The 110172-nt window shown below is 66.4% G+C and carries 115 protein-coding genes and 4 tRNA genes (2 of these 119 running past the window's edge); 83 read left to right on the forward strand and 36 right to left on the reverse strand.

All coding sequences use genetic code 11. The features are described from left to right. Positions 1 to 870, forward strand: partial view of a UDP-glucuronic acid decarboxylase family protein gene (locus tag LJ725_RS18955; RefSeq protein ID WP_230552218.1) — the 3' portion only. 102 nt of this gene lie to the left of the window's left edge; only the last 870 of its 972 coding nucleotides appear in the window; the start codon falls outside the window, past its left edge; its stop codon occupies positions 868 to 870. Between the two features lie 141 nt (positions 871 to 1011). Here LJ725_RS18955 and LJ725_RS18960 read toward each other — a convergent pair whose 3' ends face one another. Continuing rightward, positions 1012 to 2037 carry an NAD-dependent epimerase/dehydratase family protein gene (locus LJ725_RS18960; protein ID WP_230552219.1) on the reverse strand — a complete coding sequence of 342 codons (1026 nt, stop codon included), beginning with the start codon at positions 2035 to 2037 and terminating at the stop codon, positions 1012 to 1014. Positions 2038 to 2338: 301 nt separating this feature from the next. Between LJ725_RS18960 and LJ725_RS18965 the strand changes: the two genes are divergently transcribed. The 3 genes from LJ725_RS18965 (at position 2339) to LJ725_RS18975 (ending at position 5984) form a co-directional block, all read left to right on the forward strand. Beyond that, the gene (locus tag LJ725_RS18965) at positions 2339 to 4093 is read left to right on the forward strand and encodes a carbamoyltransferase family protein (RefSeq protein WP_230552220.1); all 1755 of its coding nucleotides are present in this window, start codon (positions 2339 to 2341) and stop codon (positions 4091 to 4093) included. Between the two features lie 90 nt (positions 4094 to 4183). Continuing rightward, on the forward strand, positions 4184 to 5179 hold the full coding sequence (gene galE / locus LJ725_RS18970) for a UDP-glucose 4-epimerase GalE (protein WP_329958378.1): 996 nt from the start codon (positions 4184 to 4186) through the stop codon (positions 5177 to 5179). Between the two features lie 10 nt (positions 5180 to 5189). After that, positions 5190 to 5984, forward strand: a complete 795-nt coding sequence (locus LJ725_RS18975) for a glycosyltransferase family 2 protein (protein ID WP_230552221.1) — start codon at positions 5190 to 5192, stop codon at positions 5982 to 5984. Here LJ725_RS18975 and LJ725_RS18980 read toward each other — a convergent pair. The 3 genes from LJ725_RS18980 to rlmB form a co-directional block, all read right to left on the reverse strand. Beyond that, entirely contained in the window at positions 5957 to 6748 is a 792-nt protein-coding gene (locus tag LJ725_RS18980) for a YggS family pyridoxal phosphate-dependent enzyme (protein ID WP_230552222.1), read from the reverse strand. The two genes, LJ725_RS18975 and LJ725_RS18980, sit on opposite strands and share 28 nt — an antisense overlap. Positions 6749 to 6806: 58 nt before the next feature. After that, positions 6807 to 6881, reverse strand: a tRNA-Thr gene (locus tag LJ725_RS18985). A gap of 27 nt (positions 6882 to 6908) precedes the next feature. After that, the gene (gene rlmB / locus LJ725_RS18990) at positions 6909 to 7673 is read right to left on the reverse strand and encodes a 23S rRNA (guanosine(2251)-2'-O)-methyltransferase RlmB (RefSeq protein WP_230552223.1); all 765 of its coding nucleotides are present in this window, start codon (positions 7671 to 7673) and stop codon (positions 6909 to 6911) included. A 214-nt stretch (positions 7674 to 7887) separates the two neighbouring features. Between rlmB and LJ725_RS18995 the strand changes: the two genes are divergently transcribed. The 44 genes from LJ725_RS18995 to LJ725_RS19210 all read left to right on the forward strand — a co-directional run bounded on the left by LJ725_RS18995 (position 7888) and on the right by LJ725_RS19210 (position 40647). Further along, a tRNA-Tyr gene (locus LJ725_RS18995) sits at positions 7888 to 7974 on the forward strand. Between the two features lie 37 nt (positions 7975 to 8011). Continuing rightward, positions 8012 to 8085: transfer RNA gene (locus LJ725_RS19000), tRNA-Gly, on the forward strand. Between the two features lie 64 nt (positions 8086 to 8149). Beyond that, positions 8150 to 9340, forward strand: coding sequence for an elongation factor Tu (gene tuf / locus LJ725_RS19005; protein WP_230552224.1), 1191 nt, complete (start codon positions 8150 to 8152; stop codon positions 9338 to 9340). Between the two features lie 47 nt (positions 9341 to 9387). Further along, positions 9388 to 9463: transfer RNA gene (locus LJ725_RS19010), tRNA-Trp, on the forward strand. Positions 9464 to 9483: 20 nt separating this feature from the next. After that, positions 9484 to 9678: a preprotein translocase subunit SecE gene (gene secE / locus LJ725_RS19015; RefSeq protein ID WP_068195463.1), complete on the forward strand. Its 195-nt coding sequence runs from the start codon at positions 9484 to 9486 to the stop codon at positions 9676 to 9678. A gap of 1 nt (position 9679) precedes the next feature. Further along, entirely contained in the window at positions 9680 to 10216 is a 537-nt protein-coding gene (gene nusG / locus LJ725_RS19020; RefSeq protein WP_068195466.1) for a transcription termination/antitermination protein NusG, read from the forward strand. A gap of 209 nt (positions 10217 to 10425) precedes the next feature. Continuing rightward, on the forward strand, positions 10426 to 10854 hold the full coding sequence (rplK, locus tag LJ725_RS19025; RefSeq protein WP_230552225.1) for a 50S ribosomal protein L11: 429 nt from the start codon (positions 10426 to 10428) through the stop codon (positions 10852 to 10854). A gap of 4 nt (positions 10855 to 10858) precedes the next feature. Further along, positions 10859 to 11554: a 50S ribosomal protein L1 gene (gene rplA, locus LJ725_RS19030; RefSeq protein ID WP_230552226.1), complete on the forward strand. Its 696-nt coding sequence runs from the start codon at positions 10859 to 10861 to the stop codon at positions 11552 to 11554. A 333-nt stretch (positions 11555 to 11887) separates the two neighbouring features. Next, entirely contained in the window at positions 11888 to 12415 is a 528-nt protein-coding gene (gene rplJ, locus LJ725_RS19035; protein WP_230552227.1) for a 50S ribosomal protein L10, read from the forward strand. A 54-nt stretch (positions 12416 to 12469) separates the two neighbouring features. After that, positions 12470 to 12844, forward strand: coding sequence for a 50S ribosomal protein L7/L12 (rplL, locus tag LJ725_RS19040; protein ID WP_230552228.1), 375 nt, complete (start codon positions 12470 to 12472; stop codon positions 12842 to 12844). 192 nt (positions 12845 to 13036) lie between these two features. Continuing rightward, positions 13037 to 17206 (forward strand): DNA-directed RNA polymerase subunit beta, encoded by a 4170-nt coding sequence (gene rpoB, locus LJ725_RS19045; protein ID WP_230552229.1) that lies wholly within the window; start codon positions 13037 to 13039, stop codon positions 17204 to 17206. A gap of 54 nt (positions 17207 to 17260) precedes the next feature. Next, positions 17261 to 21433, forward strand: coding sequence for a DNA-directed RNA polymerase subunit beta' (gene rpoC, locus LJ725_RS19050; RefSeq protein ID WP_230552230.1), 4173 nt, complete (start codon positions 17261 to 17263; stop codon positions 21431 to 21433). 432 nt (positions 21434 to 21865) lie between these two features. Continuing rightward, positions 21866 to 22237, forward strand: coding sequence for a 30S ribosomal protein S12 (gene rpsL / locus LJ725_RS19055; RefSeq protein ID WP_068199662.1), 372 nt, complete (start codon positions 21866 to 21868; stop codon positions 22235 to 22237). Between the two features lie 15 nt (positions 22238 to 22252). Continuing rightward, positions 22253 to 22723, forward strand: a complete 471-nt coding sequence (gene rpsG, locus LJ725_RS19060; protein ID WP_068199663.1) for a 30S ribosomal protein S7 — start codon at positions 22253 to 22255, stop codon at positions 22721 to 22723. 36 nt (positions 22724 to 22759) lie between these two features. Next, positions 22760 to 24865 (forward strand): elongation factor G, encoded by a 2106-nt coding sequence (gene fusA, locus LJ725_RS19065; protein ID WP_230552231.1) that lies wholly within the window; start codon positions 22760 to 22762, stop codon positions 24863 to 24865. Between the two features lie 45 nt (positions 24866 to 24910). After that, a complete protein-coding gene (tuf, locus tag LJ725_RS19070; RefSeq protein ID WP_230552224.1) occupies positions 24911 to 26101 on the forward strand; it encodes an elongation factor Tu in 1191 nt (396 codons plus the stop codon). Positions 26102 to 26135: 34 nt separating this feature from the next. Further along, complete coding sequence (rpsJ, locus tag LJ725_RS19075; protein WP_068198221.1) at positions 26136 to 26450, forward strand: 30S ribosomal protein S10; 315 nt, start codon at positions 26136 to 26138, stop codon at positions 26448 to 26450. A 27-nt stretch (positions 26451 to 26477) separates the two neighbouring features. Then, on the forward strand, positions 26478 to 27197 hold the full coding sequence (gene rplC / locus LJ725_RS19080) for a 50S ribosomal protein L3 (protein ID WP_230552232.1): 720 nt from the start codon (positions 26478 to 26480) through the stop codon (positions 27195 to 27197). Positions 27198 to 27207: 10 nt separating this feature from the next. Beyond that, positions 27208 to 27828, forward strand: coding sequence for a 50S ribosomal protein L4 (rplD, locus tag LJ725_RS19085; RefSeq protein WP_230552233.1), 621 nt, complete (start codon positions 27208 to 27210; stop codon positions 27826 to 27828). Next, positions 27825 to 28148, forward strand: coding sequence for a 50S ribosomal protein L23 (locus tag LJ725_RS19090; protein ID WP_230552234.1), 324 nt, complete (start codon positions 27825 to 27827; stop codon positions 28146 to 28148). The genes rplD and LJ725_RS19090 overlap by 4 nt, the downstream gene beginning before the upstream one ends. A 16-nt stretch (positions 28149 to 28164) precedes the next feature. After that, positions 28165 to 28995, forward strand: a complete 831-nt coding sequence (rplB, locus tag LJ725_RS19095; protein WP_230552235.1) for a 50S ribosomal protein L2 — start codon at positions 28165 to 28167, stop codon at positions 28993 to 28995. 11 nt (positions 28996 to 29006) lie between these two features. Further along, entirely contained in the window at positions 29007 to 29285 is a 279-nt protein-coding gene (rpsS, locus tag LJ725_RS19100; protein WP_230552236.1) for a 30S ribosomal protein S19, read from the forward strand. A 6-nt stretch (positions 29286 to 29291) separates the two neighbouring features. After that, positions 29292 to 29678, forward strand: a complete 387-nt coding sequence (gene rplV, locus LJ725_RS19105) for a 50S ribosomal protein L22 (RefSeq protein ID WP_020695011.1) — start codon at positions 29292 to 29294, stop codon at positions 29676 to 29678. Beyond that, a complete protein-coding gene (rpsC, locus tag LJ725_RS19110) occupies positions 29678 to 30397 on the forward strand; it encodes a 30S ribosomal protein S3 (protein ID WP_230552237.1) in 720 nt (239 codons plus the stop codon). The genes rplV and rpsC overlap by 1 nt, the downstream gene beginning before the upstream one ends. Positions 30398 to 30403: 6 nt before the next feature. Further along, positions 30404 to 30823, forward strand: coding sequence for a 50S ribosomal protein L16 (gene rplP / locus LJ725_RS19115; RefSeq protein WP_230552238.1), 420 nt, complete (start codon positions 30404 to 30406; stop codon positions 30821 to 30823). A gap of 11 nt (positions 30824 to 30834) precedes the next feature. Next, complete coding sequence (rpmC, locus tag LJ725_RS19120) at positions 30835 to 31026, forward strand: 50S ribosomal protein L29 (RefSeq protein WP_230552239.1); 192 nt, start codon at positions 30835 to 30837, stop codon at positions 31024 to 31026. 10 nt (positions 31027 to 31036) lie between these two features. Next, on the forward strand, positions 31037 to 31285 hold the full coding sequence (rpsQ, locus tag LJ725_RS19125) for a 30S ribosomal protein S17 (RefSeq protein ID WP_230552240.1): 249 nt from the start codon (positions 31037 to 31039) through the stop codon (positions 31283 to 31285). 18 nt (positions 31286 to 31303) lie between these two features. Continuing rightward, complete coding sequence (gene rplN, locus LJ725_RS19130; protein ID WP_230552241.1) at positions 31304 to 31672, forward strand: 50S ribosomal protein L14; 369 nt, start codon at positions 31304 to 31306, stop codon at positions 31670 to 31672. Positions 31673 to 31674: 2 nt separating this feature from the next. Beyond that, on the forward strand, positions 31675 to 31998 hold the full coding sequence (gene rplX, locus LJ725_RS19135; protein WP_068188013.1) for a 50S ribosomal protein L24: 324 nt from the start codon (positions 31675 to 31677) through the stop codon (positions 31996 to 31998). A gap of 11 nt (positions 31999 to 32009) precedes the next feature. Beyond that, on the forward strand, positions 32010 to 32552 hold the full coding sequence (gene rplE / locus LJ725_RS19140; protein WP_230552243.1) for a 50S ribosomal protein L5: 543 nt from the start codon (positions 32010 to 32012) through the stop codon (positions 32550 to 32552). Positions 32553 to 32566: 14 nt separating this feature from the next. Next, positions 32567 to 32872 (forward strand): 30S ribosomal protein S14, encoded by a 306-nt coding sequence (gene rpsN / locus LJ725_RS19145; RefSeq protein WP_230552246.1) that lies wholly within the window; start codon positions 32567 to 32569, stop codon positions 32870 to 32872. Between the two features lie 16 nt (positions 32873 to 32888). Then, positions 32889 to 33287, forward strand: a complete 399-nt coding sequence (rpsH, locus tag LJ725_RS19150; protein WP_068188017.1) for a 30S ribosomal protein S8 — start codon at positions 32889 to 32891, stop codon at positions 33285 to 33287. A 2-nt stretch (positions 33288 to 33289) separates the two neighbouring features. Beyond that, the gene (gene rplF / locus LJ725_RS19155; protein ID WP_230552247.1) at positions 33290 to 33823 is read left to right on the forward strand and encodes a 50S ribosomal protein L6; all 534 of its coding nucleotides are present in this window, start codon (positions 33290 to 33292) and stop codon (positions 33821 to 33823) included. 13 nt (positions 33824 to 33836) lie between these two features. Continuing rightward, positions 33837 to 34199 (forward strand): 50S ribosomal protein L18, encoded by a 363-nt coding sequence (gene rplR / locus LJ725_RS19160; protein WP_230552250.1) that lies wholly within the window; start codon positions 33837 to 33839, stop codon positions 34197 to 34199. 14 nt (positions 34200 to 34213) lie between these two features. Continuing rightward, entirely contained in the window at positions 34214 to 34798 is a 585-nt protein-coding gene (gene rpsE, locus LJ725_RS19165; RefSeq protein WP_230552254.1) for a 30S ribosomal protein S5, read from the forward strand. Positions 34799 to 34809: 11 nt separating this feature from the next. Next, entirely contained in the window at positions 34810 to 34998 is a 189-nt protein-coding gene (gene rpmD, locus LJ725_RS19170; RefSeq protein ID WP_068188024.1) for a 50S ribosomal protein L30, read from the forward strand. Between the two features lie 32 nt (positions 34999 to 35030). Continuing rightward, positions 35031 to 35510, forward strand: a complete 480-nt coding sequence (gene rplO, locus LJ725_RS19175) for a 50S ribosomal protein L15 (RefSeq protein ID WP_230552255.1) — start codon at positions 35031 to 35033, stop codon at positions 35508 to 35510. Between the two features lie 59 nt (positions 35511 to 35569). Beyond that, a complete protein-coding gene (secY, locus tag LJ725_RS19180) occupies positions 35570 to 36916 on the forward strand; it encodes a preprotein translocase subunit SecY (protein ID WP_230552256.1) in 1347 nt (448 codons plus the stop codon). After that, complete coding sequence (locus LJ725_RS19185; protein WP_230552258.1) at positions 36913 to 37563, forward strand: adenylate kinase; 651 nt, start codon at positions 36913 to 36915, stop codon at positions 37561 to 37563. Before secY ends, LJ725_RS19185 begins: the two co-directional genes overlap by 4 nt. 120 nt (positions 37564 to 37683) lie before the next feature. Next, positions 37684 to 38061, forward strand: coding sequence for a 30S ribosomal protein S13 (gene rpsM, locus LJ725_RS19190; protein WP_230552260.1), 378 nt, complete (start codon positions 37684 to 37686; stop codon positions 38059 to 38061). A 15-nt stretch (positions 38062 to 38076) separates the two neighbouring features. Next, entirely contained in the window at positions 38077 to 38475 is a 399-nt protein-coding gene (gene rpsK, locus LJ725_RS19195; RefSeq protein ID WP_230552262.1) for a 30S ribosomal protein S11, read from the forward strand. 64 nt (positions 38476 to 38539) lie between these two features. Next, entirely contained in the window at positions 38540 to 39589 is a 1050-nt protein-coding gene (locus LJ725_RS19200) for a DNA-directed RNA polymerase subunit alpha (RefSeq protein WP_408015757.1), read from the forward strand. Between the two features lie 21 nt (positions 39590 to 39610). Continuing rightward, the gene (gene rplQ, locus LJ725_RS19205) at positions 39611 to 40033 is read left to right on the forward strand and encodes a 50S ribosomal protein L17 (RefSeq protein WP_230552263.1); all 423 of its coding nucleotides are present in this window, start codon (positions 39611 to 39613) and stop codon (positions 40031 to 40033) included. Between the two features lie 149 nt (positions 40034 to 40182). Then, the gene (locus LJ725_RS19210; RefSeq protein WP_230552265.1) at positions 40183 to 40647 is read left to right on the forward strand and encodes a GNAT family N-acetyltransferase; all 465 of its coding nucleotides are present in this window, start codon (positions 40183 to 40185) and stop codon (positions 40645 to 40647) included. 16 nt (positions 40648 to 40663) lie between these two features. Here LJ725_RS19210 and LJ725_RS19215 read toward each other — a convergent pair whose 3' ends face one another. After that, complete coding sequence (locus LJ725_RS19215) at positions 40664 to 42454, reverse strand: acyl-CoA dehydrogenase (RefSeq protein WP_230552266.1); 1791 nt, start codon at positions 42452 to 42454, stop codon at positions 40664 to 40666. 73 nt (positions 42455 to 42527) lie between these two features. Here LJ725_RS19215 and LJ725_RS19220 point away from each other — a divergent pair, with 73 nt between their 5' ends. The 6 genes from LJ725_RS19220 (at position 42528) to LJ725_RS19245 (ending at position 48073) form a co-directional block, all read left to right on the forward strand. After that, on the forward strand, positions 42528 to 43298 hold the full coding sequence (locus LJ725_RS19220) for an enoyl-CoA hydratase/isomerase family protein (protein ID WP_230552267.1): 771 nt from the start codon (positions 42528 to 42530) through the stop codon (positions 43296 to 43298). Between the two features lie 157 nt (positions 43299 to 43455). Beyond that, complete coding sequence (locus LJ725_RS19225) at positions 43456 to 44340, forward strand: adenylate/guanylate cyclase domain-containing protein (RefSeq protein WP_230552269.1); 885 nt, start codon at positions 43456 to 43458, stop codon at positions 44338 to 44340. A gap of 15 nt (positions 44341 to 44355) precedes the next feature. Then, positions 44356 to 46245: a serine/threonine protein kinase gene (locus tag LJ725_RS19230; RefSeq protein WP_230552274.1), complete on the forward strand. Its 1890-nt coding sequence runs from the start codon at positions 44356 to 44358 to the stop codon at positions 46243 to 46245. Further along, complete coding sequence (locus LJ725_RS19235) at positions 46242 to 46793, forward strand: glycine zipper domain-containing protein (RefSeq protein ID WP_230552275.1); 552 nt, start codon at positions 46242 to 46244, stop codon at positions 46791 to 46793. Before LJ725_RS19230 ends, LJ725_RS19235 begins: the two co-directional genes overlap by 4 nt. A gap of 117 nt (positions 46794 to 46910) precedes the next feature. Next, entirely contained in the window at positions 46911 to 47777 is an 867-nt protein-coding gene (locus LJ725_RS19240) for an isocitrate lyase/PEP mutase family protein (RefSeq protein ID WP_230552276.1), read from the forward strand. Further along, on the forward strand, positions 47774 to 48073 hold the full coding sequence (locus tag LJ725_RS19245; protein WP_230552277.1) for a hypothetical protein: 300 nt from the start codon (positions 47774 to 47776) through the stop codon (positions 48071 to 48073). Before LJ725_RS19240 ends, LJ725_RS19245 begins: the two co-directional genes overlap by 4 nt. A gap of 98 nt (positions 48074 to 48171) precedes the next feature. Here LJ725_RS19245 and LJ725_RS19250 read toward each other — a convergent pair whose 3' ends face one another. Genes LJ725_RS19250 through cysQ form a run of 4 tightly spaced genes read right to left on the reverse strand, consistent with a single transcriptional unit; the run spans position 48172 to position 52868 of the window. Beyond that, positions 48172 to 49602 carry an FAD-binding oxidoreductase gene (locus LJ725_RS19250; RefSeq protein ID WP_230552279.1) on the reverse strand — a complete coding sequence of 477 codons (1431 nt, stop codon included), beginning with the start codon at positions 49600 to 49602 and terminating at the stop codon, positions 48172 to 48174. Further along, positions 49602 to 51071: an FAD-binding oxidoreductase gene (locus LJ725_RS19255; protein WP_230552280.1), complete on the reverse strand. Its 1470-nt coding sequence runs from the start codon at positions 51069 to 51071 to the stop codon at positions 49602 to 49604. The genes LJ725_RS19250 and LJ725_RS19255 overlap by 1 nt, the downstream gene beginning before the upstream one ends. A 25-nt stretch (positions 51072 to 51096) precedes the next feature. Continuing rightward, positions 51097 to 52074, reverse strand: a complete 978-nt coding sequence (locus LJ725_RS19260) for an L-threonylcarbamoyladenylate synthase (protein ID WP_230552282.1) — start codon at positions 52072 to 52074, stop codon at positions 51097 to 51099. Continuing rightward, positions 52071 to 52868 (reverse strand): 3'(2'),5'-bisphosphate nucleotidase CysQ, encoded by a 798-nt coding sequence (cysQ, locus tag LJ725_RS19265; protein ID WP_230552283.1) that lies wholly within the window; start codon positions 52866 to 52868, stop codon positions 52071 to 52073. Before cysQ ends, LJ725_RS19260 begins: the two co-directional genes overlap by 4 nt. A 102-nt stretch (positions 52869 to 52970) precedes the next feature. Between cysQ and LJ725_RS19270 the strand changes: the two genes are divergently transcribed. From LJ725_RS19270 to LJ725_RS19280, 3 genes are read left to right on the forward strand one after another with little or no spacing between them, the layout of a single operon-like run. Further along, the gene (locus tag LJ725_RS19270; RefSeq protein WP_230552285.1) at positions 52971 to 54047 is read left to right on the forward strand and encodes an LLM class flavin-dependent oxidoreductase; all 1077 of its coding nucleotides are present in this window, start codon (positions 52971 to 52973) and stop codon (positions 54045 to 54047) included. A 49-nt stretch (positions 54048 to 54096) separates the two neighbouring features. Next, positions 54097 to 55080, forward strand: a complete 984-nt coding sequence (locus tag LJ725_RS19275; RefSeq protein ID WP_230552286.1) for a Bug family tripartite tricarboxylate transporter substrate binding protein — start codon at positions 54097 to 54099, stop codon at positions 55078 to 55080. Between the two features lie 26 nt (positions 55081 to 55106). After that, complete coding sequence (locus tag LJ725_RS19280; protein WP_230552288.1) at positions 55107 to 55856, forward strand: IclR family transcriptional regulator; 750 nt, start codon at positions 55107 to 55109, stop codon at positions 55854 to 55856. Position 55857: 1 nt separating this feature from the next. Here the strand turns inward: LJ725_RS19280 and LJ725_RS19285 are convergent, their stop codons facing one another. Then, a complete protein-coding gene (locus LJ725_RS19285; RefSeq protein WP_230552290.1) occupies positions 55858 to 56730 on the reverse strand; it encodes an S-methyl-5'-thioadenosine phosphorylase in 873 nt (290 codons plus the stop codon). 57 nt (positions 56731 to 56787) lie between these two features. Here LJ725_RS19285 and LJ725_RS19290 point away from each other — a divergent pair, with 57 nt between their 5' ends. Both LJ725_RS19290 and LJ725_RS19295 read left to right on the forward strand, forming a co-directional pair. After that, a complete protein-coding gene (locus LJ725_RS19290) occupies positions 56788 to 57633 on the forward strand; it encodes an SDR family NAD(P)-dependent oxidoreductase (RefSeq protein WP_230552292.1) in 846 nt (281 codons plus the stop codon). A gap of 1 nt (position 57634) precedes the next feature. Further along, positions 57635 to 58366: an SDR family NAD(P)-dependent oxidoreductase gene (locus tag LJ725_RS19295; protein ID WP_230552294.1), complete on the forward strand. Its 732-nt coding sequence runs from the start codon at positions 57635 to 57637 to the stop codon at positions 58364 to 58366. A 1-nt stretch (position 58367) separates the two neighbouring features. Here the strand turns inward: LJ725_RS19295 and gnd are convergent, their stop codons facing one another. Then, on the reverse strand, positions 58368 to 59345 hold the full coding sequence (gene gnd, locus LJ725_RS19300) for a phosphogluconate dehydrogenase (NAD(+)-dependent, decarboxylating) (protein WP_230552297.1): 978 nt from the start codon (positions 59343 to 59345) through the stop codon (positions 58368 to 58370). Between the two features lie 52 nt (positions 59346 to 59397). On the opposite strand from gnd, the gene LJ725_RS19305 reads away from it, so the two are divergent. Genes LJ725_RS19305 through LJ725_RS19315 form a run of 3 tightly spaced genes read left to right on the forward strand, consistent with a single transcriptional unit; the run spans position 59398 to position 61477 of the window. Then, positions 59398 to 59904 (forward strand): gluconokinase, encoded by a 507-nt coding sequence (locus tag LJ725_RS19305; RefSeq protein WP_230552299.1) that lies wholly within the window; start codon positions 59398 to 59400, stop codon positions 59902 to 59904. Further along, positions 59898 to 60494: a glutathione S-transferase family protein gene (locus LJ725_RS19310; RefSeq protein WP_230552300.1), complete on the forward strand. Its 597-nt coding sequence runs from the start codon at positions 59898 to 59900 to the stop codon at positions 60492 to 60494. Before LJ725_RS19305 ends, LJ725_RS19310 begins: the two co-directional genes overlap by 7 nt. Before the next feature lie 20 nt (positions 60495 to 60514). Then, complete coding sequence (locus LJ725_RS19315; RefSeq protein ID WP_230552412.1) at positions 60515 to 61477, forward strand: Bug family tripartite tricarboxylate transporter substrate binding protein; 963 nt, start codon at positions 60515 to 60517, stop codon at positions 61475 to 61477. Here the strand turns inward: LJ725_RS19315 and LJ725_RS19320 are convergent. The 3 genes from LJ725_RS19320 to LJ725_RS19330 are packed head-to-tail and all read right to left on the reverse strand — an operon-like array spanning position 61464 to position 64108. Further along, positions 61464 to 62813, reverse strand: a complete 1350-nt coding sequence (locus LJ725_RS19320; RefSeq protein WP_230552301.1) for an MmgE/PrpD family protein — start codon at positions 62811 to 62813, stop codon at positions 61464 to 61466. The two genes, LJ725_RS19315 and LJ725_RS19320, sit on opposite strands and share 14 nt — an antisense overlap. A gap of 29 nt (positions 62814 to 62842) precedes the next feature. Then, positions 62843 to 63331, reverse strand: coding sequence for a hypothetical protein (locus LJ725_RS19325; RefSeq protein WP_230552303.1), 489 nt, complete (start codon positions 63329 to 63331; stop codon positions 62843 to 62845). 12 nt (positions 63332 to 63343) lie between these two features. Continuing rightward, positions 63344 to 64108, reverse strand: a complete 765-nt coding sequence (locus tag LJ725_RS19330) for an SDR family NAD(P)-dependent oxidoreductase (RefSeq protein WP_230552305.1) — start codon at positions 64106 to 64108, stop codon at positions 63344 to 63346. 78 nt (positions 64109 to 64186) lie between these two features. Here LJ725_RS19330 and LJ725_RS19335 point away from each other — a divergent pair, with 78 nt between their 5' ends. Both LJ725_RS19335 and LJ725_RS19340 read left to right on the forward strand, forming a co-directional pair. Beyond that, complete coding sequence (locus LJ725_RS19335) at positions 64187 to 64987, forward strand: SDR family NAD(P)-dependent oxidoreductase (protein WP_230552307.1); 801 nt, start codon at positions 64187 to 64189, stop codon at positions 64985 to 64987. Between the two features lie 155 nt (positions 64988 to 65142). Then, the gene (locus tag LJ725_RS19340) at positions 65143 to 65991 is read left to right on the forward strand and encodes a CmcJ/NvfI family oxidoreductase (RefSeq protein WP_230552308.1); all 849 of its coding nucleotides are present in this window, start codon (positions 65143 to 65145) and stop codon (positions 65989 to 65991) included. A 53-nt stretch (positions 65992 to 66044) separates the two neighbouring features. Here LJ725_RS19340 and LJ725_RS19345 read toward each other — a convergent pair whose 3' ends face one another. Genes LJ725_RS19345 through LJ725_RS19355 form a run of 3 tightly spaced genes read right to left on the reverse strand, consistent with a single transcriptional unit; the run spans position 66045 to position 68209 of the window. After that, positions 66045 to 66596: a tyrosine phosphatase family protein gene (locus LJ725_RS19345; protein WP_230552310.1), complete on the reverse strand. Its 552-nt coding sequence runs from the start codon at positions 66594 to 66596 to the stop codon at positions 66045 to 66047. Positions 66597 to 66605: 9 nt separating this feature from the next. Next, complete coding sequence (locus tag LJ725_RS19350) at positions 66606 to 67343, reverse strand: sulfite exporter TauE/SafE family protein (RefSeq protein ID WP_230552313.1); 738 nt, start codon at positions 67341 to 67343, stop codon at positions 66606 to 66608. Beyond that, positions 67340 to 68209 (reverse strand): alpha/beta fold hydrolase, encoded by an 870-nt coding sequence (locus LJ725_RS19355; protein WP_230552314.1) that lies wholly within the window; start codon positions 68207 to 68209, stop codon positions 67340 to 67342. The genes LJ725_RS19350 and LJ725_RS19355 overlap by 4 nt, the downstream gene beginning before the upstream one ends. 445 nt (positions 68210 to 68654) lie before the next feature. Between LJ725_RS19355 and LJ725_RS19360 the strand changes: the two genes are divergently transcribed. From LJ725_RS19360 to LJ725_RS19370, 3 genes are read left to right on the forward strand one after another with little or no spacing between them, the layout of a single operon-like run. After that, positions 68655 to 71432 carry a glycosyltransferase gene (locus LJ725_RS19360; protein WP_230552322.1) on the forward strand — a complete coding sequence of 926 codons (2778 nt, stop codon included), beginning with the start codon at positions 68655 to 68657 and terminating at the stop codon, positions 71430 to 71432. 53 nt (positions 71433 to 71485) lie between these two features. Beyond that, positions 71486 to 72106, forward strand: coding sequence for a class I SAM-dependent methyltransferase (locus tag LJ725_RS19365; protein ID WP_230552324.1), 621 nt, complete (start codon positions 71486 to 71488; stop codon positions 72104 to 72106). Continuing rightward, positions 72103 to 72732 (forward strand): NUDIX hydrolase, encoded by a 630-nt coding sequence (locus LJ725_RS19370; RefSeq protein ID WP_230552326.1) that lies wholly within the window; start codon positions 72103 to 72105, stop codon positions 72730 to 72732. The genes LJ725_RS19365 and LJ725_RS19370 overlap by 4 nt, the downstream gene beginning before the upstream one ends. Here LJ725_RS19370 and LJ725_RS19375 read toward each other — a convergent pair. Then, positions 72729 to 73190 carry a MaoC family dehydratase gene (locus tag LJ725_RS19375; RefSeq protein ID WP_230552328.1) on the reverse strand — a complete coding sequence of 154 codons (462 nt, stop codon included), beginning with the start codon at positions 73188 to 73190 and terminating at the stop codon, positions 72729 to 72731. The genes LJ725_RS19370 and LJ725_RS19375 overlap by 4 nt on opposite strands. Beyond that, positions 73187 to 73681 carry a GNAT family N-acetyltransferase gene (locus tag LJ725_RS19380; RefSeq protein WP_230552330.1) on the reverse strand — a complete coding sequence of 165 codons (495 nt, stop codon included), beginning with the start codon at positions 73679 to 73681 and terminating at the stop codon, positions 73187 to 73189. The genes LJ725_RS19375 and LJ725_RS19380 overlap by 4 nt, the downstream gene beginning before the upstream one ends. 61 nt (positions 73682 to 73742) lie before the next feature. On the opposite strand from LJ725_RS19380, the gene LJ725_RS19385 reads away from it, so the two are divergent. Further along, entirely contained in the window at positions 73743 to 74726 is a 984-nt protein-coding gene (locus LJ725_RS19385) for a Bug family tripartite tricarboxylate transporter substrate binding protein (protein ID WP_230552332.1), read from the forward strand. Between the two features lie 7 nt (positions 74727 to 74733). Further along, positions 74734 to 75345 (forward strand): glutathione S-transferase family protein, encoded by a 612-nt coding sequence (locus LJ725_RS19390; RefSeq protein ID WP_230552334.1) that lies wholly within the window; start codon positions 74734 to 74736, stop codon positions 75343 to 75345. Positions 75346 to 75349: 4 nt separating this feature from the next. Here the strand turns inward: LJ725_RS19390 and LJ725_RS19395 are convergent, their stop codons facing one another. The 3 genes from LJ725_RS19395 to LJ725_RS19405 are packed head-to-tail and all read right to left on the reverse strand — an operon-like array spanning position 75350 to position 77445. Next, on the reverse strand, positions 75350 to 76408 hold the full coding sequence (locus LJ725_RS19395) for a YeiH family protein (RefSeq protein WP_230552336.1): 1059 nt from the start codon (positions 76406 to 76408) through the stop codon (positions 75350 to 75352). Continuing rightward, positions 76401 to 76622, reverse strand: coding sequence for a biotin/lipoyl-binding carrier protein (locus tag LJ725_RS19400; protein WP_230552338.1), 222 nt, complete (start codon positions 76620 to 76622; stop codon positions 76401 to 76403). The genes LJ725_RS19395 and LJ725_RS19400 overlap by 8 nt, the downstream gene beginning before the upstream one ends. A gap of 25 nt (positions 76623 to 76647) precedes the next feature. Then, complete coding sequence (locus tag LJ725_RS19405) at positions 76648 to 77445, reverse strand: hypothetical protein (protein ID WP_230552340.1); 798 nt, start codon at positions 77443 to 77445, stop codon at positions 76648 to 76650. A gap of 34 nt (positions 77446 to 77479) precedes the next feature. On the opposite strand from LJ725_RS19405, the gene LJ725_RS19410 reads away from it, so the two are divergent. Genes LJ725_RS19410 through LJ725_RS19425 form a run of 4 tightly spaced genes read left to right on the forward strand, consistent with a single transcriptional unit; the run spans position 77480 to position 82206 of the window. Beyond that, positions 77480 to 78088: a tRNA-uridine aminocarboxypropyltransferase gene (locus tag LJ725_RS19410; protein ID WP_230552342.1), complete on the forward strand. Its 609-nt coding sequence runs from the start codon at positions 77480 to 77482 to the stop codon at positions 78086 to 78088. 47 nt (positions 78089 to 78135) lie between these two features. Continuing rightward, positions 78136 to 80259 carry a thiamine pyrophosphate-dependent enzyme gene (locus tag LJ725_RS19415; RefSeq protein WP_230552344.1) on the forward strand — a complete coding sequence of 708 codons (2124 nt, stop codon included), beginning with the start codon at positions 78136 to 78138 and terminating at the stop codon, positions 80257 to 80259. A 22-nt stretch (positions 80260 to 80281) separates the two neighbouring features. Then, positions 80282 to 81784, forward strand: coding sequence for an indolepyruvate oxidoreductase subunit beta family protein (locus tag LJ725_RS19420; RefSeq protein WP_230552346.1), 1503 nt, complete (start codon positions 80282 to 80284; stop codon positions 81782 to 81784). Then, positions 81781 to 82206 (forward strand): PaaI family thioesterase, encoded by a 426-nt coding sequence (locus tag LJ725_RS19425; protein ID WP_230552347.1) that lies wholly within the window; start codon positions 81781 to 81783, stop codon positions 82204 to 82206. The genes LJ725_RS19420 and LJ725_RS19425 overlap by 4 nt, the downstream gene beginning before the upstream one ends. A gap of 91 nt (positions 82207 to 82297) precedes the next feature. Here LJ725_RS19425 and LJ725_RS19430 read toward each other — a convergent pair whose 3' ends face one another. After that, the gene (locus LJ725_RS19430) at positions 82298 to 83893 is read right to left on the reverse strand and encodes a GMC family oxidoreductase (protein ID WP_230552348.1); all 1596 of its coding nucleotides are present in this window, start codon (positions 83891 to 83893) and stop codon (positions 82298 to 82300) included. Positions 83894 to 84055: 162 nt separating this feature from the next. Here LJ725_RS19430 and LJ725_RS19435 point away from each other — a divergent pair, with 162 nt between their 5' ends. The 3 genes from LJ725_RS19435 to LJ725_RS19445 all read left to right on the forward strand — a co-directional run bounded on the left by LJ725_RS19435 (position 84056) and on the right by LJ725_RS19445 (position 89562). Continuing rightward, positions 84056 to 87256, forward strand: a complete 3201-nt coding sequence (locus LJ725_RS19435; RefSeq protein ID WP_230552350.1) for an efflux RND transporter permease subunit — start codon at positions 84056 to 84058, stop codon at positions 87254 to 87256. Beyond that, the gene (locus tag LJ725_RS19440) at positions 87246 to 88427 is read left to right on the forward strand and encodes an efflux RND transporter periplasmic adaptor subunit (protein WP_230552351.1); all 1182 of its coding nucleotides are present in this window, start codon (positions 87246 to 87248) and stop codon (positions 88425 to 88427) included. The genes LJ725_RS19435 and LJ725_RS19440 overlap by 11 nt, the downstream gene beginning before the upstream one ends. Before the next feature lie 562 nt (positions 88428 to 88989). Beyond that, the gene (locus LJ725_RS19445) at positions 88990 to 89562 is read left to right on the forward strand and encodes an AI-2E family transporter (RefSeq protein WP_230552353.1); all 573 of its coding nucleotides are present in this window, start codon (positions 88990 to 88992) and stop codon (positions 89560 to 89562) included. A 21-nt stretch (positions 89563 to 89583) separates the two neighbouring features. Here the strand turns inward: LJ725_RS19445 and LJ725_RS19450 are convergent, their stop codons facing one another. Together LJ725_RS19450 and LJ725_RS19455 are read right to left on the reverse strand one after the other, a co-directional pair. Then, entirely contained in the window at positions 89584 to 90438 is an 855-nt protein-coding gene (locus LJ725_RS19450; RefSeq protein WP_230552354.1) for an SDR family oxidoreductase, read from the reverse strand. Between the two features lie 9 nt (positions 90439 to 90447). Further along, the gene (locus LJ725_RS19455; protein ID WP_230552359.1) at positions 90448 to 91653 is read right to left on the reverse strand and encodes a CaiB/BaiF CoA transferase family protein; all 1206 of its coding nucleotides are present in this window, start codon (positions 91651 to 91653) and stop codon (positions 90448 to 90450) included. A 116-nt stretch (positions 91654 to 91769) separates the two neighbouring features. Between LJ725_RS19455 and LJ725_RS19460 the strand changes: the two genes are divergently transcribed. The 3 genes from LJ725_RS19460 to LJ725_RS19470 all read left to right on the forward strand — a co-directional run bounded on the left by LJ725_RS19460 (position 91770) and on the right by LJ725_RS19470 (position 94731). Further along, positions 91770 to 92471: a dienelactone hydrolase family protein gene (locus LJ725_RS19460; protein ID WP_230552361.1), complete on the forward strand. Its 702-nt coding sequence runs from the start codon at positions 91770 to 91772 to the stop codon at positions 92469 to 92471. A gap of 127 nt (positions 92472 to 92598) precedes the next feature. Next, positions 92599 to 93774, forward strand: coding sequence for an iron-containing alcohol dehydrogenase (locus tag LJ725_RS19465; protein WP_230552362.1), 1176 nt, complete (start codon positions 92599 to 92601; stop codon positions 93772 to 93774). A gap of 102 nt (positions 93775 to 93876) precedes the next feature. Next, positions 93877 to 94731, forward strand: coding sequence for a CmcJ/NvfI family oxidoreductase (locus LJ725_RS19470; RefSeq protein ID WP_230552363.1), 855 nt, complete (start codon positions 93877 to 93879; stop codon positions 94729 to 94731). Between the two features lie 121 nt (positions 94732 to 94852). Here LJ725_RS19470 and LJ725_RS19475 read toward each other — a convergent pair whose 3' ends face one another. Together LJ725_RS19475 and LJ725_RS19480 are read right to left on the reverse strand one after the other, a co-directional pair. Continuing rightward, positions 94853 to 95587 carry an alpha/beta fold hydrolase gene (locus LJ725_RS19475; RefSeq protein WP_230552364.1) on the reverse strand — a complete coding sequence of 245 codons (735 nt, stop codon included), beginning with the start codon at positions 95585 to 95587 and terminating at the stop codon, positions 94853 to 94855. Between the two features lie 2 nt (positions 95588 to 95589). Further along, positions 95590 to 96444: an SDR family oxidoreductase gene (locus LJ725_RS19480; RefSeq protein WP_230552365.1), complete on the reverse strand. Its 855-nt coding sequence runs from the start codon at positions 96442 to 96444 to the stop codon at positions 95590 to 95592. A gap of 81 nt (positions 96445 to 96525) precedes the next feature. Between LJ725_RS19480 and LJ725_RS19485 the strand changes: the two genes are divergently transcribed. After that, a complete protein-coding gene (locus LJ725_RS19485) occupies positions 96526 to 97983 on the forward strand; it encodes an amidase (protein WP_230552366.1) in 1458 nt (485 codons plus the stop codon). A gap of 63 nt (positions 97984 to 98046) precedes the next feature. Here the strand turns inward: LJ725_RS19485 and LJ725_RS19490 are convergent, their stop codons facing one another. Genes LJ725_RS19490 through LJ725_RS19520 form a run of 7 tightly spaced genes read right to left on the reverse strand, consistent with a single transcriptional unit; the run spans position 98047 to position 106586 of the window. Further along, a complete protein-coding gene (locus LJ725_RS19490) occupies positions 98047 to 99018 on the reverse strand; it encodes a Bug family tripartite tricarboxylate transporter substrate binding protein (RefSeq protein WP_230552367.1) in 972 nt (323 codons plus the stop codon). A 42-nt stretch (positions 99019 to 99060) separates the two neighbouring features. Then, a complete protein-coding gene (locus tag LJ725_RS19495) occupies positions 99061 to 100920 on the reverse strand; it encodes an acetyl/propionyl/methylcrotonyl-CoA carboxylase subunit alpha (protein ID WP_268990757.1) in 1860 nt (619 codons plus the stop codon). Continuing rightward, positions 100920 to 101738, reverse strand: coding sequence for an enoyl-CoA hydratase/isomerase family protein (locus LJ725_RS19500; RefSeq protein WP_230552374.1), 819 nt, complete (start codon positions 101736 to 101738; stop codon positions 100920 to 100922). The genes LJ725_RS19495 and LJ725_RS19500 overlap by 1 nt, the downstream gene beginning before the upstream one ends. A gap of 14 nt (positions 101739 to 101752) precedes the next feature. Continuing rightward, positions 101753 to 102913: an acyl-CoA dehydrogenase family protein gene (locus LJ725_RS19505; RefSeq protein WP_230552375.1), complete on the reverse strand. Its 1161-nt coding sequence runs from the start codon at positions 102911 to 102913 to the stop codon at positions 101753 to 101755. Positions 102914 to 102922: 9 nt separating this feature from the next. Next, complete coding sequence (locus LJ725_RS19510) at positions 102923 to 104083, reverse strand: acyl-CoA dehydrogenase family protein (protein ID WP_230552376.1); 1161 nt, start codon at positions 104081 to 104083, stop codon at positions 102923 to 102925. A gap of 15 nt (positions 104084 to 104098) precedes the next feature. After that, positions 104099 to 105715 carry an acyl-CoA carboxylase subunit beta gene (locus tag LJ725_RS19515; RefSeq protein ID WP_230552377.1) on the reverse strand — a complete coding sequence of 539 codons (1617 nt, stop codon included), beginning with the start codon at positions 105713 to 105715 and terminating at the stop codon, positions 104099 to 104101. A gap of 7 nt (positions 105716 to 105722) precedes the next feature. Further along, on the reverse strand, positions 105723 to 106586 hold the full coding sequence (locus LJ725_RS19520; protein WP_230552378.1) for an SDR family oxidoreductase: 864 nt from the start codon (positions 106584 to 106586) through the stop codon (positions 105723 to 105725). 95 nt (positions 106587 to 106681) lie between these two features. On the opposite strand from LJ725_RS19520, the gene LJ725_RS19525 reads away from it, so the two are divergent. Beyond that, the gene (locus LJ725_RS19525) at positions 106682 to 106978 is read left to right on the forward strand and encodes an SCP2 sterol-binding domain-containing protein (RefSeq protein WP_230552379.1); all 297 of its coding nucleotides are present in this window, start codon (positions 106682 to 106684) and stop codon (positions 106976 to 106978) included. Between the two features lie 73 nt (positions 106979 to 107051). Here the strand turns inward: LJ725_RS19525 and LJ725_RS19530 are convergent, their stop codons facing one another. Next, positions 107052 to 108731, reverse strand: a complete 1680-nt coding sequence (locus tag LJ725_RS19530; protein ID WP_408015758.1) for an ATP-binding protein — start codon at positions 108729 to 108731, stop codon at positions 107052 to 107054. 172 nt (positions 108732 to 108903) lie between these two features. Then, positions 108904 to 109434 carry a CGNR zinc finger domain-containing protein gene (locus LJ725_RS19535; RefSeq protein WP_230552381.1) on the reverse strand — a complete coding sequence of 177 codons (531 nt, stop codon included), beginning with the start codon at positions 109432 to 109434 and terminating at the stop codon, positions 108904 to 108906. A 93-nt stretch (positions 109435 to 109527) separates the two neighbouring features. Here LJ725_RS19535 and LJ725_RS19540 point away from each other — a divergent pair, with 93 nt between their 5' ends. Both LJ725_RS19540 and LJ725_RS19545 read left to right on the forward strand, forming a co-directional pair. Further along, a complete protein-coding gene (locus tag LJ725_RS19540; protein WP_230552382.1) occupies positions 109528 to 109899 on the forward strand; it encodes a VOC family protein in 372 nt (123 codons plus the stop codon). Between the two features lie 67 nt (positions 109900 to 109966). Further along, positions 109967 to 110172, forward strand: partial view of a GNAT family N-acetyltransferase gene (locus LJ725_RS19545; protein WP_230552413.1) — the beginning only. Its footprint extends 388 nt past the window's final position; only the first 206 of its 594 coding nucleotides appear in the window; the start codon lies at positions 109967 to 109969; the stop codon falls past the right edge of the window.

Genomic DNA, 110172 nt, shown 5'->3' on the forward strand with positions numbered 1-110172 from the left:
TACTTCACGGGAACGAAGGCCAACGTGATGTCCTGCCTGGACAATCCCCGTTTCGAGCTGATGCGCCACGACGTGACCTTCCCGCTCTACGTCGAGGTCGACGAGATCTACAATCTCGCCTGCCCGGCCTCGCCGGTTCACTACCAGCACGACCCGGTGCAGACGACCAAGACCAGCGTGCATGGCGCGATCAACATGCTGGGGCTCGCGAAGAGAGTGCGCGCCAAGATCTTCCAGGCCTCGACCAGCGAGGTTTATGGCGATCCAACCGTGCATCCGCAGGTCGAGGACTATCGCGGCCACGTCAATCCGATCGGGCCGCGCGCCTGCTACGACGAGGGCAAGCGCTGCGCGGAGACCCTGTTCTTCGACTACCACCGCCAGCACAAGCTGCGCATCAAGGTGGCGCGCATCTTCAACACCTACGGACCGCGCATGCATCCCAACGACGGGCGCGTCGTGTCGAATTTCATCGTCCAGGCACTCAAGGGCGAGGACATCACGATCTACGGCGACGGCATGCAGACCCGGGCCTTCTGCTACGTCGACGACCTGCTCGACGGCTGGCTGCGCCTGATGGACCACACGCCGGACGACTTCACCGGACCGGTCAACATCGGCAATCCGGTGGAGATGCCGATCCGCCACCTCGCCGAGAAGATCCTCGACAAGGTCGGGGGCAAGGGCAAGCTGGTGTTCGCACCCCTGCCGGTGGACGATCCGATGCAGCGCTGCCCGGACATCTCGCTGGCGCGCGAGGTGCTAAAATGGGAGCCCAAGGTCGGTCTCGACACCGGGCTCACCAAAACGATCGCCTTCTTCGACGAGCTGCTGAAGAGCAATCGTACCGTGAGCCGCGTCGGGCGGTAGAGGGCCGTACAGGCAGGGAGGGCGGCCTGGCCATCTTCCTCTCCCGAGAGATGGGGGAGGATGTGAAGGCCTCTTCCGAAAGCGAAACGCCGCGAAGTTTCCTTCGCGGCGCCCGGAAATGATGGGTGGAAGCCGCGGGCCTTACTGGGCGGCGAGGGCCTGCTTGGGCAGGGCGTTGACGACCGAGGCCTTGCCCGAGGTCATCTCGTCGTGGATCCACTTGTAGGTCTTCTCCATGCCGTCCTCGAGACGGATGGACGGAGCCCAGTTCATCAGCTTCTTGATCAGCGTATTGTCGCTGTTGCGGCCGCGCACGCCCTTCGGCGCGTCGAGCTTGTAGCTGCGCTTCAGCTTGATGCCGGCGATCTTCTCGACGATGTCGACCAGCCGGTTGATGCTGACCAGCTCGTCGCTGCCGATGTTCAGCGGCTCGATGATGTCGCTCTCCGCCAGCTTGATCGTGCCCTCGGTGCAGTCGTCGATATACATGAAGGAGCGGGTCTGCTCGCCGTCGCCCCAGATCTCGATCTCGTGCTTGCCCGAGAGCTTGGCGGCGATGACCTTGCGGCAGATCGCGGCCGGAGCCTTCTCGCGGCCGCCGTCGTAGGTGCCTTCCGGCCCGTAGACGTTGTGGTAGCGCGCGACGCGGGTGGCGATGCCGTAGTCCTCGCGATAGTGGCGGGCCATGCGCTCGCTGAAGAGCTTCTCCCAGCCGTAGCCGTCTTCCGGCAGGGCCGGATAGGCGTCCTCTTCCTTGAGCGCGGTGACGTTGGCGTCGGTCTGCTTGTCGCCGTTGTAGACGCAGGCTGAGGACGAATAGAAGAAGCGCGGGACACCGGCTTCCTTGGCGGCGACCAGCATGTGGGTGCTGACGAGGACCGAGAGCATGCACTCGGCCTTGTGGGTTTCGATGAAGCCCATGCCGCCCATGTCTGCGGCGAGATTGTAGATCATCGCGGCGCCCTTGGCGGCCTTGCGGCAGGGTTCGAGCAGGGCGAGGTCGCCCACCTGATTCTCGACACCCGGAGTCTTCTGGTACCACTCGTCGAGCGGCTTCACGTCGACCGCGCGGATCTTGGTGTGGCCGCGCTGCTGCAGGACCTTGACCAGATGGCCGCCGATAAAGCCACCGGCGCCGGTGACGACGACGAGATCATTTTTGGACATGAACGAGAGCCTTTCGAATCGAAGCGAGGGGTTTTATCCGACTTATCAACGACTTGGCGAGTCTGGCGCCGCGCCTCGGTCGAGCACGCGATCGGGGCCCGGGAGGAAACGGGCCGCGCGAGGAAGTCCGTTTGATCGCAAGTCCCGGTCTCGTCAAGCCACTGCCGTGACGCATGGCCTGTGCATGATCCCGGCCCGGAGGGGGTAGAAACTGCAAGGATGGTGAAAAAGGTGGTCCGACCCCGAATTTGATCTATACCACCCGGCCAGACGCAGTTTTCGCGGTGTCCGACCTTTTTGCATGACCTACATTCTCGGCCTCAATGCCTATCATGCCGATGCGGCGGCCTGTCTTGTGAAGGACGGCGAGCTGGTCGCTGCCGTCGAAGAGGAGCGGTTTCGCCGCATCAAGCATTGGGGCGGTTTCCCCAGCGAGGCGATCCGCTACTGCCTGCGGGAGGCCGGCATCACGCTGGCCGAGGTCGACCATGTCGCGATCAACAGCGACAACGCCGCCAATCGCTGGCGCAAGCTCGCCTATGCGCTGACCTCCGGCGTCAGCCTCAACTACGTGCTGAGCCGGCTTCGCAATCGCGGCGAACGCGCCGACGTCGTGGGCAATCTCCGGCAGCATCTGCCGGAACAGCAGTTCCGCGGCACCACCCACACGGTCGAGCATCATCTCTGCCACCTGGCCTCGGCGTTCCTGGTGTCGCCCTATGAGAAGGCCGTGGCGGTCTCGGTCGATGGCTTCGGCGATTTTTCGTCCGCGGCTTGGGGCCTGGGCGAGGGCGGCAATCTTTCGGTCGACGGCCGGGTCTATTTCCCCCATTCGCTGGGCGTCTTCTACGAGGCGATGACCCAGTTCATCGGGTTTCCGCACTATGGCGACGAATACAAGGTCATGGGGCTCGCGCCTTACGGCAAGCCCGCCTACGTCGAGCAGATGAAGGAAATCGTCCGTCTCAAGAACGACGGCACTTTTGCCCTCGACCTGCGCTACTTCCGCCACGCCTCGGGCGAGGGCGCCAGCTACCAGGTGAAGGACGGCATTCCGTCCGGCGGCCGCCTGTGGAGTGACGAGCTGGTCAAGCTGCTGGGCCCGGCGCGCGACCCGGCGGCGCCGCTCGAGGACAGGCATCGCGACATCGCGCGCTCGGCCCAGGTGACCTACGAGAACGCCTTCTTCCACCTGCTGAACGCGCTGCATGCGCGCTACGCCGCCGATGCCGTCGTCCTGGCGGGCGGCTGTGCCTACAATTCGGTGGCCAACGGCAAGGTGCTGGAGCGCACGCCCTTCAAGAAGCTTTACGTCCAATCGGCCGGCGGCGATGCCGGCGGCGCGATCGGCGCGGCCTTCGCCACCTGGCACAAGACCAAGGGCGCGATGGCGAAGCGCCACTTCGTGATGGACCATTCCTACTGGGGCCCGTCGGCGACGCCGGACGAGATCGCGGCCGCGATCGCCCAGCGGCGCGCCGATTTCGAGGCCGCAGGTTGCACCATCGAGCGCATCGCCGACGAGGCGACGCTCTGCCGGCACACCGCCCAGTCGATTTCCGAGGGCAAGGTGATCGGCTGGTTCCAGGGCCGGCTGGAATGGGGGCCGCGGGCGCTCGGCAACCGCTCCATCTTGGGCGATCCGCGCCGCGCCGACATGAAGGACATCCTCAACCTCAAGATCAAACGCCGGGAGTCCTTCCGCCCCTTCGCGCCCTCGATCCTGCGCGAGGCCGTCCCCGAGTGGTTCGAGACCGACGACGACGTGCCGTTCATGATGCAGGTCTTCCGCATCCGCGAGGAGAAGCGCAAGGAGATCCCGGCCGTCACCCATGTCGACGGCACGGGGCGTCTGCAGACCGTCACCTGGTTGGGCAATCCTCGCTACGCGCGGCTGATTTCGGCCTTCCGGGATCTGACCGGCGTGCCGATCGTGCTCAACACGAGCTTCAACGAGAACGAGCCGGTGGTCTGCAAGCCCGAGGAGGCTATCGACTGCTTCCTGCGCACCAGGATGGACGTTCTCGTGCTGGGAGACACGCTGATCCAGCGCTGATCGGGCGGCGCGACAGGACCGCTTCGGGCAATTGAGCTATCCTGCCTGCAGGCTAATCGCCGGCAAGGCATTCGAGTGGGGGAAGGCATAGTGCGTGTTTTGGTGGCGGGGGGCGCCGGCTATATCGGCTCGCATACGTGCAAGGCGCTCGCGCGCGCCGGCCACCTGCCGATCGTCTACGACAATCTGCACACTGGGCATCCCTGGGCCGTGAAGTGGGGACCCCTGGTCCGTGGCGACATCAACGATCCCGTGGCGCTGGCCACGGCGATCCGCGAGCACCGGCCGGAAGCAATCATCAATTTCGCCGCCCTGGCCTATGTCGGGGAGTCGATGCTCGAGCCGACGCGCTACTACCGGACCAACGTCGGCGGCATGATCACGCTCGTCGAGGTGATGCAGTCGCACGGCATCGGCTCGATTGTCTTCTCCAGCAGTTGCGCGACCTACGGCATCCCCGAGCGACTGCCGGTCGTCGAAGGCACATCGCAGCGGCCGATCAATCCCTATGGCAGGACCAAGCTGATGGGCGAGGAGATCCTGCGCGACGCCTGTGCCGCCCACGGGCTGGGTGCCATTTCGCTCCGCTATTTCAACGCGGCCGGGGCCGACCCCGAGCGCGAGCTGGGCGAGGAGCACGATCCCGAGACCCATCTGATCCCGCTTGTGCTCCAGGCCGCGCACGGCAAGCGCCCGAGCATTTCGGTGTTCGGCACCGACTACGGGACACAGGACGGCACCTGCGTGCGGGACTACGTGCATGTCACCGACCTCGCCACCGCCCATGTCGCGGCGCTGTCGCGATGCGTGGCCGGCACCTACCAGGCCTACAATCTCGGGGCCGGGCGCGGCGCCAGCATCGCTCAGATCATCGAACGGGCGCGCGCGGTCACCGGTCGCGAGATCCGTTGCGTGAACGCGCCGCGGCGCGCGGGCGATCCGCCGCTGCTGGTGGCCGACGTGTCGGCGGCGCAAAAGGCGCTCGACTGGCAGCCGGTGCATTCGGCGCTCGACGAGATCATCCTCAGCGCCTGGACCTGGATGACCGACAGCCGGTCGCGGGCGATGCAGGCTCCCGCCCGCTGAACGGCCCCGCATGGACCTCGATTCCGTCACGCCGCTGCTGATCACGTTCAACGAGATCCAGAATATCGAGCGGACGCTGGCGAGGCTCGGCTGGGCCCGACGCATCGTCGTGATCGACAGCGGCAGCACCGACGGTACGCTCGACGTGCTGGCGAAGGACCAGCGCATCGACGTGATCTACCGCCCGTTCGACAGCTTTGCCGAGCAGTGCAATTTCGGCCTGAGCCAGATCCGTACCGACTGGGTCCTGTCGCTCGACGCCGATTACGAGCTGAGCGACGGCTTCGTTTCGGAGCTGGAGGGATTGCAGCCCGCTGCGGGGGACGTCGGCTACAGGGCGGCCTTCGTCTACCGCATCCATGGCCATGCGCTGCGGGGCACGCTCTACCCGCCGCGCGCCGTGCTGTATCGGGTCGCGGGTGCGCGCTACGAGAACGAGGGGCACGGGCATCGCATCCGCCTGCAGGGGCGGGTGTCGGACCTCAGGAATGCGATCTATCACGACGACCGCAAGCCGTTGTCGCGCTGGCTGGGTTCGCAGCTCAAGTACGCCGCGCGCGAGGCCGCCCACCTTCTCGAGACCCCGCGGGAGCGGCTGGGGCGCGTCGACAGGCTGCGCCTGATGGGCTGGCCTGCGCCGATCCTGGTGCTGGGCTACGTGCTGTTCGTCAAGGGCGCGGTGCTCGACGGCCGGGCCGGCTGGTTCTACGCCTTCCAGCGCCTGCTGGCGGAGGTGCTGCTGGCGCTGGAGCTTCTCGACCGGCGCCTGTCGGACACTCAGGATTTGAGCAGGCCCGGCCAGTAGTGGCCGTCCGGCGTCGGCCGCTTGCCGAAGATCGCCTGGCCAACGCGCACGACGTTCGATCCTTCCTCGATCGCTTCCTCGAAATCGCCCGACATGCCCATCGACAGTTCGGTCAGGGCCGGGTTGAGCCTGACCGCCTCGTCGCGCAGGCGGCGCAACAGGGCGAAGCAGGGCCTTACCTTCTCCATGTCGGCATTGAGCAGGGCCAGGGTCATCAGGCCGCGCGGCCTCAGGCGTCTGTACTGTCCGAGTGTCTCGATGAAGGGGATCAGCGCGTCGGGATGCAGGCCGTACTTGGTGTCTTCGTCGGACGTGTTGACCTGGATGTAGACGTCGAGGACGCGGTCCTCGATCTCCAGCCGCCTGTCGAGGAGTTCGGCCAGCTTGGCGCTGTCGAGCGCGTGGAACTCTCGCGCGAGGCGCGCCAGGTACTTCGCCTTGTTGCTCTGCAGATGGCCGACGATGCACCAGTCGATGGGCAGGTCCTGCAGCAGCTCGCGCTTGCCCACGGCTTCCTGGATCTTGTTCTCGCCGAAGGGGCGGACGCCGGCGGCATGGGCGAGGCGCAGAATGTGCGCCGGCACAGTCTTGGTGATGGGCAGCAACCGCACTGAAGCCCGGTCGCGCCCGGCCCGCGCGCAGGCGGCGGCGATTCGAGTCTCCACGGCGGCGAGATTGACGCGGAAGGCGGCCTCCGGGTCGGGACCGAAGCGCCCGATGTCCTCGGGCGAGAGCGTCTGGACCGGGGGAAGGCGGGAGGTCATGCGGCACGTCCCTGTCGCTGGAAGAGCGGGAGAAGGCCGGCGGGCCATCGCCCGGGAATGGTGCCGGGTGAGGGGATCGAACCCCCGACCTTCGGTTTACAAAACCGCTGCACTACCGCTGTGCTAACCCGGCGCCGGACCTTGCGGCGGGACCTTTACCTCAAACCGCCGGGCGTTGTCGCGCCCACTCGTAGGCCGCGACGGCGGCGGCATTGGAGACATTGAGGGCGGACAGGGCGTTGCTGGTGGGAATCGTCACCAGCCGGTCGCATTTGTCTGCGGTCAGCCGCCGCAGCCCTTCGCCTTCCGCGCCCAGCACGATGCAGGTGCGGCCCTTGAGGTCGAGGTCGCCGATCTTCGTGTCGCCGCTCTCGGCCAGCCCGTAGGTCCAGAAACCGGCCTCCTTGAGCTGGTCGAGGGTGCGGGCAAGGTTGACGGCGCGCACCAGCGGCACGACTTCGAGCGCGCCGGAAGCGGACTTGGCCAGTGTGCCGGTGTCGGAAGGGGTGTGGCGGTCGGTCACGATCACGCCGGCGGCGCCGAAGGCGGCGGCGGAGCGCAGGATGGCGCCGACATTGTGCGGGTCGCTGACCTGGTCGAGCGCCAGGACCAGGGCATTGTCGCCGCAGCGGCCGAGAATGTCCTCGATCCCGGGCTCTTCCAGGGGAGCCACGAGGGCGGCGATGCCCTGGTGGACGGAGCCGTTGGGCAGGCGCTGGTTGAGGTCCTCGCGGGACGTGATGGTCATGGCCGTCTTGCCGATCGCGGCGGCGTGACTGTCGGCCATTTCCTTCGTGGCGAACACGCGCTCGATGCGGCGGTCGGGATTGGCGAGGGCCGCGAGCACGGCGTGGCGACCGAAGATCCAGATGGACTGGTTGCCTGTGCGGGACTGGCGATGGGGACGGTTGGGGCGAGGGCGCATGGCGAGCCTTGTATGGCGCGGGGCTCCTGTGGGCAATGCTGCGGCCGCGGCACAGGCCCGGGGTGGGATGGCACGGTCGGCCGCGGGACTCCGCGGGTTTTGCGGTTGCCGGGGCCTCCCGTTCCTCCGGCCTTCAAGTAAGTGCTTGCAGCCGACCGGGCGGCACTGTATCTCCGCGCCCCTACAGGCTTTTTCGTTCTATGCCCGTTGGGACGGAGGGGTGGCCGAGCGGTCAATGGCAGCAGACTGTAAATCTGCCGACTTCGCGTCTACGAAGGTTCGAATCCTTCCCCCTCCACCATCGGACCATCGCGCGGGATCGGCTGTAATCGGGCGTTGCGGGTGTAGCTCAATGGTAGAGCAGAAGCCTTCCAAGCTTACGACGAGGGTTCGATTCCCTTCACCCGCTCCAGGATTGGCCCAGTCGGCCAGTTAGTTCGGTCAGTGTCTGAAAGAATCACGAGGGTCGTGACACCATGTCGAAGGCGAAGTTTGAGCGGAACAAGCCGCACTGCAACATCGGTACGATCGGTCACGTTGACCATGGGAAGACGTCGCTGACGGCGGCGATCACGAAGATCCTCGCGAAGACGGGCGGCGCGACGTTCACGGCGTACGACCAGATCGACAAGGCTCCGGAAGAGCGGGAGCGCGGCATCACGATCTCGACGGCGCACGTCGAGTACGAGACGACGAACCGTCACTACGCGCACGTGGACTGCCCGGGCCACGCCGACTACGTGAAGAACATGATCACGGGCGCGGCGCAGATGGACGGGGCGATCCTGGTGGTTTCTGCGGCCGACGGCCCGATGCCGCAGACGCGCGAGCACATCCTCCTGGCGCGCCAGGTCGGCGTTCCGGCGCTGGTGGTTTTCATGAACAAGTGCGACATGGTGGACGATCCGGAGCTTCTGGACCTGGTCGAACTGGAGGTTCGCGAGCTTCTGAAGAGCTACCAGTTCCCGGGCGACGACATCCCGGTGGTTCGGGGGTCGGCGCTGATGGCGCTTGAGGACAAGAACCCGGAGCTGGGCGAGCAGGCGGTGCTGAAGCTGATGGCGGAGGTTGACGCGTACATTCCGCAGCCTGCGCGCGACAAGGACAAGCCGTTCCTGATGCCGATCGAGGACGTGTTCTCGATCTCGGGCCGCGGCACGGTGGTCACGGGTCGCGTGGAGCGCGGCATCGTTAAGGTGGGCGAGGAAGTCGAGATCGTGGGCCTGAAGGCGACGTCGAAGACGACGGTCACGGGCGTGGAGATGTTCCGGAAGCTGCTGGATTCGGGCGAGGCGGGCGACAACATCGGCGCGCTGCTGCGCGGCGTGGGCCGCGAGGACGTGGAGCGTGGCCAGGTGCTGGCGAAGCCGGGCTCGATCACGCCGCACACGAACTTCGAGGCCGAGGCGTACATCCTGACGAAGGAAGAGGGCGGCCGCCACACGCCGTTCTTCACGAACTACCGTCCGCAGTTCTACTTCCGGACGACGGACGTGACGGGCGTGGTGACGCTGCCGGAAGGCACGGAGATGGTGATGCCGGGCGACAACGCGCGGCTGGTGGTGGAGCTGATCCAGCCGATCGCCATGGACGAGGGCCTGCGCTTCGCCATCCGCGAGGGCGGACGCACCGTCGGCGCCGGCGTCGTCACCAAAGTCGTAAAGTAGTGCTATAGAGGATCACCGCCGTCACCAAGCGGCGGTGATTTGACTGCAGGAGTGTAGCTCAGTTGGTAGAGCATCGGTCTCCAAAACCGAGGGTCGGGGGTTCGAGCCCCTCCGCTCCTGCCATTATTTGAAGAACGGCACCCATGACGACAAAGAATCCGATCGAGTTCGCCCGTGAAGTCCGGGCCGAGGTGGCCCGGGTCACCTGGCCGACGCGGCGCGAAACCATGATCACCACCAGCATGGTGTTCATCTTCGTCGTCATCGCGGCGCTGTTTTTCCTTGTGGCCGACAAGGTCATTGGCTTCGTCGTGAAGCTTCTGCTCGGAGTTTCCTGACATGGCTCATCGCTGGTACGTCGTCCACGCCTACTCCGGCTTCGAGAACAAGGTTGCCCAGTCGATCCGCGAGCAGGCCGGAAAGAAGGGCCTCGACGACGAGATCACCGAGGTGATCGTGCCGACGGAAGAGGTCGTCGAGGTGCGCCGCGGCGCCAAGGTGAACACCGAGCGCAAGTTCTTCCCGGGCTACGTGCTGGTGAAGATGGACCTCACGGACGACTCCTGGCACCTGGTCAAGAACACGGCCAAGGTGACGGGATTCCTCGGCGGCGGCGGCCGCGGCAAGCCGGTGCCGATCTCGGACGCCGAGGCGAACCGCATCCTTAAGCAGGTCCAGGAGGGCGTGGAGCGTCCCAAGCCCGCCGTCAGCTTCGAAATCGGCGAGCAGGTCAAGGTTGCGGACGGCCCGTTTGCCTCGTTCAACGGCACCGTGGAGGACGTGGACGAGGAGCGCGCCCGCCTGAAGGTCGCCGTCTCGATCTTCGGGCGTTCGACCCCGGTCGAACTCGACTACGCGCAGGTGGAAAAGATCTGATTCGCCCCCATATTGGGGAACGATTCGGGGGTTGTGGCGGGCGATCTAATTTGGTAGATCGCGCGCCCTTGAGGGGGCTGGCCGTGCGCCAGCCTTTTCTCATGAGGTGGGTCGAGACCGAAAATCCTTAGGGATCAAGGGCTTGATCATCAATCGGTGCGGGAGGCCAGCCATAGCCGAACCGCGCCACCCACAGACAAGGGGTATGCATGGCTAAAAAGATCCAAGCCTACGTCAAGCTGCAAGTGCCGGCTGGCAAGGCCAATCCGTCTCCGCCGATCGGCCCCGCGCTCGGTCAGCAGGGCGTCAACATCATGGAATTCTGCAAGCAGTTCAACGCCAAGACGCAGAAGATGGAACCGGGCATGCCGATCCCGGTGGTCATCACCGTGTTCCAGGATCGCAGCTTCACGTTCGTCACCAAGACGCCGCCGGTGACCTATTTCCTCAAGAAGGCGGCCGGCATCGAGTCGGGCGCCAAGACGGTCGGCACGCAGATCGTCGGCAAGGTGACGAAGAAGCAGGTCAAGGAGATCGCCGAACAGAAGATGCCCGATCTCAACTGCGACAGCGTCGAGTCGGCGATGGCCCAGGTGGTGGGCTCGGCCCGCTCGATGGGTCTCCAGGTGGTGGAGTAGGACCATGGCCCAGGGCAAGCGTTTCAAGACGGCATCCGCCGCGGTCGACCGCGAGAAGATGTACCCGCTCGAAGAGGCGGTGAAGATCGTCAAGGCCAACGCCAAGGCGAAGTTCGATGAGACCATCGAGGTCGCGATGAACCTCGGCATCGATCCGCGTCACGCCGACCAGGCGGTGCGCGGCATGATCGAGCTGCCGAACGGCACCGGCAAGTCTGTGCGTGTGGCGGTGTTCGCCCGCGGCCCGAAGGCGGATGAGGCCAAGGCGGCCGGTGCCGACCTGGTCGGCGCCGAGGACTTGGCCGAGAAGATCAACGGCGGCGAGATGGCGTTCGAGCGCTGCATCGCCACGCCGGACATGATGGGTATCGTCGGCCGTCTCGGTAAGGTGCTGGGCCCGCGCGGCCTGATGCCGAACCCGAAGCTCGGCACGGTGACGCAGGACGTCGCTGCGGCGGTGAAGGCCGCCAAGGCCGGCTCGATCGAGTTCCGCGCCGAGAAGGCTGGCATCGTTCATGCAGGTGTCGGCAAGGCCTCGTTCAGCGAGGAGGCGATCGCCGCCAACGTCAAGGCGCTGGTTTCGGCCATCAACCGGGCCAAGCCGTCGGGCGCCAAGGGTACCTTCATCAAGAAGGTGTCGCTGAGCTCGACGATGGGGCCGGGCATCAAGCTCGACCCTGCTACCGCCCTCACGACCTGAGGCGCGGGCGAAGAGTTTTAGAGTTTCCGCCGCGGGCCGCGAGGTTCGCGACGGAGGGAGCGAAGGGACCGTGAGGTTCCGAGCTCCACCTGTCCGAGACCGCCGGTACGGGGCCCCCAAGGGCCTCGTCTAATGGGGAAACCCGCCAGCGCAGACGGGGGCAAGGGAATCGACGCTGCATCTTGCGATGCGCGCACGCGCCCGAACTTCCGGGGCAGGCGAACCGGACCGCGAGGTCTCCGTTCGCGCTAACCCGCTAACGGAGGCTGCGCAGTCTGTAACGCAGCCGGTCCGATCCGGATCCCCCGGGTTGGACCTTAGTTGGAGAAAGCCGTGAATCGTTCGGAAAAGGCCGAAGCGATCGTCGAGCTGAACCAGATCTTCAAGGACGCCAACCTGATGGTGATCACTCGCCAGTCAGGTCTGACCGTCCAGGAAGTGACGGACCTGCGTCGCAAGATCAGGGCAGCCGGCGCTAGCTACAAGGTCACGAAGAATCGGCTCACGCTGCGTGCCCTCGAGGGTACGCCCTTCACGGCGCTCGGCCCCATGTTCACGGGACCGACTGCCATCGCCTATTCCAAGGATCCGGTCGCAGCGGCGAAAGTCGTCGCGGCCTATGCCAAGGACAACGAAAAGCTGACCATCGTCGGCGGCTCGCTCGGCGGAGAAGCATTGGACGTCGCTGGCGTCCAGGCCCTCGCCACCCTGCCGTCCCTCGATGCTCTGCGCGGGAAGATCATCGGCCTGCTGCAGGCTCCGGCGACCAAGGTCGCTGGCGTTCTGGTGGCGCCCGCCGGTCAGCTCGCTCGTGTGTTCGGGGCTTACGGAGCCAAGGAAGACGGCGCGAAGGCGGCGTAAGTCGCAATCATATCGACGTCACGAAATCGAAGTTCGGGTTACTAGGAGACTAAAATGGCTAATCTCGAAAAGCTGGTCGAAGAGCTGTCGGCCCTGTCGGTCCTCGAGGCTGCTCAGCTGAGCAAGCTGCTGGAAGAGAAGTGGGGCGTCAGCGCCGCTGCTCCGGTCGCCGTTGCCGCCGCCGGCGGTGGCGCTGCCGCCGCTCCGGCTGAGGTGAAGGACGAGTTCACCGTCGTTCTCGCCGCCGCGGGCGACAAGAAGATCAACGTCATCAAGGTGGTCCGCGAGATCACCGGCCTCGGCCTCAAGGAAGCCAAGGATCTGGTCGAGGCTGCGCCGAAGCCGATCAAGGAAGGCGTGCCGAAGGCCGATGCCGAGAAGCTCAAGGCGAAGCTCGAGGCCGAAGGCGCCAAGGTCGAGCTCAAGTAAGAACGTTTACCGGCCGGGCCGGCTTCCTTTGGGAGGCCGGCCCGTTCGGGCCTCTTTTCCGAACGGACTTCCCTGCGGGGTCCGTTCCGACAAGTGGCCCTCTGCGACGGATGGGGCGAACGGCTGGCGGGCCGGGAGCTCCGAGAAAGCAGCGGGTGTTTATCACCGCCCTTGAACCTTCGAGGACGCAGGATGGCCACGGCCTTCAATACGCGCAAACGGATTCGTCGTTTCTTCGGCCACATCGAGTCGGTGGCCCCGATGCCGAACCTCATCGAGGTCCAGAAGAGCTCCTACGAGAGCTTTCTCCAGCGTGTCACGCCGGCGGCCAAGCGCACCCAATCGGGCCTGCAGGAAGTCTTCCGCGGCGTGTTCCCGATCAAGGACTTCGCCGAGCGCGCCAGCCTTGAGTTCGTGAAGTACGAGTTCGAGGAGCCCAAGTACGACGTCGAGGAGTGCCAGCAGCGCGGCATCACCTACGCCGCCCCGCTCAAGGTCACGCTCCAGCTCGTGGTGTGGGACATCGACGAGGAAGCCGGCTCGCGCTCGATCCGCGATATCAAGGAGCAGGACGTCTACATGGGCGACATGCCGCTCATGACCGACAACGGCACCTTCATCGTGAACGGCACCGAGCGCGTGATCGTCTCGCAGATGCATCGTTCGCCGGGCGTCTTCTTCGATCACGACAAGGGCAAGACCCACAGCTCGGGCAAGTACCTGTTCGCGGCCCGCATCATCCCCTATCGCGGCTCCTGGCTCGACTTCGAGTTCGACGCCAAGGACCTGATCCACGTCCGCATCGACCGCCGCCGCAAGATCCCGGTGACGACGCTGCTGCTGGCGCTCGACAACGACGCCACCTGGAAGAAGCGCACGGCCGCGATTGCCAAGAATCAGACCCTCGATCCGGCCGAGGCCCAGGGCCTGTCTCCGGAGGAGATCCTGGCGGCGTTCTACGGCCAGGTCGTCTACAAGCGCGACAAGGACGGCTGGAACACGCCGTTCGAGGCCGAATCGATGCGCGGCGTGAAGCTGACGCACGATCTGGTGAACGGCAAGACCGGCAAGGCGGTGGCCGAGGCCGGCACCAAGATGACGCCGCGCCTGCTGAACAAGCTCAAGGAGGCGGGCCTCAAGGAGATCCGCGTTTCGCCGGAAGAGCTGATCGGCCGCTACGCCGCGCTCGACGTCATCAACGAGAAGACCGGCGAGATCTACGTCGAGGCCGGCCAGGAGATCACCGAGGCGGTGCTCGAACTCTTCAACGAGAACGACATCGACCTGCTGCCGACGCTCGCGATCGACCATGTCAATGTCGGGCCGTACATCCGCAACACGCTGGCGGCCGACAAGAACACGAACCGCGAAGAGGCCCTGCTCGATATCTATCGCGTGATGCGTCCCGGCGAGCCGCCGACGCTGGAGCAGGCGGAAACCCTGTTCCAGGGCCTGCTGTTCGACATCGACCGCTACGACCTGTCGCCGGTCGGCCGCGTGAAGATGAACATGCGCCTCGAGTTCGAGGGCGTTCCCGACACGCAGCGCACGCTGCGTCGCGAGGACATCCTGGCCGTCGTGCGCGTCCTGCACGGGCTGAAGGACGGCCGCGGCGAGATCGACGACATCGACCATCTCGGCAATCGCCGCGTCCGCTCGGTCGGCGAGCTGATGGAGAACCAGTACCGCGTCGGCCTGCTGCGCATGGAGCGGGCGATCCGCGAGCGCATGAGCTCGATCGACATCGACACCGTGATGCCGCACGACCTGATCAACGCCAAGCCGGCGGCGGCTGCGGTGCGCGAGTTCTTCGGCTCCTCGCAGCTCTCGCAGTTCATGGACCAGACGAACCCGCTGTCGGAAGTCACCCACAAGCGCCGTCTCTCGGCGCTCGGACCGGGCGGTCTGACCCGCGAGCGCGCCGGCTTCGAGGTGCGCGACGTGCATCCGACGCATTACGGCCGTATCTGCCCGATCGAGACGCCGGAAGGCCCGAACATCGGTCTGATCAACTCGCTGGCGACCTATGCGCGCGTCAACCAGTACGGCTTCATCGAGAGCCCGTACCGCAAGGTGGCCGGCGGGCGCGTGACCGACGAGGTCGTCTATCTCTCGGCGATGGAGGAGGGGCGCTACACCGTCGCCCAGGCCAACGCCGAGATCGACGCCAAGGGCAAGTTCGTGTCCGAGTTGGTGCAGTGCCGCAAGGGCGGCGAGTACATTCTCGGCCGGCCCGAGACCATCGACTTCGTCGACGTCTCGCCCAAGCAGATCGTGTCGGTCGCCGCGGCGCTGATCCCGTTCCTCGAGAACGACGACGCCAACCGCGCGCTGATGGGCTCGAACATGCAGCGTCAGGCGGTGCCGCTCATCCAGGCCGAATCGCCGCTCGTCGGCACCGGCATGGAAGAGGTGGTCGCCCGCGACTCCGGCGTCGCCATCTCGGCCCGCCGCACCGGCATCGTCGACCAGGTCGACGCGATGCGTATCGTCGTGCGTGCGACCGAGGACGTCGGTCCAAATCGCCCGGCGGTCGACATCTACAACCTGCTGAAGTTCCAGCGGTCCAACCAGAGCACCTGCATCACCCAGAAGCCGCTCGTTCGCGTCGGCGACACGGTGAAGAAGGGTGACATCGTGGCCGACGGCCCGTCGACGCAGAACGGCGAGCTCGCGCTCGGCCGCAACGTGCTCGTCGCGTTCATGCCGTGGAATGGCTACAACTTCGAGGACTCGATCCTGCTATCCGAGCGCATCGTGCGCGACGACGTCTTCACCTCGATCCACATCGAGGAGTTCGAGGTCATGGCCCGCGACACCAAGCTCGGCCAGGAGGAGATCAGCCGCGACATCCCGAACGTCGGCGAGGAAGCCCTCAAGAACCTCGACGAGGCGGGAATCGTCTACATCGGCGCCGAGGTGAAGGCGGGCGACATCCTGGTCGGCAAGGTGACGCCGAAGGGCGAGAGCCCGATGACCCCGGAAGAGAAGCTGCTGCGCGCCATCTTTGGCGAGAAGGCGGCCGACGTGCGCGACACCTCGCTGAAGGTGCCGCCGGGCGTCGAGGGCACCGTCGTCGAGGTCCGCGTCTTCAACCGCCGCGGCGTCGACAAGGACGAGCGTGCGCTGGCCATCGAGCGCGACGAGATCGAGCGTCTCGCCAAGGACCGTGACGACGAAAAGGCCATCCTCGAGCGCAGCTTCTATGGCCAGCTCCAGGAAATGCTGCTGAACCAGGTGGTCGCCGGCGGTCTCAAGGGCCTGAAGCCCGGCACCAAGATCATCGACACCGTGCTGGGCGAGTACACGCCGGGCCAGTGGCGCCAGATCGCCGTCAAGGCGGACAAGAAGCAGGCGGAGATCGAGGCGCTGAACAAGCAGTTCGACGAATCGATGAAGCGCCTGCAGGACCGGTTCGACAGCAAGGTCGACAAGCTGCAGCGCGGCGACGAGCTGCCGCCGGGCGTGATGAAGATGGTCAAGGTCTTCGTCGCGACCAAGCGCAAGCTGCAGCCGGGCGACAAGATGGCCGGCCGTCACGGCAACAAGGGCGTCATCTCGCGCATCATGCCGCTGGAAGACATGCCGTACCTCGAGGAGGGCGGCCCGGTCGACATCGTGCTGAACCCGCTCGGCGTGCCGTCGCGCATGAACGTCGGTCAGATTCTCGAAACCCATCTCGGCTGGGCCGCGTCGGGTCTCGGCAAGAAGATCGGCAAGATGCTCGAGGACGCCCGCGAGGTCTCGGTCGCCCAGCTCAAGAAGCAGCTGCGCGAGATCTACGGCGAGAAGTCGTTCAAGAACGACATCGCCGACCTCAGCGACGAGCAGACGATCGAGCTCGCCCGCAACCTGAGCAAGGGCGTGCCCTTCGCGTCGCCGGTGTTCGACGGCGCGCACGAGCCCGACATCGTCGAGATGCTGGAAATGGCCGGTCTCGACAAGTCGGGCCAGGTCACCCTGATCGACGGCCGCACCGGCGAGCCGTTCGACCGTAAGGTGACCGTGGGCTACATCTACATGCTCAAGCTGCACCATCTCGTGGACGACAAGATCCACGCCCGCTCGATCGGACCGTACAGCCTCGTCACCCAGCAGCCGCTGGGCGGCAAGGCGCAGTTCGGCGGACAGCGCTTCGGCGAAATGGAAGTGTGGGCGCTGGAGGCCTACGGCGCGGCCTACACGCTGCAGGAGATCCTCACCGTCAAGTCGGACGACGTGGCCGGCCGCACCAAGGTCTACGAGGCCATCGTGCGCGGCGACGACACGTTCGAGGCGGGCATCCCGGAATCCTTCAACGTGCTGGTCAAGGAGCTGCGCTCCCTCGGCCTCAATGTCGAACTCAACCAGTCGATCACCTGAGGGTGATCGACTCCTCTTCTTCGCGAATTACGTCCACCGAACAGTAGGACAAAAATGACCGACCTCATCAACGTACTGGGCCAGCCGCAGGGCACGCCGACCTTCGACGAGATCCGCATCTCGATCGCCAGCCCCGAGCGCATCCGCACGTGGAGCCACGGCGAGATCAAGAAGCCGGAGACCATCAACTACCGCACGTTCAAGCCGGAGCGTGACGGCCTGTTCTGCGCGCGCATCTTCGGGCCGATCAAGGACTACGAGTGCCTGTGCGGCAAGTACAAGCGCATGAAGTTCCGCGGCATCACCTGCGAGAAGTGCGGCGTCGAAGTGACCCTCACCAAGGTGCGCCGCGAGCGGATGGGCCATATCGAGCTGGCCTCGCCGGTCGCGCACATCTGGTTCCTGAAGTCGCTGCCGAGCCGTATCGGCCTGCTGCTCGACATGACGCTGCGCGACCTCGAGCGCATCCTGTATTTCGAGAACTACGTCGTCAGCAATCCGGGCCTGACTCCGCTCAAGTACCGCGAGCTGCTGAACGAGGAGCAATACCTCAACGCGCTCGACGAGTACGGCGAGGGCTCCTTCGAGGCCGAGATCGGCGCCGAGGCGATCCGCGGCATGCTGCAGGCGATCGACCTGAACGAAGAGCGTCCCCGCCTGCGCGAGGAACTGCGTGAGACGACGTCGGAAGCCAAGCGCAAGAAGCTCGTGAAGCGCCTGAAGCTTTGCGAGAACTTCATCGAGTCCGGCGCCCGTCCGGAGTGGATGATCCTCGAGCTGGTTCCGGTGATCCCGCCCGAACTGCGCCCGCTGGTGCCGCTCGACGGCGGCCGGTTCGCGACCTCGGACCTGAACGACCTCTATCGCCGCGTCATCAACCGCAACAACCGCCTGAAGCGGCTGATCGAGCTGCGTGCGCCGGACATCATCGTACGCAACGAGAAGCGCATGCTTCAGGAGTCGGTCGACGCCCTGTTCGACAACGGCCGCCGCGGCCGTGTCATCACCGGCGCCAACAAGCGTCCGCTCAAGTCGCTGAGCGACATGCTGAAGGGCAAGCAGGGCCGCTTCCGCCAGAACCTGCTCGGCAAGCGCGTCGACTACTCGGGCCGTTCGGTCATCGTGGTCGGCCCGGAGCTCAAGCTGCACCAGTGCGGCCTGCCGAAGAAGATGGCGCTCGAACTGTTCAAGCCGTTCATCTACTCGCGCCTGCAGAACTACGGCATGGCCAACACCATCAAGGCCGCCAAGCGCATGGTCGAGAAGGAGCGGCCGGAAGTCTGGGACATCCTCGAGGAGGTCATCCGCGAGCATCCCGTGCTGCTCAATCGCGCGCCGACGCTGCACCGCCTGGGCATCCAGGCGTTCGAGCCGGTGCTGATCGAGGGCAAGGCGATCCAGCTGCATCCCCTGGTCTGCACGGCCTTCAATGCCGACTTCGACGGCGACCAGATGGCGGTGCACGTGCCGCTCTCGCTGGAAGCCCAGCTCGAGGCCCGCGTGCTGATGATGTCGACCAACAACATCCTGTCGCCGGCGTCGGGCAAGCCGATCATCGTGCCGTCGCAGGACATCGTGCTCGGCATCTACTACATCACGCTGGAGCGCGAGGGTGAGCCGGGCGAAGGCTCGCAGTTCTCGGACATGGGCGACCTCGAACACGCGCTGCACAGCCGCGCGCTGTCGATGCACGCCCGCATCAAGATGCGTCTGGAGACCTACGACGACAAGGGCGTGCTCGCCCGCCGCGTCGTGGAGACCACGCCGGGCCGCGTCCTGCTGGCGCAGATCCTGCCCAAGCACGAGAACCTGCCGTTCTCGCTGATCAACCGCCTGCTGACCAAGAAGGACCTGCAGAACGTCATCGACTCCGTCTACCGCCACTGCGGCCAGAAGGAGACGGTGATCTTCGCCGACCGTCTGATGGGTCTCGGCTTCTATCACGCGTGCCGCGCCGGCATCTCGTTCGGCAAGGACGATCTCGTCATCCCCTCCGCCAAGGTGAAGCTGGTTGCCCAGACCACCAAGGAAGTGAAGGAGTACGAGCAGCAGTATCAGGACGGCCTGATCACCTCGGGTGAGAAGTACAACAAGGTCGTCGATGCCTGGTCGCGCTGCTCGGACCGGGTGGCCGAGGAAATGATGAAGGGCATCTCGACGCCGCAGCCGGGTCGTCCGGTCAACGCGGTGTGGATGATGGCGCATTCCGGCGCGCGCGGTTCGGCCACGCAGATGAAGCAGCTCGCGGGCATGCGCGGCCTGATGACCAAGCCCTCGGGCGAGATCATCGAGACGCCGATCCTGTCGAACTTCAAGGAAGGCCTGTCGGTTCTGGAGTACTTCAACTCCACCCACGGTGCCCGAAAGGGACTGGCCGACACCGCGCTCAAGACGGCGAACTCGGGTTACCTGACCCGCCGTCTGGTCGACGTTGCCCAGGACTGCATCATCATCGAGGAGGATTGCGGGACCGAACGCGGCCTCACGATGCGCGCGGTCGTCGACGGCGGCGACGTCATCGAGCCGCTGTCGGAGCGGGTCCTCGGCCGCACCTCGCTGGACGACATCATCGACCCTCTGACGGGCGTGGTGATCAGCAAGGCCGGCGAGCTCATCGACGAGGTCAAGGTCGAGCAGATCGACAAGGCCGGCATCGAGGAGATCCGCATCCGGTCGGTGCTGACCTGCGACACCAAGATCGGCGTCTGCGGCAAGTGCTACGGCCGCGACTTGGCCCGCGGCACCCCGGTCAACATCGGCGAGGCGGTGGGCGTCATCGCCGCCCAGTCGATCGGCGAACCAGGCACGCAGCTGACGATGCGTACCTTCCACATCGGCGGCGCCGCGCAGCGTGGTGCGGAGCAGTCGAACATCGAAGCGAGCCATGACGGCACCGTCCAGGTTCGCAACCGCAACGTCGTCATCAACAGCTCGGGCGTGCCGGTCGTGATGGGCCGCAACACCGAGCTGGTGCTGGTCGATGGGGCCCAGCGCGAGCGGGCCAAGCATCGCGTGCCGTACGGCGCGCGCCTGCTGGTCGACAGCGACACGGCGGTGGTCAAGGGTCAGAAGCTGGCCGAGTGGGATCCGTACACGCTGCCGATCATCACCGAGAAGGCGGGTAAGGCGGTCTACGTCGATCTCGTCGAGGGTGTGTCGATGCGCGAGGTGATCGACGATTCGACCGGGATCTCCAACCGCGTCGTGGTCGACTGGAAGGGCCAGCCGCGCGGAGGCGACCTGCGTCCGCGTATCGCCATCCACGATGCCGACGGCAACCCGATCATGCTGGCGAACGGCCAGGAGGCCCGGTACCTGCTGTCGCTCGACTCGGTGCTCTCGGTCGAGAACGGCCAGGACGTCCATGCCGGTGACATCCTGGCGCGTATCCCGCGCGAGGGCGGCAAGAACCGCGACATCACGGGCGGTCTGCCGCGCGTGGCGGAGCTGTTCGAGGCCCGCAAGCCCAAGGATTTCGCGATCATCTGCGACATCTCGGGCCGCATCGAGTTCGGCAAGGACTACAAGAACAAGCGCCGCATCCTGATCGTGCCGGAAGGCGAGGGTGCGGAGCCTGTCGAGTACCTGATCCCGAAGGGCAAGCGAATTGCCGTCCAGGAAGGCGACTTCGTGGAGCGCGGCGACCTGCTGATCGACGGAAACCCGGTGCCGCACGACATCCTGCGCGTCCTGGGCATCGAGAAGCTGGCGGAATACCTCGTGAACGAGATCCAGGAGGTCTACCGGCTGCAGGGCGTGAAGATCAACGACAAGCACATCGAGACGATCGCTCGTCAGATGCTGCAGAAGGTCGAGATCACGGACGCCGGCGACACGACCTTCCTGATCGGCGAACAGGTCGACAAGGCCGAGTTCGAGGTCGAGAACGCCAAGATCGTCGCGGAGAAGCTGCGGCCGGCCAAGGCCGACCCGGTCCTCCTCGGCATCACCAAGGCGTCGCTGCAGACCAAGTCGTTCATCTCGGCGGCCTCCTTCCAGGAGACCACCCGCGTGCTCACCGAGGCGGCCGTCAGCGGCCGTGTCGATAACCTGCAGGGCCTCAAGGAGAACGTCATCGTCGGCCGCCTGATCCCGGCGGGCACCGGTGGGGTCGTGAACCGCCTGAAGGCCATCGCCGCCCAGCGCGACCGGGCCATCCTGGCCGCCGGCGTCGAGGGTGAGGACCACCCGGTCCCCACTCTCGAGGAAGAGCACGCGGCCGACTGAGATCGGTCCTGAGACAGAAAAATGGGAAGGCCGTCCTCGAAAGGGGACGGCCTTCTTCAATTGTGGCTATTGCGCCACAAACCCACCAGATGTGGTTGTTAGATTCTTGCGCTCCTCACCCGATGCGAGTCAGGAACGAGTCGGATTCGGTCGACTCAGAAATAACCAACGATATCAATGCGAAAAGCCATCAGGCGCGCTTGACGCTTGGGAACGGCGGCCATATAAGCGCGCCACCTCGTCGAGGGGCTGGTGGTTGGCGTGAGCCAAAACGCAGCCTGACGCCGAGGACCGCTACAAGTCAGGCCACCAGGCCACAAAGCTATTCATCCGCGCGGGGCAGTGCGTTAGCCGCTATGCCCGCGCATATGCTTTGTGCCGACGCGTCGATGTTGGGCGGACCCGAGACGGCGTTAAGGAAACCGGAAATCAATGCCGACTATCAACCAGTTGATCCGCAAGCAGCGCCACGGCCTCAAGGCCCACAACAAGGTGCCGGCGCTCGAGGCTTGCCCGCAGAAGCGCGGCGTCTGCACGCGTGTCTACACGACGACGCCGAAGAAGCCGAACTCGGCGCTGCGGAAGGTCGCGAAGGTGCGCCTCACCAACTCCTACGAAGTGGTGAGCTACATCCCGGGCGAGGGTCACAATCTCCAGGAGCATTCGGTGGTCATGATCCGCGGTGGTCGCGTGAAGGACCTCCCGGGCGTTCGCTATCACATCATTCGCGGCACCCTCGATACGCAGGGTGTCAAGGACCGCAAGCAACGCCGTTCGAAGTACGGCGCGAAGCGTCCGAAGTAGGCGAGGGAGGAAAGCATGTCCCGTCGTCGCGCAGCTGAAAAGCGTGAAGTCCTGCCGGACGCCAAGTTCGGCGATATCGTCCTCAGCAAGTTCATGAACACGCTCATGGAGCGTGGCAAGAAGTCGGTCGCCGAGCACATCGTGTACGGCGCTCTCGACGAGGTCGAGGCCAAGCTCAAGCAGGATCCGGTTCCGGCCTTCCACGAGGCCCTGGAGAACGTGAAGCCGGCCGTCGAGGTCCGCTCCCGCCGCGTCGGCGGCGCCACCTATCAGGTGCCCGTCGAGGTCCGCCCGGAGCGTCGCCAGGCCCTGGCGATCCGCTGGATCATCCAGGCCGCCCGCGACCGCTCGGGCCACAGCATGACCGAGAAGCTCTCCGCCGAGCTGCTTGACGCCTTCAACCGCCGCGGTAACGCGGTGAAGAAGCGTGAGGACACTCACAAGATGGCCGACGCCAACAAGGCGTTCGCGCACTACCGCTGGTAAGCGCCCTCTAGGTCTGTTCCAAGAAAGCCCCGTTCCATGGCTCGTACCACCCCTATCGCCGACTACCGTAACATCGGTATCATGGCGCATATCGACGCCGGCAAGACGACGACGACCGAGCGTATCCTGTACTACACCGGCAAGTCGCATAAGATCGGCGAAGTCCATGACGGCGCCGCGACGATGGACTGGATGGAACAGGAGCAGGAGCGTGGCATCACGATCACCTCCGCTGCGACGACGTGCTTCTGGCGGGTCGAGAGCGGCCCGTACAAGGACGTAAGCTACCGCGTCAACATCATCGACACGCCCGGCCACGTGGACTTCACGATCGAGGTCGAGCGTTCGCTGCGCGTGCTCGACGGCGCGGTTTGCGTGTTCGACTCGGTTGCCGGCGTCGAGCCGCAGTCCGAGACGGTTTGGCGCCAGGCCGACAAGTATGGCGTGCCGCGCATCTGCTTCGTCAACAAGATGGACCGCACCGGCGCGAACTTCTATCGCACGGTCGACATGATCGTGGATCGTCTCGGCGCCAAGCCGCTCGTCACTCAGCTGCCGATCGGCTCTGAGGCCGAATACAAGGGCCTGGTCGACCTGGTGTCCAACAAGGCGATCATCTGGCTGGAAGAGACGCTCGGCGCCAAGTTCGAGGTCGTCGAGATTCCGGACGACATGAAGGAAAAGGCCGCGGAGTACCGCGCCAAGCTGCTCGACATGGCCGTCGAACAGGACGATGCCGCCATGGAGAAGTTCCTCGATGGCGAGGAGCCGGACTACGACACGCTGATCAAGTGCATCCGCAAGGGCACCATCAACTATGCGTTCGTGCCTGTGCTGTGCGGCTCGGCGTTCAAGAACAAGGGCGTACAGCCCATGCTCGACGCCGTCGTGAACTACCTGCCGGCCCCCAACGATGTTGCCGACGTCAAGGGCGTCAAGATGGGCAGCGACGAGCCGATCACGCTGCCGTCGAGCGACGATGCGCCGCTGTCGGCGTTGGCATTCAAGATCATGACCGACCCGTTCGTCGGTTCGCTCACCTTCGCGCGCGTCTATTCGGGCGTTCTCGAATCGGCCACCGGCGTGCTGAACAGCACGAAGGACCGCAAGGAGCGTATCGGCCGCATGCTGCTCATGCATGCCAACAACCGCGAGGACGTCAAGGAAGCCCGCGCTGGCGACATCATCGCCCTGGCCGGCCTCAAGAGCGTCACGACCGGCGACACGCTGTGCTCGCCCGAGCATCCGGTCATCCTCGAGCGGATGGACTTCCCGGAGCCTGTCATCGAGCTCGCCATCGAGCCGAAGTCCAAGGCCGACCAGGAGAAGCTCGGCCAGGCGCTGGGCCGTCTGGTCCAGGAAGACCCGACGTTCCGCGTCTCGACCGATGCCGAGACAGGCCAGACCGTCATCAAGGGCATGGGCGAGCTCCATCTCGAGATCAAGGTCGACATTCTGCGCCGCACCTACAAGGTCGAGGCCAATGTCGGCGCCCCGCAGGTTGCCTATCGCGAGACCCTGGGTCGTAAGGCCGAGATCGACTACACCCACAAGAAGCAGTCCGGCGGTTCGGGCCAGTTCGCCCGCGTCAAGCTGACCTTCGAGCCGGGCGAGCCCGGGTCGGGCTACTCCTTCGAGAACAAGATCGTCGGCGGCTCGATTCCCAAGGAATTCATTCCCGGCGTCGAAAAGGGCCTCGAGGCGTCGCGCGAGACCGGCGTGCTCGCCGGCTTCCCGGTGATCGACTTCAAGGTCACACTGACCGACGGCAACTACCATGATGTCGACTCGAGCGTACTGGCCTTCGAAATCGCCGCTCGCGCAGCGTTCAAGGAAGGCCTCGCGAAGGCCCAGTGCAAGCTGCTCGAGCCGATCATGAAGGTCGAGGTGGTGACGCCCGACGACTACATGGGCGACTGCATTGGCGACCTGAACAGCCGCCGTGGTCAGATCCAGGGCATGAGCGCGCGCGGCAACGCGCAGGTCATCGACGCCATGGTGCCGCTGGCCAACATGTTCGGCTACGTGAACACGCTGCGCTCCATGACGCAGGGTCGCGCTGCCTATTCCATGACGTTCGACCACTACGCGGCCGTGCCGCAGGCGGTGGCGGACGAAGTGGTCGCCAAGCTGGCGGGCTAACGGCCCACCGATCGAACGGACAGATTTACTAAGGGATAGAAGACCATGTCGAAGGCGAAGTTTGAGCGGAACAAGCCGCACTGCAACATCGGTACGATCGGTCACGTTGACCATGGGAAGACGTCGCTGACGGCGGCGATCACGAAGATCCTCGCGAAGACGGGCGGCGCGACGTTCACGGCGTACGACCAGATCGACAAGGCTCCGGAAGAGCGGGAGCGCGGCATCACGATCTCGACGGCGCACGTCGAGTACGAGACGACGAACCGTCACTACGCGCACGTGGACTGCCCGGGCCACGCCGACTACGTGAAGAACATGATCACGGGCGCGGCGCAGATGGACGGGGCGATCCTGGTGGTTTCTGCGGCCGACGGCCCGATGCCGCAGACGCGCGAGCACATCCTCCTGGCGCGCCAGGTCGGCGTTCCGGCGCTGGTGGTTTTCATGAACAAGTGCGACATGGTGGACGATCCGGAGCTTCTGGACCTGGTCGAACTGGAGGTTCGCGAGCTTCTGAAGAGCTACCAGTTCCCGGGCGACGACATCCCGGTGGTTCGGGGGTCGGCGCTGATGGCGCTTGAGGACAAGAACCCGGAGCTGGGCGAGCAGGCGGTGCTGAAGCTGATGGCGGAGGTTGACGCGTACATTCCGCAGCCTGCGCGCGACAAGGACAAGCCGTTCCTGATGCCGATCGAGGACGTGTTCTCGATCTCGGGCCGCGGCACGGTGGTCACGGGTCGCGTGGAGCGCGGCATCGTTAAGGTGGGCGAGGAAGTCGAGATCGTGGGCCTGAAGGCGACGTCGAAGACGACGGTCACGGGCGTGGAGATGTTCCGGAAGCTGCTGGATTCGGGCGAGGCGGGCGACAACATCGGCGCGCTGCTGCGCGGCGTGGGCCGCGAGGACGTGGAGCGTGGCCAGGTGCTGGCGAAGCCGGGCTCGATCACGCCGCACACGAACTTCGAGGCCGAGGCGTACATCCTGACGAAGGAAGAGGGCGGCCGCCACACGCCGTTCTTCACGAACTACCGTCCGCAGTTCTACTTCCGGACGACGGACGTGACGGGCGTGGTGACGCTGCCGGAAGGCACGGAGATGGTGATGCCGGGCGACAACGCGCGGCTGGTGGTGGAGCTGATCCAGCCGATCGCCATGGACGAGGGCCTGCGCTTCGCCATCCGCGAGGGCGGACGCACCGTCGGCGCCGGCGTCGTCACCAAAGTCGTAAAGTAAACGTAACGTACGCGACAAGGCGAACATCATGGCCATGGACAACACAAACATCCGGATCCGGCTGAAGGCCTTCGATCATCGCGTGCTCGATTCGTCGACCAGCGAGATCGTCAGCACGGCCAAGCGGACGGGCGCACAGGTGCGTGGGCCCATCCCGCTGCCGACCGGGATCGAGAAGTTCACGGTCAACCGCTCGCCGCACATCGACAAGAAGTCGCGTGAGCAGTTTGAGATCCGTACGCACAAGCGCGTGCTCGACATCGTCGATCCGACCCCGCAGACCGTGGACGCGCTGATGAAGCTCGACCTCGCCTCCGGCGTGGACGTCGAGATCAAGCTCGGCGCCTAAGCGGACCAGGAAAGAAGGAAGAAGACCATGCGTTGCGGTCTCGTCACCCAGAAGGTCGGCATGACCCGCGTCTTCAATGACGCCGGGGAGCATGTGCCCGTCACCGTTCTGAAGGTGGATCAGCTGCAGGTTGTCGCTGTCCGCACTGAAGAGAAGGACAAGTACGTCGCCGTGCAGCTCGGCTACGGCAAGGCCAAGGTTAAGAACGTGACCCAGCCGATGCGCGGTCACTTCGCCAAGGCCAAGGTCGAGCCGAAGAAGAAGCTCGTCGAGTTCCGGGTCGCCAAGGACGCCGTGCTCGAGGTCGGCGCCGAACTGGTGCCCAGCCACTTCGTGCCGGGCCAGTTCGTCGACGTCGTCGGCACCACCATCGGCCGCGGCTTCACCGGCTCGATGGTCCGCTGGAACTTCCACGGCCTCGAGGCCAGCCACGGCGTTTCGGTCTCGCACCGGTCGCATGGTTCGACCGGTAACCGCCAGGATCCCGGCCGTACGTTCCCCGGCAAGAAGATGGCCGGCCACTATGGCAGCGAGCGCGTGACCACGCAGAATCTGAAGGTCGTCGCCGTCGACGACGAGAAGGGTCTGCTCCTGGTCTCCGGCGCCGTTCCCGGCCCGGCCAACGGCTACATCATCGTCAAGGACGCCTCCAAGCGCGCCCGTCACAAGGATGCCCCGTATCCGGCCGGCCTGCGCAAGGCTGCCGGCGAAGCGGCTCCGGCGGCTGAAGCCGCTCCGCAGGCTTAAGGATCAGGTCATGAAGATCGCGGTCAAGACCATCGAGGGCGGCAGCGCCGGCGAGATCGATCTCGCCGATGCGGTGTTCGCCGTTCCCGTCCGCAAGGACATCCTGCAGCGCTGCGTCGTGTGGCAGCTCTCGCGCCGCCAGCAGGGCACGCACAAGACCAAGGGTCGCTCCGAGGTCACGGCGACGGCCAAAAAGATGTACGCCCAGAAGGGCACCGGTCGCGCGCGTCACGGCAACGAGGCGGCACCTCAGTTCCGGGGCGGTGGCAAGGCGTTCGGTCCGGTCGTGCGCAGCCATGCGAGCGACCTGCCGAAGAAGGTCCGCAAGCTGGCACTCCGTACCGCTCTGTCGGCCAAGGCGGCCGAGGGCAAGCTGATCGTGGTCGAGGCGGCGGCACTTGCCGAGCCGAAGACCGCACAGCTCAAGGGTCACTTCGGCGCGCTCGGCGTGACCAGCGCCCTGATCATCGGCGGCGCCGAGATCGACACGAACTTCGCCCGCGCCGCGGCCAACATCGCCCACGTCGATGTGCTGCCGCAGCAGGGCGCGAACGTCTACGACATCCTGCGCCGCGACACGCTGGTGCTCACCAAGGATGCCGTGAAGCACCTCGAGGAGCGTCTGCAATGAGCGCCAAGCGGTACATCCCCGCAACCGTCTCGCGTTCGCGCATGTACGAAGTCATTCGTGCGCCGCTGATCACCGAGAAGACGACCAATGGCTCGGAGCACAGCCAGGTGACTTTCAAGGTTGCCGCCGACGCGACCAAGCCGGAGATCAAGCAGGCCGTCGAAGGCCTGTTCAAGGTCAAGGTCAAGGCGGTCAACACCGTCACGGTCAAGGGCAAGAGCAAGGTTTTCCGCGGCCGTCCCGGCGTGCGGAGCGACTGGAAGAAGGCGATCGTCTCGCTGGTCGAGGGTCACAAGATCGACGTGACCACGGGCCTGTAGGACGGGAGAGCAAACAATGGCCTTGAAGACATTTAAGCCGATCACGCCGTCCCTGCGACAGCTGGTCATCGTCGACCGCACCGGCCTCTGGAAGGGCAAGCCGGTCAAGGAGCTGACGCGCGGCAAGACCAACACCGGCGGTCGCAACAACCACGGTCATATCACCAGCCACCACATGGGCGGCGGGCACAAGCGTCGCCTGCGCCTGGTCGATTTCAAGCGCCGCAAGTTCGGCGTGACGGCGACCGTCGAGCGCCTGGAGTACGATCCGAACCGCACGGCGTTCATCGCCCTCATCAAGTATGCGGACGGCGAGCAGGCCTACATCCTGGCGCCGCAGCGCCTGAAGGCGGGCGACGAGATCGTCTCCGGCGAGCGCGTCGACATCAAGCCCGGTAATGCGATGCCGCTCGCGAACATGCCGGTCGGCACGATCGTGCACAATGTCGAGCTCAAGGTCGGTCGCGGCGGCCAGCTGGCCCGTTCGGCAGGCAACTATGCTCAGCTGGTCGGCAAGGACGCCGGCTACGCCCAGATCAAGCTGAGTTCGGGCGAACTGCGCCTGGTGCCGGGTGGCTGCCTGGCCACGGTCGGCGCGGTGTCGAACCCCGACAACCAGAACATTGTCATCGGCAAGGCCGGCCGTCAGCGCTGGCTCGGCCGTCGCCCCACCGTCCGCGGTGTCGTGATGAACCCGGTCGACCATCCGCACGGCGGTGGTGAAGGCCGCACCTCGGGCGGCCGTCATCCGGTCACTCCGTGGGGCAAGCCGACCAAGGGCAAGAAGACCCGCAAGAACAAGGCGACGGACAAGCTGATCATCCGCCGCCGGCATGCGACGCGCTAGGAGATAGGACAGTGGCACGTTCCGTTTGGAAGGGCCCCTTCGTTGAAGGCAGCCTGATCAAGAAGGCCGAGAAGTCGCGCGGCAACATCCGCAGCGAGGTGATCAAGACCTGGTCGCGTCGCTCGACGATCCTGCCGCAGTTCGTCGGCCTGACGTTCGGCGTCTACAATGGCAAGAAGTTCATCCCGGTGAGCGTCACCGAGGAGATGGTCGGTCACAAGCTCGGCGAATTCTCGCCGACCCGCACCTTCACCGGCCACGCCGGTGACAAGAAAGTGTCGAAGGATTAACGCGCGATGAGCAAGCCATCCGCTCCCCGCCGCGAGGCGGACAACGAAGCCAAGGCCGTCCTGCGCGCCGTGCGCATCAGCCCGCGCAAGCTCGACCTCGTGGCCGCGACGATCCGCGGCAAGAAGGCGGCGACGGCCGTCAACGAGCTCACCTTCTCCAAGAAGCGGATTGCCCGCGACGTGAAGAAGGCCCTGAATTCGGCCATCGCCAATGCCGAGAACAACCACAACCTCGATGTCGACCGCCTGGTCGTCGCCGAGGCGTCGGTCGGCAAGGGCCTGGTGATGAAGCGTTTCCAGACGCGCGGCCGCGGCCGTGCGGCCGGCATCGTCAAGCCGTTCGCTCATCTCACGATCGTGGTGCGCGAGCGCGCCGAGGCGGAGGACAAGTAATGGGTCAGAAGGTCAATCCGATCGGCCTGCGGCTCGGTATCAACCGGACCTGGGACTCGCGCTGGTACGCCGAGGGCGCCGAATACTCGAAGATGCTCCATGAGGACATCCACATCCGCAAGGTGCTGCGCGAGCGGCTGGCCCAGGCGGGCGTTGCGAAGATCGTCATCGAGCGTCCGGCCAAGCGCGCCCGCGTCACCATCCACACCGCCCGTCCGGGCGTCGTGATCGGCCGCAAGGGCGTCGACATCGAGAAGCTGCGCTCCGACCTCGGCAAGATGACCAAGGGCGAAGTGGCCCTGAACATCGTCGAGATCCGCAAGCCCGAGATCGATGCCACGCTGATCGCGGAGAACATCGCCCAGCAGCTCGAGCGTCGTGTCGCCTTCCGTCGCGCCATGAAGCGCGCCGTCCAGTCGGCGATGCGCCTGGGTGCGCTCGGCATCCGGATCAACTGCTCTGGCCGTCTCGGCGGCTCGGAAATCGCCCGCATGGAATGGTACCGCGAAGGTCGCGTGCCGCTGCACACGCTGCGCGCCGACATCGACTACGGCACCGCCACCGCCTTCACCACCTTCGGCACCTGCGGTGTCAAGGTCTGGGTGTTCAAGGGCGAGATCATGGCGCACGACCCCATGGCGCACGACAAGCGCGCCGAGGAAGCCGCGCCGCAACGCACGCCGGCGCGCGCGGAGCGCTCCGAGCAGAGGGACGCGTAATCCATCATGCTGCAACCCAAGCGCACCAAGTACCGCAAGGCCTTCAAGGGTCGTATCAGCGGCGCTGCCAAGGGCGGTTTCAACCTCGACTTCGGTTCTTATGGACTGAAGGCGATGGAGCCGGATCGTCTGACCGCGCGCCAGATCGAGGCGGCCCGCCGCGCCATCACGCGTCACATGAAGCGTGCCGGCCGTGTCTGGATCCGCGTGTTCCCGGACGTGCCGGTGTCGAAGAAGCCGGCCGAGGTCCGCATGGGCTCCGGCAAGGGCGCGCCCGAGTTCTGGGCGGCCCGCGTCAAGCCGGGCCGCATCCTGTTCGAGCTCGAGGGTGTTTCCGGCACGATCGCCAAGGAAGCCCTGGCGCTTGGCGCCGCGAAGCTGCCCATCAAGACCCGCTTCGTCAGCCGCGTCGGCGCCGAAGGCTGAGGGAGAAGGACATGAAGGCCACCGATCTGCGCCCCAAGACCAAGGACGAGCTCAAGAACGAGCTCGGCAACCTCCGCAAGGAGGCGTTCAACCTGCGCTTCCAGAAGGCCGGGGGCCAGCTGCAGAAGACTTCCCGCGCGCGCCAGGTTCGCCGCGACATCGCCCGCATCAAGACGGTGCTGGGCGAGAAGGCCGCCGGTTAAGGAGCACGAAATGCCTAAGCGTATCCTGGAAGGCGTCGTCGTCAGCGACAAGATGGACAAGACCATCGTCGTCAAGGTCGAGCGCCGCGTTCAGCATCCGATCTACAAGAAGTTCATTCGCAAGTCGAAGAAGTACCACGCGCACGACGAAGCCAACGCCTTCAAGGGCAAGGTTGGCGAAGTCGTCCGCATCCGCGAGTGCCGCCCGCTGTCCAAGACCAAGAGCTGGGAAGTTCTGGTCGAAGGCGCCCAGGCTTAAGCGGTCGGAGCACAAGTCATGATTCAGATGCGAACCAACCTCGAGGTCGCCGACAATTCGGGCGCCCGTCGGGTCCAGTGCATCAAGGTGCTGGGCGGCTCACGCCGCAAGTATGCCAGTGTCGGCGACGTCATCGTCGTGTCGATCAAGGAAGCGATTCCGCGCGGCAAGGTGAAGAAGGGCGAGGTGCATCGCGCCGTCGTCGTCCGCACCTCTTTCGCGCTGCGCCGCCCCGACGGCAGCGCCATCCGCTTCGACCGCAACGCCGCCGTGCTCCTCAGCAAGCAGGATGAGCCGATCGGCACCCGTATCTTCGGACCGGTGACGCGCGAGCTGCGTGCCAAGAAGTTCATGAAGATCATCTCGCTTGCGCCTGAGGTGCTCTAGCCATGGCAAACAAACTGAAGATCAAGAAGGGCGACCGGGTGAAGGTCATCACCGGTGGCAGCAAGGGCAAGGTGGGCGACGTCCTGCGCGTTCTTCCCAAGGAGAACCGCGTGGTCGTTTCCGGCGTGAACATGATCAAGCGCCACACCAAGCCGAGCCGTGCGGAAGCCGGCGGCATCATCGAACGCGAGGCCACGATCCACGTCTCCAACGTGGCCCTGCTGGATCCCAAATCGGACAAGCCGACGAAGGTCGGGTTCCGGTTCCTTGAAGACGGCCGCAAGGTGCGCATCGCGCGTGCCTCCGGCGAGACCATCGACCGCTAGGAGAACGGGCCATGCCCGCGCGTCTGCAAGAACACTATACCAAGTCCGTGCGCGAGGCGCTCACGAAGGAGTTCTCCTACAAGAACCCCTTCGAGGTGCCGAAGCTCGAGAAGATCGTCATCAACATGGGCGTCGGCGAGGCGGTCAACGACCGCAAGGCCGTCGATGGCGCCGTGGCCGACCTGACGGCGATCACCGGCCAGAAGCCGGTGATCACGCGGTCGCGCAAGTCGATCGCGACCTTCAAGCTGCGTGAAGGCATGGCGATCGGCGCCAAGGTCACGCTGCGGCGCGACCGGATGTACGAATTCATCGATCGCCTGATCAACATCGCCCTGCCGCGCGTTCGCGACTTTCGCGGGCTTAACGGCAAGTCGTTCGACGGCAATGGCAACTACGCCATGGGCCTGAAGGAACAGATCGTGTTTCCTGAAATCGACTACGACAAGGTCGACCAGGTGCGCGGTATGGACATCATCATCTGCACGACGGCGAAGACGGATGCGGAAGCCAGGTCGCTTCTCCGTGCTTTCGACTTCCCGTTCGTGAACTGAGGCCGGAGAAACACATGGCCAAGACTAGCTCGGTCGAGAAGAACAACCGGCGTGCAAAGTTGGCGAAGCAATACGCCGGCAAGCGCGCCAAGCTGAAGGCGATGGCGGTCGACGACAAGTTGACGCCGGAGGAGCGCTTCGGGGCCCGCCTGAAGCTGGCGGAGCTGCCGCGCAACTCGTCGCCGACTCGCGTCCGCAATCGGTGCGAACTCACGGGCCGCCCGCGGGCCGTGTATCGCAAGTTCAAGCTGTCGCGCGTTGCGCTGCGTCAGCTGGCGTCGCTGGGTGCTCTGCCCGGCGTCGTGAAGTCGAGCTGGTAAACGGGGACCGTAGACCATGGCGATGACAGATCCCGTCGGCGATTTGCTGACCCGCATCCGCAACGGCCAGTCGGCGCGCCTCGACAGCGTGACGGCTCCCGCCTCGCGGCTCCGGTCGAGTGTTCTCGATGTGCTCCAGCGCGAGGGTTACATCCGCGGCTGGTTCGAGGAAGAGCTGCGCCCCGGCGTGAAGGAGCTCCGCATCGAGCTCAAGTATGACAACGGCCGTCCGGTCATCAAGGAGATCAAGCGTGTCTCCACGCCGGGCCGCCGCGTCTATTCCAAGATCCGCGAGCTGCCGCGCCACTTCAACGGCCTCGGCATCTCGATCCTTTCCACGCCGCGCGGTGTCATGTCCGACGCCGAGGCGCGGGCCGCCAATGTCGGCGGCGAAGTCATCTGCAAGGTGTTCTGACCATGTCGCGCGTCGGTAAAAATCCGGTCGCCATCCCGGCCGGTGTCACCATCGAGCTCAAGGGCCAGCACCTGAAGGCCAAGGGCAAGCGGGGCGAACTGGAGCTCATGGTCCATGACGACGTCTCCGTCGCCAAGGAGGCCGAGGGCCTGGTCTTCAAGCCGCGGAACGAGAGCCGCCGCGCCCGCATGCAGTGGGGCACGGCTCGCAACCTGGCGAGCAATGTCGTGCGCGGCGTGTCCGACGGGTTCACCATCAACCTCGAGATCAACGGCGTGGGCTATCGCGCCGCGGCCGACGCCAAGATGCTGAAGATGCAGCTCGGCTTCAGCCACGATGTCGAGATTCCCATTCCGGCCGGCATCCAGATCAAGGCTCTCAAGCCGACCGAGATCGAGATTTCCGGCGCCGATCGTCAGCGCGTGGGCCAGATTGCGGCCGAGATCCGCAGCCTGCGTCCGCCCGAGCCGTACAAGGGCAAGGGCATCAAGTACTCGACCGAGACGATCCGGCGCAAGGAAGGCAAGAAGAAGTAGAGGCGAGAGAACCATGTCCGACCGCAATGCTCTTTTCGCCCGCCGCCAGCGGCGCACGCGCTACGCGCTGCGCCAGGCCGCCGGCGGCCGCCCGCGCCTCAGCGTTTTCCGCTCGGGCAAGCACATTTATGCCCAGGTCATTGACGACCGTAAGGGCGTGACCCTGGCCGCCGCCTCGTCGCTCGACAAGGACGTCCGGGGCTCGCTCAAGACCGGCGCCGACAAGGGCGCTGCCGCCGAAGTTGGCAAGCTGATCGCCGCCCGTGCCGTTGCGGCCGGCGTGAAGGAAGTCATCTTCGACCGCGGTGGCTACACGTATCACGGCCGCGTCGCTGCGCTGGCCAATGCCGCCCGTGAGGGCGGTCTGTCGTTCTGATCGGGAGTTAGAATATGGCTCGTTCACCCGGCGGTTCCGGCCGTTCCCCGCGCGATCGCGATCGGAGCCGTGACCGCGACGAGGACAATGAACTGACCGACAAGCTGGTCACGATCAATCGCGTCGCGAAGGTCGTGAAGGGCGGTCGTCGCTTCGCCTTTGCCGCCATCGTCGTCGTCGGCGACCAGCGCGGCCGTGTCGGTCACGGTGCCGGCAAGGCGCGTGAGGTTCCCGAGGCGATCCGCAAGGCCACCGAGGCGGCCAAGCGCGGCCTGATCCGCGTGCCTCTGCGTGACGGTCGCACGCTGCATCATGACGTCAAGGGACGCTTCGGTGCCGGCAAGGTGACGCTCCGCGCCGCCCCGGCCGGTACCGGCATCATCGCCGGCGGCCCGATGCGCGCGATCTTCGAGACGCTGGGCATCAAGGACATCGTCGCCAAGTCGGTCGGGACCTCCAACCCGCACAACATGATCAAGGCGACGTTCAAGGCGCTCGAGCTGCTCAACTCGCCGCGCATGGTCGCCACCCGCCGCGGCAAGAAGGTCGGCGACCTTCTCGGCCGCCGTGACGAGACGACCGCGGAAGCGGCGGCTTAAGGAACCGGACCATGGCCAAGACAGTCAAGATCACCCAGACCGGCAGCCACATCGGCCGCACGGACGACCAGCGCGCGACGCTGATCGGCCTGGGGCTCAACAAGCGTCACCGCACCCGCGAGCTCGTGGATACGCCTGAGGTTCGCGGCATGATCAACAAGGTGCGCCACCTCGTGCGCGTCGAAGAGGAAGCGCGCTAAGGCCCTGAGGCCGCGGCGCGGAGGTAATTACCATGAGACTGAACCAGATCTCGGACAACCCGGGCGCCCGCAAGGGCCGCATGCGTGTCGGCCGCGGTATCGGCTCCGGCAAGGGCAAGACCGCCGGTCGCGGCGTCAAGGGTCAGAAGTCCCGTACCGGCGTCGCCATCAAGGGCTTCGAGGGCGGCCAGATGCCGCTCTACCGCCGCATCCCGAAGCGCGGTTTCCGTCCGCCGCACCAGAAGAGCTACCAGGTGGTCAACCTCGGCACGCTCCAGAAGGCGATCGACGACAGGAAGCTGGACGCCGGCAAGCTGATCGACGCCGAGGCGATGCTGGCCGCGGGCCTGTTCAAGAACGCCGCGGACGGTGTCCGCCTTCTTGGCAAGGGCGAGATCAAGACCAAGATCGAAGTGAAGGTCGCGGGCGCCTCGGCGTCGGCGATCGCCGCGGTCGAGAAGGCCGGCGGCAAGGTCGAACTCCCGCCCAAGCCCGTGGCCGAAGCGGCCTGATCCGGACGGCGTCAACGGGGGCGTCGCTTCCCCCTTGTGTCGTTCACGCGTGAGGTTCCATGGCATCCGCCGCCGAGCAACTTGCTTCCAACCTGAACTGGGGTTCGATCGGTAGGGCGACCGAGCTGAAGAAGCGGCTGTGGTTCACCGTGGCCGCGCTCGTCGTCTTCCGCATCGGTGCCTACATTCCGGTCCCCGGCGTCGATCCGGCCGCCCTGGCCGAGATCTTCAAGCAGAATGCCGGTGGCATCGCGGGACTGCTGGACGTGTTCTCCGGCGGCTCGATCGGCCGCATGTCGGTGCTGGCGCTCAGCATCATGCCGTACATCTCGGCGTCCATCATCATGCAGATCCTGACGACGGTGGTGCCGTCGCTCGAGGCGCTGAAGAAGGAAGGCGAGGCCGGCCGGAAGAAGATCAACCAGTACACCCGCTACGGCACGGTGATACTGGCGACCTTCCAGGCCTATGGCATTGCCGTGGGGCTCGAAAGCCAAGTGGCGGCCGCCGGACCGGTGGTGATCGATCCGGGCATCTTTTTCCGCTTCGTCACAATCATAACGCTGGTCGGCGGCACCCTGTTCCTGATGTGGCTGGGCGAGCAGATCACGGCCCGCGGCGTCGGCAACGGCGTCTCGCTGATCATCTTTGCCGGCATCGTCGCGGCCCTGCCGGACGCGCTGGTGCAGACCCTCGAACTGGGCCGGACGGGCGCCCTGTCGGCGCTGTTCATCATCGCCCTGGTGGTGGGCATCGTGCTCGTGGTGGCGGTGGTCGTCTTCGTCGAGACCGCCCAACGACGGATCGTCGTGCAGTATCCCAAGCGCCAGGTGGGCAACCGCATGTATGGTGGCGAAGCCTCGCATCTGCCGCTGAAGATCAATACCGCCGGCGTCATCCCGCCGATCTTCGCCTCTTCGCTGCTGCTTTTCCCGGCGACCATCGCGTCGTTCCAGGGTAATTCCGGCGAACCGGGCTGGATGCAGTGGATGTCGACCTATCTCGGTCACGGCCAGCCGCTCTATTTGTTTGCCTATATCGGCCTGATCGTCTTCTTCTGCTTCTTCTACACGACCGTTGTGTTCAATCCGACCGACACGGCCGACAATCTGAAGAAGAACGGCGGCTTCATTCCGGGCATCCGTCCCGGCAAGAACACGGCCGAGTATCTCGAGTACATCCTGAACCGGCTGACGGTGATCGGCGCGCTGTACCTCTCGGCGGTCTGTATCCTGCCGGAACTGCTGATCGCCCGCGGTGGCGTGCCCTTCTACTTCGGCGGCACCAGCCTCCTGATCGTGGTTTCGGTCACGCTCGACACCGTGACCCAGGTGCAGGCGCATCTGCTGGCTCACCAGTATGAGGGCCTCATCAAGAAGGCCCGCCTGAGGGGCAAGGGCCGATGAACATCATTCTTCTGGGACCGCCGGGCGCCGGCAAGGGCACGCAGGCGCAGCGGCTGCAGCAGGAGCGGGGGCTGATCCAGCTCTCGACCGGCGACATGCTGCGGGCTGCCGTGGCCTCGGGCAGCGAGCTCGGCCAGAAGGCCAAGGGCATCATGGAGCGGGGCGAGCTCGTCCCGGACGAGCTGATGGTCGGCCTGATCAAGGATCGAATCGCCCAGCCGGACTGTGCCAAGGGGTTCATCCTCGACGGTTTCCCGCGGACCGAGGCCCAGGCCAAGGCTCTGGACAAGATGCTGACCGAGACGGGCAAGAAGCTCGATCGGGTCATCGAGATGGAAGTCGACGAGAAGGCGCTGACCGAGCGCGTCGTCGGCCGGTTCTCCTGTGCCAAGTGCGGCGCGGGCTATCACGACAAGTTCAAGCGGCCTAAGGCCGACGGTGTCTGCGACGTCTGCGGGGCGACGGAATTCACCCGCCGCAAGGACGACAATGCAGAGACGATGAAGACTCGCATGGCCGCCTACCGGGCTCAAACCGAGCCCTTGTTGCCCTACTACAGCACCCGGGGGGTGCTGCGGAAGGTCGACGGGATGGCCGCGATGGACGAAGTTTACCGTCAGATCACGGGAGTTCTGGCGGGGACTTGACAAGAGTTAGTTCCATTGACTCGGGGGCGCGGGTACATATAATCGCGCGCTTTTCCGGGGCCAGCGGAACTGTGACGGGCGCGCGCGAGCGCGCCATAAGTCTTTGAAGGAGTTGGGACTTTGGCTCGTATAGCCGGTGTGAACATTCCGACCGCCAAGCGTGTCGTGATCGGACTTCAGTACATCCACGGGATCGGTGCGGCGAAAGCCAAGGAGATCTGTGGAAAAGTGGGGATCGACGAGTCGCGGCGCGTGAACACGCTGAGCGACGACGAGGTCATCCGCATCCGCGAGACCATCGACCGCGACTACACGGTCGAGGGCGATCTGCGTCGTGAAGTGGCGATGAACATCAAGCGTCTGATGGACCTCGCCTGCTATCGCGGGCTGCGCCATCGTCGCGGCCTGCCCGTCCATGGCCAGCGCACGCATACGAATGCGCGCACCCGCAAGGGTCCGGCCAAGCCGATTGCCGGCAAGAAAAAAGTGACGAAGTAAGAGGGGATAGAGGTCATGGCCAAAGCTGCAGCTGCCGCCGCGCGTCCCCGTCGCAAGGAACGCAAGAACATCATCGCCGGCGTCGCTCACGTGAACGCCTCGTTCAACAACACGATCGTCACGATCACCGACGCGCAGGGCAACGCGATTGCCTGGTCGTCGTCGGGCCAGCAGGGCTTCAAGGGGTCGCGCAAGTCGACCCCGTTCGCCGCGCAGATGGCCGCCGAAGGCGCCGGTCGCAAGGCGATGGAGCACGGCATGCGCACGATCGAGATCCTCGTGCGCGGTCCGGGTTCGGGCCGTGAGTCGGCGCTGCGCGCGCTGCAGGCCGTCGGCCTCGCCGTGACGTCGATCCGCGACGTGACGCCGATCCCGCACAACGGCTGCCGGCCGCCGAAGCGCCGCCGCGTCTGATTTCGGGTGGAGGCGGCGCTCCGGCGCCGCCCGCTCTTGGGGAATGTATGGCGGGTCCTGAGGGATTCGCTCGAACCGGTCTAGAGGGGTAGCCCACGTGCTTCAGAAGAACTGGCAGGACCTGATCAAGCCGGAGAAGCTTGTCACCGAAGCCGGCGTCGATCCCGGTCGCGTCGCGACCATCGTCGCCGAGCCGCTCGAGCGCGGTTTCGGTCTCACGCTCGGCAACGCGCTGCGTCGTGTTCTCTTGTCGTCTCTCCAGGGTGCCGCCGTCACGTCGATCAAGATCGACAACGTGCTGCATGAGTTCTCGTCGATTCCGGGCGTCCGCGAGGACGTGGTCGACATCGTGCTGAACATCAAGGCGATGGCCGTGAAGATGCAGGGCGACCGCCCGCAGCGTCTTTACCTGCGCGCGGTCGGCCCCGGCGAAGTCACCGCCGGCATGATCGAGCTGCCCGGCGACGTCCAGATCATGGATCCGAAGCACCTGATCTGCACGCTCGACGACGGCGCCTCGATCTCGATGGAACTGATGGTCGCCACCGGCAAGGGCTACATCCCGGCCTCGGCGAACCGTCCGGAAGACGCGCCGATCGGCCTGATTCCGGTCGACTCGGTGTTCAGCCCGGTGAAGCGCGTTTCCTACAAGATCGAGAACAGCCGCGTCGGCCAGGTCACCGACTACGATCGCCTGTCGATGACGGTCGAGACCAACGGCACCACGATGCCGGCCGATGCGGTGGCGCTCGCCGCCCGCATCCTGCAGGACCAGCTGCAGCTCTTCATCAACTTCGAGGAGCCGCGCGAAGTCCGCAAGGAAGAGCAGCAGGACGACTTCCCGTTCAACCGCAACCTGCTGCGCAAGGTCGACGAGCTCGAACTGTCGGTGCGTTCGGCCAACTGCCTGAAGAACGACAACATCATCTACATCGGCGATCTGGTTCAGAAGACCGAGGCGGAGATGCTGCGCACCCCGAACTTCGGGCGCAAGTCGCTGAACGAGATCAAGGAAGTGCTGGCCGGCATGGGCCTCCACCTGGGTATGGAAATCCCGGGCTGGCCGCCGGACAACATCGAGGAAATGGCCAAGCGGCTGGAAGAGCCGTACTAGGCCGGTAGAAGGAAATAAGTCATGCGTCACAACAATCGCGGCCGGAAGTTCCACCGCACGGCTGAGCATCGCAAGGCGATGTTCATGAATCTCGCCGGTGCTCTCATTAAGCACGAGCAGATCACGACCACGCTGCACAAGGCGAAGGACCTGCGTCCGATCGTCGAGAAGCTGGTCACGCTCGGCAAGCGCGGCGGTCTGCATGCGCGTCGTCAGGCGATCGGCTTCCTGCGCGATCCCTACATCGCCGACAAGCTGTTCACCACGCTGGGCCCGCGCTACTCCAAGCGCAACGGCGGATACCTGCGCGTCCTCAAGGCCGGCTACCGCTTCGGCGATGCCGCCGAGATGGCCGTGATCGAGTTCGTCGAGCGCGACACCTCGGCCAAGGGCCAGGACAGCGGCCCCTCGGCCGACAAGAGCGAGCAGCAGGAAGCGGCGTAAGCCTCTGCCGCTCGAGCCGTTTGAAAACGCCCGGTCCAAGGACCGGGCGTTTTTCTTTGTCGGGGCGCGGGTCTCCGTGGCGTGCCTTCTCGCCTCCTGGAGATGATGCGTCACTGGAGTGGGGCGCCCCCAGCGAACATACTTCCGCAATGTCCTTTACGTTTCGCCTCGCACGCCCATCAGAAGCCGCCGACGCCGACCGCGTCCTGCGCGCGGCCTTCACGCCCTACCTTCGCAGGCTCGGGCGCGAAATGCCGCCCGGCTATTACGGGTGGCTTCCGGCCTCGATCGAGCGCGGCGATCTGTTCGTGGCGGACGAAGGCGGCGTGGTCGTCGGCGTTGCGGCGACCGAGCGGCGCGACAGGGAACTGTTCCTCGATCGGCTCGCCGTGGATCCGGCTAAGCAGGGCACGGGCCTCGGGCGCTGGCTGCTGCAACGGCTCGACGAGGTGGGAACCGCGCGAGGAGACCACTCCCTCTCGCTGATCACCGCCGAGATGATGGTTCATCTCGTCAAACTCTACGCCAGCCATGGCTTCGAGATCGTCCACCGCGGACCGCCGGACCACGGCAAGGACGCGCACATCCGCGTCCACATGGTGAAGAAGCTGTAGGAGGCCCTTGCAGGCCTCAGAACTGCTCCGCAGGGAGCGCGAACACCGTCCGTCCCGCCGCCTTGAGCGGGCCCAGTTCGGCCAGCGCCGGCGGCAGGATCACTTCGGCATAGAAGCGGGCCGTCACCAGCTTGGCTTCGAGGAAGGCGGGATCCCCATCGCGCGCGGCCAGCTTCGTCTGGGCCACCAGGGCGCTGCGGGCCAGCAGCCAGCCGCCCAGCGCGGTGCCGGCCAGCCGCAGGAACGGCACCGAGCCCGCCAGCGCGTTCACCAGCTCGGCCTTGACCGAGTGGGCGACCCATTTGGTCGCGTCTTCGAGCGCATCGGCGGCGGCAACGAGGCCGGCACGAATGGCTTCGAGATCGTCGCCGGGGGCCGCCTTCATCGCCTCGGCGGTGGCGCGCATCTCGGCGACCAGCGCCAGCATGGTCTCGCCGCCGTCCTTGGCGACTTTTCGGCCGACCAGGTCGCGCGCCTGGATGCCGTTGGTGCCTTCGTAGATCGGCAGGATGCGGGCGTCGCGCAGGTGCTGGGCGGCACCGGTCTCCTCGACGAAGCCCATGCCGCCGTGGATCTGTACGCCCGTCGAGGCGATTTCGTTGCCGAGGTCGGTGAACCACGCCTTCACGATCGGGATCAGCAGATCGACGCGATCCTGGATCTTGCGGCTCGTCTCCCTGTCCGGCTGCTTCAGCGCACCGTCGATGCCCGCGGCCGTGTAGTAGCCCAAGGCGCGCATTGCCTCGATCTGGGACCGCATGCTCATCAGCATGCGGCGCACGTCGGCATGATGGACGATCGATACCGAGGCCGGCTTCGGGCTGCCGTCGTCCTTGGACTGGACGCGGTTGCGCGCGAAGGCGGCGGCCTGCTGGTAGGCGCGCTCGGCAATCGCCAGGCCCTGGATGCCGACGGACAGGCGGGCGTTGTTCATCATCGTGAACATGTAGGAAAGGCCGCGGCCTTCCTCGCCGACGAGATAGCCGACCGCACCGCCATCGTCGCCGAACGACATCACGCAGGTCGGGCTCGCATGGATGCCGAGCTTGTGCTCGAGCGACACGCAGCGCAGGTCGTTGCGCTTGCCCGGCTTGCCGTCTTCGCCCGGCAGATACTTCGGCACGATGAACAGCGAGATGCCGCGCACGCCGGCCGGCGCGTCGGGCGTCCGCGCCAGCACCAGGTGCACGATGTTCTCGGCCATGTCGTGTTCGCCGTAGGTGATGAAGATTTTCTGGCCGCTGACGAGATAATGGTCGCCGTTCTTCACCGCCCGGCTCTTGAGCTGGCCGAGGTCGGAGCCGGCCTGCGGCTCCGTCAGGTTCATCGTCCCGGTCCACTCGCCCGAGATCATCTTGGGCAGGTAGGTCGCCTTCTGAGCCTCCGACCCGTGATGATGGATGGCGTCGATCGCACCCTGGTTCAGCAGCAGCACCAGGCCGAAGCCCATGTTGGCGGCCTGCCACATCTCCTGAACCGTCGTGGCCAGCAGCCAGGGCATACCCTGGCCGCCGAATTCCGGATCGAAGGGCAGCGAGTTCCAGCCGCCTTCGACGAATTCCTTGTAGATGGCGGCGAAGCCCGGGGCGGTGCGCACCACGCCGTTCTCCAGCCTGGCGCCGACCTTGTCGCCCTCGCGGTTGAGCGGGGCGAGGCCATTGCCGGCCAGTTTGGCGGCCTCCTCGAGCACGGCGTCGATCGTGTCGTCCGTGGCGTGCTCGTAGCCGGGCAGGGCGGCAACGCCGGAAAGGCCAGCCACTTCGCGCAGTGCGAAACGCATGTCGGCCAGCGGGGCGGTGTAGGTCATGTGAATTCCTCCGGTCCGCAATATGGCGCGCTCGGTCGCTTTTGGCGACCGGCTCGGCTATTTAGGAGACCACATGACACACACAGTCCTGCTGTCGATCGACGGCCCCATCGCCACCATCACGCTGAACGATCCGGCCAAGCACAATCGCCTCAATCCCGACGGATTGAAGCTGCTGCGCGAGGCGGTGGAGACGGTGGACGCGGATCCAAATGTGCGCGCGACCGTCATCACCGGTGCCGGCGACAAGACCTTCTGCTCCGGCTACGACCTGGGCTCGATCCCGGCCGGGGAACGCAAGGACGAGGGCGGCGACAATACTTTCGAAGTCGTCATGGACCGCATCGAGGCGATGCGCATGCCGACCCTGTGTGCACTGAACGGCGGCGTTTACGGCGGAGCCACGGACCTGGCGCTGGCCTGCGACTTCCGGCTCGGCGTGAAGGGCATGCGCTTCTTCATGCCGGCGGCGCGCTTCGGCCTGCACTATTACCCGAGCGGCTTGCGTCGCTATACGCAGAAGGTGAGCCCCAGCTTCGCCAAGCGCGCCTTCCTGCTCTCCGAGGACTTCCACGACACCGAGCTTCTCGCAGTCGGCTATCTCGACTGGCTGGTCGAGAGGGCGGAGTTCCGGGAGAAAGTGGCCGAGAAGGCCGCGCGGCTGGCAGGCCTCGCACCCCTGTCCATGTCGGGCATGAAACGGGCGATCGAGCAGTACGCCCAGGCCGCCCCCGATATGTCCGCCATCCGCCAGACCCAGCGTGCCTGCGCGACGTCCGACGATCTCAAGGAGGGGCTGGCGGCACTCGGCGAGAGGCGCACCCCGGCCTTCAAGGGCCGCTGAAGAATGCGGCTCCGGCACCTTCGCGTGCCGGTTGTCGCAAGATTGCCGTGATTCAGTGCAGGATGCCGGCAACATCTGAGGCCGTGCCGCCATCGGGCGGCCGGTGTATTCTGCAGACAGGGCGGCGACATTCGAGGGCCGCTGAACCGAAGACGAGATGCAACGCCGCCTAGCCGCCATCGTCCATGCCGACCTCGCCGGGTTCACCCGGATGATGGAAGGCGCGGAGACACGCACCTTCCGCCATCTCAAGTCGGCCCAGACCGAGGTCTGGCGTCCGGCGATCGATTCCGGCCGCGGTCGCCTCGTGGGCACCGCAGGCGATGCCATGCTGGCCGAATTCGGCTCCGCCGTGTCGGCGGTAGCCGCCGCGATCGACATCCAGGAACGGATGGCGCGCTTCAATGAGGCCCTGAGCGAGGAGCAGCGCATGCTGTTCCGCATCGGCGTCCACCTCGGAGAAGTGATCATCGATGACGAAGACCAGAACATCTTCGGCGACGGTGTGAATCTGGCTGCCCGCATCCAGACCCTGGCCGAGCCGGGTGGTATCGCGGTGTCGCGGGCCGTGCGCGATCTTGTCGAACTCCGGGTCGAGTACGTCTTCCACGACGGCGGCGAGCACCAGCTGAAGAACGTCAGCCGTGCGGTACAGGTCTTCCACGTGCGCCCGGCCAAGCTCATGTCGCCCGGCACCACGACGCGCATGGTGCCGCAGATCACGCTGCGCTTCGAAGGTCCCGATTCGGCCGGCCGCAAGCATACGTTCGAAGTGTCGATGGAAAAGCTGGTCGGACAGTCCCAGGGCATGTGCATCGGCCGTGCCGCGGATCAGTGCGAGCTGGTGGTGCCACACCCGACCGTGTCGCGGCGCCATGCGAAGCTCAGCCTCGCGGGCGAGGCGCTGCAGGTCGAGGACCTCGGTTCGACCAACGGCTCGGCGGTCAACGGGGTGCTCCTCAAGGCCGGTGCGCCGGTCGCCCTTCAGGCAGGATCCAAGCTGCGGCTCGGCGATGTCGAGCTGGTCGTTCATCATACCTAGGGGCGGGCATCGCCCATGAACGAGCCCACGAAAATCGCCGGTGCCACGCCGCCCGAAGCCGAGGTCGACTACGTCTCGCTGAAGGCCGGCCAGACGATCGGCCGCTACGAGATCGTGTCCGTGCTGGGACAGGGCGGGTTCGGCATCACCTACCGCGCCCGCGATGTGCAGCTCGGTCGCGAAGTGGCGATCAAGGAATACCTGCCCTCGGCGCTGGCCGTGCGCCAGGACGGCTCGACCGTGTTGCCGCGCACCACCAAGATGGCCGACGATTTCGGCTGGGGTCGCGACCGCTTCGTCACCGAGGGGCGGACGCTCGCCAGCCTGCATCGCGTTCCCGCGATCGTGCAGGTCTTCGACTTCCTCGAAGCCAACGGCACGGCCTACATCGTCATGGAGCTGCTGAGCGGCGCCACGCTCGAGGATCGCATCAGTACGGGTGGCCGGCTGAAGCCCGAGGAAGTCGATCGCATCCTGTGGCCGCTGCTCGACGGGCTGGAGCAGGTCCATGCCGCGGGCTTCCTGCATCGCGACATCAAGCCGGCCAACATCCTGCTCGACGCGGCCGGCAATCCGACGCTGATCGATTTCGGCGCCTCGCGCGCGGCGATGGTCGGCCGCACGGCGGCGATGACGGCGATCTTCACGCCGGGCTATGCGGCGGCCGAGCAGATGACGTCGGCCAAGCAGGGACCCTGGACCGATATCTATGGCCTCGCCGCCACGATCTATCACGCCATCGCCGGCAAGGCGCCGCCCAACGCCTTCGACCGCATGCTCGACGATTCCTACGAGCCGCTGGCGAAGATCGCGCCGCCTGGCTTCTCCTCGGGCCTTCTCGCCGGCATCGATGCGGGCCTCACCGTGACCGCACGCGACCGGCCGCAATCCATTGCCGGCTGGCGGCCGATCCTCGGTATGGCCTCAGCGCCGGAGGCCGGCGCCACGATGGTCATGGGCAAGCATGAAGATCCGGCCCTGGCGCGGGTGTCCGTCCTCGGCCCGGCGACGCCGACCATTTCGGCCGAGGCCGTGCCGACGGGGCCGCCGCCCAAGAGCAAGGCGGGTCTGTGGGCGGGCCTCGCCATGGTGGTATTGCTGGCACTGGGCGGCGGCGGCTACTACGCGATGGCCACACGCGGACCCGATCCGGAGATAGTGAAGGCACGCGCCGCTGCCGAGGCCGCCGATGAAGCGCGCCGCAAGGCGGACGAGGAGGCCGACAAGCTGCGCGCCGAGAAGGCCGAGCGGGAGGCCAAGGCGAAGGCCGAGCAGGACGCGAAGGCAAAGGCCGATCTCGAGGCGAGGCAGAAGGCGGACGCCGAGGCCGCAAAGCGCAAGTTCGAGGAGGATACGCGCCGTAAGATCGAGGCCGAGATCGCGGACAAGAAGCGCGCTGAAGAGGAAGCGCAGCGCAAGGCCGACGAGGAGGCCGCCGCGCGGCAGAAGGCGATCGACGATGCCCGCAAGGCCACGGAGTTCGTCACCGGCAACTTCGATCATTTCGGCAAGACGCTGATGCTGATCGGTCTCAAGGATCGCAGCGGCGAGATCAGGTTGCAGGGCGTCGACAGTGTCGACGACCCGGCGCTGCACAAGCTCGCGGCCGATGCGCTGGCCGCGCAGCCGCGCAACCTGCGCTGCCGGCAGACCGATCGGTTGACCGACGGCACGCCGCTTTATCGCTGCCTGATCACCAAGAGAACCGCCAAGGAAGGGCTGGCGGACATTCCCGATTCCGATCGCGACGATCTCGCCTTGGTCCTGGTGCGGACCGGACTGCTGCTCGCCTCGTGCGACGCGCCGCGCTCCTATGCGGATGCTGAGGACGATGCTCGTGGCAGCAAGCAATATCTTTGGAGTAGAGTGACCGTCCCTGAATACAAACGGAGATGCACGAGATGACCGCATTGACTGATGCCACGGCCTATCCCTCCGTAAGGAAGATTGCGCTGAGGATCGTGGGTGTGATGGCAGCCCTCGGGCTCGCAGCCGCCTGTACGAACGATCGCGGCCAGCCGACCAACCAGACGACGGGTACCGTCATGGGCGCGGCGCTGGGAGGTGTCGTGGGCGGCCTCGCTTTCGGATCGGTCGGCGGTGCTGTCGGGGGCGCGCTGGTGGGCGGCTTGGCGGGCAATCTCGTGGGCAGGGCGCTCGATGAGCAAGAGCGGCGCCGGCTGGCCGAAGCGACGCAGAATGCCTTTGTCGCCGAGAACAATGTGCCGACCACCTATACGGTCGAGTCGACCAAGACCTCCTCGTCGTCCTCGACGCAGGCGCCGCCGACCGTCGTGAGCGCCAAGCCGGTCGCGCCGGCGAGCAGCCGTGCCGATGGCAGCACCTGCCGCCCGATCGAGCTGACGGCAACAAAGAATGGCCAGACCACGACCGAGACGACGACTTTCTGCAAGTCGGCTGGCTCTCAGGAGCTGAAGCCCGTTTCGGTCTGACCGGCCGAACCTTTCCGAGCGGGACGGCCGGCGATCCCCGATCGCCGGCCGTTTTCGTTGCAGCGGGACTGGTCCGCGCGACACAACTCCGTCATTTTCCTGGGCGAGGAGAGAGACATGGCAGGCAATCGACAGGCAGCGAGGCTGCGCGACCTCCTGGCCCGGGGCGAGTTCATCCTGGCACCGGGCATCTACGACGGCATTTCCGCGCGCGTCGCCGACCGTATGGGTTTCCCGGCACTCTACATGACCGGCTATGGCGCGACGGCGTCGATGCTCGGCCTGCCCGACGCAGGCCTCGCGACCTATTCCGACATGCTCGGACGGGCGGAAATGATCTGCTCCGTGATCGAGACGCCGCTGATAGCCGACGCCGACACGGGCTATGGCGGCCTGCTGAACGTGCAGCGCACGATCCGCGGCTACGAGGCGGCGGGCGTCGCGGCGATCCAGATCGAGGATCAGGAGATGCCCAAGAAGTGCGGCCATACCCCGGGCCGGCGCGTCGTTCCGGCCGAGGAGATGGCGGTCAAGCTCCGCGTGGCCGCGGACGCCCGGCGGCACGAGGAGACACTGATCGTGGCCCGCACCGATGCGCGCACCGCGCTTGGCCTCGACGAGGCGCTGCGCCGCGCCAGGCTCTACGAGGAGGCCGGTGCCGACATCATCTTCGTCGAATCGCCCGAGAGTGAGGCCGAACTCGAGCGCATCGGAAGGGAAGTGAGCAAGCCGCTGCTCGCCAACATGGTCGAATTCGGCAAGACGCCCCGCGCCGAGGTTGACCGGCTGAAGAAGTGGGGCTTCGACCTCGCGATCTACCCGGTGCTCGGACTCACCGTGGCTGCGGAGGCGATGCGCCAGTCATTCGCGCACCTGAAGGAGGCTGGGACCAGCGTCGGCGACCCGGCACCGCAGTACGACGATATCCATGGGCTCATGGGGTTCGGCGAGGTCTGGGACTTCGAGAAGCGCTGGGCGACATGAACGGCAGGCAGTTCCTCGAGATGCTGTCGCGGCTGCCGCCGCGCGTCTGGATCCAGGCGATCCTCGGGCTGATCGGCTTCGTCGTGCTGGCGGTGCTGGGCTTCGCCGTGATCGCGGGCGTGGCCGCCGTCCTGCTCGTGCTGCTGCTCGCCTTCAGGGCCAAGCGCTGGATCCTCAGCTTCTTCCGCCGCGACGTGGAGCCCACACCGCCGGCGCGCCCTCATCACGACGGCAAGATCACCGACGTCCAGTTCGAGATCGTGGATCGCACGAACGACCGCACGCCGCGGCCGTAGGGTTTTTCTGTCATCCTGAGCGTAGCGAAGGATTTGGCATTTTCTACGCAGTTCTTCGGTCGTTCCGCGAGGTCCTTCGCTTCGCTCAGGACGACAGGTCAAACCCTGACGATCTTTCCCGGGTTCATCAGGTTCTGCGGATCGAGCGCACGCTTGATGGTGCGCATCGTGTCGATCTCGACCTTGCTGCGATAGTGAGCGAGCTCGTCGACCTTGAGCAGGCCGATCCCGTGCTCGGCCGAAATCGAACCGCCGTAGCTCACCACCAGGTCATAGACCGCCGCGTTCACCGCGTGGGCGTGCGGCAGGAAGCGCGCCTTGTCCCAGCCGGCGGGTGCCTGGCAGTTGAAGTGGAGGTTGCCGTCGCCGACATGGCCGAACGTGACCGGGCGGCACTCGGGAAGCGCCTTGCGCATCGCCGCCAGACCCTCGGTGACAAAGGCGGGAATCTTGCTCACCGCGACGGAGATGTCGTGCTTCACGGACGGGCCTTCCTTCTTGGAGGCCTCCGTGTGGTTTTCGCGCAGGGCCCAGAGGGCACGTGCCTGCGTCTCGTTCTGGGCGATGGTCGCGTCGAGCACGAGACCCTGTTCCATGGCCTCGCCGAGATAGGCTTCCATCTTCTCGCGCAGGCCTCCGGCGTTCGCGCCCTCGCGGCGGGCCCGCGTCGAGGACCATTCGAACAGCACGTACCAGTCGTGCCGCCCGGACAAGGGATCGGTGGCGCCGGGAATGTGCTGCAGCACGAGGTCGATCCCCTGGCGGCCCATCAACTCGCAAGAGGTGACGTTGTCCTCGGAGGCGGCATGGGCGCCGCTCAGCAGTGCCACGGCGGCCTCGGGCGAAGGGACCGCGACCCAAGCGGTGGCCACGTCCTTGGGCTTGGGCCAAAGCTTCAGCACCGCGCGGGTGATGATGCCCAGTGTGCCTTCGGCGCCGAGATAGAGATCGCGCAGGTCGTAGCCGGTATTGTCCTTCTTGAGCGCCCGCAGCCCGTTCCAGATCTCGCCTTGCGGCGTCACGACCTCGAGGCCCAGCACCAGCTGGCGGGCGTTGCCGTAGTGCAGGACCTGCACGCCGCCGGCATTGGTCGAGAGGTTTCCGCCGATCGAGCAGCTGCCTTCGGCGGCCAGCGACAGGGGGAACAGCCGGTCGTGCGCCGCCGCCGTTTCCTGGATCGTCTTCAGGATGACGCCGGCCTCGACCGTCATCGTGTAGCCGATCGGATCGATGTCGGTGATGCGCGTCATGCGGTTGAGCGACAGGACGATCTCGCGGCCCTTCTCCTGCGGGATGCCGCCGCCGACGAGCCCGGTGTTGCCACCCTGTGGCACCACCGAGACCTTCTCGGCCGCGCACAGCCGCACCACGTCCGCGACTTCCCGGGTGTTGGCGGGTCGCACCACGGCGAGGGCGTTGCCCACGAAACTCTCGCGCCAGTCCGTGACGTAGGGATGCTTGCCCTGCTCGTCGGTGATCAGTCCCTTGTCGCCGACGATGGCGCGCAGTTTCTCGACGAAGTCGCTCATCAGATACGCAGTACCTTGCCGGGGTTCATGATGTTCTTCGGGTCGAGCGCTCGTTTGATGGTGCGCATCGTGTCGAGCTCGATTCGCGAGCGGTAATGAGAGAGTTCGTCGAGCTTGTCGATGCCGATGCCGTGCTCGGCCGAGATCGACCCGTCGAGGCTCGTGACCAGGTCGTTCACCGCACGCGTGATGGCAGGCGAGTACTGCTTTAGCGTCTCGCGGTCCATGCCCTTCGGTCCCATGAACGAGAAATGGATGTTGCCGTCGCCGATATGGCCGAGCGGATAGGGACGGATGCTGGGCAGGATGTCGAGTGCCGCCTTGAGGCCGCGCTCGATGAACTCCGGCACCTTCGAGATCGAGACCGAGATGTCGTAGCTGAGGCCCGGCCCCTCGGCGCGCGACGCAGGAGCGACCGATTCGCGGATCACCCACATGTTGCGCGCCTGCGCCTCACTCTGGGCGATGACGGCGTCGATCACGCGGCCGGCTTCCATCTGGTCGGCGAGGAACTGCTCCATCTTCTCGGCCATGCCCTCGGCGCCCTCGGCCTTGGGACGCGCCGACGTCCATTCGAGCAGCAGGAACCATTCCGTGTCCGCCTTCAACGGATCCTGCGTCCCGGGGATGTTGCGCAGGACCATGTCGGTGCAGGTGCGGCTCATCAGCTCGCACGAGCCGACGTTGTCCTCGGACGCCCCGTGCGCCTCCGACAGGATCTCGATGGCGGCTTGCGGGTCGCGGATGGCGAGCCAGGCGGTGGCCACGTCCTTGGCGGCCGGCCACAGCTTCAGCACCGCCTTGGTGATGATGCCGAGCGTGCCTTCGGCGCCCATGAACAGGTGCTTGAGGTCGTAGCCGGTATTGTCCTTCTTGAGCGCCCGCAGGCCGTTCCAGATGTCGCCGTTGGGCAGCACCACTTCGAGCCCCATGACGAGGTTGCGGGCGTTGCCGTAGCGCAGCACCTGCACGCCGCCGGCATTGGTCGACAGGTTGCCCCCGATCATGCAGGAGCCCTGGGCCCCGAGGAACAGTGGGAAGAACCGGTCGTGGCTGGCCGCCGTCTCCTGCAGCGTCTGCAGCACGCAGCCGGCTTCGACGGTCATCGAGTAGCCGACCGGATCGACGTTCAGCACCTTGTTCATGCGGCCGACCGACAGGACGATGCCGGTATGCGAAGGCCAGGGCGTTGCACCGCCCATGAGCCCTGTATTGCCGGCCTGCGGCACGATGGCGATGCCGTTGTCGTGGCAGAGCTTCACCACCTTCGAGACTTCCTCGACGTTGGCTGGCCGCACGACCACGGCGGCATTGCCGACGATCGAGCCGCGCCAGTCGGTGACGAAGGGCTGCTTGCCCTGATCGTCAGCGATCAAGCCCTTGTCGCCGACGATGGCGCGCAGGCTTTCGAGGATCGCGGGCGTGACGGGAGCCGTCGGGATGGTCGGGGGAAGGGCGGTATCGGGCATTGTTTCCTCGAGCTTTTGCAGCAGACTAGCGTTGCCTGTCGGAGCCGTCATCCGCGGCGGCGCGGCGGAGCCTGTCGTTGATCGCAAGGCCGAGCCCGGTTTGCGGAATGGGTGCGACGGCGATGCGACCGATGCCGGGCCGGTCGAGCGACCGCATCATCGCAAACAGGTTGGCGGCGGCCTCGCCGAGATTGCCGGTGGGGCTCAGGTTCAGCGTCAGCATCGCGCCCGCAGGCACGGTTTCGCCGAACGCCAGCAGGCCCTCGTCGGGCGTGACGGACGTCGCCTCCAGTCGAACGGGACGCGACGGCGCGTAGTGGCTGTGCAGCTGACCCGGCGACTTGCGGGCCGCGTCGCCGCTCGGGATGGCGTCGCTGAGCGCGATCGGCCCGATCACGGCTTCGATCGCCTCGCGTGTCGCTCCCCCGGGCCGCAGCAGCGTGGGCCTGGGCGCGGTGAGGTCGAGGACGGTCGATTCGACGCCGACGAGGCAGGGGCCGCCATCGAGGATCATCGGTGCGCGCGCGCCCAGCGATTGTGCGACATGCTCCGGCCGAGTCGGGCTCACTTCGCCGCTGCGGTTGGCGGAGGGCGCGGCGATCGGCCGGCCGGTCGCCCGGATCAGCGCCTGTGCTACGGGATGCGAAGGCGCGCGAATGGCGACCGTATCGAGCCCGGCGGTCGCGAGGAGGGCGATGGTCGAACTCTCGGCCCGCGGCAGGACCAGGGTGAGGGGCCCCGGCCAGAATCGGGCCGCAAGCTTTTCCGCCATGTCGTTCCAGCGCACGAAGACCCGCGCGCCGGTGGCATCGAGCACATGGCTGATCAGGGGATTGAACTGCGGGCGCCCCTTGGCCTCGAAGATCGCGGCCACCGCGCGTTCGTCGGTCGCGTCGCCGCCCAGCCCGTAGACGGTCTCGGTCGGAAACGCGACGAGGCCTCCTGCGCGCAGCGTTTCCGCCGCTTGCGCTATGGACTGCGCCGTGGCCTCGACCACGCTCATCGCGCCGCCAGGCTGCGGGCGATGAAGTGCGGATTGGAGAAGCGCGGCTTGCCGTAGAGCAGGGGACGGTCGTCGGTGGTGACGACCTCGCCGCCCGCCGCCTCGAGCACGCCCTGCGCCGCCGCGGTGTCCCACTCGTTGGTCGGCCCGAAGCGCGGATAGATGTCGGCCTTGCCCTCCGCGATCAGGCAAAACTTAAGCGACGATCCCGCCTGGACGCGGTCGGCCACGGTGAGGTTGTTGTTGCGGAACCAGATGTCGAGATCGCTGTAGATCGCATGGCTGCGGCTGGCACAGGCCGTCAGGCCCTCGCTCGGCGGCGTGCGCGTGCGGATCGGTGTGAAGGCGCCACTGCCTTCGCGCTTGTCGGCGCCCAGCCCTCTGGCCCCTCGCCACAGGGTGTCGGTGGCAGGTGCCAGGACGATGCCGAGGATCGGGCGGGCATCCTCGATCAGCGCGATGTTCACCGTGAACTCGCCGTTCCTCTTGATGAACTCCTTGGTGCCGTCGAGTGGATCGACCAGCCAGAAGGGCTGACCGTCCCGCAGCGTCGGGACGCGGCCGGCTGCCATTTCCTCCTCGGCGATGATCACGGTCTCGGGCGTGAGCCGGCGCAGGCCGGCCAGGATGACCGCCTCGGCCGCATGGTCCGCGTCGGTGACGGGGCTCTTGTCGGCTTTGTCGCGGGCGCCGAGGTCACCGGCATAGATGCGCATGATCTCACGCGCCGCCTCTTCGGCAATGGTCGTGCAGGCGTCGCGAAGAGCGGTGATGGAGGGGAGGGCGCTGGTCATGGGCGGCCCTTATAGACGTTGCCGGCTTCACCTTGACACCAAACTTCGTCGATTCGATTATTGTGGAACAGCGTTCCATTATTTAGAACAAAGGAAGGAAACATGCCCGTCAAGGTGATCGGAATGATCGGCGTGGCGCCGCCCCAGGGGACCGCCCTCCACGTGATCGCGGGTGGCATCTCCCCGACCTTCCTCCGCGAGTTCTCGCAGGCCCACGAGGCCGCCGGCTTCGACTACGTGCTGGTCGGCTACTACGCCTCGTCAGCGGAAGGCTTCAACGTCGCGAGCTACGCGGCCTGTCAGACCAAGACGCTGTCGTTCCTGATCGCCCATCGGCCGGGCGTCGTGTCGCCGACCCTTGCGGCCCGGGCCGCCGCGACCCTCGACCAGCTTTCCGGTGGCCGCCTCGCGTTGCACATCATCGTTGGCAACAGCGACGCGGACCAGCAGCGCGAGGGCGACTTCTCGCCCAAGGAAGAGCGCTACGTGCGCGCCGCCGAGTATCTCGACGTCATGCGCAAGGTCTGGACGTCCACGAAGCCGTTCGACTACGAGGGCAAGTTCTACCGCTTCCGGGACGTCTTCTCCGAGGCGCGGCCTTTCCAGCAGCCGCATCCGCCGCTGTTCTTCGGCGGCTCGTCCCCCGGGGCGATGGAAATGGGGGCGCAGCATTGCGATGCCTTCGCGATGTTCGGCGAACCGCTCGCCGAGACGGCCGAGCGCATCGCGGAGTTTCGTCGCATGACCCAGCCTTTCGGCCGTACGCCTCGCTTCAACGTCTCGTTCCGCCCGATCGTCGCGGAGACCGAGGGCAAGGCGTGGGACAAGGCGAAGAAGATCCTTGAGGACCTGAAGTCGAGCGGCACGATGCCGACCAAGGCGCAGGACAAGTCGGCCGAGCGACTGGTCGAGCTGGCCAGGCGCGGCGACGTGCACGACGAGCGTCTGTGGATGCCGGTCGCGGGTGCCGCCGCCGGCAAGGGCAACACCTCGTGCCTCGTCGGCACGCCGGAGCAGGTCGCCGCGGCGATGCTCAAGTACTACCGGCTGGGCGTGGCTTCCTTCCTAATCCGGGGCTTCGACCCGCTGGGCGACGTCACCGATTTCGGCCGCGAGTTGATCCCGAGGCTGAAGGCGGGCGCGCTCGACATTGATCGCGAACTCGCGGCGGCGGCCTAGGCCCGCCGGAAACTTCAAGAAGAATACGAACGGTCAAGCAGGAGGAAATGTGTTCAGGAAGCAGTTTTGCGTTGCCCTCGCGGGCGCCTTCGCCCTTTCCCTGGGCTTGGCAGGGACGGCGTCGGCGCAGTCGTATCCGGACAAGCCGATCAAGCTGATCGTGCCCTATCCGCCGGGAGCGACCAACGACCTGCTGGCGCGTGTGCTGGCCGAACCGCTGGCGAAGGAACTGGGCCAGCCGGTGATCGTCGACAACAAGGGCGGTGCGGCCACCGCGATTGGCGCTACGGCGGCCGCCAATGCACCGGCCGACGGCTACACCATGCTGCTGGGCACCGGCACGACCTACACGCTCAACCCGCTGCTCAAGAAGGGACTGGCCTACGACACGGACCGCGACTTCCGGATGGTGTCGATCATCGCCGAGGTACCGGTGGTGTTCATCGTCAATCCGAAGTTTCCGGCGAAGACCCTGTCGGAGTTCGTGGCCTATGCGAAGGCCAACCCGGGCAAGGTGAACTACTCCTCGTCGGGACTCGGCTCTTCGCTGCATCTCGCTGCTGAACTGTTTGCCCAGCGTGCCGGCATCAAGATGACGCACGTGCCCTATCCGGGCAGTGCCGGCGCGATGCGCGCTCTCCTCTCGGACGAAGTGCAGATGTTCTCGGAAGTGATCTCCGGCGCGCTGCCGCAGATCGACCAGAAGGCCGTGGTGCCGCTCGCGATCACCAGCGCCAAGCGCCTGGCCGTCGCGCCGTCGATCCCGACCGTTGCCGAAAGCGGCTATCCCGGATTCGAGGCGCTGGGCTGGTACGCCCTGGCGGTGCCCAAGGCGACGCCGGCGCCGGTGGTCGCGCGCATCGAGACCGCGATCAACAGGATCCTGGCCTCCGGCGCCCTGCAGGCGCGGTTCGAGCCGCTGGCGATCGTCATCCCGGGACCGCAGCAACCGGGCTCGGCCGATGCCTACATGGCGAAGGATCGAGCCCTCTGGGAGCCCCTGGTGCGCGCCCTGAACATCACGCTCGACTGACGGGACGGGGCGGCGGGGAAGTTCGAATGGACACGACGGTCGTCAAGGCGCTGACGGTTCTGGAAGCCTTGGCCGCCAGCAGGACGCCGCTGGGCGTCACCGAGCTGGCGACCCGGCTCGGCCTGTCGAAGAGCAACGTCCACCGCCTGCTGCAGACACTGGCAAGCCGAGGCTACGTCGCCCCGGTGGAGCATCGATACACGGTCACCACGAAACTGTGGGAACTGGGCGCGCAGATCGTCAGCCGGCTGGATGTCGCCCAGGTCGCGACACCGGTGATGCAGCGCCTGGTTGCCGAAGTCGACGAGACGGCACATCTGTCGATCCTCGACATGACGGCCTGCGAGGTCGTCTCGATTCACAACGTCGAGAGCACCCAGCCGGTGCGCGCCTACTCGCGCATCGGCCAGCGTACGCCGGCGCACTGCGTCGCGACCGGCAAGGCGCTGCTTTCGGTCCAGCCGCCCGAGGCGCTCCGGGCATTGCCGGAAGAACTGCCGCGATTCACGCCGCATACGCTCTGGCAGCGCGACGCATTGCTGGCGGCGCTGGAGAAGATCCGCGCCGATGGCTACTCGACGAATGTCGGCGAGTGGCGCGAGCAGGTGGGCGGCGCGGCGGCCGTGGTCCGCGACCATGGCGGCCGGCCCGTGGCCGCTCTCGGCCTGACGGTGCCGGTGGAGCGGCTCGAGCCCGAGGTGATGAGCCGCTACATCCCACGGCTGATCGCGGCGGCCAGCGAGATCTCGCGCCTGCTGGGCGCGCCTTCGCGCTGACCTACTTCGTCAGGACACGGCCGGCAACGGCGTCGAGCTTTGCCACCATCTCGGGCGACCGGACAGTCGGCGAGGTGATGAGCGCATGTTCCAGGGCGCGGTCGCAGCCGGCTGGGCAAACGTCCGGTCGCGATGCCTTCAGGCGCGGCGCGATCATGGCGACCAGTGCCTTGGCCTTCTCGGCATTCTCGAGCAGTACGCGGACGATGTCGGCGACCTGCACATGGTCGTGGTCGGGATGCCAGCAGTCGAAGTCCGTGACCATGGCGACGGTCACGTAGCAAATCTCCGCTTCGCGGGCGAGCTTGGCCTCCGGCATGTTGGTCATGCCGATCACGTCGCAGCCCCAGCTCCGGTACAGGCGCGATTCGGCCAGGCTCGAGAATTGCGGTCCTTCCATCGCGATGTATGTGCCGCCCATGCGGACCGGGAACCCGGCCTTCTGCGCACAGTCGAAAGCGATCTCCGCGAGACGATTGCAGGTCGGTTGGGCCATCGACACGTGAGCGACAAGGCCCTCGCCGAAGAAGCTCTTCTCGCGGGCGAAGGTGCGGTCGATGAACTGGTCGACGACCACGAAATGACCCGGCGGCAGGTCCTCGCGCAGCGAGCCGCAGGCCGACAATGACAGGATATCGGTGACGCCGCTGCGCTTTAGCGCGTCGATGTTGGCGCGGTAGTTGATCGAGGTCGGCGAATGGCGATGGCCGCGGCCGTGGCGCGGCACGAAGATGACGTCGAGCCCGTCCAGCACGCCGAACAGGAACTCGTCGGAGGTCTCGCCGAATGGGGAGGCAACCTTGCGCCACTCCGCGTTCTTGAGGCCGGCCATGTCGTAGACGCCGCTGCCGCCCAGAATACCCAACACCGTCATATGCTTCTCCTGGTTGGCGGTGGTGTATCATTCCCGCTGGGCAAAAGGGAGACATCCATGGGCAGGCTCGACGGCAAGATCACCATCGTGACGGGCGCGACCAGCGGCATCGGGCGGCGCACCGTCGAGCTGTTCGTCCAGGAGGGCGCCAGGGTCGTCGCCACCGGACGGCGCGAGGAGCTGGGGCGGTCGCTCGAAGCGGCGCTGGGCAAGGACAAGTGCCTCTTCGTGACCGCCGACGCGACGAACGAAGCCGACGTGAAGCGCATGTTTGACGCCTGCCTCGCTAAGTGGGGGCGGGTCGACTGCCTGTTCAACAATGCCGGTGGGCCCGCGCCGGTCGGCGGCATCGAGACGGTGCCGGTCGACGGGTTCGACGCGGCAATGGCGACGCTGGTGCGCTCCGTGATGCTCGGCATGAAGCACGCCGCGCCCCTCATGATGAAACAGGGATCGGGCAGCATCATCAACAACGGCAGCGTCGCGGGACGCCGGGCGGGCTACTCGACCTCGATGATCTACAGCGCGGCCAAGGCCGCCGTGAACCATCTCACCGTGTGCGTTGCCATGCAGCTCGGCGAGAAGAATGTACGGGTGAACTCGATCTCGCCCGGCGGCATCGCCACCGGCATCTTCGCCAAGGCGCTGGGGCTGCCGCCCGACAAGGCCGATTCTTATGCTGAGGCGATGAAGGCCGGCATGGCAAAAGCCCAGCCGATCCCGCGCGCCGGCATCGTGGATGACATCGCGAAGGCCGCCATCTTCCTGGCCTCGGACGATTCGACCTTCATCAACGGCCACGACCTTGTCGTCGATGGTGGCATGGTCGGCGGGCGGCTATGGACGCCGCACCAGGAAGGCGTGAAGGCGATGCGCCAGGCCTTCGGGGTCGACGAGGTCTGAGATGGCTTGTCTCTCCGGCAAGGTCGCGCTGGTTACGGGCGCCTCTCGCGGCATCGGCCGGGCGGTGGCGCTTTCCCTGGCCCGCGAAGGCGCGGCCGTCGCCGTGAACTATCGCGAGCGCGCCGCCGATGCGGATGAGGTGGTTGCCGCCATCCGCACGGCCGGCGGCAAGGCGATGGCAGTTGCCGCCGATGTGTCCGACAGCGCCGCTGTTGTAAACATGATCGCGGCAGTGGAGCGCGAGCTCGGGCTGATCGACGTGCTGGTGAACAATGCCGGCCTCGCGATCATGACCGGTATCGACGATCTCACCGAGGAGGAGTTCGACCGCACCATCGCGGTCAACCTGAAGTCGGCCTTTCTTTGCACCCGGGCGGTCCTGCCGGGCATGCGGACCCGGAAGTGGGGCCGCATCGTCAACATCTCGTCCGGCGCGGCCCGTGGCGCGGGCGGCATCGGTCCGCACTACAATGCGTCCAAGGCCGGCATGGAGGGGCTGACGCGGGGCTACGCCGCACGGGTCGTGAAGGACGGTGTTACCGTCAACGCCGTGGCGCCCTCGCTGATCGAGACCGACATGGTGCGCGGCGGCCTCGCCTCGTCGCCCGACCGCATCCCGCTTGGCCGATTCGGCACCTCGGAGGAATGCGCCCAGGCGGTCCTGATGGTGATCGGCAACGCCTACATGACCGGCCAGACCGTGGCGCTGAGCGGCGGCCTGTCCTTTCTCTAGTTCACGTCTTCGGCTCCACATGCCCGCCAAAGGCGTGGCGCATGGCGGACAGGAGCTTGTTGGCGGTGCCCTCGCGGTCACGCGATCGGAAGCGGGCGTAGAGGGCGGCCGACAGCACGTCGGCCGGCACGGCTTCCTCGATGGCGGCGTTGATGGTCCAGCGGCCTTCGCCCGAATCCTCGACGAAGCCGGAATACTTCGCGAGGGCCGGATCCTCGGCCAGCGCGGCGGAGGTGAGGTCGAGCAGCCAGGAGCTCACGACGCTGCCGCGCCGCCAGACCTCGGCGATATCGGCCAGGTCGAGATCGTAGCGCCGCTCCTCGGGCACCGCTTCGGACGAGACCTTGCGCAGGATCTCGAAGCCTTCTGCATAGGCCTGCATCAGCCCGTACTCGATGCCGTTGTGCACCATCTTGACGAAATGGCCGGAGCCGCTCGGGCCGCAATGGAGGTAGCCGCGCTCGACGCGGGGATCGCGCGTTTCGCGGCGCGGCGTCCGGGCGATCGTGCCTTCGCCGGGGCTGAGGGCGGCGAAGATCGGATCGAGCCGCTCGACCGCCTCCTTGTCGCCGCCGATCATCAGGCAGTAGCCGCGTTCGAGGCCCCAGACGCCGCCGCTGGTGCCGCAGTCGAGATAGTGTATGCCCTTCGCCTTCATCTCGCGGGCGCGACGGACATCGTCCTGGAAGAAGGCATTGCCGCCATCGATGATCGTGTCGCCGGGCGCGAGCAGCCGGCCGAGTTCCGCGACCGTCGCCTCCGTGATCTCGCCGGCGGGTAGCATGACCCAGGCGTGGCGCGGCTGGCCGAGCTTGCCGACCAGATCGGCAAGGTTCGCCGCGCCGACGACGTTCTGTCCCACGAGACCCGCGACCGTCTCGGGATTCTGGTCGAACACGACGCAGTCGTGTCCGTGCCGGACGAGCCGGCGCACGAGGTTGGCGCCCATCCGTCCCAGGCCGATCATCCCGAGCTGCATTCTTTTCTCCCGTTCGTTTCCTGATCCCGCCTGCATGATAAGCTGACGGACAATGAAGACCATCGTCGTCGTGATGGGGGTGTCGGGATCCGGCAAGAGCACTGTCGCCAGCCTACTGGCCGAACGGCTGGGTTGCGCGTTCCAGGACGGCGACGATCTCCACCCGCGAGAGAATGTCGAGAAGATGAGCCGCGGGACGCCGCTCACCGATGCCGACCGGCTCCCCTGGCTGCAGGCGATCGCGCGCCACATCGACGGCTGGCGGGAGAGGGGTGAGGCGGGCGTCGTCACCTGCTCGGCGCTGAAACGCCTCTACCGCGATATCGTCGTGGGCGAACGGCGCGACGTCGCGCTGATCTATCTCAAGGGCTCTCAGGCGCTGATCCACGGCCGGCTCGCCGCGCGCACGTCTCACTTCATGCCGCTCGGTCTGCTCGACAGCCAGTTTGCGACCCTGCAGGAGCCCGCCGAGGACGAGCGGCCGATCGTCGTCGACATCGGGCCGGAGCCATCGCAAATCGTCCGTGAGATCGCGCGCAGGCTGGCGGAGAGATGCTGAGGATCATCGGCAAGGCAAGCTCGATCAACGTGCGCAAGGTCCTGTGGGCCTGCGACGAGATCGGTATTGCCTACGTGCGCACCGACGACGGTCCCGAGATGAAGCAGAATCCCAACGGGCTCGTGCCGGTCATCGCCGATGGCGATTTCGTCCTGTGGGAGAGCAACACGATCCTGCGTTATCTCGCGCATAAATGGGCCGCGCGGGCACTGCTGCCGGAAGAGCCGCGGCGGCGTGCCGAGGTCGAGCGCTGGATCGACTGGCAGGCGACCGAATTCAACACGGCATGGCGCTACGCCTTCTCCGCCATCGTGCGGCGCAATCCGGCATTTCACGATGCGGCGCAGATCGAGGCTTCGCGCCGCGAGTGGAACCGCATGGCGGGCATCGTGGAGACGCAGCTCGAGGCGACGGGCGGCTACATCGCCGGACGGGCTTTCAGCCTTGCCGACATTCCCATCGGGCTTTCGATCCATCGCTGGATTGTGACGCCGATGGACAAGCCGTCTCTGCCGCATGTCGATGCCTACTACCAAAGGCTGGCATCGCGGCCCGGTTTCCTCAAACATGGGCGCAACGGGATTCCCTGAGGGAGGAAACATTGAAGACGATGATGCGGCGCGCCGTGTGTGCGCTGGCTCTGGCTGCCGTCGCAGCACCGGCGTTTGCGCAGGACTATCCCACCAAACCGATCAAGCTCGTCGTCCCCTACGCGCCGGGCGGCGGGGCGGATTCGGTGGCGCGCATCGTGGCCAAGAAGGTCTCGGAGAATACCGGCCAGGCGATCGTGATCGAGAACAAGGGCGGCGCGGGCTCGATCGTCGGCACCGATCTCGTCGCCAAGGCGGAGCCCGATGGCTATACGCTGCTGCTCGGCCAGTCGGGCCCGATCTCGATCAATCCGGCCGTCTACAAGTCGCTGCCCTACGATCCGGTGAAGGACTTCGCGCCCGTCACCATGACGACGGCCTATCCCTACATCCTGGTCGTCAATTCCGAGTCGCCCGCCAAGACCGTGCAGGAGTTCGTGGCGCTGGCCAAGAGCAAGCCCGGTACGATGAACTACGGCTCGACCGGCGTCGGCGCCGCCAACCATCTCGTCGCCGAGCTGTTCGCGAGCAAGGCAGGCCTGAAGATGACGCACGTGCCCTATCGCGGCACAGCGCTGGCCGTGGGCGATCTCGTGGCTGGCACGTTGAACGTCGTGTTCGGGGACCCGATTAGCGTCCTGCCGCACATCAAGTCGGGCAAGCTGCGGGCGCTGGCCGTCACCAGCCTCGAACGCTCGCCGGTCGCGCCCGAGGTGCCCACGATCGCCGAAAGCGGCTACCCCGGCTTCGAGGCGCTGGCCTGGCACGGCATCCTGGCGCCGGCCAAGACGTCGCCGGCCGTCGTGAAGAAGTTGAACGCCGAGATCGTCAAGGCCCTGGCCGACCCGGCAACGAAGGAGTTGCTGGTCAACCAGGCGATGCAGACCGTGGGCAACTCGCCGGAAGCCTTCGCGGCCTTCATCCAGAAGGACATCGCGACCTGGAAGGCGGTCGCGGCGGCCGCCAACGTCACCGTCGAGTAGGCACCGCGAGCCGCAGCAGGTTGGACACGTCCTCGCTGCGGTCGAGCGCCCAGACGGCATCGATCAGCGGCTGGATGTCGTGGGCGGGCTCCCAGCGCCGCGCCTCGTCGCGCAGCTTGGCCTCGATCTCGGCGTCCTTCAGCGGGTTCGAGGAACTGCCGCGCGCGGCGTGGGTCGACAGGGCATGCTTCTTGCCGTCGACCGTCCATATGTCCATCTCGGCGGCGATGGTCGCGATGCGGTCGTCGGCCGAGCATTCGAACCTGGCCCTCATTGCTTTGATGGCGGGATCGGCGACGCAGGCATCGGTCAACTGGTCGAGGCCCGCCTTGCCGAGCACGAGGGCCGCCGCCACGCAGTGCTGCAGGCTGACCTGCGCCTCGCGGCCGGTGGCGATGTCGGCCCGGTCGGTCCGTTGCAGGAGCAGGGGATTGCCGCGTACGGCGATGCGCTCTACCGCCAGTTCCGGATGGGCACGCCGCCAGTCGAGGGCGAGATCGAGCAGGGGATGGATCACGAAGCCCGCGGCGTAGGGTTTGATCGAGTTGTTGGTGACCTGCCAGTCCTTGCCCAGCCCGTCGAGCAGGGCCGCCCAGTTCGGCGGCTCGCCCATGGCGGCGAGGAAGCCCTGTGCGCCGGCGATCGGCTCGGGCGGGCCGGCAAAGCCCTTCTCTGCCAGAAGGGCGGCGAAGAGCCCGTTGCGGGCGGCATTGCCGACGCTGACGCTCTTGGCCGGCCAGCCGAGGCACTCGCAGAGACCGGCGGACTGCGTCGCCGCGCTGCCGAGCGCCCACACCGTGCGCTCGGCGTCGAGGCCCAGCAGCTTGGCCGCGCCGGCCGCCGAGCCGAAGACGCCGCAGGTCGAGGTGATATGCCAGCCCCTGGGATAGTGACCGGGCGAGACGGCGCCGCCGACGCGGCATTCGATCTCGAAGCCCAGCGCGAAGGCCAGCAACAGCTCGGGACCCGTTACCTGGCGGATCTCGGACAGGGCCAGCAGCGCGGGCGCCAGGGGCGAGGTCGGATGCACCACGGTCGGCAGGTGGGTGTCGCAATAATCGAAGACGTTGGCGCCGGCGGCGTTGAGGAACGCGGCCGTCAGCGGATCGATGCGCTCGGGCCGGCCGACGATGGTCGCCTGGCGGCCACCGGAGAACTCGCCCAGCGTCTGCAGGGCCAGGTCGACCGGCTGCGTGCGGCACCCCGCGATCGCCACGGCGAAGAAGTTCATCAGGGCGCGCTTGGCCTCGTGGCGGGCCGGCCCGGGCAGGTTGTCCCACCGGGTGTCGACGACGAAGCGGGCGAGTTCCTGGGTTACGCCTTGTCTCGGAAGCATGGGTACTCTTTCGAAGAGGAGAGAAACGTCTACTCGCGGACCGGATTGCCTTCGAGCTTGAGCGGCGCATCGGCCCCCGGCCTGATGCCCTCGTCGAGCCGCAGGCAGCCGGCGTTCAGCCCGTCGCCAGGCTTCTTGTCCACCGGGGCGATGAACAGCGCGGTCACCTTGATGTCGCCCACGGCGAGCCGTGCCTCGCTCAGCCACCGCGTGGCGCGGATCGAGGCGCCGGCCTTGTCGAGCAGGACCCAGCCGCACATCACGGTTCGCTCGCCGGATGGATCGATGCGGACATGGGCGGTGTCGTTGCCCTTGAAGCTGCCCGCCGCACTCGTCACCTGCCATTCGAACGGTACGGCGCGGTAGAGCTTTGCGTCGTCGGCCGAGACGTCGATGGTGCCGACATAGTCGGCCTTCGCCAGCGACGGATCGCGGATCCAGCCCTGCGACGCCGCGATTCCGTAGAGGACGAGGGCGGCCGCCAGCAACAGAATCGCCCAACGCGGAATGCCGGTCATGGCCGGGCCCGATCAGGCTAAGATCGGCGAGAGGCCGCCGTCGACCACCAGCGTATGGCCGGTGATGTAGGAGCCGGCATCCGACGCCAGCAGCAGAAGCGCACCGCGCAGATCCTCCTGCTTGCCCCAGCGTGCCACGGCGGTGCGGCTTTCGAGCATGGCGTTGAAGTCCTCGTTCTGCTGGAGCGGCACGTTGAGCTCCGTGCGGATGTAGCCGGGCGCGATCGCGTTCGCCGTGACGTGCGGCCCGAATTCCGCCGCCAGGTTCTTGGTGAGCCCGATCAGCCCGTGCTTGGCGGAAACGTAGCCCGCGACCGAGGCGCGGCCGACGATTCCCAGGACAGAGGAGATGTTGACGATCCGGCCGTACTGGCGTGTCAGCATGTGGCGGCCGACCTCGCGGGACACGACGAACTGCGAGATCAGGTTGGTCTCGATCACCTTGCGGAAGTCCGCGGTCGCGGTATCGACGATGTCCTGCCGGTGGATGATGCCGGCATTGTTCACCAGCACGTCGATGCGACGATGCCTGGAAACGATGCCGCGGACCTTGGCCACGACGTCCGCCTCGTCGGTGATGTCGAGCGGGACGACCTGCGCCTTGCCGCGCTTGCGGGTGACGGCGCGCGCCGTCACCTCGAGCTCTTTCACGCTGCGGCCGGCGCAGAGTACCGTGGCGCCAGCGCCCGCGAGGGCCAGTGCCATGTCGCGGCCCAGCCCGCGCGACGCGCCGGTGAGCAACACCACGCGATTCCTCATCGAAAACAGTTCGGCCATGTTCCCGCCCGCTCGCTGCTTTGCGTTGGAGGGCGATCCTAGCCTATGAAAGGTGCCGCAGATATCGGGAGAAACGACATGGCGAAATCGAACAAGGTGGCGATCGTGACGGGGTCGGCGACCGGATTGGGCGCCTCGTGCGCGCTCGACCTGGCGGAGCGCGGCTGGAACGTCGCGATCAACTATACCAAGAGCAAGAAAGAGGCAGACGAGACCTACGAGGCGGTCAAGGCCAAGGGCGTCGAGGCGATCCTCGTGCAGGCCGACATGGGCCAGGACGCCGACTGCCGGAAGCTGGCGGACGAGACCATGAAGAAGTGGGGCCGCATCGACGGTCTCATCAACAACGCCGGTACCACCAAGTTCCAGAACCAGGGCGATCTCGACGGCGTCACGCCGGAAGACTTCGATCGCATCCTGCGGGTCAACGTCACCGGCCCCTACATGATGAGCCGGGCCGTCTTCCCGATGATGAAGAAGCAGTGGGAGGCCGACCAGGTCCGCGGCTCGATCGTAAACATCTCCTCGATCGCCGGCGTGATGGGCGTCGGCAGCTCGATCCCCTACGCCTGCTCCAAGGGTGCGCTCAACACGCTGACGCTGACCCTGGCACGCTGGCTGTCGCCGGCGGTGCGCGTCAACACGGTATGCCCGGGCTTCATCCAGACGCGCTGGCTGCTGGGCGGGATGGGCGAGGAGAACTACAACAAGATGAAGATGGGCCAGGAGCAGAACACGCCCCTGCGCCAGGCCGGCACGCCCGAGCAGATGGCCGAGGCGGTGCTTTTCTTCCTGACCAGCGCCAGCAACATTACCGGCGAATTCCTGATCGTGGATGCCGGTATGCATCTCGCCAGCCTCCCGATGAAGGCGCGCTGAGGCCCACACAGCACGAACTGGTCGTGAAGACGCGGCGCAACAGAAGAGATTTTTCTTTCGGATAACCTCTCTTCATGGAGCGCCGCACATCTTCTCGATGGCGCAGGAAGGCGGCGAGACCAAGATCATCCGTACATCTTCGGAGGTCCTGGACCATGACGCTGCAAGAACAACTCGACGTCTTCTCGAACCTGTCGAGCGTTGTCGCCGACATGAACTATCTGGCGCCGATGACGGAGCGGCCGCGCAACTACACGTTCGATCCGGCGCCAGGCGTGCCGCGCAGCAATATCGAAAACGAGGTACGTGCCGTCGCAATTCACGATGCGCGACCCGTCGCCGGTTCGGTGTCGCTCGATGCCAACGGCTTCGCGCTCGTCGAGCACCGCAGTGCCGTAAGGGACTTCTTCGACGATGAGGAGGTCCGGCGCGTCTACTATCCCGAGGTCGAACGCCTGGTACGCGAGGCGACCGGCGCGGATCGCGTACACATCTTCGACCACACGACCCGCCGCCGCGTTCCCGATGTCGAGGCGCAGGCGGACGCACCGCGCCAGCCGGTGCGTCGCGTCCATATCGACCATACGGCGCGCTCGGGTCCGCAGCGGGTGCGCGATCTGCTGCCTGACGAGGCCGACGAATTGCTGAAGGGGCGGGTGCAGGTCGTCAACCTGTGGCGCCCCATCAAGGGACCGCTGCTCGATTCGCCGCTCGCCGTCTGCGATGCGACCACCATCTCATTCGACGATCTGGTGCCGTCGGACCTCGTTTACCCGCACCGCGTCGGCGAGACCTACTCGGTGAAGTTCAATCCCGCGCACCGCTGGTACTACGTGCCCAGGATGCGCACCGACGAGGCGTTGCTGCTCAAGTGCTGCGATACGTCGGTGGGGGTACCGGCACGCTACACGCCGCACAGCGCCTTCACGGATCCCACGGCACCCGCCGATGCGCCGCCACGCGAGAGCATCGAGGTCAGGACGCTGGTGTTCCACCGGTCCTAGCGACCAACGTCGCTGCGGACAGACATCGTTCCGTGCGCGATGCCGGAATGGCGTTACGGGATCTCGTGGCCGCGGCCGATGTTGCGGACGACTTCCTTGAGGTGCGGCTTCACTTCGAGGAGCGCCTTGCGGTAGGCGACCAGCCCCCGCAGCATCGCGCCATCGCGCTTCAGCAGCGTGTCGGCGAACTCGACCATGCGGGTGTTGGGCCAACCGTGCTTGCGTAGGTCCAGCAGCTTCAGGAAGGCCTCTTCCTCGTTTCCCGGCGCGAACTGCGTCATCAGGATTGCCGCCGCCGCGGTCGAGCGCGAGATGCCGGCGTGGCAATGGACGAGGACGTGGCAGTCGGGCCGGGCATGCACCCGTTCGCCGAAGGCCAGGACCTTCTCGATGTGCGCCGGCGTGCAGGCCTCGAAGCCCGGATATTCGGCCACCACGTCGTCGAAGCGGATCAGTTCGTGGTCGATGCCCGAATACCCGTCCAGCGCCGGCGGGCGCGGCTCGTGGGTGTCGATGATCGACAGGACGTGGCTGACGCCGACGGCGCAGTGTTGCGGCAGTTCGGGAATGCCGCAGATCGTGACCTTGAAGGGGGGGAGTGCCATGGCGGAACCCTACAACAAGCCACGCGCCATGTGCAGTCCAAGGCCCAGCAGTCCGATCAGGAACACGCGGCGGAACATCTCGGGTGACAGGGCGTCGCGCGATTTTTGGCCCAGCCAGACGCCGATCGACGTTGGCACGATGGCCGCCAGGCCGCCGATCGTGTTGGCGGTGTCGAAGGCGCCCTGGCGGAAGAGGGCGAAGGTGAGTGCCCCGATCAGGAAGATGAACAGGATGCCCAGCGCCTGGACGAGGTCGTCCTTGTTGATGTCGAGCGACTGCATGTAGGGCAGGAACGGCACGGCGGCGATGCCGGTGATGCCGGCCACGGCGCCGCTGGCGATTCCCATCAGCGGGTTCATCCAGCGTTCGGTCTGCCGCGACACGCGGGGGCGCCATGCCAGCAGGGCGATGGTCGAATAGACCACCAGCATGACGCCGAGCCAGGCGGAGGCCTGCGCCGACCCGAGCTTGCCCAGGGTCGCGGCGACCACGACCAGGGCGATCGTGGCGGTGAGCGCGAGCGTCCAGAAGCGGCGGAACAGGCGCAACAGTCCCCGGCCGTAGATTGCCTGCCAGACGTTCGTGGTGAGGGTCGGAATGGCCATGATGGCGAGGGCGTCGTCGAGCGGGACGGCCAGGGTCATGATCCCGACGGCGATGGGCGGCAAGCCGATCCCGATGGCTCCCTTGGCGATGCCGGCGACGATGAAGGCGGCGGCGACGACAAGGATCTGGAACTCGGTCATCGACCCAGGACGCCTTTCGTCAGGCGGTCGAAGGCTTCCCAGAACAGCGCGCGGATCTCGTCCGTCTCCATCATGATCTCGTGGCGGGCATGGCCGATCGTGAAGTGTTCGCCATGCTTCAGCCGCGCGACGAGGGGGCCGTGGCTGCGCGGGTCGATCAAGCGGTCCTCGCCGGCGGTGATGAGCAGGACGGGAATGTTGATGCGCTCGAGATAGCCCGGCGCCTGGACGGCGGTCATCGAGCGGACCGCCTGGCGGGACCAGCCCAGGGTCGGGCCGCCCAGGGACAGGCGGGGATCGGCCGTGAACCAGTCCTCGGTGAAGCGGTAGCGCCGCTCGTCGTGGGTGACGAAGTTGGAGGCGAACTCCCGGGCCAGCAGCACGAAGGGCCCGGTGCCGAACAGGTAGCGTTCCTCGACCGAGGGGACCTCCGGCATGATCATCAGGACCGAACGCAGCATGGCCTCGCGGCGCAGGGCCGTCATGGGCGAGACGAACAGTGCCGCCGAAAACGGACCCGAGCCGCCCTCGGCCATCTCCCGCATCGCGATATGGCTGCCCATCGAATGACAGAGCGCCACGACCGGGCGCGGGGCATTTGGTGTAACGATTGTATCCAGGAACAGGCGGAGGTCGGCCATGTAGGTCGAGAAATGGTCGATGTGACCCTTGCCGCGATCGGCCAGCGGGCGATCAGAAAGCCCCTGTCCCCGCCAGTCGAAGGCGGCCACGGCGAAGCCGCGGTCTAGAAGCTCGCCGACCACCTCGGTGGCGTACTTCTCGATGAACTCACCGCGCCCTGTCAGGACGACCACGGTACCGCGGGGAACCGCAAGCGCGTTCCACCAGGCATACCGAAGCGGCACGCCGTTGCGCTCGAGGAAGCCGTAACGGTCAGCCGGGCGGTAGGTTGCGACAAGAGAGGGGGGAACCCCCCGAGGTGCCGCAGCTTGATCCTGTTCGGTCATCGTTTGTGGCGTTTTGGCGAAGGATGCGCGTCAAGGCCAGCAGAGAATTGGGCATTTAGGCCATCATCGCGCGCGGTCTCTTTACCGTACCCGGAGCCGCAGGGTATAGAGCCTCCTGTCGCCTCACCGACGGAGAAGGGTCTCCGGCGAGGAAATCGGGCGCAAGGAAACCTCGAAGAGGTCCGCCGCACTGCGTGGTAGTCGGCTCGTCGGTTGGAGTCGATCCGGCACGGTCCTTGCGTTGACGATTGTCGTCCGCAGGAGACTTGCGACCGCGATCCCGAGCGAGCGTTCACCACCGGCGGATTGCCGGAGCAATCGTCTCTTCATGATGCGTCGGGGCTTGGTTCTTATCATTGTCGTCGCAGCCACTCTGGTGGGCTGGCGACTGCTGGATAGCCGCATCTCGGCGGCCGATCTCGAAGGCCCGCTACACGGTGTGACCTACGCACCGTGGGCCAAGGATCAGGACCCCCTCGAGGGCAAGGCGAGTGGCCTCTGGAGCTTCCTGCGCACTGCCGTCAACGAATCCCCCACGCCGCAGATCAAGCCGCGCAAGGAGCAGATGGAACGCGACTTCGCGATGCTCGCCGGCAAGGTCAACTATGTCCGTACCTACCGCACGACCGACGGCGGAGATTCGATGCCGGCGCTGGCGGCAAAGTACGGTCTGAAGCTGGTCCCCGGCGCCTGGATCTACAGCCCCAACGAAGCCAAGCTGCAGTTCGGCCGCGAATCGAGCGAGGTAAATGCCGAAGAAACCGGCGCGCTGATCCGCATGGCCAACCAGAATCCGAGCATCGAGCGCATTCTGGTGGGCAACGAGAACATTCTCCGCTGGGATGGCGAGAAGGACGTCCGCGATCCCAACGCGACCAGTCCGGCCCAGCTCATCCGCGAGATCCGCAACGTCAAGCGCAACGTCAAGGTGCCGGTCAGCACCGCCGAGCCGTGGCACGTCTGGATCAACTATCCGGAGCTCGCGCGCGAGGTCGACTATCTCGCGGTCCATATCCTGCCGTACTGGGACGAGAAGTCGAGTTCGACGCCGCTCGAGTACGTGAAGGAGAAGATCGGCCTGCTGCGCAAGCAGTATCCGAACAAGAACATCGTCGTGACCGAGGTCGGCTGGCCGTCGAACGGCGCGGCGCGCCGCAGTCCGGGCAGCGGAGTCGTGAAGTACGCCACGCCGGCAGAGCAGGCCAAGAACGTCCGCGACATGGTGGCCTGGTTGCGCTCCCAGAACATCGACACCTTCGTCGTCGAGGCCGTGGACCAGCCGTGGAAGTCCTACGACCTGGAAGGCAAGGCGGGCGGCTACTGGGGACTGTGGAACGCCGACCGGCAGCAGAAATTCGCCTGGACGGGCTCGATCGAGACCTTTCCGCAGTGGCTGTCCTGCGCGGCCTGGTCGCTCGCGGCGGCGCTGCCGCTGATGCTGCTCTTCCTGTGGCGCTGGCCGCGGCTCGGCATGGCGGGGCAGGTGGGCTTCTGTGCCCTCGTGGCGCTCTCCGCGAGCGCGGTGGCCTATGGCGGCTCGGTGGCGGCCGGGACCTACATGCTGACGTCCGAGAAGATCGGCTGGGGCGTGCTGGCCTTCTTCCTTGTCTCCAGCCTCGGCATGGCGCTGGTGCAGGCGCTTGAGATGGCGGAGACGATCTGGCGCGGCCGCTGGACGCGCGAGGCGCTGCCTGCCGCCGAGATGATCGCGCGCCAGCCGGCCGATCGTGACTGGCCCAAGGTGTCGCTGCATCTGGCGATCTGCAACGAGCCGCCCGCGATGGTCATGCAGACCCTCGATTCGCTGGCCGGGCTCGACTACCCCAACTTCGAAGTCATCGTCATCGACAACAACACCAAGGATCCCGCGGTGTGGCGGCCGGTGCAGGATTACTGCGCCCAGCTCGGCGAGCGCTTCAAGTTCTTCCACTTCGACGTCATGAAGGGCTTCAAGGCCGGGGCGCTGAACTACGTTCTCAGCCAGACCGCGCCCGACGCCAAGGTGATCGGCGTCATCGACAGCGACTACATGGTTCGCCCGGACTGGCTGAAGGCGCTCGTGCCGTATTTCGACGACGCCAAGATCAGCTACGTGCAGGCGCCGCAGGACCACCGTGACTGGCGCGGCGACCGGTTCAAGGAAATGCTGAACTGGGAGTATGCCGGCTTCTTCGATATCGGCATGTGCCTGCGCAACGAATACGATGCCATCATCCAGCACGGCACGATGACCCTGGTGCGCCGGTCCTGCATGGAGGAGATGGGTGGCTGGGCCACCTGGTGCATCACCGAGGATACCGAACTCGGGCTCCGCCTGATGGAGAATGGCTACGGCGCCATGTACAGCCGCGAGCGGTTCGGCCATGGCCTGACCCCTGATCATTTCTCCGGCTACAAGAAGCAGCGCTTCCGCTGGGCCTACGGCGCCATGCAGATCATGAAGGCGCATGCCGGCAAGATGTTCTTCGGCGATACCAAGCTGACGTTCTGGCAGAAGTACCATTTCGTGGCAGGCTGGCTGCCCTGGTTCGCCGATGCGCTGAACCTGATCTTCACCTGGGCAGGTCTCGCCTGGGTGGCGGCCGTCGTCCTGCCGCCGCTGTTCGGCATGAAGCCGGTCGGCCTGCCCCCGGCCGAGTTCATTGCGCCGACCATCGGAATCTTCGTCTTCAAGCTGCTCTACTCGTTCGGTCTCTACTTCGACCGCGTGCGCTGTACCTTCCGGCAGAGCATCGGCGCTTCGCTGGCCGGTCTCGCCCTCACCTATACGGTAGGCCGGGCGGTGATCTACGGCCTGGCGACCAGCCGCCTGCCGTTCATGCGGACGCCGAAGATGGACGAGCGGGCGACGCTCGGAATGGCGCTCGGCATGGCGCGTGGCGAGGCGATCCTGGCCGTCCTGCTGTGGATATCGGCTGCGGTCCTGTGGTTTGGTAACGGCGTCGTCGACCCCGAGGCGCGGCTGTGGGCGGTGTTCATGATCGTGCAGTCGCTGCCCTTCGCGGCTGCGGTGTACGTCTCCATGGTCAACGCGCTGGAGCAGATGCGGCACGCCGAACTGGTGTTCGAGGCGACCGCGCCGACGGGTACCTCCTCACCAGCCATGCAACCCGCGCAATAGGGAGGGGCCGCTTTTCCCTGTCGAGTTGGGAGAGCGTCTGTTAGCGTTTGCACATGCCCCCGATCGAGTCACGAACCGGCCTCGACTCGCGCGCCGGGACAGCCCTTTTCCTGAAGCGCTGGCTGCGCAATCCCTTCTCGATGGGCGCGGTCGTGCCGAGCGGACGCCTGCTGGCCCAGGCGATGGCGCGCGCGACCTTCGCGGCCATGCGCGGGCGCGACGGCCACGTGATCGAGTTGGGTGCCGGCACGGGTGAGGTCACGAAGGCGCTGCTGGCCGCGGGTATCCCGGCCCACCGGCTGGCGCTGGTCGAGCGCGAGCCGGAGCTTGCGGCTTTCCTGCGCTCGCATTTCGACGGTCCCCGCATCGTCGAAGGCGATGCCGCCCGCCTGCAGGCCCTGCTGCAGGAGCAGGGGGTCGCCTCCGTGTCCGCCGTCGTATCGAGCCTGCCCCTCCTGTCGTTGCCGGCCGAGGTCGTCCGCGGCATCGTGCATGGGGTGTTCGAGGCGCTGCCCTGCGGGGGAGCGCTGGTGCAGTTCACCTATGGACCCACGCAGCCGGTGCCACGCGCCCTGTCACAGGAACTGGGCCTGGTCGGGACCCGCGGGCCGCGCATCTGGCGCAACGTGCCGCCGGCCGTGGTGTGGACCTTCCGCAAACCCGCCGGCGCGTGAAGTCCGTTCCGCTCGATCAGGCGTTGCGCGCCGAGGTCGCGGCCCGTCTCGGCCGCTTCGATTTGCGCCGCCAGGCCGATCCAGGAACCCTGAAGCGCGCGGCGGTGGCCATCGTCATCGCCGAAGCGGACGAGCCGGGCGAGGCCGCCTTCCTGCTGACCAAGCGGACGCCGAAACTGCGGGCCCATGGCGGCCAGTGGGCGCTGCCTGGCGGCCGCGTCGATCCCGGTGAAACGATCGAGCAGACGGCGCTTCGCGAGCTGCACGAGGAGCTGGGCGTGCTCGCCTCCACCGACGACATCCTGGGCACGCTCGACGACTACCCCACGCGGTCGGGCTATCTGATCGCGCCTGTGGTCGTATGGGCGCCGGGCGTCACCCTGACCCCCAATCCCGCGGAGGTCGCGGGCGCCTACCGCATCGCCTGCAACGAACTGTTTCGCGACGGCTCGCCAGAGATCGTGGCGATCGAGGAATCCGATCGGCCGATCATCCGGCTGCCGCTGCCAGTCGCCACGGTGAATGCGCCGACGGCAGCGCTCCTGTTCCAGTTTCGCGAGGTCGCCTTGGCCGGCCGCGACACGCGCGTCGACCACTATGAGCAGCCGGTCTTCGCCTGGCGCTAGGCCTGGAGGGTGGCGGTACGCCGTTTCAGGAATACCGAAGTTTCCTGCTCCATCACAGCCTCTCCGCGCTGGTTGACCGTCACCTGACGGATCCGGACGATCCCGCGGTCGGGGCGCGAGGTCGAGGCGCGCAGCTCGACGAGGTCGGTGACGACGTGCAGCGTGTCCCCGGGGCGAACGGGGCGGGCGAACTGGACTTCGCCGATGCCGGGCGAGCCCAGGCAACAGGCGCGGAAGACGCCGAGATCGAGCCACAGGCGCAAGGTCACGCTCATCGTGTGGAGGCCCGAGGCGATCAGGCCACCGAAGGTCCACTTGGCGGAGAACTCGGCGTCGATATGGAATGGCTGCGGATCCCACTGTCGGGCGAAGTCGACGATGGCAGCCTCTGTCAGTGTCATGCCGCCGCTCACGAAGCGTTCGCCAACCTTGAAGTCCTCGTAGAATCGATCCGTCAAAGGACGAGCTCCATGTAAACGGTGCCTGGCACCGGGCTGGGGTAGTAGGGGGTGATCTCGGTGAAGCCCATCGTTCGATAGAGCTTGATGGCGGCCTCCATTTTCGGGCCGATTGTGTCCAGCCTGAGACGTCGATGTCCGCTGGCCCGGGCCACCTCGACGATGCGGTGGGCGAGGGTGCGCCCGATGGATGAGCCGTCGTCCATGCGCTGCGTGCGGAAGCTCGGACTGACATAGAGTCGCTTCATTTCGCCGATTCCGGGTTCGAGCTGGCGCAGCGCCACGGTGCCGGCGGCCTCGCCATCGACCCGCGCCAGCAACAGGGCACCGCCGGGCGGTGCATACTTGGCCGCGAGATCGGCCAGTTCGGCCTCGAAGCCCTGGTAGTCGAGCGAGAATCCGAGCGTGCCTGCATACTCGCGGACCAGCCCGGCGATCGCCTCGAAGTCGGCGGCATTTCGTGCGGGACCGATCTCTATCTTGCCTGTCATGGCGGCCATTTTCCGAAGCCTGTGCTAACCTGTCACCCGAAACGAACCGGGAGGTCCAGAAATGAATCCGACGCGTCGCCAGGCTCTGGCGCTCGCCGGTGCGGCCGGTGCTGCGCTCGCCGCGCCCGCCATCGCGCAATCGCCGTGGCCCAACAAGCCGGTGCGCTTCGTCGTGCCGTTCCCGCCGGGGCAGGCCGCCGACATCTTCGCGCGCCTGATGGCCGAGAAGCTCGGCGAGATGTGGAAACAGCAGGTCATCGTCGAGAACAAGGGCGGCGGCAGCGGCATTCCGGCGACCGAGTTCGGCAAGGCGGCGGCACCCGACGGCTACACTCTGATGGTGGTCTCAAGCGGCACGTTCGGGGTCAATCCGAGCCTCTATCCCGATCTGCCGTACAAGCCCCTCACGGATTTCCTGCCGATCTCCAACATCTTCCTGGTGCCGCTGGTGATTGTGGCGCACCCGAGCCTGCCAGTGAACACGCTGGCCGAACTGATCGCGCTTGCGAAGAAGGAGCCGGGCCAGCTCTCCTACGCCTCGGCCGGGCCGGGAACGTCGCAGCATCTCAGCATGGAGCTGTTCAAGCTGAAAGCCGGCGTCGACATCGTGCACATTCCCTACAAGGGCAGCGGCCCGGCGATGGCGGACCTGCTCGGTGGCCATGTCAAACTGATGATGGACAGCACGGCGTCGGCTCTGAATCACATCAAGGACGGGCGCATCAAGGCGCTGGCGGTGACGACGGCGCGGCCCGCACCGGCGCCGCTCGACAAGATTCCGCTGATAGCGGCCACCCTTCCCGGTTTCAATGCCGCCGGCTGGTCGGGGCTCGCGGCGCCGGCCCGCACGCCGCTGGAGATCGTGGCCAAGGTCAGCAAGGACATGCAGACGCTGCTGAACGACGAGGCGGTGATCAAGCAGATCGAGCAGCGCGCCGCCCTGCCGGCGCCCGGCACGCCCATCCAGTTCGCCGAGTTCATCAAGAACGAGATCGACACCTGGGGCGCCGTCGTCCGGGCCACGGGGACCAAGCCCGGAACCTGAGGGCGGCATGAAGCTCTATAGCCTGAAGAACGGCGTCAATCCGCGTCGCGTCCGCATCTTTCTTGCCGAGAAGAAGGTGACGGTTCCGATCGAGGAGTTCGACATGGAGAGCGCGGGCCACAAGCAGGCCACGTTCCTTGCCAAGAATCCGCTCGGCACGTTGCCCGTTCTCGAGTTGGACGACGGCACGCTGATCTCGGAGTCGGTCGCGATTTGCCGCTACTTCGAGGAGATGATCCCGGAGCCACCGCTGTTCGGCCGCTCCTCTCTCGAGCGTGCCCGGGTCGAGATGTGGAATAGACGCATGGAGCTCGAGTTGCTGCTGCCGACCATCGACGTCTTCGTACATACCAACCCGTTCTGGACCGGCCGGCGAACGCAGGTCGCGGCGTGGGGCGAGCAGCGCCACAAGTTGCTGGTCGAGCGCATGCGCTGGCTCGACAGCGAATTGAAGGGCCGCGCGTTCATCGGAATCGACCACTACAACATCGCCGACATCACTGCGCAGGTGGCGATCCTGACGGCGCGCGGTGCGCTGAAGCTCGCGATCCCCGAGGATCACGCCAACCTGACGCGCTGGTGGAACGCCGTCTCGGCGCGGCCGACCTCGCGCGCCTGAAGCCTCAGATGCCGAAGGCGCGCAGGCCGTAGATCAGGCCGACCACCAGAAGGCCGACGAAGATCGTCTCGGTGATCAGCAGCATCACCGGGGCCATGCCGATGCGTACGAGGGCCACCAGCGAGGTCTTCATGCCAAGTGCCGCGATGGCGGTGATGATCAGGAACGCCGAGATCTGGCCGACAGCATCGCGCACGACGGCGGGGATGAGGCCCAGTGAGTTGAGCGCGGCGAGCGCGAGGAAGCCGAACAGGAAGACCGGCGGCGTCGGCCGCGCGGTCGCCTGCGGGCCGCCGCCGCGGGCCACCCACCAGGCGATGCCGGCTATGGCCGGCAGCAAGGCCGCCACGCGCAGCAGCTTGGTGATGATGGCGTCGCTGAGCACCTGCGGCCCCATCGTCTGGCCCGCGCCGGCGACCTGCGCCACGTCGTGGATCGCCCCGCCCAGAAACACGCCCATCTCGAACAGAGAGAAGCCCAATACCTCGCGCAGGGTGGGATAGATCACCATCACCACGGTGCTGAGGAAGTTGATACCCATCACGGTGAAGGCGAGGTCACGATCCGAGTTCTCGTGCTTGGGCAGCACCGCCGAGGCGGCCATCGCCGCGGCCGCCCCGCACACGCCGGTGGAGCAGCCAGTGAGCAGACCGAAATTCTGACTGAGCCCGAAAAAGCGGGAGAGCCAGGCCCCGAAGGCGATGGTGCAGCCGACGGCCGATACTGCGACCAAGATGGGAAGGGCGCCACCTTCGACGAGCTGGCCGAGTGTCAAGCGGGCCCCCAGCAAGGCGACGCCGACGCGCAGAAGGGTGCGGCCGGCAAACTCAAGTCCGGGCTTCAGCGTCGGCTTCACCGACAGGGGCTGTAGCGCCATTCCGATGACGAGGGTGAGGATCAGGGGCGGGATCCACACGGCACCGAAGCGCAGCAGGCTGTGAGTGTCTGCATAGTATGCCACGGCAGCAATGGCGGCACACAGCGCGATCCCGGGTGCCGACCGGCGGAGATTGTCGGGCGCCCAGAGACGGGCAAGGTCGCCGGCGACGGCGCTGCTACGCATCGATCACGGCCACCAGCTGGCCTTCGCCGATCGCTTCGCCTTCGCTGACCTTGATCTCCCTGATGACGCCGGCCTTGGGCGACAGGACGGGGATTTCCATCTTCATCGACTCGAGGATCATGATCTCGCCGTCGGCCTCGATGCGATCACCCGGCTTGGATTGGATCTTCCAGACATTGCCGGCGATTTCCGACTTCACATTGACGACGGCCATGTCCGAGACGTCCCCCCGTTCACTGTTATTCAGCTTTTTCCGCCAGCGCGCGCGCCAGTGCAAGCGCGGAGCCCCCCACGCGCGCGCCGAGCCGGTATGCGACCTTGTTGACGTCTGAAATCGTCCCGTCCTGCAGGGTGGAACGTCCATCGCCGATACGCGCGGACTGCGCGGCGACTGCGATGGCGGCGATATCTTCCCTGGCCAATTCGGGCAGCGCCAGCACACCCCCACGGTCGGCGCCGAAGCCCGCGTCGTTGAACATCAGCAGAAGCGGCCGGAAGGGCGCCGTGGCCTTGTAGGAGTTGAGCGCACCGTGGCTGCCGGTGGCGACGATGCGCCCACGATCTTCCGGGACCAGCAGGGTGGCCGAATCCGCGCAGATCGCGCCCTCGATCGTGTAGCGGCCCTCGCCCTTGGCGGGCGGGATCGTGTGTGGCCACGGTGCCTGCCGGAGCAGCACGGCGGCCTCGCGCGCAGGCATGCCGGGCACGACGCCGCAGGCCGCGGCGAGCCCGTTGGCCCGGCTGATGATGCCGCGTGCCTGCAGGTCCGCGCCATCGCCGATGCGCGCGCTGGCCGTGGCGACGGCCGCCATCGCCATGCCGAGCCGGTCGGCGTAGGCGAGACCGCTGACGCCGGCCTCGTCCTTGCCGATGCCGGCATCGTGGTGGATGGCGGCGCGGCATCCGAATTTGGCTGACATGTAGGCCGCGTACACGGCGGCATGGCTGGCGCCGATCACCACCGCGCCGTCCGCTTCCGGCGGCAGCTTGGTGACGCTATCGAACACGAGGACGGGAACGTCGACAGGAACGGGCATCGCGCGAACCTAGCCGGGAGGCTATACGTCGGCCATGTCTCAGCCGGTGGACAACAAGGTCGCCATCCTGGTGCTGCAGCACCCGCAGGAGCAGGACCGCGTGCTGGGCACGGCCGGCCTGCTGGCCGGATCGCTGGCCAACGCCAAGGTCGTCGTCGGCCTGTCGTGGCGCAATCTCGCGCACGCCTGGGGAGCGCCCGCCGAAACGCGCGACTGGGGCGTGCTCTATCTCGGGTCGACCCAGGTCAAGGGGCGGGGCGAAGGGCTGGGCCCGCTGGTCGCCGTCGGCCGCACCGGCGAGGCGCTGGCGGACCAGCCGTCGGCGCGGGCCGGGCTCAAGGGCCTGATCGCGCTCGACGGCAACTGGGCGCAGGCCAAGGCGCTGTGGTGGCGCAACGCGTGGCTGACCCGCCTGCGCCGGTTCGTCGTCGTGCCCGATGGCCCCTCGCTCTACGGGGAATTACGGCGCGAGGCGCGGCCCGATGCAGTCTCGACCCTCGAAGCGGTGGCGCTGTCTCTGCAGGTGCTCGAAGGCGATGCTGCGCTGCGGGAGAAACTGCTCGTGCCGTTTCGCGCGTTGTTGGCAAAGGCACGTCGCGAGGGCGTGCGGGATTCCAAACGGGATCGTCGCGTCCGGCGTTAGCCCCTATACTTCGCGCCATGCTCGACCAGCCGGCGGCCCAACTTCCCGTGTCCCAGCGGACCAACCCGGAGCGTTCCTTCACTGAGGAGGTTCGCGCGCTGCGGCTGGGCGAGGGCGAGGTCTTCCGCGGCGAGGGCATCCTCGCCGTCACCAAGGCGATCCTGCAATCGGGCGTTGCCTATGTCGGCGGCTACCAGGGCGCGCCGGTGTCGCATCTGGTCGATGTGCTGGTCGAATCGCAGGACCTGCTCGACGAGCTCGGCGTCCATCTCGAGACCTGCACCAATGAATCGTCCGCGGCTGCGCTGCTCGGCGCCTCGATCAACTATCCGATGCGCGGCTGCGTAACCTGGAAGTCGATCGTCGGGACCAACGTGGCGGCCGATGCGCTCTCCAACCTCGCGTCGCCCGGCGTGATCGGCGGCGCGCTGATCGTCGTCGGCGAGGACTATGGCGAGGGCGCCTCCGTCATCCAGGAGCGCACCCAGGCCTATGCGCTCAAATCCTCCGTCTGGCTGATGGACCCGCGCCCCTCGCTGCCGACCATCGTACGCTGCACGGAAATGGCATTCGAGCTTTCGGAGGCGACCAACACGCCGGTGATGATGGAGCTGCGCATCCGCGCCTGCCATGTCACGGGAGAGTTCGTCGCCAAGGACAACGTGCCGCCTTCCATCTCGCGCAACCGGCGGCTCGCCGAGCCGGCGGCCCACAATTACGACCGCATCTCGCACCCGCCGTCGACCTACGCGCACGAGAAGATCAAGGTCGAGGTCCGCCAGCCCGCGGCGGAGCGGTTCATCGTCGAGAATGGCTTGAACGAACTGCTGCCCGGGGAACGCTCCGATCTCGGCATCATCGTACAGGGCGGCATCACCAATGTGCTGGTGCGCGGCCTGGATCGGCTGGAGGTCGCGGGCAGGATCCCGACCCTGGTGCTGAACGTCACCCATCCGCTGGCGCCCGACCAGATCGTCGATTTCTGCAAGGACAAGCGCGCCGTGCTGGTCGTGGAGGAGGGCGCGCCCGACTACATCGAGCAGGCGATCCACGTCCTGTTGCGCAAGCGCGACGTCGACACGAGGATCTACGGCAAGGACGTGCTGCCGATGGCCGGCGAGTACACCGCCGAGGTCGTGACCGAAGGGCTGCTGAAGTTCTTCGCCCAGTCGGCCAACGACATCGACCTGAGCGGCCCACGCGAACGTTTCGAGGCGGCGCGCGCCGGTCGCGCCGAGGCGCAGCGCCTGCTGGGCGGGCCGCTGCCCTTGCGGCCGCCGGGCTTCTGCGTGGGATGCCCCGAGCGGCCGGTCTTCTCGGCGATCAAGCTGCTGGAGCGCGAGGTCGGCAAGGTCCACATCTCGAGCGACATCGGCTGCCATTCGTTCGCGACCCTGGCGCCGTTCAATCTCGGGAACTCGATCCTGGGCTTCGGCATGTCGCTGGCCGCCGCCGGCGCGGTGGCGCCGGTGATGCAGAAGCGGACGATCTCGGTGATGGGCGATGGCGGCTTCTGGCACAACGGGCTCCTGAGCGGCGTCGCCTCCTCGATGTTCAATCGCGGCGACCGCGTCCTTGTCATCATGCAGAACGGCTATACCTCGGCCACGGGCGCGCAGTTCATACCCAACACGTCGGGTAACCGTCGCGACGGTGAGACGACATCGGACATCGCGGCAACGCTTAAGGCGATGGGCGTCGGCTGGCTGCGCACCATCCGTACCTACAATGTCGGCACGATGCTCAAGACGTTGCGAGAGGCGATGAGCACCGATGACAAGGGGCTCAAGGTCATCGTGGCCGACGGCGAATGCCAGCTCGCCCGCCAGCGCCGCATTCGTCCGCAAATCGCCGCACAATTGAAGCGCGGCGAGCGGGTCGTGCGGACGCGCTACGGCGTCGACGACGAGGTCTGCACGGGCGATCATTCCTGCATCCGGCTATCCGGCTGCCCGTCGCTGGTGGTGAAGCCCAGTCCCGACCCGCTGCGAACCGACCCTGTCGCGAGCGTCAACAACGGCTGCGTCGGCTGCGGCCTGTGCGGCGAGGTCGCCGATGCCGCCGTGCTCTGCCCGTCCTTCTACAAGGCGGACATCGTGCAGAACGCGACCTGGTGGGACCGCCTGAGGTGGAAACTCCGTTCGAAGGTGATCGGAGCCATGGCGTCATGAACGCGCGGCGCGCTACCGGCGCATGAACCCCGTCACCATCCTGATTGGCGCGCTGGGCGGCGATGGTGGCGGCGTGCTGTGCGACTGGATCGTGGCGGCGGCGCAGAGCCGCGGACGAGCGGTGCAGGCGACGCAAATTCCGGGCGTCGCGCAACGTACCGGCGCCACGACCTACTATATCGAGGTCATGCCGGCGGGCGCGCCATCTTCGACCGTACTGGCACTCAATCCCGCGATCGGCGAGGTCGACGTGGCCCTGGCCACCGAACTGCTGGAAGCCGGTCGCATGATCTTCAACGGCTTCGTGACGCCGGATCGTACGACGCTGATCGCGTCAACGCATCGCGTGCTGGCGATCGGCGAGCGCATGGCGATGGGCGACGGCAGCTTCGATGTCGGCCGCCTTCTGCGGGCCGTGAAGGAACGCAGCCGCGAGCAGATCCTGTTCGACATGGATCAGGCGGCCGAGGAGTCCGGCGGCGTGATCAACGCGGTGCTTCTGGGTGCGCTGGCCGGCTCGGGCAAGCTGCCCATTCCCGACGAGGCGTTCGAGGCGGCGATCCGCCAGGCCGGCAAGTCCGTCGACACCAACCTCGCGGCCTTCGCCTTCGGGCGTGGCCATGCCCGCGGCGAACTGGAGCAGGCGGTGCGCGAGCATCGCAAGCGGCAGACGGCGGCGCAGGGCGTCGAGGACCTGATCGAACGGGCGAGGCGTACCTATCCGGTCGGCACTCTCGACGTCGTGGAGGAGGGTATCCGCCGGCTCACGGCCTATCAGGACCGGCGCTACGCGGCGCTCTATCTCGATCGTCTCGACACGATCCAGGCGTTGGGATCGGGCGAATTGCTGCGCGAGGTCGCGCGCCATCTCGCGGTGCGCATGTCCTTCGAGGACGTGATCCGTGTGGCCCAGGCCAAGACTTCGGGCGAGCGGATGGCGCGCGTTCGGGCCGAGGTCCGGGCCAAGGAGCAGGAGCCGCTTGAGATCACCGAGCATTTCAAGCCGGGCATCGAGGAGATTGCCGCCATCCTGCCGCCGTCGCTGGCACGGCGCCTGACCGGTTGGGGCGAACGGACCGGACGGCTCGGCAAGACCTACTTCTCGATGCAGGTGCGCACGACCACCGTGCTGGGCTTCGCGCGGCTGCGCCTCGTGGCCGGCCTGCGCTGGTGGCGGCCGCGCACCTCGCGCTACGTCGAGGAGCAGGCGGCGATCGAATGCTGGCTGAGGCAGATCCGCGGCGCTGCACCGCTCGCGATCGAACTCGCGCAGGAGATCGCCGAAACGGCCCGGCTCATCAAGGGCTACGGCGACACTCACAAGCGTGGCCTCGCCAACTACCGGCGAATCTCGGACGCGGTGATCGCGCCGGCACTGGCAGGCCGCCTGCCGCCGCGCACGGCAGCCGATGCCGTCGCCAATGCGCGCGTCGCGGCACTGTCCGATCCCGAGGGGGAGTCGCTGACGCGGACGCTGGCGGCCATCGCCAGCACGATATCGACACTCAAGCAGGCAGCGGAATGAACGACAAAGCCGAACCGGCAGCGATCGACGTCGCGGCGCTGGCTTGCCGTGACGAACTCTGCAGGAGCCTGGGCATCGAGCTCGTCGAGGCCTCGCTCGGCCGGGCCGTGACGCGCGTGATGATCGAGCGGCGTCATCTCAACTTCAATGGCGTGGGCCATGGCGGCCTGACCTTCACGCTCGCGGACGCCGCCTTCGGTTTCGCCTGCAATTCGCAGGGCGTCGTCTCGGGCAGCATCGACGCCCACATCGTCTACAGCGCTGCGGTGCGCCTCGGCGAGGTCCTGACCGCCAGGGCGATCGAGATCTCGCGCTCCAGCAAGGCCTCGAACTACCGCATCGATGTGGTGCGTGCCGACGGCAAGCTGGTCGCCGCGATGACCGGCACCGCCCTGATCAGCGGCAAGCCGGTGGTGGTGTAGCCATGGAGCGCGCCACTCCCGTGGCGCTCTTCTCTTGTCGTTTCTCGCGACGATGCTTGAGCACCATGGGAATGGCGCGCTCCGATGAGGCCTAAGCCGCCCCCTTCAGGATGTCCGCCATCTTCTCGCCGACCATGATCGAGGGCGCGTTGGTGTTGCCGGACGGCATCGTCGGGAAGATCGAGGCGTCGGCGACGCGCAGGCCCTGGATGCCGTGCACCCGAAGCTTGTCGTCGACCACGGTGTTCTGGCCCTCGGGCCCCATGCGGCAGGTGCCGATCGGGTGATAGGCCGTCTGCGAGTTGTTGCGGATCCACGTGAGGATCTCCTCGTCGGTCTGTACCGACGGTCCGGGCGAGAACTCCTCGTCACGGTAGGGATCCATGGGCTTGGCATCGACGATGCGGCGCATCATGCGGAACCCTGCCGTCATCGCGTCCTGGTCGATCTTGTCGGCGAGGAAGTTGAAGCGAATGGCCGGATGCGCCTTGGGATCGGCCGATCGGATGTGTATCGAGCCCAGGCTCTCGGGCCGCAGCTGGTAGCAGGCAATCGTCATCGACGGAAAATCCTGCAGCTTGCGGGTCTTCGGGTCCTTGATCGAGTAGGGCACGAGATGCATCTGGACGTCGGGCGTCTCGAGCTCGGGCCGGGTCTTCAGGAAGCCGAGCAGGGGCGCCGAGGGCAGGCTCATGAAGCCGCCGCCGGTGGCGAGGTACTTCATCATCTGCGTGACCGCGCCGATGCCGCGAGCCATGTGGTTGTAGGAGACGTTGGCCACCTTCAGGCGCCAGATGATGCGGGCGTTGATGTGGTCGCGGAAGTTCTCGCCGACCGCCTTCAGCTCGTGTTTCACCTCGATGCCGTGCTTCTTCAGCAGCTCAGGCTGCCCGATACCCGAGAGTTCGAGGATCTGCGGGCTGGCGACACCGCCGGCGGACAGGATCGTCTCCTTGGCGCGGGCCTGGACCGTCTTGCCGTCCTTCTCGTACGCGACACCGATGCAGCGCTTGCCCTCTAGCAGGACGCGCAGTGTATGGGCGTGGGTGACGACATGCAGGTTCGGCCGCTTCATCGCCGGCTCGATGTAGCAATGGGCCACGCTCATGCGCCGGCCCTTGTAGATCGAGGTCTGCGTCTTCACGACGCCTTCCTGGTCCTCGCTGTTGTAGTCCGGGTTGGTCTTGAAGCCGGCGGCCTTCGAGGCCTCGAACAGCGCATCGTACAGCGGGTTCTGGTCGGGCACGGTGGAGACCTTGAGCGGACCGTCGGTGCCGCGCCCGTTCGAGCCGTCGCCGTCGACGAAGTTCTCCATGCGGGTGAAGAGCGGGGCGACGTCGCGCCAGCTCCAGCCGCGGCAGCCCATCTGCGCCCAGGTGTCGAAATCGAGCGGCTGGCCGCGCACCCAGACCAGGCCGTTGATCGAGCTCGAGCCGCCCAGCACCTTGCCACGCGGCACCGGGATCACCCGGTTGGCGGTATTGGGTTCGGGCTCCGACTGGTAGAGCCAGTTGGCCGCCGGGTTGTCGATCAGGAGGCCGAACGACAGCGGCATGCGGGAGTAGGGATGGCTGGCCGCGCCGGCCTCCAGCAGGAGTACCTTGTTGGTGGGGACCTCGGTCAACCGGGCAGCCAGCGCGCCGCCCGCCGAACCGGCGCCAACGATGATGTAGTCGTACTCGGCCATTTCCCCGGATCCTTGCGTATTGTCGTCATGCAACCCTAGCGCACCGCCATGCAGATAGCAGGGCCAATCTCGCCTCGACAGGTGTGCAGTCGCATGTTCCGATGAGCGGTCGCCGAAACGGGGGAGCCAGGCGCCTCACGGCCGGGTGAAAGCAAGACCAGGATGCTGGGTTTGGTCCGGGTCGCACTCAAGCGACCCTATACGTTCGTCGTCATGGCGTTGTTGATCCTGATCGTCGGGCCGCTCGCGGCCCTGCGTACGCCGGTCGACATCTTCCCCGAGATCAGGATCCCCGTCATCGCCGTGGTCTGGCAGTACACGGGCCTGCCGCCCGACCAGATGTCGGGCCGCGTGATGCTGAATTTCCAGCGCGCGCTCACGACGACCGTCAACGACATCGAGCATATCGAGGGCACGTCCTATACCGGCGTCGGAATCGTGAAGATCTTCTTCCAGCCGGGTGTCGACATCAGCATTGCCAATGCGCAGGTCACGGCCATCGCCCAGACCGTGCTCCGGCAGATGCCGCCCAACATCACGCCGCCGCTGATCCTGAACTACAATGCCGCCACCGTGCCGATCATCCAGCTCGCGCTGGCCGGCAAGGGCGTGCCCGAGCAGGCGGTGTTCGACCTCGCCATCAACACCGTCCGCACGCCGCTGGTGACCGTCCCGGGAGCGGCCATCCCGTTCCCGTTCGGCGGCAAGTTCCGGCAGATCCAGATCGATCTCGATCCCGCGGCCCTGCAGGCGCGGGGCCTGTCGGCGGCCGACGTGGCCAATGCGCTGGCCGCGCAGAACCTCCTGACGCCGGTTGGCACCCAGAAGATCGGCGGCCACGAGTACGCGATCCAGCTCAACAACGCGCCGGCCGACTTCAACGCACTGGCGGACATCCCCGTGTTTGCGGCCAACGGCACCGTGGTCTACCTGCGCGACGTGGCGCAGGTGCGGGACGGCAACCCGCCGCAACAGAATATCGTGCATGTGGACGGCGGCCGGTCGGTGCTGCTGGCCGTGCTCAAGAACGGCACGACGTCGACGCTGGCGATCATTGCCGGCATCAAGGAGCGCGTCGCGGAGCTGAAGAAGGTGCTGCCCGCCAATGTGTCCCTGGCCGTCCTGGGCGACCAGTCGCTGTTCGTCGAGGGCGCGGTCTCGGGCGTGGCACACGAGGCCGTGCTGGCTGCGGTGCTCACGAGCCTGATGATTCTGCTGTTCCTCGGAAGCTGGCGCTCGACCGTGATCATTGCCATCTCGATTCCGCTCGCCATCCTGGGGTCGATCGCGCTGCTGGCGGCGTTCGGCGAGACGCTGAACATCATGACCCTGGGCGGACTGGCTCTTGCGGTCGGCATCCTGGTCGACGATGCCACGGTGACCATCGAAAACATCAACTGGCATCTGGAGCAGGGCAAGGACGTCGAGACCGCGATCATGGACGGCGCCCGCCAGATCGTGACGCCTGCCTTCGTGTCGCTGCTCTGCATCTGCATCGTCTTCGTGCCGATGTTCTTCCTGGAGGGCGTGGCGCGCTTCCTGTTCGTGCCGATGGCCATGGCAGTGATCTTCGCGATGGTCTGCTCGTTCATCCTGTCGCGCACCCTGGTGCCGACGATGGCCAACTTCCTGCTGAAGCCGCACGGGGCGCACAGTCACGGCGAGGCGCCGCCGCCATCGCGCAACCCGCTGGTGCGCTTCCAGCGCGGCTTCGAGGCCCGGTTCGAGAGATTGCGCGCGGTCTATCACGACCTGCTGGGCCTGGCGCTCGCCCGTCGCGGCGTGTTCATCGTCTGCTTCATGGCCTTCGTGCTGGGGTCGTTCGCGCTGGTCCCGTTCCTCGGCCGAAATTTCTTTCCCACCGTCGATTCCGGGCAGATCCTGATGCATGTGCGCGCACCCATCGGCACCCGCGTCGAGGAGACCGCCAACAGCTTCGTGGACATCCAGAAGGCGATCCGCACCATCATTCCGCCCAGCCAGATCGCCACGATGGCCGACAATGTCGGCATGCCGGTCAGCGGCATCAACATGGCCTACAACAACACCGGCACGATCGGACCGCAGGACGGCGACATCCAGATCAAGCTGACGCCGGACCACCGGCCGACCGAGGAATACGTCGCGGCGTTGCGCGAGCGGCTGCCCGAACTTTTTCCCGGCTTCACCTTCTCCTTCCTGCCGGCCGACATCATCAGCCAGATCCTCAACTTCGGCGCCCCGTCGCCGATCGACGTCCAGGTCCGCACATCGGACACCAATGCCGGCTTCGAGCACGCCAACAGGCTGCTGGCACGTATCCGCCAGATCCCCGGAGTCGTCGACGCGCGCATCCAGCAGTCGCGCGGCGCGCCGGTCTTCGCCGTCGACATCGACCGCTCGCGTGCCCAGACCGTCGGTCTCACGACACGCGACGTGACCAATTCGCTGGTCGTCAATCTCGCCGGCTCCAGCCAGGTGGCTCCGACCTACTGGCTCAACCCGGCCAACGGCGTGACCTACAACATCGTCATGCAGACGCCGCAGTACCGGCTGGATTCGCTGGCCTCGCTCAGCAACCTGCCGATCATGGCACCCGCTGCCGCCCAGCTTCAGGTTCTGGGGGGCGTGGCCGACATCAAGCGTTCGTCCGCCAACGCCGTGGTCTCGCAGTACGACCTTCAGGGCATGGTCCAGGTCTATGCCGGCGTGCAAGGCAGGGACCTCGGGGCCGTGGCGGCGGACGTTCGCGCCGTCGTGGCGGAACTGGCGCCGCAACAATCTCCGCGCATCCGGTCGGTCAAGGTCCAGGGCCAGGTCAAGACCATGGAATCGGCCTTTTCGGGCCTCCTGTTCGGTCTCCTCGGCGCGGTGGTCCTGATCTACCTGCTGATCGTCGTGAACTTCCAGTCGTGGAGCGATCCGTTCGTGATCATCACGGCGCTGCCCGCTGCCCTGGCCGGCATCGTCTGGATGCTGTTCGCCACGGGGACCACGCTCTCGGTGCCGGCCCTGACCGGCGCCATCATGTGCATGGGCGTGGCGACCGCCAACTCCGTGCTCGTGATCTCCTTCGCCCGCGAGCGGCTGCTCGAACTGGGGGATGCGACGGCGGCCGCGCTCGACGCCGGCGTCGTCCGTTTCCGGCCCGTCATCATGACGGCACTCGCCATGATCATCGGCATGACTCCCATGGCGCTGGGCATGGGCGAGGGCGGCGAGCAGAACGCGCCGCTCGGCCGGGCGGTCATCGGCGGCCTTGTATTTGCCACCATCGCCACGTTGATGTTCGTTCCCGTGGTCTTCAGCGTCGTCCACCGCAATCACGGCAAGGCGCCCCCTGCGGCGCGCGCCCCCGTGCCCGGAGCGCCTCATGTCGCCTGAAACCCCTGCCGCTTCCTCCAAGCCGCGTTCCCGGCGCGGCCTCGTGCTGTTCGGCTTTGCGGTGGCCCTGGGCCTCGCAGCCGTCGTGGCCAACGGCATCTGGACCAGGAAGGCCAGTGAAGCGCGGCTGAAGGACTGGACCGACACCCAGGCGGTGCCGACGGTCAGCGTCATCAACCCCTCGACCGGCGCCAACAAGACGTCGCTCGACCTGCCGGGGCGGCTCGAGGCCTATTCACGCGCGCCGATCTACGCCCGCGTCGGCGGGTTCCTTAAGGCTTGGTATGTCGATATCGGTGCGCCCGTGAAGGCCGGCCAGCTTCTGGCCGAGATCGAGGCGCCCGATCTCGACCAGCAGCTCCTGCAGGCCAAGGCATCGCTCGCCAGCGCCCAGGCGGCCGAGCAACTGGCGACCGTGACGGCGGGGCGCTGGCAGCAGCTCGGCGGCGCCAATACGGTGTCGCGCCAGACGGTCGACGAGAAGACCGGCGACCTCACGGTAAAACAGTCGCTCACGAGGGCAGCCCAAGCCGCCGTAGACCGCCTCGAGGTCCTGTCGGCTTACAAGCGCATCACGGCGCCGTTCGACGGCATCGTGACGAACCGCAACACGGATGTCGGAGCGCTCATCAGCGCCGAATCGAGCGCCGGGCTCGCGCTGTTCGTCATTTCCGACGTCGAAAGACTTCGCCTGAACGTCAGCATCCCGCAGAATTTCGTGCCGGCGGTAAAGCTCAATACGAACGTGCAGATCACGGTCCCCGAGTATCCCGGCAAGATCTACAGGGGCGTGGTCGAAGCGTCGGCCCGTGCCGTCGATGCCCAGACCGGCACGACCCGAATGCAGGTCGTGGTGGACAATGCCCACGGAGAACTGATGCCCGGCGCCTTCGCCAACACGCGCATCGAGCTGCCGTCCAGTATGGAGTCGCTGGCCGTGCCGGCGGGCGCGCTGATCTTCGACCAGAAAGGCCTGCGGGTCGCCACCGTCGACGCCAACAGCAAGGTCGTGCTGAAGCCGGTCACGATCGCACGCGACCTCGGCCAGATCGTGGAGATCGGCAGCGGCCTCGCGGCCCAGGATCGGGTCATCGAAAGCCCGCCGGACGGGCTTGCCAACGGCGACCCGGTGCGGGTCGTCGATACCGCCAGGCCCGCCGCCGTGCGATAAAAGTCTCCCGCCACGGGGGCGGCGGAGACGGCGATGATCGATACGGAAAAGGGCAGGGCCGAGGTCACGCGGTTTACGATCGATGTCGCGGTTCGACTCGGTCTGATCGCGACCATCGTCTATGTGACTTTGCTGCTGCTGCAGCCGGTGGCGCCGCTGATGCTCTGGGCCATCATCCTGTCGGTCGCCGTCTTTCCCCTTTTCAACATTGTGCGCCGCCGTCTGCACATCCGCGACGGTCTCGCCGCCGCACTGTTCTCGGTCCTGCTGTTGGTGCTGCTGCTGACGCCGGTGGTGATCCTGGCCGGATCGGCGATCGATAGCCTGGACGCCTATGCGAGAATGCTGTTGCGGGGCGAGCATGTCGTGCCGCCACCGCCTGAATCGGTGCGTGACTGGCCGATGGTCGGCAACCGCGTCTACGAATTCTGGCTGAACGGCTCCAACGATATACGCGCGCTGGTGACCACCCATGTCGGCCAGCTCGCTTCCGCCGGCCGCTGGATCGGTCGCGTTGCCGGAGGGGTGTTCCTGGAGGTGCTGCAGTTCGCCGGCGATCATCGTGGCGGGCATCCTGCTGGCCTATTCCGACGAATTGCTGGAGACGGTTCGTGGCCTTGCGGGCCGTGTCGCCGACAAGCGTGGCCGGCACTTCCTCGAGATCGCCGGCTCGACGATCCGCAACGTCTCGCAGGGCGTCATCGGCATCGCGCTCCTGCAGTCGGCGCTGCTCGGCATCGGCATGCTGGTGGCGGGCGTGCCGTTCGCGGGCCCCATCACCTTCGTCTGCCTGGTGCTGGCCATCGTTCAGGTCGGGCCCAACATCATCATGATCCCGGTCATCGTCTGGACCTGGATGTACCTTCCGGCCCTGCATGCCGGTCTCTTCACCGTCTACACGCTGCCGCTGCTGCTGCTCGACAACGTGCTGCGCCCCATCCTGATGGCGCGCGGCCTGCCGACGCCGATGGCCGTGATCCTGGCCGGCGTCATCTGCGGCACGCTGGCCGGGGGGCTGATCGGCCTGTTCGTCGGCCCTGTGGTTCTTTCCGTCTTCTACGACCTGCTGGTCGCGTGGATCGCGTCCGGCGTCAGGTCCGAGGAAGAGGGCGACGCCTCCGCGCCCCCGGCCTGACACGTCGCCCGGACCAATCCCTTACTTCTTCTTCGGGCGGATGGCGTCCCACTGCTCGTCGGTCCAGTCGAGCATGGCCGAGGTGTTGGCGCCGCCGCCGCCCGACTGCAGCATCTTGCCGCCGTCGATGACGATGGCATCGCCGTTGATGTAGGCCGCGCCGTCGCTCACCAGAAAGGCGGCGAGGTTGGCCAGCTCGATATGCTCGCCGGTGCGGCGCATCGGGATCGCCTTGATCATCTCGTCCTGACCGCCGCGTTCTTTCGGCATCAGCCGGCTCCAGGCGCCCTCGGTCGGAAAGGGGCCGGGGACGATCGCGCAGGTGCGGATGCCCTTGGGACCCCATTCGACGGCGAGGCTCTTGGTCATCGCCAGAACGCCCGCCTTGGCCATCGCCGAGGGCACGGTGAAGGGCGCGCCGGTCAGTGATGAGACGGTGAGGATCGACATCACCACCTTGTTGCGCTCGCCGGCCTCGATCCAGCGGCGGCCGGCCGCCACGGTGCAATAGGCCGAGCCGTGCAGCACGATGCCGAGCACGGCGTCGATCGCCCGTGGCGACATCTTGTGGGTCTGCGCCAGGATCTGGCCGGCGGCGTTGTTGACGAGGATGTCGAGCGGGCGCTTCTCCCAGATCTTGTCCATCATCGCCTCGACGGCGTCGGGGACGCGCACGTCGCAGCCCACCGTCTCGATCTCGCCGCCAGTCTCCTTCGCGAGCTCGGCGGCCGTCTCCTTCAGCACGTCCTCGCGGCGGCCGCAGATGATCACGTTGGCGCCGAGTTCGAGGTAGCGGTGTGCCATCGAGCGGCCGAGGCCGGTGCCGCCGCCGGTGACCAGGATGCGCTTGCCCTTGAGCAGGTCGGGTTGGAACATCGTCTTTTCCTACTTCTTGATCTCGGTGAGGGCGATGCCCGAGGCGACCAGTTTGTCGATTTCGGCGGCGGAATAGCCGGCCTCCTCGAGCACGGTCCTGGTGTCGGTGCCGAACTTCTTGGGCTTGGTGCGGGCCTTGGGCGGGGTGCGCGAGAGCTTTACGGGATTGCCGACGTTCCGCCAGCCATCCTTCTCCCACACCATGCCGCGATGCCTCGTGTGCGGCGCCTCCATGACGTCGGAGACTTCGAGCACGGCGGCCGACGGGACGCCGCCGCGCATCAGCTCCTGCGAGAACTCGTTGGCGTCGCGGTCCTTCAACAGTTCGCGCAGCTCGGCCTCGAGCTCGGCACGATGCGCGACACGATCCTTGTTGGTCTTGAAGCGCGGATCATCGGCCAGTTCCGGCTTGCCCAACATCTGCGTGAGCTTCCGGAATTGGCCGTCATTGCCGGCGCCGACCACGATGTTGCGAGTCTTCGTCGGGAAATTCGAGTAGGGCACCAGGCTCGCATGGCTGTTGCCGACGAGCTTGGGCTTGAGGCCCGCCATGAAATAGTTCGGCGCATGCGGCTGATGCAGCGCGATGGCGCTGTCGTACAGCGTCGCGTCGACGAACTGGCCCTTGCCCGAACGGTTGCGCTCGTAGAGCGCCATCAGAATGCCGATCGTGGCGTTCATGCCGGTCGAGAGGTCGACCACCGGCACGCCAATGCGGACCTGGCCACCCTCGGGTGAGCCGTTCACCGAGACGAGGCCGGCCGAGGCCTGTACCATGGCGTCATAGCCCGGGAAGCCGCCCAGCGGCCCGTCGGCGCCGAAGCCCGAGACGCGGGCATGGACCAAGCGGGGGAACTTCGCGGCCAGCACGTCGTGGTAGCCGATGCCCCATTTCTCCATCGTGCCGGTCTTGAAATTATCGATCAGCACGTCTGCCGTCTCGAGCAGCTTCAGCAGGACCTCGCGGCCCTCGGGCTTGGAGAGATCGAGGGCGATGGTGCGCTTGTTGCGGTTGATGCCGGCGAAGTAGGCCGAGATGCCTTCGGCGTCGAACGGAGGACCCCAGGTGCGGGTCTCATCGCCCTGCGGCGGCTCGATCTTGATCACGTCGGCGCCGTGGTCGGCCAGCATCTGGCCGCAATAGGGGCCTCCCAGCACACGCGACAGGTCGATCACTTTCAGGCCCTCGAGCGCGCCCCCGCTTGCCACCGGCATTTCGTTCCACTCCACGGATTGAGACAGGAGGCGCGGTTATAGACCATGGGGCGGAGGCCCGGTACCGTCAGGACATGATCGAACGCGAGCTGGATATCGCCACGCAAGATGGCGCCATGAACACCTACACCGTGCGGCCCGACGATGGCGGGCCGCTGCCGGTGGTCGTCATGCTGATGGATGCGCCGGGCGTGCGCGAGGGCCTGCGGGAAATCTGCCGACGGATTTCGCAGTCCGGCTATTTCGTGCTGCTGCCCAATCTCTACTACCGCTCGACCCGCGAGTTCGTCTGCGGGCCGACGCGCAATCACCCCGACGGCGAGGCCAACCTGAAGCGGATGTTCGGCCTGATGGAGACGCTGTCGAATGCCAGGGTGGCGGCGGACACGGGCGCGGTCCTCGATGTGCTGCCGACGCTGCCCGACGCGAAAGCCGGCAAAGTGGGCCTAGTCGGCTACTGCATGAGCGGCGCCTTCGTCACGGCGGCGGCGGCGAAGCATCCGGATCGCATTGGCTGCTTCGCGTCCTACTATGGGACGCGCCTGATCACCGACAAGCCGGACTCGCCTCACCTGATGCTGGGCGACATCACCGCCGAGGGCTACTACGCCTTCGCCGAGCACGACACCTACGTGCCGCTGTCGGACGTCGCGAAGTTCGAGAAGCTCCTCGCTGCCGCGCCGTTTCCCTCGAGGGTCGAGACCGAAGCCGGCACGCATCATGGCTACGCCTTCTCCGACCGCGGCAACCTGCACGAGGCCGCGCGCGAGAAGCATTACGAGCGGATGCTGGCGCTCTATCGCCGGCACTTGAGTTAAGCGCACCAACTCACCCCGAGGAGCGGCCACCGGCCGAGTCTCGAAGGGTGAGCAGCAATCTTGTCGTTGCCCATCCTTCGAGACGGCGCTTGCGCGCTTGCTCGGGATGAGGAGAGGGAGTTGGAACATGCTGAACGGCATCCACGGTCACCAGGACATCGAGCGCGTCGTCTATGGCCGGCCGGCGGGCGCGGAGCTGCGGGCCGAGGCCGAGCGGCTGGGCGCGAAGCGCGTTTTCATCACGACCTCGAAGTCGGTGGCGCAGAGCGCGTTGCTCGCGTCCGTGGTCGACGGTCTGGGTGAACTGCACGCGGGCACCTATGCCGGCATCACGGCACACTCGCCGCGGCCCTGCGTGGTCGAGGGTGCCGCGATGGCGCGCGCGGCTGGCGCCGACCTGATCGTGGCGGTGGGCGGCGGGTCGGTGATCGACGCCACCAAGACGATCCTGATCGCGCTCTGGCAGAACGTGCAGGCGGTCGACGACCTTGATGCCTATCGCGCGGGCAAGCCGAGGGAGGGCGCTGCGCCACCCTCCGAAGCGATCCGGCCGCCGGTCGATGCGATCCGCATGATTGCCGTGCCGACAACGCTGTCGGCCGCCGAATTCAATGCCTTCGCCGGCATCTCCGATCCGCGCAAGGGCATCAAGGAGAGCTTCGGTCATCGTCTGATCGTGCCCCGGGTCATCGTGCTCGATCCCGCGGCAACCCTGGCGACGCCGATGGACCTCATGCTCTCGACGGGGCTGAAGGCCGTCGACCATGCAGTCGAGCGGCTATGCTCGCAGCAGGCCCATCCGTTCGTGCTGGGCACCGCCACCGAGGCGCTCAAGCTGCTCGCCCGTGCGCTGCCGGCGCACAAGGCGAACCCGGACGACATGGCGACGCGGCTCGACCTGCAGTTCGGCATGTGGCTGTCGATCGGTGCCGGTACTTCGGGCGTCGGCGTGGGGGCGAGTCACGGCATCGGCCACGTGCTAGGCGCCGCCTGCCACGTGCCACACGGCCATACATCCTGCGTGATGCTGCCGTCGGTCCTGCGCTGGAACCTGCCGGCGAATGCCGAGCGGCAGAAGCGAGTAGGCGAGGCGTTCGGCCAACCGGGCGCGGCGGCGGGCGACCTGGTCGAGGGTCTGGTGAAGTCGCTTGGGCTGCCGGGGCGTCTTTCGGAAGTCGGCGTCGGACGGGACCGCTTTCGCGAGATCGCCGAGAAGTCGATGCACGACCGAGCGGTGCTGAACAACCCCCGGCCCATCAAGGGGCCGGAGCAGGTCATGGAGATCCTCGAACTCGCGGCTTGAAGCGACATGACCCCATGAATTCTTCTCGTGAGCCCGCAGGCTACCGAGAGGCTAAAGCCACACGATCTAAAGGGGGCAAACGCTTCAAGTCACGGTGAAACCATGATCGACGTCCGAACTGCCGAATCCGCCATTGCGAGGCCGCCGCTGGCCGCCTGGGTCGATGCGCCGGTGAACTATCTGGCCGATCTCAGCATCAAGCCGGTCACCTACAACCCACCTCATGGCACCGGGCTGCCGCGCCGCGAGGGCAACTATCGCGACTTCACGATGCGCATCCACGATGCCCGCCCGATTGCGCGCGACCTGTCGCTCGACCGCCAGGCTTTCAAGCTGGTTCATCATGAAACCGAGGTACGCGACTTCTACGACGAACAGGAAGTGCGAACGAGGTACCACGCGGAGGTCGAGGCGCTGATCAAGCGCGAGACCGGTGCGTCGAAAGTCGTGGTGTTCGACCATACGGTGCGCACGGCCGATCGTGCGGTCGAACGCGGCCTCCGTACGCCGGTGCGTAGCGTCCATTGCGACTATACGGAGAAGTCGGGCCCGCAGCGCGTGCGCGATCTGCTGCCCGCGGAAGAAGCGGAACGCCGACTCGCCAAGCGCTTCGCCGAGTACAATGTCTGGCGCAGCATCGCCCCGGAGCCTGTCGAGATGACGCCGCTGGGCCTCGTCGATTCCGAGAGCCTTGCGCCGCGCGATCTCGCCATTTGCGATATCGTGTATGCGGATCGCACCGGCGAAATCTACCAGGGCGTCTACAACGCCGATCATCGCTGGTTCTACTTCCCGAAGATGACGCGGGAAGAGGCGATCATGATCAAGTGCTACGATTCGTTGAAGGACGGCCGCGCCCGCTTCTCGCTGCATTCCGCCTTCGACGATCCAAACACGCCGACCAACCCGAAGCCGCGGCAAAGCATCGAGGCGCGCGCGTTCGCGTTTTTCGACTAGGCGCTTTCACACGCGCCGGGCGGCAAAGCATCGAGGCGCGCGCGTTCGCGTTTTTCGACTAGGCGCTTTCACACGCGCCGGCGGGCGGCAGCGTCTTCTGAGGCGCGAGAGCCCGCACGCTTCAAATTGCGCACCTCTCGCTCGCGGCGATCGTCTCCAAGTGCTCCACCAGCTCCTCGGGATTGCTGAAGAACGGCGAGTGGCCGGATTCCAGCCTCAGAACCTTGCAGGGGGTCGCTTTCACCATCGTTCGCTGCAGGGCAATGCGGATGGCATTGTCGTGGATGCACTCGATATACCAGCGCGGCACCGAACCGAAGCGTTCCTCGGTCAGCGTCACCGGCGTCGTCGAGATGGCCAGCGGCTGCGGCCGCAGCCGCTCCATCGCCTTATAGCGGTCCTCGGGCGAGACGTCGGCGTAGAACAGGCTCGGCAGCTTGTCGCGCGCGAAGGTGTAGGTCTTGCCATCGGGGCTGACCTGGCGTGAAAGACGGAACAGCGCGTCGGGTTCGAGGGCGGTCATGTCCTTCCCGCTCTTGCCCGAGGTTGGCAGCAGTGCGCAGAGATAGACCAGCGCCTTCAGTTTCCGGCGCCGGGCCTCGGCGAGCTGGCTGATCGTGATGCCGCCCAGCGAGTGGCCGACCAGGATGACCTGGTCCTCCATCTTGTCGAGCAGGCGCGCGAGTTTTTCGACATTGTCGGCGAGCGTCACGTTGGCGGGTGGCGTATGGTCGTTGCCCAGGCCTGGCAGATCCGGCGCGCAAACCTTGTGCCCGGCCGCTTCCAGCAGCGGCACGACCTTCTCCCAGCACCAGCCGCCGGTGCAGGCGCCATGGACCAGCAGGAACGTCGCCACGCTCAGGCCTTCCCGACGACGGTGCGCGCGCCGGGCGCAGGCACGAAGAAGTCGGGCATCAGCCTGGTGCCGGGCGAGACGGCATACTTGTCGAAGTCGGTGACGCCCTCGGCCGCCAGCACCTCGTCGTCGATGAAGAAGTTGCCGGTGCAGTCGCGCGCCGGGCGGCTGAAGATCGCGTGCGCGGCGTCGGCCATGATCTCGGGCTTGCGGCACTGCTTCATGCCCTCGTCGCCGCCCAGGATGTTCTGAATGGCCGAGGTGGCGATGGCGGTGCGCGGCCACAGACAGTTGAAAGCCAGTCCCTTGTCCCTGAATTCGGCGGCCATCGACCAGGCGAACACCGACATGCCGTACTTTGCGAGCGTGTAGGCCGGGTGGTTGGCGAACCACTTCACGTCGAAATCGAGCGGCGGCGACAGGTTCAGGACGTGCGGGTTGGCAGCCTTCATCAGGTGCGGGATGCACTTCTGCGAGACCATGAAGGTGCCGCGCGCGTTGATCTGATGCATCAGGTCGTAGCGCTTCATCGGCGTGGCCAGCGTGCCGGTCAGGCTGATGGCGCTGGCATTGTTCACCAGGATGTCGATGCCCCCGAACTTCGCGACGGTCTCGGCCACCGCCTTGTCGACGCTCTGCTCGTCGCGGATGTCGCAGGCGAGCGGCAACGCCTTGCCGCCGGCCTTCTCGATCTCCTCGGCCGCGGTAAAGATCGTGCCCGGCAGGCGCGGGTCGGGCGTCACCGTCTTCGCGGCGATGGCGATGTTGGCACCGTCGCGCGCGGCGCGAAGTGCGATGGCCAGTCCGATCCCGCGGCTCGCGCCGGTCACGAACAGGGTTTTGCTAGCCAAGCTCATGGCGTCCCCAAGAATTCCTCGGGCTCTATAGCCGGGGCAAGGGAGCGCCCGCTAGTCTCGGCTCACTCAGGGGAGGCATGCATGAATCCGTGCTTTGAAACGGCCACGCGTCTAGCGCGCGCCATACGAAACGGGCGGCTGAGTTCCGTCGAGGCAACGCGATCGCATCTCGAGCGGATCGCCCGCGAGAACCCGGCTTTGAATGCCCTGGTCGTCGTCGACCGGGACGGTGCCCTGAAGGCTGCCCGGGCCGCGGATCGTGCTCTCGCGGCGCGGAAATCGGACGGCATGAAGCCATTGGGGCCGCTGCACGGGGTTCCCATCACCATCAAGGAGGCGTTCGACGTGGCGGGTCTGCGAACCACGTCCAGCCACCCGCCGCTCGCGGACAATGTCGCCACGCAGGACGCGACTCTGGTGGCCCGTCTCCGGGCCGCCGGAGCGGTCATCCTCGGCAAGACGAACGTGCCCGAACTTTGCGCAGACTTTCAGACCGACAGCCCGATCTTCGGCACCACGAAGAACGCCTGGGACGAACGCCGGACGGCGGGCGGCTCGACCGGCGGTGGGGGCGTCGCGGTGGCGGCACGCCTGTCGCCGTTGGAACTGGGCAGCGACATCGGCGGCTCGGTGCGCAACCCGGCCCACTACAACGGCATCTTCTCGCTGAAGCCCACGGAATGGCGCGTGCCTGGCCATGGCCATGTCCCCGACCTGCCGGGCGCGACGCGCAGCACCCGCTACATGGGCACGTTCGGACCGCTGGCGCGCTCGGTGGACGACCTCGACATCGCGCTGCGGGTCATCGCAGGGCCGGACGGCTACGAGGCTGAGGCGGGGCCCGTACCGCTCGGTCCGACGCCCAGGCTCTCGGCCAGGGGCCTGCGCATCGCCGTCCTGGCCAGCAACCCGCTGGTGCCGGTGTCGGCTGACACGGCGGCGGTGGTGGAGGCGACCGCAAAGCGGCTGTCGAAGGCGGGCGCCCGGGTGAAGCCGGCCGCACCCGATGGGTTGGACTGGCAGCAGGGGTGGGACGACTGGGCGGACCTGTTCCAGTACATGATCCTGAGTGCCCAGCCCCTCGCCGAGCGCGAGCGGCACTTCCGCAAGAGCCATTCAACCGATCCGACGGCGCGTTCGGTCGCGCGTGCGGCGCATCTGAACATGGCCCAGTTCTTCGCCGTCCTCGACCGGCGCGATCGGCTGGCCCGCCAGTGCGAGACCTTCCTCGACGACTACGACGCCTGGCTGATGCCGGTGATGCCGGATGCGGCTTTCATCCGTCAGTCGCAGAAGCGGCCGCTTACGATCGACGGCGTCGACCATCCGTATTTCTTCGCCGGCACTGCCTACAACTTCCTGGCCAACCTGACGGGCCAGCCCTCGATCGTGCTGCCCTGCGGCTTCTCGAAGGAGGGAATGCCGATCGGCCTGCAGCTCACCGGCAGGCGCTGGGGCGAGGCGAAACTGCTGGGCGTCGCGAAGGTGCTGGAGACGCTTCTGCCGCCCTGCCCGGTGCCGCCTGCCTATGCGTCGTAGTATCTCGGCGCCGTCCTGAACGCTCACATCGTTCGATGCGCTCAGGACGACGAAAGAGGCCGGTCAGTCCACCTTCACACCGGCCTTGTCGATAATCGGCTTCCATTTGGCGAACTCGGCCTTCTGGTAGGCTCCGAAGACGTCGGGCTTCATCTGCTCGGGCGTCGGGATGTCCTGGCCAAGGTCCTCGAGCTTGCGGCGAATGTCCGGGTCCTGAAGGGCCTTCACGGCGGCGGCGTTGATCTTGTCGATGATGTCCTTCGGCGTTCCCTTGGGCGCCCAGAGCCCATGCCAGATCGCGACCTCGATACCGGGGAAGCCGGCTTCGGCGGTGGTGGGGACGTCCGGCGCGGCCGCCGTGCGCTGCTTGGCCGTCACGGCATAGACCTTGAGCTTGCCGGCGCGGATGTGGGGCAGCGAGTTCGACGACTGGTCGATCATGATCTGGATCTGGTTTGCGATCAGGTCCTGCACGGCGGGGCCGGTGCCGCGATAGGGCACGAGCTGGTAGTTTGTGCCGGTGACCGCGAAGAAGGCCAGCGCGCCGATATGCGAGCCGGAGCCGAGGCCAGCGGTGCCGCCCGAGATCTTGTCGGCATTGGCCTTGAGGTAGGCGACCAGCTCCTTCAGATCCTTGGCCGGAATCTGGTTGGAGGTCACGACCAGCAGCGGATTGGAAGGCAGCAGGGCGATCGGCTCGAGGTCGTTGATCAGGTCGTAGTTCAGGTTCTTGTAGATCGCGCCGTTCACGACGTTGGTGCCGAGATGGCCGATGCCGATCGTGTAGCCGTCGGGCGCGGAGCGGGCGAGCTTGCCCATGGCGATCGAGCCCGCCGCGCCGGTGACGTTGTCGATGACGATCTGCTGGCCGAGTTCCTTGCCCATGCGCTCGCCGAGGATGCGGGCCATAACGTCGGTCGGGCCACCGGCCGCGAAGGGCACGATGAGATTGATCGGCTTGTTGGGATAGGCCTGGCCGAAGGCCGGACCGGTAGCGGCCACGGCAAGCAAGGCGAGAGCAACTCTACGCAGCATGGCAATTCCTCCCAAGGCTTCTTTGTTGGGAGGAGCCTAGCGTCAACTCCCGGCGGGCTCCATCGTCACCAGCACGGTCCGGTTGGAAACCTGCTGCCCCTCCTGGACGGAGAGGGCGGCGATGCGGGCGTCGAGGGCGGCCTTGAGCTGGTGCTGGATCTTCATGGCCTCCAGAACGATCAGGGTCTGGCCGCGCACGACCGTGTCGCCGGGCGCGACCTTGATCGCGACGATGCGGCCGTCCATCGGCGCCCGCAGCTTGCCGTCGCTCCCGGCGGCGGCGGCCTCGGGCGGCGCGTAGGTGCGGTCGCTGAAGCGCACGGTCAGGGCGTCGAGATCGAGCACGATGTCGGCTCCGTCGATATGGAACGGGACGTCGGGTGTTTCGGCCTCCCGGACCTGCAGAAGGCGCTGCGTTCCGCCGGCGGCCAGCCGGATCGGCGTCGGCTCGGGGTTGGAGTTGCGCCAGCCGCGCAGCGACGGCGGATACTTCCGGGCGGAGGCCTGCCAAAGAAGTTGGGCGGCGGCGTTCCAGTGGGCGTCGCTGATCGCGGGTGCCGGAAACCGGTGCTTGGCGAGAAAGCCCGTTGTGGCCTCGCCCGCCGCGAAGTCGGGATGCTCCAGCAGGCGGATCAGGAAATGCCGGTTGGTGGTCGGCCCCAGCACGACCGTCTCGGCGAGCGCACGGATCAGCCGCACCCGCGCTTCGTCGCGCGTGGCGCCGTGCGCGATCACCTTGGCGATCATCGGATCGTAATGGGGCGAGATGGCGAGCCCGTCCTTCATGCCATGATCGATGCGCACGCCGGTCCCGGTCGCCGGCCGCCACACGTCGATGCGGCCGGTCTGCGGCAGGAATCCGCCATAGGCGTCCTCGGCATAGAGCCGGACCTCGATCGCGTGGCCGTCGAACGTCACCTGATCCTGCGTGAGCGGCAACATTTCGCCGCGCGCGACGCGGAGTTGCCACTCGACGAGGTCAAGGCTGGTGATGGCCTCGGTCACCGGATGCTCGACCTGCAGGCGGGTGTTCATTTCCAGGAAGTAGAAGGCACCATCGGCGCCCAGCAGGAACTCGACCGTACCGGCGCCGCGATAGCCGATGGCCCGCGCGGCGGCGACGGCGGCTTCGCCCATGCGGGCGCGCAATCCCGGGTCGACGGCAGGCGAGGGCGCCTCCTCGATCACCTTCTGGTGGCGGCGCTGCACCGAGCAGTCGCGCTCGCCGAGATGGATGACGTTGCCGTGGGCATCGGCAAAGACCTGGATCTCGACATGCCGCGCATCGACCACGGCTTTTTCGAGGATCAATTCGCCCGAGCCGAAGGCGCTCTCGGCCTCGGTCCGCGCCGTGCGGATCGCCTCCAGTAGGTCGCCGTCGCCCTCGACCAGCCGCATGCCGCGCCCACCGCCGCCGGCGGCAGCCTTGACCATGACGGGCAGGCCGATCTTGCGCGCCTCGGCTTCGAGATGGGCATCGCTCTGGTCGGGGCCCTGGTAGCCAGGCACGCAGGGCACGCCGGCGTCGATCATGCGGCGCTTGGCGGCCGCCTTGTTGCCCATCGCCGCGATCGCCGAGGGCGGTGGGCCGATGAAGACGATGCCGGCCTTGTCACAGGCCGCCGCGAAGGCCTCGTTCTCCGAGAGGAAGCCGTAGCCGGGATGGACCGCGTCGGCGCCGCTCCTGCGGGCGGCGTCAAGGATGCGCTCGATACTGAGATAGCTCTCGCCGACGGGCGGTGGCCCGATGCGCACCGCCTCGTCGGCGAAAGCGACGTGCGGCGCGTCCCTGTCGGCATCGGAATGGACCGCGACGGTGCGGTAGCCCATCGCCCTGGCCGTGCGCATCACGCGCCAGGCGATCTCGCCGCGATTGGCGACCAGGACCTTGCTGAAGTTCATCACTCGACCGCCCAGCGTGGCGGACGCTTCTCTGCGAAGGCGCGCAGACCCTCGCCGGCTTCAGGGCCGCGGCGTGCCTCGGCGAACCTGTCGGCGGCGAAATCGAGCACGTCCGACAGGGGTTCGGTCCCGACCCTCATGACCACCTGCTTGGTCAGCGCATTGGCGATCGGTGCGCACTTGTCGATCTGCTTCAGCACTTCTTCGAGCTTGGCGTCGAGCGCGGCCGAGTCGGGTACCAGATAGTGGGCGATGCCCAGCCTCAGCGCTTCGGCGCCCTTGAAGCGCGCCGCCGTGAGCGCGAGGTGCCTCGTCTGCGGCACGCCGATGCGCACGGCGACGAAGGGCGCGATCTGGGCCGGCACGATGCCAATGGCCGTCTCGCTCATGGCGAAGCCCGCGCCCTCGGTGCAGATGGCCACGTCGGAGACGCAGAGAATGCCGAAACCGCCCGCGATGGCGTAGCCCTCGACCGCGGCCACGACGACCTGCGGCGTGTTGTTCATCATCTCCAGGAAGGCGCCGAACTGGCGGTTCCAGACCGCGATCGGATCCTTCTCGCCGGGCTTGGGCTTGTCGGTGAAGCTCTGTTCCATGTTCTTGAGGTCGGCGCCCGCACAGAAGGTGCCGCCGGCCCCGCGCAGGATCACGACCTTGATGTCGCGTCGGTCGCGCAGGATCGTGAACACCGACTTGAGTTCGCCGATCAGCGTCGGATTCAGCGCGTTCTTCACCTCGGGCCGGTTCAGCGTCACGTAGAGACGCGACCGCTCGCGACGGAGGATGAGGGCTTCGTACTTGTCGGCAAACTCGGCCATGGAAACTCCGGCGCTCAGCGATTTTCGAGACGGGGCAGCGTGCCCATGTGCTTGGAGATGATCTGCAGCATCACCTCGTCCGCGCCGCCGCCGATTGAGGCAAGGCGGGAATCGCGGAAGGCGCGGGCGGTCGGCGATTCCCAGAGATAACCGGCGCCGCCCCAGTATTGCAGGCAGCCGTCGGTGACGAGGCGTACCATGCGGCCGGCCTTGAGCTTGGCCATCGACGCGAGCATCGTGACGTCGGCGCCGTCGAGATACTCCTCGCAGGCGCGATAGCAGAGCGAGCGCACAAGCTCGATCTCGGTGCGCAGCTCGGCCAGCTTGAAGTGGATCACCTGGTTGTCGAGGAGGGGGCGGCCGAACACCTTGCGCTCGCGGGTATATTCGATCGTCTGGTCGATCAATCGCTCCATGCCGACGACGGCGCTGATCGCGCCCCACAGCCGCTCCTCCTGGAACTGCTGCATCTGGTAGACGAATCCCATGCCTTCCTGGCCGATCAGGTTCCGCACCGGCACCTTCACCTCGTCGAGGAATATTTGGGCGGTGTCGGAGGAGCGCATGCCGAGCTTGTCGAGCTGCTTCACCACCTCGACACCCTTGGTCTTCATCGGCAGGCAGATCAGCGACTTGTTCTTGTGCACCGGGCCATCGCCCGTGCTGGCCAGCAGGCACATCCAGTCGGCCTGCGTGCCGTTGGTGGTCCACATCTTGCCGCCGTTGATCACCCAGTCGCCGCCCACCTTGCGCGCCGTGGTCTTGATAGACGCCACGTCGGAGCCGGCGCCGACCTCGGAGACGCCGAGGCAGGCGACGTAGTCGCCGGCGATGGAGGGCGCGAGGAACTCCTTGCGCAACGCGTCGCTGCCGTATCGGGCGAGGGCCGGCGTCGCCATGTCGGTCTGCACGCCGATCGCCATCGGCACCGAACCGCACTGGATGTGACCCAGCTCCTCGGCCATCACCATGGCGTAGGAATAGTCGAGACCCATGCCGCCATACTCGGCCGGCTTGTTGATGCCGAGCAGGCCGGCATTGCCAAGCTTCTTGAAGACCTCGTGGGCGGGGAAGATGCCGGCCTCTTCCCATTGATCGACATGCGGGTTGATGTCCCGGTCGATGATCGCCCGCAGCGTGCGGCGGATCTCGTCATGTTCCTGCGTGAACTGCATGGTCGGCTCCTAGCGATTGCCCAGCCGCGGGAGCGTGCCCATCAGCTTGGAGATGATCTGCAGCATGACCTCGTCGGCGCCGCCGCCGATCGAGCCGAGGCGGCCGTCGCGATAGCCGCGGGCCACGGGATTGTCCCAGAGGTAGCCCGCGCCACCCCAGTATTGCAGGCAGGCGTCGGAGACCTCGCGGCGCAGGCGGCCGGCCTTCAGCTTGCCCATCGAGGCGAGCATGGTGACGTCCTTGCCGGCGAGATAGTCCTCGCAGGCGCGATAGACGATGGAGCGCAGCGCCTCGACTTCGCTCTTCAACTCGGCCAGGCGGAAATGGATCACCTGGTTGTCGAGCAGCGGCCTGCCGAAGACCTTGCGCTCGCGCGTGTACTCGATGGTCGCGTTGATGATCCGCTCGCAGGTATTGAGCGAACCCGCGCCCGCCCACAGCCGCTCCTCCTGAAACTGCTGCATCTGGTAGGTGAAGCCCATGCCCGGCTGACCGATCGTGTAGCGCACCGGCACCTTCACCTCGTCGAAGAAGGTCTGCACGGTATCCGACGCGCGCATGCCGAGCTTGTCGAGCTTCTTCACGATCTCGATACCCTTGGTCTTCATCGGCACGACGATCAGCGACTTGTTCTTGTGGGCGGGGCCGTCGTCGGTGCTGGCCAGCAGGCACATCCAGTCGGCCTGGGCGCCGTTGGTGGTCCACATCTTGCCGCCGTTGATTACCCAGTCGCCGCCGACGCGACGGGCGGTCGTCTTGATCGAGGCGACGTCGGAGCCGGCGCCGGTCTCGGATACGCCGAGGCAGGCGACATAGTCGCCACTGATCGAAGGTGTCAGGAATTCCTTGCGCAGCTCGTCGCTGCCGTAGCGGGCGAGGGCGGGCGTCGCCATCGATATCTGCACGCCGGTCGCCATGGGGATCGAGCCGCCGTTCACCCATCCCAGCGATTCGGCGCAGATCATGGCATAGGAGAAGTCGAGTCCGGAGCCGCCGAATTCGACCGGCTTGTCGACACCGAGAAGACCGGCATCGCCCATCTTCTTGAACAGCGCATGGGCCGGGAACTGCCCGTCCTTCTCCCACTGGTCGACGTAAGGATTGATCTCGCGATCGATCAACGTCTTCCAGGTCTGGCGCAGCGCCTCGTGCTCGGGGGTGAATTTCATGGCTACATCCTTGCCCTACATGCGGGCGACGCCGAAGGTGATGGGATTGAGCGGCCGCACCATCGATTCACGGGCGATCGAGAGTGTGAAGGCCAGGACCCGACGCGTGTCTCGCGGATCGATGATGCCGTCGTCCCACAGGTGGGCTGTACCGTAGAGTGCGGTCGATTCTCGCTCGAACTGATCGACGATGCCCTTGAACATCTTGTCGATCTGCTCGTGCGGCGGCTCCTTGCCCTCGCGCAGGAACTTCTGTTCGGTCACGGTCTTCATGACGCCGGCCGCCTGCTCGCCGCCCATCACGGCGGTGCGGCTGTTGGGCCAGGCGAAGATGAAGCGCGGGTCGAAGGCGCGACCGCACATGCCGTAGTTACCGGCGCCGAACGAACCGCCGATCACGATGGTGATCTGCGGGACGGTCGCGTTGGCCACCGCCTGGATCATCTTGGAGCCATGCTTGACGATACCGCCGCGCTCGCTTTCGGTGCCGACCATGTAGCCGGTCGTGTTCTGCAGGTAGACGATGGGTGTGCCCTGCTGGCAGCAGAGCTGGATGAACTGAGCGGCCTTCACGGCACCTTTGGCGGTGATCGGCCCGTTGTTGCCGATCAGCGCGACCGGCTCTCCCTCGATGGCAGCCCAGCCGCAGATCGTCTGCTGGTCGAACAGCCCCTTGAATTCGAGGAAGTCCGAGCCGTCGACGACGCGGGCGATCACCTCGCGCACGTCGTAGGGGTCCTTGTGCGACGGCGGGACGACGCCGCACAGTTCCTCGACGTCGTAGAGCGGTTCCTTGAAGGACCGCTCGGCGCGCGGCGGCAGCCGGTCGTTCCAGTGCCATTTGGCGATCACGTCGCGGGCCATGCGGATGCCGTCGGCATCGTCCTCGGCCATCCATTCGGCGACACCCGAGACGGTGGCGTGCATCTCCGCGCCGCCAAGGTCCTCGTCGGTCGCGATCTCGCCGGTCGCGGCCTTCAGCAGCGGCGGGCCGGCCAGGAACACCTTGGCCTGGTTGCGCACCATGATCACGTAGTCCGAGAGGCCGGGCAGGTAGGCACCGCCCGCGGTGGACGATCCGTGCACCACCGTGACCTGTGGGATGCCGCGCGCGGACATGCGGGCCTGATTGGCGAAGCCACGGCCGCCGGGCACGAAGATTTCGGCTTGGTAGAGCAGGTTGGCGCCGCCGGATTCGACCAGGTTCACGACCGGCAGCTTGTTCTCCATCACGATCTGCTGCACGCGCTGGCCCTTGCGCTGGCCGGAGGGCGCCACGGTGCCGCCCTTGATGGCGGAGTTCGAGGCGGTCACAACGCAGCGCACGCCCTCGACGTAGCCGATGCCGGCGACCGAGCCGCCGCCGGCGCTGGATCCGTCCTTGTCGTCGTGCATGCGGTAGCCGGCGAGCGGCATCAATTCGAGGAACGGCGCGCCGCGATCCAGCAGCAACGCGATGCGCTCTCGCGGCATCAACTGCTTACGCTTGGCAAAGCGCTCGCGCGACTTTTCGGAGGCCGCCTGGACACTGGCCTCGGCCGCACGGAACTCCGCGATGGCGGCGAGCATGCGTTCGCGGTTCTGCTTGAACTCGTCGCCGTTGCGATCGATCTGGCTTTCGAGGATGGGCATGTCGTTCTCAGCCGCCCAGGACCTTGGGAGTCTTTGCGAGGTGGAAGCCGTTGAAGGGCTTCGATCTGTCCGTCGCGGGCAGCTCGACGGAGCGGTTGGCGAGCGGCACGCCGCCGTCGATGCGCAGCTCGGTCCCGGTCATGTAGGCCGAGGCGTCGCTCAACAGGAAGCAGACGGCGGCGGAGACCTCGCTCTCGGTGCCGAGCCTGCCCAAGGGGCAATAGCCCTTGAGCTTAGGGATCTGTTCCTTGAATTCGCCGGTGTAGGTATCCATGCCGGAGGAGGCGATCCAGCCGGGCGCCACGGAGTTCACACGCACCCCGGCGGCCGCCCATTCATAGGCCAGAGTCATGGTGAGGTTCGCCATACCGGCGCGTGCCGCGCCGGTATGCACCATATTGGGAAAGCCGTTGCGATAGTCGGCGGTCATGTTGACGATCGAGCCGCCGTGGTTCTGCATGGATTGCGTGAACACCTCGCGGCTGACGATGAAGCCGCCGGTCAGGTTGTTGCGCACGACGACTTCGAAGCCCTTGGCGCTCAAGTTTGCGGCGGGCGAGGGGAACTGGCCGCCGGCATTGTTGAAGAGGCCATGGATGCGGCCGTTCTTCGCCACGATCGCGGCGACGGCCTCCTTGACCTGGGCTTCCTCGCGAATGTCGAAGACGTGCGTCTCGCAGGTGCCGCCCGCGGCCTCGATCTCGGCTTTCACCGTGTGGAGCTTCTCTTGCTTGCGCCCGGTGATCACGGCGTGAGCGCCGAGTGCTGCGATCTCGTGCGCGGTGCAGCGCCCGATGCCGCTTCCGCCGCCGGTCACGACGATGGTCTGGCCCTCAAACAACCCCGGTTTGAAGACCGAGCGGTACGACATGCTTCCTCCGATGAATGGCCGTTTACCGGCCTATTTGACGTTTACGTAAAGGTCAAGTAAGCCCCCATGGCTCTGCCGACTGGAGGAATTCGCTCATGAGCTTGCAGGAAATCACCGCGAAAATGAAGGAAGGCGCTTCGAAGAAGTCGGCCTTCGGAAACAGCGTCAAGTTCGCCACCGACCAGGGTGTCGTTCACATCGACGGCAACCAGACCCCGCCCGACGTCACCAACGACGACAAGCCGGCTGATTGCACCATCAAGATGGATTTCAGCGACTTCGCCGACCTGATCGGCGGCAAGCTGGACGGCATGACCGCGTTCATGACCGGCAAGCTCAAGATCGAAGGCGACATGGGCGTCGCGATGAAGCTGCAGTCCATTCTTCGCTGAGCCGCTCTCCCGCGGTCTCGCACCAAGGGCCCCTTCGCGGGGCCCTTTCCATGTGTGCGACTTGCCTCTGCGTTCAGTCGTCGCTTTCGATCATCCCGCGAATGCGACTCGCCAGGTCTTCCATGACGAACGGCTTGGTCAGCAACTGCATGCGCGGCGCCAGCTGGGCATTGCCGATGATGGCATTCTCGGCGTAGCCGGTAATGAATAGGACCTTGAGGTCCGGCCGCGTGACGCGCGCGGCATCGGCCAGCTGGCGGCCGTTCATGCCGCCCGGCAGGCCCACATCGGTGATCAGGAGATCGATGCGCGCGTCCGACTGGAGAATCCTGAGCGCCTCGGGCCCGTCCTTTGCCTCGACCGCCGCATAGCCCTGGTCATGCAGCACGTCGATCACGAGCATGCGGACGGTCGGCTCGTCATCGACGATCATCACCGTCTCGCCCGCCTGGGCGCGCGCCGGCTCCATGCGGACCGCGACGGCGGCGTGGTCGGCTTCAGTGCCATAGTGGCGGGGCAGGTACAGGCACATCGTCGTCCCGTGCCCCAACTCGGAGTAGATCCGCACCTGGCCGCCGGACTGACGCACGAAGCCGTAGACCATCGACAGGCCGAGCCCGGTTCCCTGTCCCATCGGCTTGGTGGTGAAGAAGGGATCGAAGGCGTTGGCCATCACTTCCGGCGTCATGCCGGTGCCGGTATCGGTCACGCAGACCGAGAGATACTGTCCCGGCGGCAGGTCGCGTTCGGCAGCGGCGCGCTCGTCGAGCCATTTGTTGGCGGTTTCGATCGTGATGCGGCCGCCGTCGGGCATGGCGTCGCGGGCGTTGATGCAGAGATTCAGCAGCGCGTTCTCGAGCTGCGGCGCGTCGATCAGCGTCGACCAGAGGCCGCCGGCGGTGACGACGTCGACGGCGATCTGCGGCCCCACGGTGCGCCGTAGCAGCTCCTCCATGCCCATCACGAGACGATTGACATCGGTCGGCTTCGGATCGAGTGGCTGGCGCCGCGAAAAGGCGAGCAGGCGGTGGATGAGTGACGCAGCCCGACGCGAGGCCGAATGAGCGGCCATGATGTAGCGGTCGGCGTCGTCCACGCGCCCCTGGCGGACCCGGGTGCGCAGCAGCTCGAGCGAGCCCATGATGCCGGTGAGCAGGTTGTTGAAATCGTGTGCGATGCCGCCCGTGAGCTGGCCGACCGCTTCCATCTTCTGTGACTGGCGCAGAGCCTCCTCGGTGGCGCGCAGGCGTTCCTGCTCCCTGATCCGTTCAGCGATGGCGTCGTTCACGCGCTGCTCGAGCGTCTCGTTGAGCCGCTGCAGGGCGACTTCCGCCTTCTTTCGCGCCGTGATGTCCTGGAAGAGAACGGCGACCTGCCGCCGGCTCGCCGGCTCGATCCGAAACGCTGCCAGCTCGAGCTGCCGGCCGGTGGCGACCAGCTCCTGTTCGAAGCGGATCGGCTTTCCGGTCCGCAGTACGGCGCCGTAGCGGGCAACCCAGGCATCGGCCTCGTCGGGAACCATTTCGCGCAGCTTCTGGCCGACGACATTGGGAATGCCGGCATGCTGTGCGTAGGCGGGATTGGCTTCGATGTGGATGTAGTCGCTCAGCGGGCCGTGCGGTCCGTCGAAGAACTCGATGATGCAGAAGCCTTCGTCGATCGATTCGAACAGGGTCCGGTAGCGCTCCTCGCTTTCGGCGAGGGCCTCTTCAGCCTCGCGCAGGCGTGCGGTACTGCCATCTCGCGCCTTCAGTCGCGCGTTCTCGGCTTCGAGCTCTTGCAGCCGATCGGCCAGCCGCTGGATCTCATCGGGTGTCACGACCTTCGCCCACCACGTACTGGAGATGTGACCATCGTCTCGTTCTTGAGGACCGGCGGGAAAGCCGCGACCACAACGTCGGAATCGCGACAATGTTCCGGCACGGTCAAGCCTGCCTGCTCTTGTGATAGTGGCGCTTCGCCTTGGCGCGATTGCCGCACGACGACATGGTGCACCAGCGCCGCCGGCCGGCGCGGCTTTCGTCGACGAACAGGTAGAGGCATTCCGGATTGGCGCAACGGCGCACCTTCGCCCGCCTTGCGCCGGCCAGCAGGTCCCCCGCCGACCAGAGCACGGGCGCCAGAAGCGCCAGCGCGGTGCCGGATTTCATGTCGATTTCCCAATCGTAGCGATCGTCGGCGTGCCTGAGAGTCTTGCGGGCGGGCGCGGCCGCGAGGGCCGCGTTCAGCGCCTCGAAATCGCGGCCGGCAGGGGCCTTGCCCTGGGCGACGGCATCGAAAACCCGGTGGATCGTCTCGCGAAGTGTCAGGGCCTGCTCGAATTCCTTCTGACTGGGCGGTTTCGGCGCCCTTGTCCAGATGGCGAGGTCCGCCGGTCCCTTGAGCGTTTCCGTGGGCGTTTCCTGACCGCGCCAGAAGCGTGTGTTCGCGAAGTCGAGGCAGAGATCGGGATTCATCGACCGGGCTTACTAACCGGTCGACCGGTTGACAAGGCGGGCGTCAGGAAATAACCATATAACCGGTTATATAGTAAAAAAGAGGAGATTCCTTTGTTCGATCACGTTTCCATCGGCGTTGCCGACATTCCCCGCGCCCGGGCCTTCTATGACGAGGCGCTCAAACCGCTCGGCTATGCGCGTCTCAGCGACGGCGAGACCTCGCTCGGGTACGGGAAGAACGGGGTCGGCCTGTGGATCGGCAAGGCGGCGAAGCCGGTGAAGCCTGACATGGAGTCGGGCCTCCACTTCTGTTTCGTGGCCGAGGACCGCAAGGCGGTCGATGCCTTCCATGCGGCGGCCCTCAGGAGTGGCGGCAAGGACAACGGCAAGCCCGGTCTCCGTGCGGACTACAGCCCGACCTACTATGCCGCTTTCATCATCGACCCCGATGGCTATCGCATAGAGGCCTATTGCGGGAAGTGATCGGACCAGCTTGAAGGAACGTCTGCCGCCGTCGATCCTGGCGACGGCCGACACCTGCGAGGCGATCATGGAAACGAGCACGGTCCGGTCCGCCACCCCGGCGGAGGAGGCGGCGGCGATCGCCACGCTCACGCTTGCGTTTGCGACCGATCCGGCAACGCGTTGGACGTGGCCGGATCCGCAGGCCTATCTCGCCGCTTTTCCGCATTTCGCCAGGGCGTTCGGCGGCGCGGGCTTCGCGAACGGCGGCGCCCATGTCGTCGGCAACCATGC

Origin of the sequence: Reyranella aquatilis (assembly GCF_020880995.1) — a bacterium.
Lineage (GTDB): Bacteria > Pseudomonadota > Alphaproteobacteria > Reyranellales > Reyranellaceae > Reyranella > Reyranella aquatilis.

What these genes read in the sequence shown, in the direction of transcription:
- rpmD (WP_068188024.1), top strand. Translation starts at nt 34,810, where the DNA reads ATGGCCAAGACAGTCAAGATCACCCAGACCGGCAGCCACATCGGCCGC.
- rplN (WP_230552241.1), top strand. Translation starts at nt 31,304, where the DNA reads ATGATTCAGATGCGAACCAACCTCGAGGTCGCCGACAATTCGGGCGCC.
- LJ725_RS19420 (WP_230552346.1), top strand. Translation starts at nt 80,282, where the DNA reads ATGAACCCCGTCACCATCCTGATTGGCGCGCTGGGCGGCGATGGTGGC.
- LJ725_RS19500 (WP_230552374.1), bottom strand. Translation starts at nt 101,738, where the DNA reads ATGGCCGAGTTTGCCGACAAGTACGAAGCCCTCATCCTCCGTCGCGAG.
- rpsJ (WP_068198221.1), top strand. Translation starts at nt 26,136, where the DNA reads ATGGACAACACAAACATCCGGATCCGGCTGAAGGCCTTCGATCATCGC.
- LJ725_RS19495 (WP_268990757.1), bottom strand. Translation starts at nt 100,920, where the DNA reads ATGAACTTCAGCAAGGTCCTGGTCGCCAATCGCGGCGAGATCGCCTGG.
- LJ725_RS19210 (WP_230552265.1), top strand. Translation starts at nt 40,183, where the DNA reads ATGTCCTTTACGTTTCGCCTCGCACGCCCATCAGAAGCCGCCGACGCC.
- LJ725_RS19270 (WP_230552285.1), top strand. Translation starts at nt 52,971, where the DNA reads ATGCCCGTCAAGGTGATCGGAATGATCGGCGTGGCGCCGCCCCAGGGG.
- LJ725_RS19320 (WP_230552301.1), bottom strand. Translation starts at nt 62,813, where the DNA reads ATGCTTCCGAGACAAGGCGTAACCCAGGAACTCGCCCGCTTCGTCGTC.
- LJ725_RS19260 (WP_230552282.1), bottom strand. Translation starts at nt 52,074, where the DNA reads ATGAGCGTGGTCGAGGCCACGGCGCAGTCCATAGCGCAAGCGGCGGAA.
- LJ725_RS19430 (WP_230552348.1), bottom strand. Translation starts at nt 83,893, where the DNA reads ATGGCCGAGTACGACTACATCATCGTTGGCGCCGGTTCGGCGGGCGGC.
- rpmC (WP_230552239.1), top strand. Translation starts at nt 30,835, where the DNA reads ATGAAGGCCACCGATCTGCGCCCCAAGACCAAGGACGAGCTCAAGAAC.
- rpsN (WP_230552246.1), top strand. Translation starts at nt 32,567, where the DNA reads ATGGCCAAGACTAGCTCGGTCGAGAAGAACAACCGGCGTGCAAAGTTG.
- LJ725_RS19400 (WP_230552338.1), bottom strand. Translation starts at nt 76,622, where the DNA reads ATGGCCGTCGTCAATGTGAAGTCGGAAATCGCCGGCAATGTCTGGAAG.
- LJ725_RS19465 (WP_230552362.1), top strand. Translation starts at nt 92,599, where the DNA reads ATGCTGAACGGCATCCACGGTCACCAGGACATCGAGCGCGTCGTCTAT.
- LJ725_RS19295 (WP_230552294.1), top strand. Translation starts at nt 57,635, where the DNA reads ATGGCTTGTCTCTCCGGCAAGGTCGCGCTGGTTACGGGCGCCTCTCGC.
- rpsH (WP_068188017.1), top strand. Translation starts at nt 32,889, where the DNA reads ATGGCGATGACAGATCCCGTCGGCGATTTGCTGACCCGCATCCGCAAC.
- nusG (WP_068195466.1), top strand. Translation starts at nt 9,680, where the DNA reads ATGGCTCATCGCTGGTACGTCGTCCACGCCTACTCCGGCTTCGAGAAC.
- LJ725_RS19345 (WP_230552310.1), bottom strand. Translation starts at nt 66,596, where the DNA reads ATGGCACTCCCCCCCTTCAAGGTCACGATCTGCGGCATTCCCGAACTG.
- LJ725_RS19315 (WP_230552412.1), top strand. Translation starts at nt 60,515, where the DNA reads ATGATGCGGCGCGCCGTGTGTGCGCTGGCTCTGGCTGCCGTCGCAGCA.
- LJ725_RS19435 (WP_230552350.1), top strand. Translation starts at nt 84,056, where the DNA reads ATGCTGGGTTTGGTCCGGGTCGCACTCAAGCGACCCTATACGTTCGTC.
- LJ725_RS19240 (WP_230552276.1), top strand. Translation starts at nt 46,911, where the DNA reads ATGGCAGGCAATCGACAGGCAGCGAGGCTGCGCGACCTCCTGGCCCGG.
- LJ725_RS19525 (WP_230552379.1), top strand. Translation starts at nt 106,682, where the DNA reads ATGAGCTTGCAGGAAATCACCGCGAAAATGAAGGAAGGCGCTTCGAAG.
- LJ725_RS19340 (WP_230552308.1), top strand. Translation starts at nt 65,143, where the DNA reads ATGACGCTGCAAGAACAACTCGACGTCTTCTCGAACCTGTCGAGCGTT.
- LJ725_RS18960 (WP_230552219.1), bottom strand. Translation starts at nt 2,037, where the DNA reads ATGTCCAAAAATGATCTCGTCGTCGTCACCGGCGCCGGTGGCTTTATC.
- LJ725_RS19385 (WP_230552332.1), top strand. Translation starts at nt 73,743, where the DNA reads ATGAATCCGACGCGTCGCCAGGCTCTGGCGCTCGCCGGTGCGGCCGGT.
- LJ725_RS19490 (WP_230552367.1), bottom strand. Translation starts at nt 99,018, where the DNA reads ATGCTGCGTAGAGTTGCTCTCGCCTTGCTTGCCGTGGCCGCTACCGGT.
- LJ725_RS19535 (WP_230552381.1), bottom strand. Translation starts at nt 109,434, where the DNA reads ATGAATCCCGATCTCTGCCTCGACTTCGCGAACACACGCTTCTGGCGC.
- LJ725_RS19365 (WP_230552324.1), top strand. Translation starts at nt 71,486, where the DNA reads ATGCCCCCGATCGAGTCACGAACCGGCCTCGACTCGCGCGCCGGGACA.
- rplL (WP_230552228.1), top strand. Translation starts at nt 12,470, where the DNA reads ATGGCTAATCTCGAAAAGCTGGTCGAAGAGCTGTCGGCCCTGTCGGTC.
- LJ725_RS19480 (WP_230552365.1), bottom strand. Translation starts at nt 96,444, where the DNA reads ATGAGCTTGGCTAGCAAAACCCTGTTCGTGACCGGCGCGAGCCGCGGG.
- LJ725_RS18965 (WP_230552220.1), top strand. Translation starts at nt 2,339, where the DNA reads ATGACCTACATTCTCGGCCTCAATGCCTATCATGCCGATGCGGCGGCC.
- rpoB (WP_230552229.1), top strand. Translation starts at nt 13,037, where the DNA reads ATGGCCACGGCCTTCAATACGCGCAAACGGATTCGTCGTTTCTTCGGC.
- LJ725_RS18980 (WP_230552222.1), bottom strand. Translation starts at nt 6,748, where the DNA reads ATGACCTCCCGCCTTCCCCCGGTCCAGACGCTCTCGCCCGAGGACATC.
- LJ725_RS19310 (WP_230552300.1), top strand. Translation starts at nt 59,898, where the DNA reads ATGCTGAGGATCATCGGCAAGGCAAGCTCGATCAACGTGCGCAAGGTC.
- LJ725_RS19245 (WP_230552277.1), top strand. Translation starts at nt 47,774, where the DNA reads ATGAACGGCAGGCAGTTCCTCGAGATGCTGTCGCGGCTGCCGCCGCGC.
- LJ725_RS19410 (WP_230552342.1), top strand. Translation starts at nt 77,480, where the DNA reads ATGTCTCAGCCGGTGGACAACAAGGTCGCCATCCTGGTGCTGCAGCAC.
- rplV (WP_020695011.1), top strand. Translation starts at nt 29,292, where the DNA reads ATGAGCAAGCCATCCGCTCCCCGCCGCGAGGCGGACAACGAAGCCAAG.
- LJ725_RS19285 (WP_230552290.1), bottom strand. Translation starts at nt 56,730, where the DNA reads ATGACGGTGTTGGGTATTCTGGGCGGCAGCGGCGTCTACGACATGGCC.
- rplE (WP_230552243.1), top strand. Translation starts at nt 32,010, where the DNA reads ATGCCCGCGCGTCTGCAAGAACACTATACCAAGTCCGTGCGCGAGGCG.
- rpsQ (WP_230552240.1), top strand. Translation starts at nt 31,037, where the DNA reads ATGCCTAAGCGTATCCTGGAAGGCGTCGTCGTCAGCGACAAGATGGAC.
- rplA (WP_230552226.1), top strand. Translation starts at nt 10,859, where the DNA reads ATGGCCCAGGGCAAGCGTTTCAAGACGGCATCCGCCGCGGTCGACCGC.
- LJ725_RS19235 (WP_230552275.1), top strand. Translation starts at nt 46,242, where the DNA reads ATGACCGCATTGACTGATGCCACGGCCTATCCCTCCGTAAGGAAGATT.
- rplD (WP_230552233.1), top strand. Translation starts at nt 27,208, where the DNA reads ATGAAGATCGCGGTCAAGACCATCGAGGGCGGCAGCGCCGGCGAGATC.
- gnd (WP_230552297.1), bottom strand. Translation starts at nt 59,345, where the DNA reads ATGCAGCTCGGGATGATCGGCCTGGGACGGATGGGCGCCAACCTCGTG.
- LJ725_RS19350 (WP_230552313.1), bottom strand. Translation starts at nt 67,343, where the DNA reads ATGACCGAGTTCCAGATCCTTGTCGTCGCCGCCGCCTTCATCGTCGCC.
- LJ725_RS19405 (WP_230552340.1), bottom strand. Translation starts at nt 77,445, where the DNA reads ATGCCCGTTCCTGTCGACGTTCCCGTCCTCGTGTTCGATAGCGTCACC.
- rplO (WP_230552255.1), top strand. Translation starts at nt 35,031, where the DNA reads ATGAGACTGAACCAGATCTCGGACAACCCGGGCGCCCGCAAGGGCCGC.
- rpsL (WP_068199662.1), top strand. Translation starts at nt 21,866, where the DNA reads ATGCCGACTATCAACCAGTTGATCCGCAAGCAGCGCCACGGCCTCAAG.
- LJ725_RS18975 (WP_230552221.1), top strand. Translation starts at nt 5,190, where the DNA reads ATGGACCTCGATTCCGTCACGCCGCTGCTGATCACGTTCAACGAGATC.
- rplR (WP_230552250.1), top strand. Translation starts at nt 33,837, where the DNA reads ATGTCCGACCGCAATGCTCTTTTCGCCCGCCGCCAGCGGCGCACGCGC.
- rpoC (WP_230552230.1), top strand. Translation starts at nt 17,261, where the DNA reads ATGACCGACCTCATCAACGTACTGGGCCAGCCGCAGGGCACGCCGACC.
- LJ725_RS19185 (WP_230552258.1), top strand. Translation starts at nt 36,913, where the DNA reads ATGAACATCATTCTTCTGGGACCGCCGGGCGCCGGCAAGGGCACGCAG.
- LJ725_RS19470 (WP_230552363.1), top strand. Translation starts at nt 93,877, where the DNA reads ATGATCGACGTCCGAACTGCCGAATCCGCCATTGCGAGGCCGCCGCTG.
- rplP (WP_230552238.1), top strand. Translation starts at nt 30,404, where the DNA reads ATGCTGCAACCCAAGCGCACCAAGTACCGCAAGGCCTTCAAGGGTCGT.
- rpsC (WP_230552237.1), top strand. Translation starts at nt 29,678, where the DNA reads ATGGGTCAGAAGGTCAATCCGATCGGCCTGCGGCTCGGTATCAACCGG.
- LJ725_RS19390 (WP_230552334.1), top strand. Translation starts at nt 74,734, where the DNA reads ATGAAGCTCTATAGCCTGAAGAACGGCGTCAATCCGCGTCGCGTCCGC.
- cysQ (WP_230552283.1), bottom strand. Translation starts at nt 52,868, where the DNA reads ATGACCAGCGCCCTCCCCTCCATCACCGCTCTTCGCGACGCCTGCACG.
- LJ725_RS19090 (WP_230552234.1), top strand. Translation starts at nt 27,825, where the DNA reads ATGAGCGCCAAGCGGTACATCCCCGCAACCGTCTCGCGTTCGCGCATG.
- LJ725_RS19485 (WP_230552366.1), top strand. Translation starts at nt 96,526, where the DNA reads ATGAATCCGTGCTTTGAAACGGCCACGCGTCTAGCGCGCGCCATACGA.
- rplB (WP_230552235.1), top strand. Translation starts at nt 28,165, where the DNA reads ATGGCCTTGAAGACATTTAAGCCGATCACGCCGTCCCTGCGACAGCTG.
- secY (WP_230552256.1), top strand. Translation starts at nt 35,570, where the DNA reads ATGGCATCCGCCGCCGAGCAACTTGCTTCCAACCTGAACTGGGGTTCG.
- LJ725_RS19425 (WP_230552347.1), top strand. Translation starts at nt 81,781, where the DNA reads ATGAACGACAAAGCCGAACCGGCAGCGATCGACGTCGCGGCGCTGGCT.
- rpsE (WP_230552254.1), top strand. Translation starts at nt 34,214, where the DNA reads ATGGCTCGTTCACCCGGCGGTTCCGGCCGTTCCCCGCGCGATCGCGAT.
- LJ725_RS19395 (WP_230552336.1), bottom strand. Translation starts at nt 76,408, where the DNA reads ATGCGTAGCAGCGCCGTCGCCGGCGACCTTGCCCGTCTCTGGGCGCCC.
- rpsK (WP_230552262.1), top strand. Translation starts at nt 38,077, where the DNA reads ATGGCCAAAGCTGCAGCTGCCGCCGCGCGTCCCCGTCGCAAGGAACGC.
- LJ725_RS19505 (WP_230552375.1), bottom strand. Translation starts at nt 102,913, where the DNA reads ATGCAGTTCACGCAGGAACATGACGAGATCCGCCGCACGCTGCGGGCG.
- rplQ (WP_230552263.1), top strand. Translation starts at nt 39,611, where the DNA reads ATGCGTCACAACAATCGCGGCCGGAAGTTCCACCGCACGGCTGAGCAT.
- LJ725_RS19455 (WP_230552359.1), bottom strand. Translation starts at nt 91,653, where the DNA reads ATGCCGGTGGCAAGCGGGGGCGCGCTCGAGGGCCTGAAAGTGATCGAC.
- rplX (WP_068188013.1), top strand. Translation starts at nt 31,675, where the DNA reads ATGGCAAACAAACTGAAGATCAAGAAGGGCGACCGGGTGAAGGTCATC.
- LJ725_RS19280 (WP_230552288.1), top strand. Translation starts at nt 55,107, where the DNA reads ATGGACACGACGGTCGTCAAGGCGCTGACGGTTCTGGAAGCCTTGGCC.
- tuf (WP_230552224.1), top strand. Translation starts at nt 8,150, where the DNA reads ATGTCGAAGGCGAAGTTTGAGCGGAACAAGCCGCACTGCAACATCGGT.
- LJ725_RS19335 (WP_230552307.1), top strand. Translation starts at nt 64,187, where the DNA reads ATGGCGAAATCGAACAAGGTGGCGATCGTGACGGGGTCGGCGACCGGA.
- rlmB (WP_230552223.1), bottom strand. Translation starts at nt 7,673, where the DNA reads ATGCGCCCTCGCCCCAACCGTCCCCATCGCCAGTCCCGCACAGGCAAC.
- LJ725_RS19520 (WP_230552378.1), bottom strand. Translation starts at nt 106,586, where the DNA reads ATGTCGTACCGCTCGGTCTTCAAACCGGGGTTGTTTGAGGGCCAGACC.
- secE (WP_068195463.1), top strand. Translation starts at nt 9,484, where the DNA reads ATGACGACAAAGAATCCGATCGAGTTCGCCCGTGAAGTCCGGGCCGAG.
- LJ725_RS19330 (WP_230552305.1), bottom strand. Translation starts at nt 64,108, where the DNA reads ATGGCCGAACTGTTTTCGATGAGGAATCGCGTGGTGTTGCTCACCGGC.
- fusA (WP_230552231.1), top strand. Translation starts at nt 22,760, where the DNA reads ATGGCTCGTACCACCCCTATCGCCGACTACCGTAACATCGGTATCATG.
- LJ725_RS19325 (WP_230552303.1), bottom strand. Translation starts at nt 63,331, where the DNA reads ATGACCGGCATTCCGCGTTGGGCGATTCTGTTGCTGGCGGCCGCCCTC.
- LJ725_RS19515 (WP_230552377.1), bottom strand. Translation starts at nt 105,715, where the DNA reads ATGCCCATCCTCGAAAGCCAGATCGATCGCAACGGCGACGAGTTCAAG.
- rplF (WP_230552247.1), top strand. Translation starts at nt 33,290, where the DNA reads ATGTCGCGCGTCGGTAAAAATCCGGTCGCCATCCCGGCCGGTGTCACC.
- LJ725_RS19250 (WP_230552279.1), bottom strand. Translation starts at nt 49,602, where the DNA reads ATGAGCGACTTCGTCGAGAAACTGCGCGCCATCGTCGGCGACAAGGGA.
- LJ725_RS19215 (WP_230552266.1), bottom strand. Translation starts at nt 42,454, where the DNA reads ATGACCTACACCGCCCCGCTGGCCGACATGCGTTTCGCACTGCGCGAA.
- LJ725_RS19440 (WP_230552351.1), top strand. Translation starts at nt 87,246, where the DNA reads ATGTCGCCTGAAACCCCTGCCGCTTCCTCCAAGCCGCGTTCCCGGCGC.
- tuf (WP_230552224.1), top strand. Translation starts at nt 24,911, where the DNA reads ATGTCGAAGGCGAAGTTTGAGCGGAACAAGCCGCACTGCAACATCGGT.
- LJ725_RS19290 (WP_230552292.1), top strand. Translation starts at nt 56,788, where the DNA reads ATGGGCAGGCTCGACGGCAAGATCACCATCGTGACGGGCGCGACCAGC.
- LJ725_RS19255 (WP_230552280.1), bottom strand. Translation starts at nt 51,071, where the DNA reads ATGCCCGATACCGCCCTTCCCCCGACCATCCCGACGGCTCCCGTCACG.
- LJ725_RS19380 (WP_230552330.1), bottom strand. Translation starts at nt 73,681, where the DNA reads ATGACAGGCAAGATAGAGATCGGTCCCGCACGAAATGCCGCCGACTTC.
- LJ725_RS19450 (WP_230552354.1), bottom strand. Translation starts at nt 90,438, where the DNA reads ATGTTCCAACCCGACCTGCTCAAGGGCAAGCGCATCCTGGTCACCGGC.
- rpsG (WP_068199663.1), top strand. Translation starts at nt 22,253, where the DNA reads ATGTCCCGTCGTCGCGCAGCTGAAAAGCGTGAAGTCCTGCCGGACGCC.
- rplK (WP_230552225.1), top strand. Translation starts at nt 10,426, where the DNA reads ATGGCTAAAAAGATCCAAGCCTACGTCAAGCTGCAAGTGCCGGCTGGC.
- LJ725_RS19460 (WP_230552361.1), top strand. Translation starts at nt 91,770, where the DNA reads ATGAACACCTACACCGTGCGGCCCGACGATGGCGGGCCGCTGCCGGTG.
- LJ725_RS19225 (WP_230552269.1), top strand. Translation starts at nt 43,456, where the DNA reads ATGCAACGCCGCCTAGCCGCCATCGTCCATGCCGACCTCGCCGGGTTC.
- LJ725_RS19230 (WP_230552274.1), top strand. Translation starts at nt 44,356, where the DNA reads ATGAACGAGCCCACGAAAATCGCCGGTGCCACGCCGCCCGAAGCCGAG.
- LJ725_RS19510 (WP_230552376.1), bottom strand. Translation starts at nt 104,083, where the DNA reads ATGAAATTCACCCCCGAGCACGAGGCGCTGCGCCAGACCTGGAAGACG.
- rplC (WP_230552232.1), top strand. Translation starts at nt 26,478, where the DNA reads ATGCGTTGCGGTCTCGTCACCCAGAAGGTCGGCATGACCCGCGTCTTC.
- LJ725_RS19220 (WP_230552267.1), top strand. Translation starts at nt 42,528, where the DNA reads ATGACACACACAGTCCTGCTGTCGATCGACGGCCCCATCGCCACCATC.
- LJ725_RS19305 (WP_230552299.1), top strand. Translation starts at nt 59,398, where the DNA reads ATGAAGACCATCGTCGTCGTGATGGGGGTGTCGGGATCCGGCAAGAGC.